General features: G+C 73.0%; 104 protein-coding genes, 1 tRNA gene, 4 pseudogenes and 1 riboswitch (2 of these 110 only partly in view). Of the genes and pseudogenes, 34 read left to right on the top strand and 75 right to left on the bottom strand.

Annotation, left to right across the window (positions count from 1 at the left end; all coding sequences use genetic code 11):
- The 4 genes from ACZ6KO_RS03540 to ACZ6KO_RS03525 form a co-directional block, all read right to left on the bottom strand.
- Positions 1–199, bottom strand: the 5' portion of a protein-coding gene (locus tag ACZ6KO_RS03540) for a DUF805 domain-containing protein (protein WP_469299421.1). Its footprint begins 158 nt before the window's first position; 199 of the gene's 357 nt are visible here — the first part of the coding sequence; the start codon lies at positions 197–199; its stop codon lies off the left edge, out of view.
- A 122-nt stretch (positions 200–321) separates the two neighbouring features.
- On the bottom strand, positions 322–663 hold the full coding sequence (locus ACZ6KO_RS03535) for a DUF3040 domain-containing protein (RefSeq protein WP_469299419.1): 342 nt from the start codon (positions 661–663) through the stop codon (positions 322–324).
- Positions 664–675: 12 nt separating this feature from the next.
- Entirely contained in the window at positions 676–1,776 is a 1,101-nt protein-coding gene (locus ACZ6KO_RS03530; protein ID WP_469299418.1) for a carboxylate-amine ligase, read from the bottom strand.
- A gap of 203 nt (positions 1,777–1,979) precedes the next feature.
- A complete protein-coding gene (locus ACZ6KO_RS03525; protein WP_469299417.1) occupies positions 1,980–2,498 on the bottom strand; it encodes a DUF6328 family protein in 519 nt (172 codons plus the stop codon).
- A 114-nt stretch (positions 2,499–2,612) separates the two neighbouring features.
- Between ACZ6KO_RS03525 and ACZ6KO_RS03520 the strand changes: the two genes are divergently transcribed.
- Positions 2,613–4,013, top strand: a complete 1,401-nt coding sequence (locus ACZ6KO_RS03520) for an FAD-dependent oxidoreductase (RefSeq protein WP_469299413.1) — start codon at positions 2,613–2,615, stop codon at positions 4,011–4,013.
- On the top strand, positions 4,010–4,204 hold the full coding sequence (locus ACZ6KO_RS03515) for a hypothetical protein (RefSeq protein ID WP_469299411.1): 195 nt from the start codon (positions 4,010–4,012) through the stop codon (positions 4,202–4,204). The genes ACZ6KO_RS03520 and ACZ6KO_RS03515 overlap by 4 nt, the downstream gene beginning before the upstream one ends.
- Positions 4,205–4,366: 162 nt before the next feature.
- Here ACZ6KO_RS03515 and ACZ6KO_RS03510 read toward each other — a convergent pair whose 3' ends face one another.
- A complete protein-coding gene (locus ACZ6KO_RS03510) occupies positions 4,367–4,915 on the bottom strand; it encodes a type 1 glutamine amidotransferase domain-containing protein (protein ID WP_469299408.1) in 549 nt (182 codons plus the stop codon).
- A gap of 107 nt (positions 4,916–5,022) precedes the next feature.
- Between ACZ6KO_RS03510 and ACZ6KO_RS03505 the strand changes: the two genes are divergently transcribed.
- The 3 genes from ACZ6KO_RS03505 to ACZ6KO_RS03495 all read left to right on the top strand — a co-directional run bounded on the left by ACZ6KO_RS03505 (position 5,023) and on the right by ACZ6KO_RS03495 (position 7,666).
- On the top strand, positions 5,023–5,442 hold the full coding sequence (locus tag ACZ6KO_RS03505; protein WP_469299406.1) for a rho GDP-dissociation inhibitor: 420 nt from the start codon (positions 5,023–5,025) through the stop codon (positions 5,440–5,442).
- 197 nt (positions 5,443–5,639) lie between these two features.
- The gene (locus ACZ6KO_RS03500) at positions 5,640–6,548 is read left to right on the top strand and encodes an SAM-dependent methyltransferase (protein WP_469299403.1); all 909 of its coding nucleotides are present in this window, start codon (positions 5,640–5,642) and stop codon (positions 6,546–6,548) included.
- Positions 6,549–6,550: 2 nt separating this feature from the next.
- Positions 6,551–7,666 carry a terpene synthase family protein gene (locus tag ACZ6KO_RS03495; RefSeq protein ID WP_469299400.1) on the top strand — a complete coding sequence of 372 codons (1,116 nt, stop codon included), beginning with the start codon at positions 6,551–6,553 and terminating at the stop codon, positions 7,664–7,666.
- Positions 7,667–7,678: 12 nt separating this feature from the next.
- On the opposite strand, the gene ACZ6KO_RS03490 is transcribed toward ACZ6KO_RS03495, so the two are convergent.
- From ACZ6KO_RS03490 to ACZ6KO_RS03445, 10 genes are all read right to left on the bottom strand, one after another.
- Positions 7,679–9,094, bottom strand: coding sequence for a cytochrome P450 (locus ACZ6KO_RS03490; RefSeq protein ID WP_469299398.1), 1,416 nt, complete (start codon positions 9,092–9,094; stop codon positions 7,679–7,681).
- Positions 9,091–9,738 carry a GTP-binding protein gene (locus tag ACZ6KO_RS03485; RefSeq protein ID WP_401453016.1) on the bottom strand — a complete coding sequence of 216 codons (648 nt, stop codon included), beginning with the start codon at positions 9,736–9,738 and terminating at the stop codon, positions 9,091–9,093. Before ACZ6KO_RS03485 ends, ACZ6KO_RS03490 begins: the two co-directional genes overlap by 4 nt.
- Entirely contained in the window at positions 9,719–10,078 is a 360-nt protein-coding gene (locus ACZ6KO_RS03480; RefSeq protein ID WP_469299395.1) for a DUF742 domain-containing protein, read from the bottom strand. The genes ACZ6KO_RS03485 and ACZ6KO_RS03480 overlap by 20 nt, the downstream gene beginning before the upstream one ends.
- Complete coding sequence (locus ACZ6KO_RS03475) at positions 10,075–10,461, bottom strand: roadblock/LC7 domain-containing protein (RefSeq protein WP_469301516.1); 387 nt, start codon at positions 10,459–10,461, stop codon at positions 10,075–10,077. Before ACZ6KO_RS03475 ends, ACZ6KO_RS03480 begins: the two co-directional genes overlap by 4 nt.
- Before the next feature lie 14 nt (positions 10,462–10,475).
- Positions 10,476–12,134 (bottom strand): sensor histidine kinase, encoded by a 1,659-nt coding sequence (locus ACZ6KO_RS03470; RefSeq protein WP_469299392.1) that lies wholly within the window; start codon positions 12,132–12,134, stop codon positions 10,476–10,478.
- A 339-nt stretch (positions 12,135–12,473) separates the two neighbouring features.
- The gene (locus ACZ6KO_RS03465) at positions 12,474–13,109 is read right to left on the bottom strand and encodes an HAD family hydrolase (protein ID WP_469301515.1); all 636 of its coding nucleotides are present in this window, start codon (positions 13,107–13,109) and stop codon (positions 12,474–12,476) included.
- Between the two features lie 26 nt (positions 13,110–13,135).
- Positions 13,136–14,236: an ABC transporter ATP-binding protein gene (locus tag ACZ6KO_RS03460; RefSeq protein WP_469299389.1), complete on the bottom strand. Its 1,101-nt coding sequence runs from the start codon at positions 14,234–14,236 to the stop codon at positions 13,136–13,138.
- Positions 14,236–15,156 (bottom strand): ABC transporter permease, encoded by a 921-nt coding sequence (locus ACZ6KO_RS03455; RefSeq protein ID WP_469301512.1) that lies wholly within the window; start codon positions 15,154–15,156, stop codon positions 14,236–14,238. Before ACZ6KO_RS03455 ends, ACZ6KO_RS03460 begins: the two co-directional genes overlap by 1 nt.
- Positions 15,157–15,287: 131 nt before the next feature.
- Entirely contained in the window at positions 15,288–16,190 is a 903-nt protein-coding gene (locus ACZ6KO_RS03450) for an ABC transporter permease (protein ID WP_469299387.1), read from the bottom strand.
- Positions 16,190–17,347 carry an ABC transporter substrate-binding protein gene (locus ACZ6KO_RS03445; RefSeq protein WP_469299385.1) on the bottom strand — a complete coding sequence of 386 codons (1,158 nt, stop codon included), beginning with the start codon at positions 17,345–17,347 and terminating at the stop codon, positions 16,190–16,192. Before ACZ6KO_RS03445 ends, ACZ6KO_RS03450 begins: the two co-directional genes overlap by 1 nt.
- A 254-nt stretch (positions 17,348–17,601) precedes the next feature.
- On the opposite strand from ACZ6KO_RS03445, the gene ACZ6KO_RS03440 reads away from it, so the two are divergent.
- Positions 17,602–18,357 carry a GntR family transcriptional regulator gene (locus ACZ6KO_RS03440; RefSeq protein WP_469299383.1) on the top strand — a complete coding sequence of 252 codons (756 nt, stop codon included), beginning with the start codon at positions 17,602–17,604 and terminating at the stop codon, positions 18,355–18,357.
- A 215-nt stretch (positions 18,358–18,572) separates the two neighbouring features.
- Positions 18,573–19,163: a hypothetical protein gene (locus ACZ6KO_RS03435; RefSeq protein ID WP_469299381.1), complete on the top strand. Its 591-nt coding sequence runs from the start codon at positions 18,573–18,575 to the stop codon at positions 19,161–19,163.
- Positions 19,164–19,244: 81 nt separating this feature from the next.
- On the opposite strand, the gene ACZ6KO_RS03430 is transcribed toward ACZ6KO_RS03435, so the two are convergent.
- On the bottom strand, positions 19,245–20,330 hold the full coding sequence (locus ACZ6KO_RS03430; RefSeq protein WP_469299379.1) for an enoyl-CoA hydratase/isomerase family protein: 1,086 nt from the start codon (positions 20,328–20,330) through the stop codon (positions 19,245–19,247).
- 32 nt (positions 20,331–20,362) lie between these two features.
- A pseudogene (locus tag ACZ6KO_RS03425) lies at positions 20,363–20,698 on the bottom strand (hypothetical protein); the annotation flags it as partial.
- A gap of 117 nt (positions 20,699–20,815) precedes the next feature.
- On the opposite strand from ACZ6KO_RS03425, the gene ACZ6KO_RS03420 reads away from it, so the two are divergent.
- The 3 genes from ACZ6KO_RS03420 (at position 20,816) to ACZ6KO_RS03410 (ending at position 23,228) form a co-directional block, all read left to right on the top strand.
- Complete coding sequence (locus tag ACZ6KO_RS03420) at positions 20,816–21,574, top strand: hypothetical protein (protein WP_469299376.1); 759 nt, start codon at positions 20,816–20,818, stop codon at positions 21,572–21,574.
- A 229-nt stretch (positions 21,575–21,803) separates the two neighbouring features.
- Complete coding sequence (locus ACZ6KO_RS03415; RefSeq protein WP_469299374.1) at positions 21,804–22,418, top strand: sigma-70 family RNA polymerase sigma factor; 615 nt, start codon at positions 21,804–21,806, stop codon at positions 22,416–22,418.
- Positions 22,419–22,571: 153 nt separating this feature from the next.
- Positions 22,572–23,228 (top strand): DUF4389 domain-containing protein, encoded by a 657-nt coding sequence (locus tag ACZ6KO_RS03410; protein WP_469299372.1) that lies wholly within the window; start codon positions 22,572–22,574, stop codon positions 23,226–23,228.
- A gap of 24 nt (positions 23,229–23,252) precedes the next feature.
- Here the strand turns inward: ACZ6KO_RS03410 and ACZ6KO_RS03405 are convergent, their stop codons facing one another.
- Positions 23,253–23,654, bottom strand: coding sequence for a Cif family virulence factor (locus tag ACZ6KO_RS03405; RefSeq protein WP_469299369.1), 402 nt, complete (start codon positions 23,652–23,654; stop codon positions 23,253–23,255).
- Between the two features lie 208 nt (positions 23,655–23,862).
- On the opposite strand from ACZ6KO_RS03405, the gene ACZ6KO_RS03400 reads away from it, so the two are divergent.
- On the top strand, positions 23,863–24,747 hold the full coding sequence (locus ACZ6KO_RS03400) for an SMP-30/gluconolactonase/LRE family protein (protein ID WP_469299366.1): 885 nt from the start codon (positions 23,863–23,865) through the stop codon (positions 24,745–24,747).
- A 10-nt stretch (positions 24,748–24,757) separates the two neighbouring features.
- On the opposite strand, the gene ACZ6KO_RS03395 is transcribed toward ACZ6KO_RS03400, so the two are convergent.
- From ACZ6KO_RS03395 to ACZ6KO_RS03330, 14 genes are all read right to left on the bottom strand, one after another.
- The gene (locus tag ACZ6KO_RS03395; protein WP_469299364.1) at positions 24,758–26,572 is read right to left on the bottom strand and encodes an ABC transporter ATP-binding protein; all 1,815 of its coding nucleotides are present in this window, start codon (positions 26,570–26,572) and stop codon (positions 24,758–24,760) included.
- A gap of 103 nt (positions 26,573–26,675) precedes the next feature.
- Positions 26,676–27,236, bottom strand: coding sequence for a hypothetical protein (locus tag ACZ6KO_RS03390; RefSeq protein WP_469299360.1), 561 nt, complete (start codon positions 27,234–27,236; stop codon positions 26,676–26,678).
- A complete protein-coding gene (locus tag ACZ6KO_RS03385) occupies positions 27,233–28,507 on the bottom strand; it encodes a molybdopterin-dependent oxidoreductase (protein WP_469299358.1) in 1,275 nt (424 codons plus the stop codon). Before ACZ6KO_RS03385 ends, ACZ6KO_RS03390 begins: the two co-directional genes overlap by 4 nt.
- 132 nt (positions 28,508–28,639) lie before the next feature.
- Positions 28,640–29,440 (bottom strand): ABC transporter ATP-binding protein, encoded by an 801-nt coding sequence (locus ACZ6KO_RS03380; protein ID WP_469299354.1) that lies wholly within the window; start codon positions 29,438–29,440, stop codon positions 28,640–28,642.
- The gene (locus ACZ6KO_RS03375) at positions 29,440–30,468 is read right to left on the bottom strand and encodes a FecCD family ABC transporter permease (RefSeq protein ID WP_469301508.1); all 1,029 of its coding nucleotides are present in this window, start codon (positions 30,466–30,468) and stop codon (positions 29,440–29,442) included. Before ACZ6KO_RS03375 ends, ACZ6KO_RS03380 begins: the two co-directional genes overlap by 1 nt.
- A gap of 82 nt (positions 30,469–30,550) precedes the next feature.
- Positions 30,551–31,561: an ABC transporter substrate-binding protein gene (locus ACZ6KO_RS03370; protein WP_469299351.1), complete on the bottom strand. Its 1,011-nt coding sequence runs from the start codon at positions 31,559–31,561 to the stop codon at positions 30,551–30,553.
- 60 nt (positions 31,562–31,621) lie between these two features.
- Complete coding sequence (locus tag ACZ6KO_RS03365) at positions 31,622–32,605, bottom strand: PLP-dependent cysteine synthase family protein (RefSeq protein WP_469299348.1); 984 nt, start codon at positions 32,603–32,605, stop codon at positions 31,622–31,624.
- The gene (hisC, locus tag ACZ6KO_RS03360; protein ID WP_469299346.1) at positions 32,602–33,744 is read right to left on the bottom strand and encodes a histidinol-phosphate transaminase; all 1,143 of its coding nucleotides are present in this window, start codon (positions 33,742–33,744) and stop codon (positions 32,602–32,604) included. Before hisC ends, ACZ6KO_RS03365 begins: the two co-directional genes overlap by 4 nt.
- Complete coding sequence (locus tag ACZ6KO_RS03355; RefSeq protein ID WP_469299344.1) at positions 33,741–35,153, bottom strand: MATE family efflux transporter; 1,413 nt, start codon at positions 35,151–35,153, stop codon at positions 33,741–33,743. The genes hisC and ACZ6KO_RS03355 overlap by 4 nt, the downstream gene beginning before the upstream one ends.
- Positions 35,150–36,130, bottom strand: coding sequence for an ornithine cyclodeaminase (locus ACZ6KO_RS03350; RefSeq protein ID WP_469299342.1), 981 nt, complete (start codon positions 36,128–36,130; stop codon positions 35,150–35,152). Before ACZ6KO_RS03350 ends, ACZ6KO_RS03355 begins: the two co-directional genes overlap by 4 nt.
- Positions 36,131–36,180: 50 nt before the next feature.
- Positions 36,181–37,575, bottom strand: coding sequence for an alanine racemase (locus ACZ6KO_RS03345; protein WP_469299340.1), 1,395 nt, complete (start codon positions 37,573–37,575; stop codon positions 36,181–36,183).
- A 201-nt stretch (positions 37,576–37,776) separates the two neighbouring features.
- Positions 37,777–38,826: an ABC transporter ATP-binding protein gene (locus ACZ6KO_RS03340; RefSeq protein WP_469299336.1), complete on the bottom strand. Its 1,050-nt coding sequence runs from the start codon at positions 38,824–38,826 to the stop codon at positions 37,777–37,779.
- Positions 38,823–40,418: an ABC transporter permease gene (locus tag ACZ6KO_RS03335; protein WP_469299332.1), complete on the bottom strand. Its 1,596-nt coding sequence runs from the start codon at positions 40,416–40,418 to the stop codon at positions 38,823–38,825. Before ACZ6KO_RS03335 ends, ACZ6KO_RS03340 begins: the two co-directional genes overlap by 4 nt.
- Before the next feature lie 6 nt (positions 40,419–40,424).
- On the bottom strand, positions 40,425–41,444 hold the full coding sequence (locus ACZ6KO_RS03330) for an iron ABC transporter substrate-binding protein (RefSeq protein WP_469299330.1): 1,020 nt from the start codon (positions 41,442–41,444) through the stop codon (positions 40,425–40,427).
- A 216-nt stretch (positions 41,445–41,660) separates the two neighbouring features.
- On the opposite strand from ACZ6KO_RS03330, the gene ACZ6KO_RS03325 reads away from it, so the two are divergent.
- A complete protein-coding gene (locus ACZ6KO_RS03325; RefSeq protein ID WP_469299328.1) occupies positions 41,661–44,252 on the top strand; it encodes an AMP-binding protein in 2,592 nt (863 codons plus the stop codon).
- 55 nt (positions 44,253–44,307) lie between these two features.
- On the opposite strand, the pseudogene ACZ6KO_RS03320 reads toward ACZ6KO_RS03325, so the two are convergent.
- From ACZ6KO_RS03320 to ACZ6KO_RS03300, 5 genes and pseudogenes are all read right to left on the bottom strand, one after another.
- A pseudogene (locus ACZ6KO_RS03320) lies at positions 44,308–44,829 on the bottom strand (cation efflux transmembrane domain-containing protein); the annotation flags it as partial.
- A 25-nt stretch (positions 44,830–44,854) separates the two neighbouring features.
- Complete coding sequence (locus ACZ6KO_RS03315) at positions 44,855–45,127, bottom strand: cation transporter (protein ID WP_469299326.1); 273 nt, start codon at positions 45,125–45,127, stop codon at positions 44,855–44,857.
- An 11-nt stretch (positions 45,128–45,138) separates the two neighbouring features.
- Entirely contained in the window at positions 45,139–46,314 is a 1,176-nt protein-coding gene (locus ACZ6KO_RS03310; protein ID WP_469299324.1) for an urease accessory protein UreH domain-containing protein, read from the bottom strand.
- Positions 46,315–46,921: 607 nt separating this feature from the next.
- Positions 46,922–47,389 (bottom strand): SRPBCC family protein, encoded by a 468-nt coding sequence (locus ACZ6KO_RS03305; protein WP_469299321.1) that lies wholly within the window; start codon positions 47,387–47,389, stop codon positions 46,922–46,924.
- Positions 47,386–47,715: an ArsR/SmtB family transcription factor gene (locus ACZ6KO_RS03300; protein WP_469299319.1), complete on the bottom strand. Its 330-nt coding sequence runs from the start codon at positions 47,713–47,715 to the stop codon at positions 47,386–47,388. The genes ACZ6KO_RS03305 and ACZ6KO_RS03300 overlap by 4 nt, the downstream gene beginning before the upstream one ends.
- Before the next feature lie 108 nt (positions 47,716–47,823).
- On the opposite strand from ACZ6KO_RS03300, the gene ACZ6KO_RS03295 reads away from it, so the two are divergent.
- Positions 47,824–48,240: an SRPBCC family protein gene (locus ACZ6KO_RS03295; RefSeq protein ID WP_469299317.1), complete on the top strand. Its 417-nt coding sequence runs from the start codon at positions 47,824–47,826 to the stop codon at positions 48,238–48,240.
- A gap of 13 nt (positions 48,241–48,253) precedes the next feature.
- The gene (locus tag ACZ6KO_RS03290) at positions 48,254–48,715 is read left to right on the top strand and encodes an SRPBCC family protein (RefSeq protein ID WP_469299315.1); all 462 of its coding nucleotides are present in this window, start codon (positions 48,254–48,256) and stop codon (positions 48,713–48,715) included.
- Between the two features lie 494 nt (positions 48,716–49,209).
- Here ACZ6KO_RS03290 and ACZ6KO_RS03285 read toward each other — a convergent pair whose 3' ends face one another.
- The gene (locus tag ACZ6KO_RS03285) at positions 49,210–49,581 is read right to left on the bottom strand and encodes a VOC family protein (RefSeq protein ID WP_469299313.1); all 372 of its coding nucleotides are present in this window, start codon (positions 49,579–49,581) and stop codon (positions 49,210–49,212) included.
- 92 nt (positions 49,582–49,673) lie between these two features.
- Here ACZ6KO_RS03285 and ACZ6KO_RS03280 point away from each other — a divergent pair, with 92 nt between their 5' ends.
- A complete protein-coding gene (locus ACZ6KO_RS03280) occupies positions 49,674–50,123 on the top strand; it encodes a MarR family winged helix-turn-helix transcriptional regulator (protein WP_469299311.1) in 450 nt (149 codons plus the stop codon).
- Here ACZ6KO_RS03280 and ACZ6KO_RS03275 read toward each other — a convergent pair.
- Both ACZ6KO_RS03275 and ACZ6KO_RS03270 read right to left on the bottom strand, forming a co-directional pair.
- Positions 50,024–50,377: an MmyB family transcriptional regulator gene (locus ACZ6KO_RS03275; RefSeq protein WP_469301506.1), complete on the bottom strand. Its 354-nt coding sequence runs from the start codon at positions 50,375–50,377 to the stop codon at positions 50,024–50,026. The genes ACZ6KO_RS03280 and ACZ6KO_RS03275 overlap by 100 nt on opposite strands.
- Before the next feature lie 313 nt (positions 50,378–50,690).
- Positions 50,691–50,767, bottom strand: a tRNA-Pro gene (locus ACZ6KO_RS03270).
- A 136-nt stretch (positions 50,768–50,903) separates the two neighbouring features.
- On the opposite strand from ACZ6KO_RS03270, the gene ACZ6KO_RS03265 reads away from it, so the two are divergent.
- Together ACZ6KO_RS03265 and ACZ6KO_RS03260 are read left to right on the top strand one after the other, a co-directional pair.
- Positions 50,904–51,605 (top strand): transketolase, encoded by a 702-nt coding sequence (locus ACZ6KO_RS03265; protein WP_469299307.1) that lies wholly within the window; start codon positions 50,904–50,906, stop codon positions 51,603–51,605.
- A gap of 13 nt (positions 51,606–51,618) precedes the next feature.
- Positions 51,619–52,524, top strand: a complete 906-nt coding sequence (locus tag ACZ6KO_RS03260) for a transketolase family protein (protein WP_469299306.1) — start codon at positions 51,619–51,621, stop codon at positions 52,522–52,524.
- Between the two features lie 69 nt (positions 52,525–52,593).
- Here ACZ6KO_RS03260 and ACZ6KO_RS03255 read toward each other — a convergent pair whose 3' ends face one another.
- The 6 genes from ACZ6KO_RS03255 to ACZ6KO_RS03230 all read right to left on the bottom strand — a co-directional run bounded on the left by ACZ6KO_RS03255 (position 52,594) and on the right by ACZ6KO_RS03230 (position 57,584).
- The gene (locus ACZ6KO_RS03255) at positions 52,594–52,950 is read right to left on the bottom strand and encodes an MmcQ/YjbR family DNA-binding protein (protein WP_469299304.1); all 357 of its coding nucleotides are present in this window, start codon (positions 52,948–52,950) and stop codon (positions 52,594–52,596) included.
- A gap of 172 nt (positions 52,951–53,122) precedes the next feature.
- Positions 53,123–53,674, bottom strand: a complete 552-nt coding sequence (locus tag ACZ6KO_RS03250) for a GAF domain-containing protein (RefSeq protein ID WP_469299301.1) — start codon at positions 53,672–53,674, stop codon at positions 53,123–53,125.
- Positions 53,671–54,324 (bottom strand): GTP-binding protein, encoded by a 654-nt coding sequence (locus tag ACZ6KO_RS03245; protein WP_469299297.1) that lies wholly within the window; start codon positions 54,322–54,324, stop codon positions 53,671–53,673. The genes ACZ6KO_RS03250 and ACZ6KO_RS03245 overlap by 4 nt, the downstream gene beginning before the upstream one ends.
- Positions 54,302–54,688: a DUF742 domain-containing protein gene (locus tag ACZ6KO_RS03240; protein WP_469299295.1), complete on the bottom strand. Its 387-nt coding sequence runs from the start codon at positions 54,686–54,688 to the stop codon at positions 54,302–54,304. The genes ACZ6KO_RS03245 and ACZ6KO_RS03240 overlap by 23 nt, the downstream gene beginning before the upstream one ends.
- Positions 54,685–55,113, bottom strand: a complete 429-nt coding sequence (locus ACZ6KO_RS03235; protein ID WP_469301504.1) for a roadblock/LC7 domain-containing protein — start codon at positions 55,111–55,113, stop codon at positions 54,685–54,687. Before ACZ6KO_RS03235 ends, ACZ6KO_RS03240 begins: the two co-directional genes overlap by 4 nt.
- A 29-nt stretch (positions 55,114–55,142) precedes the next feature.
- On the bottom strand, positions 55,143–57,584 hold the full coding sequence (locus tag ACZ6KO_RS03230; RefSeq protein WP_469299293.1) for a sensor histidine kinase: 2,442 nt from the start codon (positions 57,582–57,584) through the stop codon (positions 55,143–55,145).
- Between the two features lie 315 nt (positions 57,585–57,899).
- Here ACZ6KO_RS03230 and ACZ6KO_RS03225 point away from each other — a divergent pair.
- From ACZ6KO_RS03225 to ACZ6KO_RS03195, 7 genes and pseudogenes are all read left to right on the top strand, one after another.
- Positions 57,900–58,220, top strand: a pseudogene (locus tag ACZ6KO_RS03225) (pirin family protein); the annotation flags it as partial.
- 316 nt (positions 58,221–58,536) lie between these two features.
- Positions 58,537–58,626: pseudogene (locus ACZ6KO_RS03220) on the top strand (VOC family protein); the annotation flags it as partial.
- A 183-nt stretch (positions 58,627–58,809) separates the two neighbouring features.
- A complete protein-coding gene (locus tag ACZ6KO_RS03215; protein WP_469301608.1) occupies positions 58,810–61,221 on the top strand; it encodes a hypothetical protein in 2,412 nt (803 codons plus the stop codon).
- Positions 61,214–62,491 carry a hypothetical protein gene (locus tag ACZ6KO_RS03210; RefSeq protein ID WP_469299291.1) on the top strand — a complete coding sequence of 426 codons (1,278 nt, stop codon included), beginning with the start codon at positions 61,214–61,216 and terminating at the stop codon, positions 62,489–62,491. Before ACZ6KO_RS03215 ends, ACZ6KO_RS03210 begins: the two co-directional genes overlap by 8 nt.
- Positions 62,488–62,841: a hypothetical protein gene (locus ACZ6KO_RS03205; protein WP_469299288.1), complete on the top strand. Its 354-nt coding sequence runs from the start codon at positions 62,488–62,490 to the stop codon at positions 62,839–62,841. Before ACZ6KO_RS03210 ends, ACZ6KO_RS03205 begins: the two co-directional genes overlap by 4 nt.
- Complete coding sequence (locus ACZ6KO_RS03200) at positions 62,841–64,172, top strand: hypothetical protein (RefSeq protein ID WP_469299284.1); 1,332 nt, start codon at positions 62,841–62,843, stop codon at positions 64,170–64,172. The genes ACZ6KO_RS03205 and ACZ6KO_RS03200 overlap by 1 nt, the downstream gene beginning before the upstream one ends.
- A gap of 16 nt (positions 64,173–64,188) precedes the next feature.
- Positions 64,189–66,012 (top strand): M15 family metallopeptidase, encoded by a 1,824-nt coding sequence (locus ACZ6KO_RS03195; protein ID WP_469299281.1) that lies wholly within the window; start codon positions 64,189–64,191, stop codon positions 66,010–66,012.
- Between the two features lie 433 nt (positions 66,013–66,445).
- Here the strand turns inward: ACZ6KO_RS03195 and ACZ6KO_RS03190 are convergent, their stop codons facing one another.
- The 3 genes from ACZ6KO_RS03190 to ACZ6KO_RS03180 all read right to left on the bottom strand — a co-directional run bounded on the left by ACZ6KO_RS03190 (position 66,446) and on the right by ACZ6KO_RS03180 (position 69,783).
- Entirely contained in the window at positions 66,446–67,639 is a 1,194-nt protein-coding gene (locus ACZ6KO_RS03190) for an MBL fold metallo-hydrolase (RefSeq protein WP_469299278.1), read from the bottom strand.
- A 150-nt stretch (positions 67,640–67,789) separates the two neighbouring features.
- The gene (locus ACZ6KO_RS03185) at positions 67,790–68,587 is read right to left on the bottom strand and encodes an SGNH/GDSL hydrolase family protein (RefSeq protein WP_469301503.1); all 798 of its coding nucleotides are present in this window, start codon (positions 68,585–68,587) and stop codon (positions 67,790–67,792) included.
- Between the two features lie 194 nt (positions 68,588–68,781).
- Complete coding sequence (locus ACZ6KO_RS03180) at positions 68,782–69,783, bottom strand: M23 family metallopeptidase (RefSeq protein ID WP_469299276.1); 1,002 nt, start codon at positions 69,781–69,783, stop codon at positions 68,782–68,784.
- Positions 69,784–69,785: 2 nt separating this feature from the next.
- Positions 69,786–69,951: riboswitch (cyclic di-AMP (ydaO/yuaA leader) on the bottom strand.
- A 312-nt stretch (positions 69,952–70,263) separates the two neighbouring features.
- Between ACZ6KO_RS03180 and ACZ6KO_RS03175 the strand changes: the two genes are divergently transcribed.
- Complete coding sequence (locus ACZ6KO_RS03175; protein WP_469299274.1) at positions 70,264–71,070, top strand: tyrosine-protein phosphatase; 807 nt, start codon at positions 70,264–70,266, stop codon at positions 71,068–71,070.
- Positions 71,071–71,142: 72 nt separating this feature from the next.
- Here ACZ6KO_RS03175 and ACZ6KO_RS03170 read toward each other — a convergent pair whose 3' ends face one another.
- The 15 genes from ACZ6KO_RS03170 to ACZ6KO_RS03100 all read right to left on the bottom strand — a co-directional run bounded on the left by ACZ6KO_RS03170 (position 71,143) and on the right by ACZ6KO_RS03100 (position 88,600).
- Entirely contained in the window at positions 71,143–72,549 is a 1,407-nt protein-coding gene (locus ACZ6KO_RS03170) for an aspartate aminotransferase family protein (protein WP_469299271.1), read from the bottom strand.
- The gene (gene hpnH / locus ACZ6KO_RS03165; RefSeq protein WP_469299268.1) at positions 72,546–73,577 is read right to left on the bottom strand and encodes an adenosyl-hopene transferase HpnH; all 1,032 of its coding nucleotides are present in this window, start codon (positions 73,575–73,577) and stop codon (positions 72,546–72,548) included. The genes ACZ6KO_RS03170 and hpnH overlap by 4 nt, the downstream gene beginning before the upstream one ends.
- A gap of 5 nt (positions 73,578–73,582) precedes the next feature.
- Positions 73,583–74,335 carry a phosphorylase family protein gene (locus ACZ6KO_RS03160; protein WP_469299266.1) on the bottom strand — a complete coding sequence of 251 codons (753 nt, stop codon included), beginning with the start codon at positions 74,333–74,335 and terminating at the stop codon, positions 73,583–73,585.
- Positions 74,335–76,587, bottom strand: a complete 2,253-nt coding sequence (gene shc / locus ACZ6KO_RS03155) for a squalene--hopene cyclase (protein ID WP_469299263.1) — start codon at positions 76,585–76,587, stop codon at positions 74,335–74,337. Before shc ends, ACZ6KO_RS03160 begins: the two co-directional genes overlap by 1 nt.
- 126 nt (positions 76,588–76,713) lie before the next feature.
- On the bottom strand, positions 76,714–77,808 hold the full coding sequence (locus ACZ6KO_RS03150; protein ID WP_469299262.1) for a polyprenyl synthetase family protein: 1,095 nt from the start codon (positions 77,806–77,808) through the stop codon (positions 76,714–76,716).
- A gap of 59 nt (positions 77,809–77,867) precedes the next feature.
- Entirely contained in the window at positions 77,868–79,268 is a 1,401-nt protein-coding gene (hpnE, locus tag ACZ6KO_RS03145; RefSeq protein ID WP_469299258.1) for a hydroxysqualene dehydroxylase HpnE, read from the bottom strand.
- 103 nt (positions 79,269–79,371) lie between these two features.
- Positions 79,372–80,322 carry a presqualene diphosphate synthase HpnD gene (gene hpnD, locus ACZ6KO_RS03140; RefSeq protein ID WP_469299255.1) on the bottom strand — a complete coding sequence of 317 codons (951 nt, stop codon included), beginning with the start codon at positions 80,320–80,322 and terminating at the stop codon, positions 79,372–79,374.
- Complete coding sequence (hpnC, locus tag ACZ6KO_RS03135) at positions 80,319–81,233, bottom strand: squalene synthase HpnC (RefSeq protein WP_469299251.1); 915 nt, start codon at positions 81,231–81,233, stop codon at positions 80,319–80,321. Before hpnC ends, hpnD begins: the two co-directional genes overlap by 4 nt.
- A 327-nt stretch (positions 81,234–81,560) precedes the next feature.
- A complete protein-coding gene (locus ACZ6KO_RS03130; protein WP_469299247.1) occupies positions 81,561–82,340 on the bottom strand; it encodes an ABC transporter ATP-binding protein in 780 nt (259 codons plus the stop codon).
- Positions 82,333–83,262, bottom strand: a complete 930-nt coding sequence (locus ACZ6KO_RS03125) for an ABC transporter permease (protein WP_469299245.1) — start codon at positions 83,260–83,262, stop codon at positions 82,333–82,335. Before ACZ6KO_RS03125 ends, ACZ6KO_RS03130 begins: the two co-directional genes overlap by 8 nt.
- Positions 83,263–83,358: 96 nt before the next feature.
- Positions 83,359–84,213 (bottom strand): glycosyltransferase family 2 protein, encoded by an 855-nt coding sequence (locus tag ACZ6KO_RS03120; RefSeq protein ID WP_469301500.1) that lies wholly within the window; start codon positions 84,211–84,213, stop codon positions 83,359–83,361.
- Between the two features lie 50 nt (positions 84,214–84,263).
- On the bottom strand, positions 84,264–85,043 hold the full coding sequence (locus ACZ6KO_RS03115; RefSeq protein ID WP_469299241.1) for a CDP-alcohol phosphatidyltransferase family protein: 780 nt from the start codon (positions 85,041–85,043) through the stop codon (positions 84,264–84,266).
- The gene (locus ACZ6KO_RS03110) at positions 85,021–86,082 is read right to left on the bottom strand and encodes an iron-containing alcohol dehydrogenase family protein (RefSeq protein ID WP_469299239.1); all 1,062 of its coding nucleotides are present in this window, start codon (positions 86,080–86,082) and stop codon (positions 85,021–85,023) included. Before ACZ6KO_RS03110 ends, ACZ6KO_RS03115 begins: the two co-directional genes overlap by 23 nt.
- A complete protein-coding gene (locus ACZ6KO_RS03105) occupies positions 86,070–86,822 on the bottom strand; it encodes a phosphocholine cytidylyltransferase family protein (RefSeq protein ID WP_469299237.1) in 753 nt (250 codons plus the stop codon). Before ACZ6KO_RS03105 ends, ACZ6KO_RS03110 begins: the two co-directional genes overlap by 13 nt.
- Positions 86,819–88,600: a DUF5941 domain-containing protein gene (locus ACZ6KO_RS03100; protein ID WP_469301498.1), complete on the bottom strand. Its 1,782-nt coding sequence runs from the start codon at positions 88,598–88,600 to the stop codon at positions 86,819–86,821. The genes ACZ6KO_RS03105 and ACZ6KO_RS03100 overlap by 4 nt, the downstream gene beginning before the upstream one ends.
- Before the next feature lie 415 nt (positions 88,601–89,015).
- Here ACZ6KO_RS03100 and ACZ6KO_RS03095 point away from each other — a divergent pair, with 415 nt between their 5' ends.
- Positions 89,016–90,278: a GNAT family N-acetyltransferase gene (locus ACZ6KO_RS03095; protein WP_469299234.1), complete on the top strand. Its 1,263-nt coding sequence runs from the start codon at positions 89,016–89,018 to the stop codon at positions 90,276–90,278.
- Positions 90,279–90,404: 126 nt separating this feature from the next.
- A complete protein-coding gene (gene idi, locus ACZ6KO_RS03090) occupies positions 90,405–91,004 on the top strand; it encodes an isopentenyl-diphosphate Delta-isomerase (protein ID WP_469299232.1) in 600 nt (199 codons plus the stop codon).
- A gap of 83 nt (positions 91,005–91,087) precedes the next feature.
- Here the strand turns inward: idi and ACZ6KO_RS03085 are convergent, their stop codons facing one another.
- Complete coding sequence (locus ACZ6KO_RS03085) at positions 91,088–91,609, bottom strand: ATP-binding protein (protein WP_401454597.1); 522 nt, start codon at positions 91,607–91,609, stop codon at positions 91,088–91,090.
- Between the two features lie 211 nt (positions 91,610–91,820).
- Here ACZ6KO_RS03085 and ACZ6KO_RS03080 point away from each other — a divergent pair, with 211 nt between their 5' ends.
- The gene (locus ACZ6KO_RS03080) at positions 91,821–92,561 is read left to right on the top strand and encodes an enoyl-CoA hydratase/isomerase family protein (protein WP_469299229.1); all 741 of its coding nucleotides are present in this window, start codon (positions 91,821–91,823) and stop codon (positions 92,559–92,561) included.
- A gap of 28 nt (positions 92,562–92,589) precedes the next feature.
- Here ACZ6KO_RS03080 and ACZ6KO_RS03075 read toward each other — a convergent pair whose 3' ends face one another.
- Both ACZ6KO_RS03075 and ACZ6KO_RS03070 read right to left on the bottom strand, forming a co-directional pair.
- Positions 92,590–93,225 (bottom strand): DJ-1/PfpI family protein, encoded by a 636-nt coding sequence (locus tag ACZ6KO_RS03075; protein WP_469299227.1) that lies wholly within the window; start codon positions 93,223–93,225, stop codon positions 92,590–92,592.
- Positions 93,226–93,293: 68 nt separating this feature from the next.
- Positions 93,294–94,292, bottom strand: a complete 999-nt coding sequence (locus tag ACZ6KO_RS03070; RefSeq protein WP_469299225.1) for a GlxA family transcriptional regulator — start codon at positions 94,290–94,292, stop codon at positions 93,294–93,296.
- Positions 94,293–94,393: 101 nt separating this feature from the next.
- On the opposite strand from ACZ6KO_RS03070, the gene ACZ6KO_RS03065 reads away from it, so the two are divergent.
- The 3 genes from ACZ6KO_RS03065 to ACZ6KO_RS03055 all read left to right on the top strand — a co-directional run bounded on the left by ACZ6KO_RS03065 (position 94,394) and on the right by ACZ6KO_RS03055 (position 97,354).
- The gene (locus tag ACZ6KO_RS03065) at positions 94,394–96,031 is read left to right on the top strand and encodes an ABC-F family ATP-binding cassette domain-containing protein (protein ID WP_469299223.1); all 1,638 of its coding nucleotides are present in this window, start codon (positions 94,394–94,396) and stop codon (positions 96,029–96,031) included.
- Positions 96,032–96,230: 199 nt separating this feature from the next.
- The gene (locus ACZ6KO_RS03060) at positions 96,231–96,995 is read left to right on the top strand and encodes a DUF6232 family protein (protein ID WP_469299220.1); all 765 of its coding nucleotides are present in this window, start codon (positions 96,231–96,233) and stop codon (positions 96,993–96,995) included.
- A complete protein-coding gene (locus tag ACZ6KO_RS03055; RefSeq protein WP_469299218.1) occupies positions 96,992–97,354 on the top strand; it encodes a hypothetical protein in 363 nt (120 codons plus the stop codon). The genes ACZ6KO_RS03060 and ACZ6KO_RS03055 overlap by 4 nt, the downstream gene beginning before the upstream one ends.
- Before the next feature lie 4 nt (positions 97,355–97,358).
- Here the strand turns inward: ACZ6KO_RS03055 and ACZ6KO_RS03050 are convergent, their stop codons facing one another.
- From ACZ6KO_RS03050 to ACZ6KO_RS03030, 5 genes are all read right to left on the bottom strand, one after another.
- Positions 97,359–98,138, bottom strand: a complete 780-nt coding sequence (locus tag ACZ6KO_RS03050; RefSeq protein WP_469299216.1) for an SDR family NAD(P)-dependent oxidoreductase — start codon at positions 98,136–98,138, stop codon at positions 97,359–97,361.
- A 7-nt stretch (positions 98,139–98,145) separates the two neighbouring features.
- Positions 98,146–99,483, bottom strand: coding sequence for an MAB_1171c family putative transporter (locus ACZ6KO_RS03045; protein ID WP_469299213.1), 1,338 nt, complete (start codon positions 99,481–99,483; stop codon positions 98,146–98,148).
- A complete protein-coding gene (locus ACZ6KO_RS03040) occupies positions 99,473–99,910 on the bottom strand; it encodes a hypothetical protein (RefSeq protein WP_401450174.1) in 438 nt (145 codons plus the stop codon). The genes ACZ6KO_RS03045 and ACZ6KO_RS03040 overlap by 11 nt, the downstream gene beginning before the upstream one ends.
- Positions 99,911–100,188: 278 nt before the next feature.
- Complete coding sequence (locus ACZ6KO_RS03035) at positions 100,189–102,612, bottom strand: Tex family protein (RefSeq protein ID WP_469299210.1); 2,424 nt, start codon at positions 102,610–102,612, stop codon at positions 100,189–100,191.
- Positions 102,613–102,735: 123 nt separating this feature from the next.
- Positions 102,736–103,608: an SCO6745 family protein gene (locus tag ACZ6KO_RS03030; RefSeq protein ID WP_469299208.1), complete on the bottom strand. Its 873-nt coding sequence runs from the start codon at positions 103,606–103,608 to the stop codon at positions 102,736–102,738.
- Positions 103,609–103,914: 306 nt separating this feature from the next.
- Here ACZ6KO_RS03030 and ACZ6KO_RS03025 point away from each other — a divergent pair, with 306 nt between their 5' ends.
- Positions 103,915–105,435 (top strand): M1 family metallopeptidase, encoded by a 1,521-nt coding sequence (locus tag ACZ6KO_RS03025; RefSeq protein WP_469299206.1) that lies wholly within the window; start codon positions 103,915–103,917, stop codon positions 105,433–105,435.
- A gap of 34 nt (positions 105,436–105,469) precedes the next feature.
- Here ACZ6KO_RS03025 and ACZ6KO_RS03020 read toward each other — a convergent pair whose 3' ends face one another.
- Positions 105,470–106,366 carry an oxygenase MpaB family protein gene (locus tag ACZ6KO_RS03020; RefSeq protein ID WP_469299204.1) on the bottom strand — a complete coding sequence of 299 codons (897 nt, stop codon included), beginning with the start codon at positions 106,364–106,366 and terminating at the stop codon, positions 105,470–105,472.
- Positions 106,367–106,506: 140 nt separating this feature from the next.
- Between ACZ6KO_RS03020 and sph the strand changes: the two genes are divergently transcribed.
- On the top strand, positions 106,507–107,496 hold the full coding sequence (sph, locus tag ACZ6KO_RS03015) for a sphingomyelin phosphodiesterase (protein WP_469299202.1): 990 nt from the start codon (positions 106,507–106,509) through the stop codon (positions 107,494–107,496).
- Positions 107,497–107,581: 85 nt separating this feature from the next.
- Here sph and ACZ6KO_RS03010 read toward each other — a convergent pair whose 3' ends face one another.
- Positions 107,582–109,450, bottom strand: coding sequence for an AMP-dependent synthetase/ligase (locus ACZ6KO_RS03010; protein ID WP_469299200.1), 1,869 nt, complete (start codon positions 109,448–109,450; stop codon positions 107,582–107,584).
- Between the two features lie 86 nt (positions 109,451–109,536).
- On the opposite strand from ACZ6KO_RS03010, the gene ACZ6KO_RS03005 reads away from it, so the two are divergent.
- The gene (locus tag ACZ6KO_RS03005) at positions 109,537–110,274 is read left to right on the top strand and encodes a MerR family transcriptional regulator (protein ID WP_469299196.1); all 738 of its coding nucleotides are present in this window, start codon (positions 109,537–109,539) and stop codon (positions 110,272–110,274) included.
- 54 nt (positions 110,275–110,328) lie between these two features.
- On the opposite strand, the gene ACZ6KO_RS03000 is transcribed toward ACZ6KO_RS03005, so the two are convergent.
- Positions 110,329–110,970: the final stretch of a 3-hydroxyacyl-CoA dehydrogenase NAD-binding domain-containing protein gene (locus ACZ6KO_RS03000; RefSeq protein ID WP_469299193.1), read on the bottom strand. The gene runs 1,530 nt beyond the window's last position; the window shows 642 of its 2,172 coding nt (coding positions 1,531–2,172); the start codon falls outside the window, past its right edge — the gene reads right to left on this strand; its stop codon occupies positions 110,329–110,331.

Here is a 110,970-nt window from a genome sequence, read left to right as displayed (position 1 = left end):
GCGTGACGCCCAGGCCCGGCAGGAAGACCACGGCGAGGTAGACGGCCATGGGGATCAGGCCCACCCCGGTCAGGCGGCCGAGGACCAGGAGCGCGATCTCGATGATCCCGCTGAACAGGGCGAACAGCCAGTACTCCTGGCGACGGGCCCGGCCGCCGAACACCGCGTACTTCTTGAGGACGTCGATGTAGTGCTTCATGTGTCCCCCCAATAGGACGGATCCGGGCCCGTCCCAGGTGGAGCAAGCCGCGCCAGAACCTATGCCCGCCCTACTGGCGGGTCAAGTAGTGGTTCCGGAGGGCCACCGCCCTCGCGGCCGTGTCACGACCGTCCGCCGAAGCGCCGGCACCAGCGGCAGACCAGCCCCAGCAGACACACCAGCATCAGCACCCAGGAGACGGCGAAGGCCCAGATCAGCACGGGTGACGACCGGGCCACCGCGGGTACGAACAGCCCCGCCGACACCAGCCCCAGCAGCACCGTCGCCAGGGCGAGCCGGTGCCGGCGCACCCCCGCCGCCGGCCCCGACCACGGCCGCGCGCCGCGTCGCATCGTGCGCAGCCGGCGCGCGAGCACCACGTCCTGGTCCAGCATCCGCTCGATCTCGCCCAGGATCATCAGTTCCCGTCGTGAGAGCTCCCGGCCGTCCATCGCCATCGCCACCCCGTCGTCACCTCAGGCCGCCACCGTGGCCGCGGCCAGCGCGTCCACCACCGCGCGCAGCGACCCGCACCGCGCGTACGTCGCGCGCTGGCGCGCGGCACCGCTGCCGTCCGCGCGCAGCGCCTTGAGCAGGTCCTGTACGAGGCCCAGGTCACCGGCGGCCTCCAGGCCCGGCGCGGCCCGCTCGACCAGCCGGTCCACCAGCCGCCCGGCCGGCAGCTCCTGTCCGTCGACGGGGTCGAGCCCGGAGCCGTGCAGTCCGTGCACGGCGGCGTACTCGTGCGCCGAGCGCAGCTGGCGGTCCGTCACCCCGGCGACGGGCAGCTCCGCCTCGACCTCGGCGAGCAGGGTGGTCGACAGTCCGCGCACCAGGGCCGCCAGCAGCACCACGGTGTCCAGTTCGGCGTTGGCGTCGGCGACCCGGATCTCCAGCGTCGGGACGTGCTCGGAGGGGCGGGCGTACCAGTAGAGCATCCGGCGGTCCAGCAGGATCCGGTCGCGGACGAACCCGTCGAGGAGGTCGTCGTACTCGGGCTCGCGCAGCACCGGGGCCGGCCCGACGGTCGGCCAGCGGGCGAATTCCACGCTCCGCCAGCTCTCGTAGCCGCTGTCGCGCCCGCGCGTGAAGGGGGAGTTCCCGGTCAGCGACTGCAGGACGGGCAGCCAGGGCCGCATGGGGTGGGACAGGGCCAGCGCCTCGGCGCGGGTCAGGCTCCCGACGTGGACGTGCGTACCGCACACCACGCGGTCGAAACCGGCCACGATCGACGCGAAGCGCCGCGCCATCCGGAGGTACCGGTCGCAGTCGGTGACCGCCAGCGGGCCGGCCGGCGGGAGGACGGGCGTTCCGGTGGCGACGATCTTGCAGTCGGCCCGGTCCGCGGCGGCCGCCGCCGTACGCCGCAGCTGCGCGAGCTGCGCGCGCAGGTCGCCGAGATCGGCGACCGGCCGGGTACAGACCTCGACCTGGGCGGTGTAGAACTCGGCCTGCACCTGGTCCCCCAGGTCCTCGGCCGCGGTCGCGATGACCTCGGGCGCACGGCCGCTCGGGGCGCCGCCGTCCTTGTCGACCAGGAGGAACTCCTCCTCGACCCCCATGGTGAGAACCTTCATCGGCTGCCTCCTCGCCGCTGGTGCGCCGCGTGTACCCACCTGGCGGGTCGCGAAGCACCCGGGCCGCCCGCCCCGGTCGGGAGGTTCCCGCACGGGCGCTTCCGTGCCTCCATGGTGCGCCCCCGGAGCGCGTTCGGCCCGGCCGCGCGGCACGGCCGTACGAGCGGGGCCCCCGCGGTCGCCTCGGGCGGTCGTTCAGGCGGTCATTTCAGGGTGTGCCGGGTGCGGGCCAGCAGGGGGATGACGAACCAGCACAGCGCGAACCACACCGCCATGATCCCCACCAGCCATCCCGCGATGCGGTCGTCGAGCACGAAGCGCAGGATGAGCAGCAGGCTGGCGGCCATGGTGAGGAAGAGCAGCACCAGGCCGGCGATGGTCAGCCGCGAGGCCCAGGTCACGGCCGTGGGCTTGAGGCGGCGGCCGAAGACCAGCCGGTGGAAGGAGACCGGGGCCACCAGGACCCCGGTCGTCGCCGCTCCGAGGAGGACCGTGACGACGTACAGGTTCCGGTCGAAGTCGCTGAGCTCGGTGAACCGCGGCTGGAAGACCACCGTCAGCAGGAACGCGAACAGGATCTGCACCCCGGTCTGTGCGACCCGCAGTTCCTGGAGCAGCTCGGCCCAGTGCCGGTCGGCCCGCTCGGCCTGCGTCTCGTCGCGCTGCGGATCGGCGGCGGTTCCTCGCGGTTCCCGCTCAGCGGACGGATTGATCTCGCGCATGGCCCGCGCCTGCCCCGATCGGCCACCTCTACGCATCCGCCGGTCCGCAGGGGGTATCCGCCGTCGGGGGGCGCGCCGCGGGCGCGCCGCCCCGGCCGTACGGGAGGAGCCGCGATGCGTTCGTACTGGATCGACAGCACCGACGCGCCCGTCCGGCCGCCGCCGGAGGGTGATCTCCGGGCGGACGTGGTCGTGGTCGGTGCCGGGATCGCCGGGCTGTGCGCGGCCCGGGAGCTGGTGCGTGCCGGCCGCGAGGTGGTGGTCCTGGAGGCCGGCCGGGTCGCGGCCGGGGCCAGCGGCCACGCGACGGGGAAGCTGACCTCCCTGCACGGCCTGCGGTACGCGCGCCTGGCGCACGAGCGCGGCCCGGAGGCGGCCGCGCTGTACGCGCGCTCGCAGGAGGAGGCGCTGCGGCAGACGGTGCTGCTCTGCGGTGAGCTGGGCATCGACGCGGAGCTGGAGCGGGTGCCCGCCTTCACGTACCTCATGGACGGCGAGCGGGCGCCGGAGGTCTTCCTGGAGGCGGAGGCGGCCCGGGCGGCGGGGCTGGACGCCCGGTACGTGACGGTGACCGGGCTGCCGTACCCGGTCGCGGCGGCGGTCCGGGTGGAGGACCAGCTGCAGTTCCATCCGCGCCGGTTCCTGCTGGGCCTGGCCGAGGACCTGGTGGCGCGCGGCGGCGTCCTGCACGAGGGGACCCGGGTGACGGGGCTGCGGGAGCTGGCCGAGTGCCGGCTGACGCTGGCGGGCGGCGCGGTCGTGCACGCGTCGGACGTGGTGCTGGCCACGCAGTTCCCGCTGGTCTGCCACAGCGGCCTGATGGCGCGGCTGACCGTACGCCGGGAGCTGGTCGTGGCCGCGCCGGTGGCCGCCGGGGACGCGCCGGAGGGCATGTACTTCACCGAGGAGGACGGCGTCCGGTCGGTGCGCAGCGCCCCGTACCCGGACGGGCGGCGGCTGGTGATCGTCGCCGGGGAGGCGGTCACGCCGGGTGCCGGGGGCAGCGCGCAGCGGCTGGCCCGGCTCCAGACGTGGGCCCACCGGCACCTGCCGGGTTTCCCGGGCGGGCCGGCGCCGTACCGGTGGGCGGCGCAGGACGTGTACTCGGCCGACCACCTCCCGTACATCGGGCACGAGCACCCGGACACCCAGCACGTCTTCGTGGCGACCGGTTTCGGGGGGTGGGGCATGAGCAACGGGCTGGTCGCGGGGCCGCTGCTGGCCGCGCACGTGACGGGCGGGCCGCGGCCGCCGTGGACCGAGCTGTACGACCCGCGCCGGCTGCTGCCGCTGCGGGAGATCGGCGAGGTGGCCCGGTCCCAGGCCACGGTGGCGCGGCACTACATGGCCGGCTTCGGGCCGCCGCCGCGCTGTACGCACATGGGCTGCGAGCTGGGCTACGACGAGTCCGAGCAGATCTGGGAGTGCCCGTGCCACGGGTCGCGCTTCGCGGCCGACGGGACGGTGCTGCACGGCCCGGCGACCGCGCCGCTGGACAGGAAGGACCTGCCATGACCGAGACCGAGCCGACGACCGGGACCAGGCGGCGGCCGCCGCCGCCCGCCGACCCGGCTCCCGAGCCGCGCGAGCCCGGGGCCGTCCCGCGCGACCCGCGGCCGGCCCCGCCGGGGCCGGAGCCCGCTCCCCCGGCGGAACCGCCGCCCGGCCCGACGGAGCGCCCGCCGGTCCCGGAACCGCCCGACTGACGGGCACCGCCCGACGGACGGCGACGGCTTCCGGCCGCGGGTCCCGTGACGGCGACGGCTTCCGGCCGCGGGTCCCGTGACGGCGACGGCTTCCGGCCGCGGGTCCCGTGACGGCGACGGCTTCCGGCCGCGGGTCCCGCCCCGGCTGCCCGTGCCCGCGGGTCAGGTGCCGAATTCCTGGGCGCCGAGTTCGCGGACGAGGGTGGCGCAGAAGGCGTCCAGGTCGCCCGGCCTGCGGCTGGTGATCAGGGTGCCCGGGGCCGCGCGGCAGACGTGGACCCGCTCGTCGACCCAGGTGCCGCCGGCGTTGCGGATGTCGGTGGCCAGGCTCGGCCAGGAGGTCAGGGTGCGCCCGCGCACCACGTCGGCCTCGACCAGCGTCCACGGGGCGTGGCAGATGGCCGCGATCGTCCGGTCGGCGCCGAAGAAGTGCCGGGCGAAGGCGACGGCCCGCGCGTCCATGCGCAGGGCGTCGGGGTTGGCGAGGCCGCCGGGCAGCACCAGGGCGTCGTACTCGTCGGCGGGCGTCTGGCCGACCACGTCGTCCACGGGGTAGGTATCGGCCTTCTCGAAGTGCTGGAAGGCCTGGACCTCGCCGGGCCGGGTCGACACCAGGCGCGGCTCCCAGCCCGCGTTCAGGACGGCCTTCCAGGGCTGCTCCAGTTCCGCCTGCTCGACGCCCGCGGGCGCCGTCAGGAATGCCACGCGCATACCGCTCACGTCCTCTCGTCGTCGTGTCGCGCCTGCCCCGAGCACCGTGGGACAAACCGGAACGTTTCCGGACGCATGACCCGGCTCCGGGCGGGTAGCCGCAGCGCATGAGCGACGACGTGCGGTTCGAGCTGCTCAGCGTCCAACTGGAGTCCGACTGCTTCGGCCGGGTGGCCGTGCCCCTGGACGCCGGGGACGACATCCCCTTCGAGCTCCCGGAGGGCGCCCTGCTCACGGTGGCACTCACGTTCCGCCTGGAGCGGGCCGTGGACGGGCTGGTCTTCGTGGACACACGGGAAGTGGGCAGCTGCGTACTCCCCGTCACCGAGACCCCGCTCGGCAGCTTCCGGGCCGGCGGCCCGTACGAGGTGGTCCTGCCCGCCGAGAAGCTGCCCGCCGGCCGGCTGGCCCGTGGCACGTACACGGTGACCGGAACCTTCCGCGACGGGAACGGCGACGAGCTCGCCAGGGAGACCCACCGCTTCCGCCTCACCCGTCAGGAGCGCCCGCTGGCCCACGCCTGCTGAGCGTGGCCAAAAGCGTTCCCCCGCTCCGTCGGGTCCCGGTCACCATCTGTCTGATGCTGCATCAAATGGCCAGAATTGTTGGTCTTTCACGTGTGGTTATGCTCTGGTCCCGTGCGATCGAGGAGTTTTATCGATCGCTTATGGGCAGAGTGGGGCGGCCGACAACACCCCCACACGACCGCAGGACCGGAGAACCGATGGACAGAAACCTCGTCATCCCGCCCCCCACGGGTGGCCAGGCGTTCGACGAGACCCAAGTTCCCCTCTACTACAGCCGGAAGACCGCGGACATACTCCACAAGTACGGCCCGGGACCGCGGGTCCACTTCCACATGGGGCTCTTCGCTCCGGGCGTGACGCCCAACACCACCGTCTCCCAGGAGGTGCTCAAGCGTCGCATCGTCGCGTCTCAGGAGGCCATCGTCGAGCACGCCGCGCGCAGTTGGGGCGCGTACGCCACACCTCCCGGCCGGCTGCTCGACATCGGCTGCGGGGTCGGCGGGGGTTCGCTCTACTGGGCGCAGGTGCACGGCGCGTCCGTCACCGGTCTGACCGTCGCGGCCGACCACGTCCCGGTGATCGAGGACTTCGCCCGCACGGCCGGGGTCGGCGACCGGGTGACGCCGGTACTGGCGGACGTGCACGAGTTCACCACCGACGTGAAGTACGACGCGGCGTACGCCAACGAGAGTTCCGGCTACATGGACCGCGAGCGGCTCTTCCAGGTGGTGGCCCGCTCCCTGAAGCCCGGCGGCTGGTTCGGGATCCAGGAACACTTCATCTGCCGGCCCGAGTGGACCGAGTTCATCGACGGCTACTACAAGACGCGCCTGGGCACCTTCACCGAGTACATCACCGCCGCCGAGGCCGCCGGCTTCACCCTGGAGCAGGACGAGGACGTCACCGACCGGGTCGCCGAGTTCTGGGTGCAGTCGATGGCCTGGAACACCGCCGAGCTGGACCGTGTCGAGCGCCTCGGCGCCCGCTCGGCCTGGTCCCGGGATCGGCTGCGGGAGTCCACGATCACGCACGGCAAGCTGTTCCGGATCTGGCGCGACCACGCGCTGGCGACCAAGCTGCTCCTCTTCCGCCTCGGGGGTCGCTGACCGTGCCCCCCGTCTACACCGCACAGCACCGGCCCTCGCGGATCGGCTGGGAACTCCCGCCGTTCTACTGCCCGTTGGAGCGAGGGCTGATCCATCCGAAGGCCGCGGAGATCGAGGAGCGGGCCGTCGCGTGGATCGACGCGTACGGTCTCTACCCGGACGACACCGAGCGCGCCTGGGGACTGGCCACCCACAGCGCCGAGTTCACCAGCAGGATCATCCCGTACGGCGACGTGGAGCCGGTGCTGCTGTTCGTCCAGTGGAACTACTGGGCCAACGCCGTCGACGACTGGCAGGACTCCGGCTCCGCCGCCACCCGCACCGCGCACATCGCCGACCACAGCGCCCGGCTGGTCCGCGCGATCGAGGCGCCCGGTTCGGGACTGCTGCCGCCCGGCCCGCTCACCACGGCGCTCGACGACCTGGTGGCCCGTACCCGGGCCGTGCTCACCCCGTTCCAGCTGCGCCGGTTCGCCGAGGGCACCCGGGACTGGCTGTTCGGCGCCGGCTGGCAGACCGCCAACGCCGAGCTCGGGGTCATGCCGTCGCTGAACGAGTTCGCCGCCATGCGGATGTCCGTCAACGGCACCCGTTTCACGCTGACCTGGTGCGATGCGGCGAACGACATCCACGTGCCGGCCGACGTGCTGTACTCGGCACCCGTCCAGGCCCTCACCGACGCCGCCGGGTTCATCGTCAGCTGCGACAACGACCTGTTCTCGTACAACAAGGAGGACCACCAGGACCCCTGGGAGCAGAACCTCCTGAACGTCGTCGCCGGGCACCTCGGCTGCACCCCGCGTGAGGCCCTCGCGCCGGCCGTCGCCCTGCGGGACCGCGCGATGACCCTGTTCGTCCGGCTGCGCGAGCGGCTGGCCGAGGGCGCCGACGAGCCGCTCGCGCGCTACCTCGACTCCCTCGCCCACTACGTCGCCGGCTGCATCGAGTGGCAGGACCGCGCGCCGCGGTTCGCCAGTCCCCGCAACCGCAACACCCTCCCGGTGGAGGGCGCCTCGTACGACGTCACCTGGCGCGACGGCCCGAGCGACCCGGACGAGGGGCCGCCGCCGGTCCCGGCCATCGCCTGGTGGTGGCGGCAGCTGGAGGACCGGCGGTAGCGGCGGCGACGCTCAGCCGCGGCCCAGCAGCCGGGCCCACCACGACGGGCGGGCCCGGCGGCGGTGGCCCGTGGCGGCGGGCGGGACGGCCGCCGGTGCCACCGGGGCCGGCGGCACCGGCACCTGCACCGGCGCGGGCGCCTGCATCGGCGCGGGCACCTGCGTGGGCACCGGCGAGGAGGCCGTCACGGTGCGTCCCTGCGGGGTGAACACCACCGGGAGCGACACCAGGTGGCGGGACATGAGGGAGGCGACGACGCGCAGTTCCTCCTCCGGCACCGCCAGCTCCAGGTCCGGCATCCGCGACAGGAGCACGTCGATGCCGGTGTCCGCGATGGCCCGGCCGATGTCCTGGCCGGGGCATTCGTGGGGACCCCCGCTGAAGGCCAGGTGCGAGCGGTTGCCGTGCACCGGGACCGAGAGGTCGGGACGGATCTCGGGGTCCACGTTGCCCGCCGCGAGGCCGAGCAGCAGCATGTCGCCGGCCTTGATGCGGTGCCCGCCCAGCTCCGTGTCCCCGGTGGCCCAGCGGCCCAGGATGGTGGTGAGCGGCGGCTCGTCCCACAGCACCTGCTCCAGCGCGTCGGGCAGGGTCATGTGCCCGCCCGAGAGGTTCGCGCGGAAGCGCCGGTCGGTGAGCACCATGCGCAGGGTGTTCGCGATCAGGTTGGCGGTCGTCTCGAACGCCGCGATCAGCACCAGCCGCAGGTGCTCGATGATCTCCGCGTCGGTGAGCGTGGTGGAGGACTCCAGCAGCCAGGAGGTGAAGTCCCGGCCCGGTACGACGCGCTTGCGCGCGACCAGCTGCTCCAGCGCCTCGGTGACGTAGGCGTTGCTGGTGACGGCGGTTTCGGTGCCCTTGATCATGTCCCGGGCGGCCTCGACCAGCCTCGGGCCGTAGGAGTCCGGCATGCCGACCAGCTGGGTCATCACCAGCATGGGCAGCGGCTCGGCGAAGTCCGCGACCAGATCCGCCCGGCCGGCTTCCGCGAACCGGTCGATCAGCTGCCCGGCGAACCGGGTCACGTAGCGGCGGATGCCCCGCCGGTCGAAGCGCTCCAGCGCCTCGGTCACCGCGCCGCGCAGCCGCTCGTGCTCCGTGCCGTCCTGGAAGTTGCACACCGGCTGCCAGGCGGCGACCGGAGTCAGCGGATGGTCCGCCGGGACCTTGCCCTCCTGCATGTCCCGCCAGCGGCGGGGGTCGCGGGAGAAGCGGCTCGGGGTGCGGGCCACGTCGAGGTTCTCGCGGTGGCCCAGGACCAGCCAGGCCGGCAGGTCGCCGGGGACCAGGACGGGGGCCACCGCGCCGTACTCGGCGCGCAGCTGCTCGTACAGGCCCCTGGGGTCGGCGTCGGCCTCGGGGCCGTAGAGGCGGTGCGCCGGACAGCCCGGAGGCGGGACGGATCCGGTCGGGTAGGGGGTGGTCACGAGGCCTCCGGGGTCACGGCGAGGGAGTGCAGGTAGCGCATCAGGGTCATGAGGACGTCACGGCTGGATCCGCGGCTGCGGGCGTCGCAGACCACCAGCGGGACGGACTCGGGCAGGTCGAGGGCGCCCCGGACCTCCTCCAGGGCGTACTGGGGTGCGTCGGGGAAGGAGTTGACGGCGACCACGAAGGGCACGCCGCGCTCCTCCAGCCGGCCGATCACGTCGAAGCTGACCTCCAGCCGCCGGGTGTCCACCAGCACCACCGCGCCCAGCGCGCCCTCGAAGAGGCCGCGCCACAGGAACCAGAAACGTTCCTGGCCGGGGGTGCCGAACAGGTACAGCACCAGCTCCTCGTTGATGCTGATGCGGCCGAAGTCCATGGCCACGGTGGTGGAGCGCTTGCGCTCCACGCCCGCGGTGTCGTCGACGCCGACCCCGGCCTGGGTCATCGTCTCCTCGGTGGTCAGCGGCCGGATCTCGCTCACCGAGCCGACCAGGGTCGTCTTGCCGACCCCGAAGCCGCCGACGATCACCACCTTGACCGCGGCGGTGGCCGTGGCCGGCAGCACGTCCTCGCGCCGCGGCCCCGCCGGGGGGTACCCCGGGGCGGTCGCCGCGGGAGGGTCAGAGCTTTCGAAGTCCATCGATGACTGCCTCAATCAGTGCCAGGTCAGGGAGGTGGGCGGGGGCGACGGGGGGGCGGGAGAGCACATGGCCCGCGGTGAGCAGGTCACCGAGGAGTACGGTGACCACGCTCACCGGAAGGCCCAGATACGCGGAGATCTCGGCCACCGACAGCGGCGACTGGCACAGCCGCATGATCGCCGCGTGCTCCGGCTGCATCCCGGGCCTGGGCCCCGACTTGGCGATGATCAGGGTGACCAGGTCGAGGGTGGTGGGCAGTAACGGTCCGCTGCGGCCGCCGGTGATCACGTACAGCCGCTCGGGCGTGCCGTCGTCCCAGTCCCGGCCCGGGTTGCTCACGCGGGCTGCCCCTCGCGGCGCGGCGGGGTGCTGAGGTGCTCTCCGATCCGGGCGACGAGGTCACGCATCCGCTGGCCCATCAGCCCGGCGTCGACGCCCTCGTCGGCCAGGACGGCGAGGAAGGCCCCGGACCCGGCCGCCATGAGGTAGAAGAATCCGCCGTCCATCTCGATGACGACGAGCCTCATCCTCCCGTTGCTGTGCGGGAGTTCGGAGGCGACCGCGCTGGCCAGGCTCTGCAGTCCGGCGCAGGCGGCGGCGAGCCGGTCGGCGGTGTCGGTCTCCGCCCCGTACTGCGCCATGCGCAGGCCGTCGGCGGACAGGACGATGACGTGCCGGGTCTGCGGAACGCTCTCGGCCAGGTCCTTGAGCATCCAGTCCATGTTGGTCGGCTGGCTCACGGCTGTTCCCCCTTGCTCGCCGCGGCCGGCGAGGCATCTGTGTTCTGACTTGCTGCGCCGGTGCGGCCCGCGGCGCTCTGGCTGTCCCCGGTCAGGCCGCCCTGGAAGGCGGCCAGCCACATCCCGGGCTGGACCTCGGGCGTGGGGTCGGGTTCGGTGTGCCCGGCCCGGTCGGCGGTCGCCGCGGCCGCGGCGGTGATCTGGTCGGTCATGGCGCCGGGCAGGGCCGGCGCCACGGCGCGGGCCTTGCGGCGGCGCTGCGGCAGGCCGTTCGCGGTCCGTTCGGTCACGACGGGAACCTCGTCGAGCATGGCCGCGATCCGCGGGTCGGCGCCCCGGTGCACGGGCTCCGGCTCGCCGGTCACGGCGGGGGCCGGGGCGTACGCCGCGGTGGCGGCCGGGGCCGCGGCGGGCGTACGGGCGGGGCCGGCGGTGGTCGGTCCGGCCGGCGCCGGCAGGGCGGCCCTGGGGCCGGAGGAGGTGCCGATGCCGTGCGCCACGCCGGTCGCGGTCGCGGCGGTGGTGATCAGGTTCTGCGGGATGACCAGGACGGCGCGGACGCCGCCGTAGGCCGAGGAGCGCAGCGAGACGTGGAAGTCGTACGCCTGCGCGAGCCGGCCGACGACGGCCAGGCCCAGGCGCGGGGTCTCGCCGAGGTCGTTGAGGTCGATGCCCTGCTGCGCCTGGCGGAGCATGCGCTCGGCGCGGCTGCGGGCCTCCTCGCTCATGCTCACGCCGCCGTCCTCGATCTCGACGGCGATGCCCGAGTTCACGTCGACGGCGGTCAGGTGGACCTTGGTCTGCGGCGGCGAGTAGCGGGTGGCGTTGTCCAGCAGCTCGGCCAGCGCGTGGATGAGCGGTTCGACGGCGGGGCCGACGACGGCGACCTGCGAGACCGAGTGCAGCTCGACGCGCTGGTAGTCGATGATCCGCGACATGGCGCCGCGCAGCACGCTGTACAGCGGGACGGCCTTGCTCCACTGGCGGCCGGGCCGGGCACCGCCGAGGACGGCGATGGAGTCGGCGAGGCGGCCGATCAGGGCGGTGCCGTGGTCCAGGCGCAGCAGGTCGCCGAAGACCTCGGGGCTGCTGCCGTGCCGGTCCTCCATCTCCCGCAGTTCCTGGGCCTGCTGGTGCACGATGGCCTGGACGCGGCGGGCGATGTTGACGAAGGCGCGCTGCGCCGAGTCGCGCAGGTCCTCCTCGGCGACGACGGCGTCGAGCACCGAGCGGAGCACCGCCTGGTGGGCGGCCTTGAACTCGGGGGTCAGACCGGGTCCGTAGGAGTCGGAGGCCTCCAGCGAGGCGAGCACCTCCTCGGGGAACTCGCCCTTGCGCAGGCGCTCCACCACGTCCGGGAGGAGGGCCCGGGCCAGCAGGACGGTCTCCGCCTCCTGCCGCGTCAGCGCCGCCTCCTGGGCGGTGACCGTGGCCCGCAGGGCCGAGACCGCCCGGCCTCGCCGGGCGGCCTCGGCACACGCGAGCGCCACCGCGACGAACGCCACGGCACCGATCCAGGCGACGGGGGTACGGGCAGGTGCGGACACCAGTGCCACGGCCGCCGCCGCGGCCGCGGCCGTGGCCAGGGCGGGAAGCATCCATACGACGGGTGAGGTGGGCCCTGGACTTCCGGGCGACGATCCCACTCGAACCATCAGAACCCTCAAACGATCGAAAGCGAATGATCATATGACAACGGCCCGGAAGCTTAGCGGTTACACAGCACGGGGCTTGACAGCAGGTCATCATCTGGACCGGGCAGGCGTGTTGGAGTTGCCGGATCTGGCCGAAACGTGAAGGTGCCCCCGGCTTCCCGGGGGCACCTCCCTGTCCTGCGCGTGCCGCGTGCGAGCACGCCGCGTCCGCTCCCGCGCCCGCTGCGCGACGCGGAAGATCGCCTTCAGATCGGCCGATTCCCGTACGGCCCACCGGCCGCCGTCGGGCCGTACGGCAGGCTCACCGGGGGCGGGCCGGCCCGTCGCCCGGGGTCCCGCTCAGGCGGTGACCGGGCCCTCCAGGCACCGCCGCAGCACCTGCGCGTCCACCCCTTCCAGGGAGGGCAGGAAGGTACGGCGGGGCGAGCCGGGGACGTCCAGCAGCGAGGGGACCACCAGGACCGCGCAGCCGGCCGCCTCGGCGGACGCGGCGCCGTCGGGCGAGTCCTCCACGGCCACGCAGTCCTGCGGCCGCACGCCGAGGCGCTCGGCGGCGGCCCGGTAGGGGTCGGGGTGCGGCTTGGTCCGCGGGGTGTCGTCGGCCGACAGCGTGAACCGGAACGGGACGTGCGCCAGCGCGCCCCCCACCACGCTGTCGACCACGATCCGCGGCGAGGCGCTGACCAGGGCGAACGGGACGCCGTCGCGGGCGAGGGCGGACAGCAGCTCCCGGGCGCCGGGACGCAGCGGCGCCCCGGCCTCCACCCGGGCGAAGAACGCCGAGGTCAGCGCGGCGGCGACGGCCTCGGGCGCACCGCGGCCGGCGACGGTGACGAGGTGGGCGGCGGTGTCCTCCACGGCGCGGCCGACCACCTCCCCGGCGTCGTCGGCGGTCAGCCGGTGGCCGAGCTCCGCGGCGATCTCCTCGGTGGTCCGCCACCACAGGCCCTCGGTGTCGACGAGGGTGCCGTCCATGTCGAACAGGACGGCGGCCGGCGCGCTCACCCGGCCGTCCCCGCCACGACCAGCACCGGTCGCTGCGCGAGGCCCACGGCCGCCCGGGCGCCCGGCGTCAGCGCGCCCGCGTCCCGGGAGGCGAGGTCGGCCTTGACGCGCGTACCGCCGGGCAGGTCGAGGTGGACGCGGGTGACCGAGCCGAAGAAGGAGGCGGAGACCACGGTCGCCGTGCCGTCGGGGTCGGCGGTCGCGGTGACGTTCTCGGGGCGCACGAGGACCTCGACGTCGGTGGCGTCCGGCACGGGGCCGTCCACGGGCAGCCGGGATCCCAGCACCTCGACCTCGCCGGAGCCGGCGAGCCGGCCCGGGAGGCGGTTCATGGTGCCGACGAACTCGGCCACGAACGGCGTCGCGGGGCGCTCGTACAGCTCGGCGGGGGCCGCGCACTGCTCCAGCCTGCCGGCGTTCAGGACGGCGACGCGGTCGGCCATCGACAGCGCCTCCTCCTGGTCGTGCGTGACGAAGATGGTGGTGATGCCCAGGGAGAGCTGGAGGCGGCGGATCTCGTCGCGCAGGTTCGCCCGGACCTTGGCGTCCAGGGCCGACAGGGGCTCGTCCAGGAGCAGCACGCGCGGGCGCAGGGCGAGCGCGCGGGCCAGCGCGACGCGCTGCTGCTGGCCGCCCGACATCTGGTGCGGGAAGCGGTCGCCGTGGTCGGGCAGGCCCACCAGGTCCAGGAGTTCGGCGGCCCGCTCGCGGCGCTGCGCGGCACCGGCCTTGCGCACGCGCAGGCCGAAGGCCACGTTGTCGCGGGCGTTCAGGTTCGGGAAGAGGCTGTACGACTGGAAGACCATCCCGGCGTCGCGGCGGTTGGCCGGGACCCGGGTGATGTCCTCGCCGTCGACCAGGACTTCGCCGGAGTCGGGCTGCTCGAAGCCGGCGAGGACGCGCAGGGCGGTGGTCTTGCCGCAACCGGAGGGGCCGAGCAGGGCGAGCAGTTCGCCGGGTTCGGCGGTCAGGTCGAGGCCGTCGAGGGCGAGGGTGGAGCCGAACGCCCGGCGCAGGCCGCGGAATTCGACGCGCGCGCCGGCGGTGGCGGACCGCTCCTGCTCGGACGGGGCCGCCGTGGGAAGGGTGGTGGACATCAGGACGGGGACTCCTTGCGGGAGGCGGAGGAGGTGCCGGCGGCGGGGGCGCCGGAGGCGGCCCCCGGGGCGGTGCCGGCACGGGAGAGCAGGAGCAGCAGGCCCCAGGTGATCAGCAGGCTGAGGAGGGAGACGGCGACCGACATCCGGGCCTGGGCGCCGGCGATCGAGACGATCCACACGGCGAAGGGCTGGAAGCCCAGCAGCGAGGCGATCGTGAACTCCCCGAGCACCAGGGCCAGGGTGAGGAAGGCGGCTCCGGCCAGCGAGGTCCGCAGGTTCGGCAGCAGGACGCGCCGCACGACGTACGGCCAGCTCGCCCCGCAGTTGCGGGCCGCCTCCACCAGGGTGGGGACGTCGATGGCGCGCAGGCCGGCGTCCAGCGAGCGATACACGAAGGGCAGCGCCAGCACCGTGTACGCGAGGACCAGGACGACGGGGAAGTTCTCGTCCTGGACCGCGAGGAACGTCTGGTACAGCGGGGTGCGCGAGAGGTGGTCGGGGCCCCAGCGCAGCACCGTGGTGATACCGGTGACCAGGGCGATGGGCGGCACGACGAGGGGGAGCATGCAGACCACCTCGACGACCGGCCGCAGCCGCGGCGAGCCCAGGGCCACGGCCACGAGCGCGGGCACGGCGAGCAGCAGCGACAGCGCGATGGTGGCGGCGGCCAGGCCCAGCGAGAGCAGCAGGCTCTCGGTGAAGCCGTCGGCGGCGAGCAGTTCGGTGTACGCCGCGAAGGAGACGCCCTGGCCGGGCACGTGCACGGTGAAGACGAACGAGGCGACGAGCGGGAGCAGGAAGTACGCGCCGGCCAGGAGCAGGACGGCGCCCCGCCAGACGCGGGGGCGGCGGCGCGGCCCGGCGGCCGTGCGGGCGGCCGGCGCGGGGGCCGGGGCCGTCGCCGCCGTATCCGTCACCGTGGCCGCGGCCGTGACCCTGGCAGCGGCCGTGGCCTGGGCCGTGTCCTGGGCCGTGGCCTCGGCCGTGTCCTGGGCCGTGGCCTCGGCCGTGTCCTGGGCCGTCGGGCCGGTCTCCGGGGTGGTCGGGGTCATCGCAGCCATCGGGCGCTCCGTCGCTGGAGAGGCAGGTAGACCGCCATGACCAGGCCGGCGATCAGGATCATGTCGAGCCCGAGGGCGAGTGCCACGTTCTCCTGGCCGGTCAGCACGTTGCCGGAGAGCGCGTCGGCGATCTTCAGCGTGACCAGCGGCACGGAGCCGCCGACCAGCGCGGCGGCCGTGGCGTGGGCGGCGAAGGCCGTACCGAAGAGCAGGACGAAGCCGCCGAGCAGGCTGGGCGCGAGGACGGGGAGCCCCACGTGGCGCCAGAACTGCCGGCCGTTCGCGCCGGCGTTCTGCGCGGCCTCGCGCCACTGCGGGCGCAGTCCGTCCAGGGCCGGGACGATCACGAGGACCATCAGCGGCACGAGGAAGTACAGGTAGACGACGGTGAGCCCGGTGAAGGAGTACAGGTTCCAGCCGAGGCTGGTGAGCTCGGCGAGCTGGGTGACGACTCCGGAGATGCCCACGGTGGCGATGAACGCGAACGCGAGCGGGACGCCGCCGAAGTTCGCGAGCACGCCCGAGGCGGTCAGGACCGCGCCCCGCAGGGCCGACGAGCGCGAGGTGACCACGGCCTGCGCGATCAGGACGCCGAGCACGCCGCCGACGAGTGCGGTGAGGGCGGAGAGCTGCACGCTGCCGATGAGCGAGCCGAGGTAGGGGCCCTGGAGCGAGCGCTGGAGGTGCTCGCCGGTCATCCGGGTGGCGCCGCTCGCGGGGTCGGTGGCGGTGACGGCACCGAAGGCGATCGCGCCGAGCGGGAGTCCGAAGCAGAGGCCCGCGAAGACGAGGAGCGGGAGGGCGGCGAGCCAGGTGCGCGGGCCGCGCCGCCGGCGGCGGGTGCCGCCGGCGGTTCCCCCCGGGTGAGGGGTGGTGGAGGTGGCGGGCATCAGGAGAGGGCCTTGTCCCACTTCTCGGAGAGGGTGGCCTTGGCCTTGTCGAGCTCGGCGGAGGCCGGGAAGGCCGGGGTGCCCTGGACCTGCGGGAGCTTGGCGACGGCGGCCTTGTCGACGGTGCCGTCCTGGGTCATGGCCGGCAGCAGGACCGGGCGGGCGTAGCCCTTGAGCCACAGGTTCTGGCCCTCCGCGCTGTACAGGAACTCCATCCACAGGCGGGCGGCCGCCGGGTTCGGGGCCTCCTTGTTGATGGCCTGCGAGTAGTACTGGGCGTAGACGCCGTCGCTGGGCACGGCGACCTTCCAGTCGACGCCCTTGCCCTTGAACTGGTCGGCGTAGCCGGCGTTGAGGTAGTCCCAGTCGATGGAGATGGGCGTCTCGCCCTTCTCGACGGTGGCCGGGGTGGACTCGACGGGGATGAAGTTGCCGCTCTTGCGCAGCTGCCCGAAGAAGTCGATGCCCGGCTGGATGTCGGCGAAGGAGCCCTTGTTGGCCAGGGCGGCCGCGTACACGCCGCCGAAGGCCGAACCCGACTTGGTGGGGTTGCCGTTGAGGGCGACCTTGCCCTTGTACTCGGGCTTGAGCAGGTCCGCGAAGGTGGTCGGGCAGTTCGTGATCCTGGCCGCGTCGCAGCCGATGGAGACGTAGCCGCCGTAGTCGTTGTACCAGCGGCCGTCCGCGTCCTTCTGGCCGGCCGGGATCTTGTCCCACGCCTCGACCTTGTACGGGGCGAACAGGCCCTCCTCGGCGCCGCTGCGCGCGAAGGCTATGCCGAGGTCCAGGACGTCGGGGGCGCGCTTCTGGCCCTTGCGGGACTTCACCGCGGCGATCTCGTCGGCGCTGGAGGCGTCCGGGTTCTCGCTGTTGACCTTGATCTTGTACTTGGCCTCGAAGGCCTTGATCAGCTCGCCGTAGTTCGCCCAGTCCGGCGGCAGCGCGATGACGTTGAGCTGCCCCTCCTTCTCGGCGGCCGTGACGAGGGCGGACTTGCCCCCGAGCTGCGCGGCCGAGGTGGCCGTACCTGCCGGGACGCCACCCTTGGCGTCGCCGCCCTTGGCGGTGGTGTCGGGGGCCGCGCCGCACGCGGTGAGGGTGGCGAGGACGGCGGCACCGAGCAGCGCGGCCGCGCCGCGGGCAGGGGATCTGAACACGGTCTCTCCCAGAGACGAAGGGGTTCACTTGTCTGAACAAGTTGCCCCTAGTTCGCCGGGGGCCCCTGTACGGAACATGAACGGCGGATGCCCGGCGGAGCACGGCGCGACGAAGAAGTGGGGATGGCCGGATTCCGGCGTGACAGCGGGAGTGCGATCGGCAACACAGCAGGTCCGGATGGTTGCCCGCGGCTAGAGTCAGGAGTGTTTACTTGATCGTCAGGAGCACTGCGGCAGAGCGGGGAGGCGGACGGATGGGCACGGCCCGGTATCTGGAGATCGCGGAGGCACTGCGCGCGGCGATCCTGGCCGGGGAGCACCCGGTGGGCGCCGAGCTGCCCTCCGAGAGCGACCTCGCCGCCCGCTGGTCGGCCTCCCGCGGCACCGTGCGCCAGGCCGTGGCCGTGCTCGCCGCCGAGGGACTGATCGGCTCCCGGCAAGGGGCCCGCCGGATCGTGCTGCGGCAGGAGCGCCGGCACAGCTTCGGCGAGCTCAACAGCTTCGCCCAGTGGGCCCAGGGCATGGGCCACGAGGTCACCAGCCGGTTCCTCGGGCGCACCCGCCGGCCGGCCACCGACGAGGAGGCCGGGAGGCTGGCGCTGGCGCCGGGCACCGAGATCCTCTACGTACTGCGGCTGCGCTGCCTGGACGGGGAGCCCACCATGGTGGAGCGGACCGCGTACGCGGACTGGGTCGCCCCGGCGGTCGAGGCGCTGCCGGACGACTGCCGCTCGGTCATGGACAGCCTGGCCAAGGACTCCGGCATCGTCGCGCACTACGGCGAGCACCTCATCGACGCCCTGCCGGCCGGGTCCGAGGACGCACGGCTGCTCGAACTACGCCGGGGCAGCCCGCTGTTGCGCCAGCGTCACCTGACCAGTACGCAGACCGGCCGGCCGATCGAGTGGACGGACGACCGGTACCGGGCCGGGAGCGTGACCTTCCTTGTGAGCAACTCCGCGGTAACCGCACCGCTGGAGCGGCACGCGGGCGATCTCTCGCGGCCCTGAGCCGCCGGCGGCGGCCCCGGATCCGGCCCGGGCGGCGGCCCCGGCGGCGGCACGGCGTCCGCAGGGGCACCCCGATGATCAAGAAGGCAGGGCACCGGGGGACAATCGTGGCGTGCCGGACACGATCTGTCCGGTGCCCACCCACGACGTCGCTCGGCGTCCCGTGACGTCCAGACGCGTGCCGGGAGCCCTGCGACAGAACAGGAGCAGGCGCGTTGAACCAGGAAGCGCGCGATCAGGCCCACCAGTTCCTGCGTCCGGACGAGCGGCTGATCGCCGCGTGCGGATACGAACTCGCCCCCGGCGTGCCGCAGCCGCCCGAGTCGCTGCTCGCCCCGCCCGACCCGGCGGACCTCGGGCGCCGGATCGAGGCGAGACTCCCGGGCGCTCTGCGCCAGTTGCTCACCTCGCGCTCGCACGACACGCACCGCTCCCGGGCGGCCGGGGCCGCCGTCGGCGGGACGGCGCACGGCACGGGCATGGAGGGCGGCTGGGAGAGCTCGGCCGGACGCTTCCTCATCGGCCGGGCCGGCGTACGCGGTTCGGTCACCGGGGTGCTCGCCGTCACCGACCGCCGCTGGTTCGGCCTGAGTGACGTCTCGCCGGTCTGGCAGAACACTCCCGCGCTGCGGCAGTACTGGGAGGCACCCCGTCCGGAGGTCGCCGCGCTGCGGGCCAACCCGGCCGGGGCGCACCACAAGGGCCGGATGGACTTCGAGTTCACCGACGGCTCGTGGGTGGCCCTCCTCGCGTCCGTACCGGCCCACGCCCCGGCCTTCGCGGCGGCAGCCGTCCGCTTCCACTGAGGCGGCCCGGCCGGGGCGGGCGGCCGTGGCCTCAGCGGCGGGCGAAGTCCGGGCCCCGCCCGGCCACGAAGGCGACGGTGGTCACCAGGGCACCTCCTGAGGGGAGCCGCCGTCGCCGAGGCGGAGCTCGCGCCCCTCGTCGAGCGGGGCGAAGTGGCGGGCCACGTCCGCCTCGGTGACCTCGGCGAGGGTGGCGGGCGACCAGCGGGGCTCGCGGTCCTTGTCGATGACCTGGGCCCGGATGCCCTCGACGAGGTCGGCGGAGGCCAGCGCCGCGCAGGAGACGCGGTACTCCTGTTCCAGGACCCGCTCCAGGGGGCCCAGGTCCCGGGCCCGGCGCAGCGCGGCCAGGGTGACCTTCAGGGCGGTGGGCGACTTGGCGGCCAGGGTGTCGGCCGTCTCCTTGGCGGCGGTCAGGCCGGTGGCGAGCAGCCGGTCGACGATCTCCTCGACCGTGTCGGCCGCGTAGCAGGTGTCGATCCAGGCCCGGTGGCCGGCGAGTTCACCGGGCGGCGGCGGGGCGACGCACCGGGCGAGGACCTCGCGTACGGGCGAGAGCGCGAGATCCGCCGCCAGGGCGCCGAGCCGGTCGGAGGGGACGAAGTGGTCGGCGAGCCCCGCCAGGAGTGCGTCGGCGGGGCCGACGGGCGCGCCCGTCAGGGCAAGGTGGGTGCCCAGCTCGCCGGGGGCCAGCGCCAGCAGGTAGGTGCCGCCGACGTCGGGGACGAAACCGATGCCGGTCTCCGGCATGGCGACCCTGGACCGTTCGGTGACGATCCGGACGCTGCCGTGGGCCGAGACCCCGACCCCGCCGCCCATCACGATGCCGTCCATGAACGCCACGTACGGTTTGGGGTAGCGGGCGATCCGCGCGTTCAGCCGGTACTCGTCCCGCCAGAAGTCCGCCGAGGCGTGGCCGCCCGCGCGGGCGTCCGCGTGGATGGCGCGGATGTCACCGCCCGCGCACAGGCCCCGCTCACCGGCGCCGGAGATCACCACCGTCTGTACGGCGGGATCCCGCTCCCAGGCGGTCAGCGCCTCCTCGATGCGGAGCACCATGGGGTGGCTGAGGGCGTTGAGGGCCTTGGGGCGGTTGAGCGTGATGTGTCCGGCCCGGCCCTCGACCGCCAGCAGGACCTCGTCCTGCGCCGCGTCCGCGTCGCGCATGTTCTCGTTGGTTCCTTCCGGGATGGGAACGGTCAGCCGCCGTTGCGCAGGGCGATGGTGTCGCCCACGTTGATGATCCTCTCGCGCTGCGCGCCGGCGAAGGCGGCGCCGTCGGCGCTGACCTTCCAGGTCGAGCCACCACTGGTGGAGACGCCGTTGACCGCGGTGATGGTACCGGCGCCCGATCCGGGGGTCACGCTCGTGACGCAGCCCGCGGGGGTGGCTCCGGTGGTGGCCGCGGCCAGGACGTCACCGAGGGTGGTGGTCGCCGCGGTGGGCGTGCAGGCCACCGAGCAGACCGTGAGGCCGCCCGTACCGTCGTCGACGCTCAGGGCCAGCTTGGCCGCCGTACCAGCGGTGAAGGCCGCCCCACTACCCGATATACACGGCTGCCACAAAGGGACTTGAGAGGAATTAGCAGGCTGCATCAAGGTTCCCGATCCCCTCTGTGCCCCTCGGCGCGGGGATGCGACGATGAGCCCGCCATGACTCCGGGTCGAAGCTACCGCGCGTTACGGGCCGCGATGTTCGCGGCCACCTGCGTGCTGCTCGCGGCCCTCGGCCACGTCCTCATGTCGGGTACGGCCGTCCCGTGGTGGGCGCTCGCTGCGGCCCTGGCCGGCACGGGTGCGGTGGCATGGTCCGCGGCCGGTCGTGAACGCGGCCTCCTGGCCGTCACGTCGGCGACCGTCGCCGTCCAGGCCACCCTGCACGCCGGGTTCTCACTGACGCAGGCGGCGGCGCACGGCGGCGGCTCCGGAGCCGCCCCGCTCGCCCGGCGGTGGGTCCGGTACCTGCTGTGCGGCGCGACCGGGACCGGCTCCGCCCGGCCCGCCGCTGGCCGGCACGCCCACCACCACGCCATGGGGACGATGCCGTCCGGCCACCCCGTGACGGACCTGGCCGGTGCCGCGGACGCCGTCGGCATGGGCGGCATGAGCGGTCCGGCCGGCATGGACGGGCCGCACGCCATGGCGCCGAGCGGCATGCTCGCCGCCCACCTGCTGGCCGCCCTGCTCTGCGGCCTCTGGCTCGCGTACGGCGAACAGGGCGCGTTCCGTGTCCTGCGCGCCGTGGCCGGCTGGCTCCTCGTACCGCTGCGCCCGCTGCTCCGCCTGCCCGCGCCGCCGGACCCGCCGCGCCGGCGCGCCCGCCGGGACCACGGGTCGGGGCCGCTGCGCCGGCTGCTGCTCGGTCACACCATCACCTCACGGGGTCCGCCTGCCGGGACCGCTGTCGTCTGACAGCCGGCTTCCCCGACGCGCGCCCGCGTTCCCGGCGCGCGCCTCGGGCATCGGCCCTGCCGCCCGGCAGCCGCCGTACCGCTCACCGGCCCACCCCGCCCGTCGCAGCCGTCACGCCCATCGCGCCCGCACCACCACGCAACGCGATGCGACGCGACGCGACGCGACGACGCGGCCCCACGCGTGCGCCGGATTTCCGGATCCCGGATTCCCGTAAGGACACCAGGCGATGACCCCTGCCCTGCGCCTCTCCGCCAGGACGGCCACCCCTGCCGCCGTCACGCCCGCGCGCCACACCCCCGGCACCGACGAGCCGACGACCCGGCTGGCGCTCGCCGCCCGCGACGGCGACCCCGATGCCGTGGACCGCTTCGTCCGCGCCCTGCACCGTGACGTCTGGCGCTACGTCGCCTACCTCAGCGCCGATCCGCAGTCCGCGGACGACCTCACGCAGGAGACGTTCCTGCGGGCGCTGGGCAGCCTGCACCGCTTCGAGGGCCGCTCCTCGGCACGCACCTGGCTGCTGTCCATCGCCCGGCGCACCGTCGCGGACAGCCTCCGCCACAAGGCGGCCCGCCCGAGAATCGCCGACCGGGACGACTGGCAGGCCGCCGCCGAGCAGGCCCAGCCCCGCGACCTGCCGGGCTTCGACGACGGCATCGCCCTCGCCGAGCTGCTCACGACGATCCCCGCCGAGCGCCGCGACGTCTTCGTCCTGACCCAGCTCCTCGGCCTGCCCTACGCTGAGGCCGCCGCCCTCCTCGGCTGCCCGGTCGGGACCATCCGCTCCCGTGTGGCCCGCGCGCGCACCTCCCTGATCGAGCTCGTGGCCGCGGCCGCCTGACGGGCACCGGCACCCCGCCCGCCCCGTCACCGTCCCATCCCCGCCCCTCACCCGGCCCCGGCAGCACTCGCAGGTCCCCCGCCGCGGGCGCACGCTGGAGTGAGAGGTGGGGGGCCGTGCGGCCGTGGAGTTCGGCGCGGAAGGAGTCCGGTCATGACCTCGCCCACCGCCTACCGCCCGGTACGGGTGTCGGCGTCCCTGGACCTGCCGCTGTCACGCTGGCTGTGGCTGGTGAAGTGGATCCTGGCGATCCCGCACATCGTCGTGCTGGCCTTCCTGTGGATCGCCTTCGTGCTCGTGAGCGTGGTCGCGTTCTTCGCGATCCTGTTCACCGAGCGCTATCCACGGGCCCTGTTCGACTTCAACCTCGGTGTGCTGCGCTGGAGCTGGCGGGTCTCCTACTACGCGTACGGCACCCTCGGCACCGACCGCTACCCACCGTTCACCCTGGGTGACGCGCCGGACTATCCGGCCCGTCTCGACATCGCCTACCCCGAGCGGCTGTCCCGGGGCCTGGTGCTGGTCAAGTGGTGGCTGCTGGCCATCCCGCAGTACCTGGTCCTCGGCATCTTCTGCGGCGGCTGGGACATGGGCCACCACGGCGGACCGGGACTCATCGGGCTGCTGGTGCTGTTCGCTGCCATCGCCCTGGCCTTCACCGGCACCTACCCCCGGGACCTGTTCTCTCTGATCACGGGCCTCAACCGGTGGGTGCTGCGGGTCACGGCCTACGCGGCACTGATGACGGACGACTACCCGCCCTTCCGGCTCGACATGGGCGGCCGCGATCCGGGCGACCCGCTCCCGTGAGGCCCGCGCCCCGCGCCCGGCCGGTCAGGGTGCGTCGTACCAGGAGAACGCCGCGATCCGCCAGCCGTCGTCCGGGGTGCGCACGAACTGGATGGTCTTGGTGCCGCCGCCCTCGAACGGCTCGCCGTCCAGGATCCCGGACTTGCGGTACGTCCCGAAGCGCGAGGCGATGTCCCCGGTGATCTCGGTCCGTTCCGAGGTCTCCCACTCGGCGAACTCGGCCAGCCGCCCGCCCGTGAGCAGGCGTTCGCGGGGCTCGATGAACTCCTCCACCGAGTAGACGGTGAAGTCGGGGCCGGTCTTCACGATCACCCCGCCCGGCACGACCAGCCGCCGGATCCGCCCGACGTCGGCGGCCTTCCCGCCCCGGTTGTCGAAAGCGCCGAAGAACTCGGCGGTCACCACGTCGATTTCGGCCTTGGACATGGCGTGACCCTAACACCCGGGCAGGGCGCGCCCGTTCGAGTCCGGAAGAGACGTTCGACCCCGGCCCCCGCCGGGGTAGATCACCGGGCGTACGGCAGTCCACGGCGATCCGAGCGGATCCCCCGAAGGAAGGCGTCCGATGACGTTACGCGCACACGACCGGAGCCGGAACCGGAACCGGAGCCGGGCTCGCGGCCCCCTCATGGCGGTGACGCTGGCATGGGCGTTCGCCGCCGCGCTCCCGGCGGCGGCGCCCGCCCATGCCGCGCCGGCCTGCGCGAGCGGCACCGCCACGGCCGCTCCCGTCGAGGTGGCGCGCATACCCGACTGGGTCGAGTCCATCGCCGTCGACCGGCGGGGCCGGATGTTCGCCACCGCCTACTTCTCGGGCCGGGTCTACCGCATCGACGCGCCCGGCCGTGACCCGGTCCCGATCACCGGACGGGTCGGCGCCAACGGCGGGATCGTCGTCCGCGAGGACGGACGGCTGCTCGTCGGCACCGGGAACGACCTCCTCCACTCGGTGACGGGCGACGCCTTCCCGGTCTCCGAACTGCTGCTGGTGGACCCGGACTCCGGCGAGGTCAGTACGTACGCCTCGGGGCTCGGCGGCATCGACGGCGTCGCCCTCGCCCCCGACGGCACCGTGTACACCACCACCCTGGGCGGCCGGACCATCGGCCGGGTCACACCGGACGGCCGGGTCGACCCCGCCTGGGCGCGGGTGCCGCAGCCGAACGGCATCGCCGTCTCACCGGACGGGAGCGAGGTGTACGTCGTCCAGACCACCCTCGCCCCCGGGCTGTACCGCATCCCCGTGACCGACCCCGGACACCCCCGGCGGTGGATCTCCACCGAGGGCACCGACACGCTCGCCCTCCCCGACGGCCTCACCCTCGACCCCCTCGGCCGGCCGCTGATCGCCACCCACACGGCCGGCCAGATCTGGCGTGCCGAGGGCGCGGCCCTGTGCACGGTGGCCTCGGGGCTGCCGCTGTCCACGCAGATCACGTTCGGGCGGGGCGACCAGGGCTTCTCGGCCGGGAAGCTCTACCGCTCGGGCGTCGACGGCCGTATCCAGGAGATCCGGTAGCGCGCCGGAGTCAGTGCAGGTCGGCCGGGGCGCCGGCCTCGTCGTGCAGGAAGCCGCCCGACTGGTGCTGCCACAGCTTCGCGTAGGAGCCGTCCGCCGCGAGCAGTTCCTGGTGCGTGCCCTGCTCGACGATCCGGCCGCGGTCGACGACGACGAGCCGGTCCATCCCGGCGACCGTGCTCAGCCGGTGCGCCACGACCAGGGCCGTCCGCCCCTCCATGAGCCGCCACAGGGCGTCCTGGACGAGGATCTCGCTCTCGGAGTCCAGGGCGCTGGTCGCCTCGTCGAGCAGCAGGATCGGCGCGTCGCGCAGGATCGCCCGGGCCAGGGCGACCCGCTGGCGCTGTCCGCCGGACAGCTTGACCCCGCGCTCGCCGACCATGGTGTCGAAGCCGTCCGGGAGGGCGTCGGCGAACTCCGTGACGTGCGCCGCCTCGGCGGCGCGGCGGACCTCGGCGTCGGTGGCGTCGGGCCGCGCGAACGCGATGTTCTCGCGCAGCGTGCGGTGGAACATCGCCGGGTCCTGCGGCACGTACGCGATCAGGCCGCGCAGGTCGGCCTGGGCCATCCTGCTGATGTCCTGACCGCCGATCAGGATCCGGCCGGCGCCGATGTCCGACATCCGCAGCAGCAGCCGGGTGAGGGTGGTCTTGCCGCCGCCGGAGCGGCCGACCAGACCCAGCTTCGTCCCGCTGGGCACGGTCAGGTCGAGGCCCTCGAAGAGCGGCTCCGCGCCCGCGTGGGCGAAGGTCACCTCCTCGAAGCGCACCTCGGCCCCCTGGGACCGCAGCGGTTCCGGCGAGGGCGGGTCGAACACGGTCGGCGGGGTCAGCAGCAGTTCGGTGAACTGCGCGGCCTCCGTCATCGAGCTCTCCAGCCGGCGGTAGATCTGGTTGAACTCGAACATGATCCGCGTCGCGCTGCTGAAGTAGGCGAAGGCGACCACGACCGCCTCCACGCCGTGCCCGGCGCCGGCGAGCGCGATGGCGATCAGCAGGCCCAGCGCGTTGGTCAGCACGGACATGGGCGCGACGACGGTGTCGATGCGCAGGTTGCCGTAGTCCCACGAACGCAAGGTGAGCCGCCTCGACTCGGCCACCCGCGAGCGGTGTTCGGCGGCCTCCCGCTTCTCGGCGGCGAAGGCCCGGACCGTGTCCATGTTCATCAGGCTGTCGGCGACGTGCCCGGAGACCCGGGCGATGGCCTCCTCCCGCTGGTCGACGAGTGCCTGGCGGCGGCGGATCAGGGGGGTCACGCACAGGGCCGTCACGGCGATCGGCACCAGGAGCACGACGACGAGCAGCGGTTCGTACATCCACAGCACCACGGAGCCGAAGATCAGCGGGACGAACTTGCCGACGAGGGAGAAGGTCAGGGTGTCGACGAACTCCTCGAAGCGGGAGGCGAAGCTCAGCACCCGCTTGGTCAGCGATCCGGCGAAGTTGTCGTGGAAGAACGCCGCGTCCTTGGCGAACAGTTCGTCCATCCCGATCACGTAGAGCCGTTCGATGCCGCGCGCGTCGACCCGGTTGAGACAGTGCAGCCCGAGCCGCCACAGCCCCTCCGCGAGCAGCAGCACTCCGGCGAACCCGAGCACGTACGGCAGCATCGGCCCGATGCCGGTGGCGCCGCCCTCGGCGATCCGGGCGACCAGCTTGGCGATGACGAGCGGTGCGATGTAGTCGATGCCGATGTTGCCCAGCGCGGGCAGCAGCATGGCGGGCACCGTCAGCCACCGCAGCCGCGCCAACTCCCTTCCGTAGTAACGGAGGGCGAGCAGCACCGAGCCCCGGCCCGGTGCGACGCGCGATACAGACGATTCCATCCCAACCCCGCTCGGTCGCCACCTTCAGGACAGAAACCGCAGTCTTCCCCACCCCCGCCCGCACGGTCCAAGTCTTTTCCCGTACGGGTGAATCGCACGGCGGTCACTTCGCCGCCCCGCGAGCGCGCGCCCGCGCCGCCCGCGCCGCCCGCCGGGCAGCCCGCCTCGCCCGCCGGGCCGCCCTCGTCCCGTGCCACATCCGTACGAGGAGGACGGCCGCCGAGGCGGCGAAGAGAGCGGCGGTGATCAGCAGCCAGCGCGTCAGGAACCCGTCCGCGGGCAGCCCCGTGGCCGCGGTGAAGTGGTCCACCCGACGCAGGACCAGGGGCCACCAGACGAGCAGGAGGACACCGGAGACGAAGGCCGGTACGCGCACGTGGTTGACGCCCACCCGCACCCCGGGGCCCCTGGCGTCCGGCGCGCTCGTGAAGACCGCCTGCGCCGCCCGGTCCGTCACCGCGTACAGGGGCAGGAGCACCAGGTCGTGCACGAGCGCCGCCCCGACGAACCACAGGGCCACTCCGAGGGTGTCCCCCTCCAGGAGCCTCAGGCCCGCGTACAGCGCGAGGGCGAAGGAGGCGAGGACGAGGAGCAGGTGCAGCGGGGAGGCCCCGTACCGGCGCCGGAAGGCGAACGTGCCCGGGGCCGGGAGGCGGAACCTCACGCCGGCTCCCCGAAGGTGAGGCGGGTGACCCACTTGGTGTTGTGGACACCGGGGGCACCGGGCACGATCACCCGGGCCGGGTAGCCGTGGTCGTGGGAGAGGACGGCGCCGTTGACGCGTACGGCGAGGAGCGAGCGGGCGTCGCGGGCCTGGTTGTCGCGCAGGACCACCGAGCGGAACGGGCCGCCGCGCTGCACCGACTCCACGAACACCTGGGGGGTGTGGGTGCCGAGCCCGACGAGCGCGGCCAGGTCGGTGAGCCGCACCCCGCTCCAGAGCTGGTCGGGCGTCGACCAGCCCTCCACGCAGGCGATGGGCAGGGCCGAGTCGTGCTGGGGCAGGGCCAGCAGGTGCTCGTAGGTCAGGTCGACCTGCCGGCCGGCGCCGCGTACGGTCAGCCGCCAGGCGGGTCCGACGTCGCCGGGGCGGATGCCGACGGAGGCGGCGGTCTTGTTGATCTGGAAGCCGTTCGGTCCGGAGCCGGGGTCCTGGCCGTGCGGGGCGAGCAGGGCGGTCCGCCGCAGCCGGCCGCCCACGCTCTGACCCGCCGTGACCACCAGCAGCACCAGGGATCCCAGGCCGACCATGCCGAGCGCGCCCCGGCGTGAGATCGTCGGCGCCGCCGGGCGGGGCGGGACCAGTCCCGCCGCCTCCTGCGTACCGGCCGCGGGCTGCTCCGCCCCGGTCCGGACCGCGCGCAGGGCCCTCGGCAGCCGGAAGGCCACGTGGACCACGAAGGCACCGATGAAGACCCAGGCCCCGTAGAAATGCAGCGTGTAGAAGGAGCCGGGGAAGATGTAGTGCAGCTGCACGTTGAGGATGCCGGTGACGAACTCGAACCCGGCGCCGCCCACCAGCAGGAGCAGGGACAGCCGCTCGATGCCGTGGGCGGCCGACCGCACCGGGGGCAGGGCGAAGAGCTTCGGGATGACCGACCACAGCTTCGCCAGGAGCACGGGTACGAGCACGATCCCGAGCGTGACGTGCACCCCTTGCGTGACCCGGTAGAGCCAGTACGGGGAGGTCGGCCAGGGGAACAGGTAGAAGCCGAGCCACCCCTTGCCGGGCGTCTGGTCGTTCACCGCCGCCAGATCCGGGTTGTAGGCGGCGTACGACAGCAGGCCCGTCACGAACAGCACGGTGATCCCGGGCAGCAGGACCAGCCCGAACACCGAGGTCAGCCAGGGTCCCCGCAGCGGGCTGCGCCAGAACTCCGGACGCCAGGGACCGCCCGGCCCGCGACCGCCCGGCCCGCTACCGCTCGCGCCCAAGGGACACCTCCGCAGACTCCTGCAAACGAGGGCTCACGGGACATCGCCCGCCGAGGAGAACATGCCGCACCGAGGCCGCGGGAGCCCTCGTGACACGCCACCGTTCCCCCGCCGCCGCCCGCGGCGGCTGGGTCACATCGCCTGCGTGGCGGTCGTTCGGGTGGCCGTGGAGGCCAGGTAGGTGATGCGGAGCGTGCCGGTGGTGCGTTCGCGGTCGACGAGCACGTTCACGCCGTAGACCGACTCGACGAGGTCCGGGGTCAGCACGGTCTCCGGGGCGCCCGCCGCGGCCACCTGCCCGTGGTGGAGGACGACGACGTGGTCGCAGTACCGGGCGGCGAGGTTGAGGTCGTGCAGGGCGACGACGCAGGTGACGTCCAGTGAGGCCAGCAGGTCGAGGAGTTCGAGCTGGTGGCGGATGTCGAGGTGGTTGGTGGGTTCGTCGAGCAGGATCTCCCGGGGCTCCTGGGCCAGGGCCCGGGCGAGTTGGGTGCGCTGTCTCTCCCCTCCCGAGAGGGTGTGCCAGCTCCGGTGCTGCTTGTCGGCCATGTCGGTCCGCTCCAGCGCCGCGTCGACGATCCGCCGGTCGTGCCCGGTCAGTGCGTCGAACCGGCCGCGGAAGGGGGTGCGGCCGAGTTCGACGACCTGGCGGACGGTGACGCGGTGGTGGGCGGACACGTCCTGTTCGACGACGGCGAGCCGTCGGGCCAGCACCCGGCGGCCGAGGTCGTCCAGGCTGGTGTCGTCGTAGCGGACGCTTCCGGTGTCGGGGCGGCGCAGTCCGGCGAGCAGGCGCAGCAAGGTCGACTTGCCCGAGCCGTTGGGGCCGAGGAGGCCGACGGTCTTCCCGTCGTGGGCCGCCATCTCGATGGTGTCCAACAGCCGGTGGCCCTTGACCGACCAGGAGAGTTCGGTGGTGGTGATGCGGCCCATCAGGACTCCAGACGCTTCAGGACCAGGGCGAAGGCGGGCGCGCCGAGCAGCGCGGTGATGACGCCGGCGGGCAGCTCGTGGGGCGAGAACGCCGTCCGGGCGAACACGTCCACCCAGACGAGGAAGACGGCACCGGCGATCGCGGACAGGGGGAGCAGGCAGCGGTGCGCCGGGCCCGCCAGGATGCGGACGGCATGCGGGACGAGGAGCCCGATGAAGCCGATCGCCCCGGAGGCCGCCACGGCGGCCGCCGTGATGACCGAGGTCAGCACCATCAGCCAGACGCGGGCCGCGGTGACGTTGATCCCCAGGGCGGCGGCGGAGTCCCACCCGAAGGTGAAGGCGTCGAGGGCGGGCGCGAAGAACTGCACGGCGACCACTCCGGCCAGGATGATCACGACGGTCACGGTCACCCCCTCCCACCGGGCGCCCCCGAGGGTGCCGAGCAGCCAGTACGTGAAGCCACGGGTGGAGTTCGCGTCCCCGCTGACCATGAGGACGACCGAGGTGACCGCGGCGAAGAACTGCGACACGAGTACGCCGGTCAGCACCACGCGGGAAGGGCTGGCGACGCGCCCCCCACCGAGCAGCACCAGCAGCAGGCCGAAGGAGACCAGGCCGCCGGCGAAGGCTCCGGTCGAGAGGGAGACGCTTCCGCCGATGCCCAGCAGGAGCACGGCCACCGCGCCGGTGGACGCGCCGGAGGAGACGCCCAGCAGGTAGGGGTCGGCCAGGGAGTTCCTGGTGACCGCCTGCAGCACCGCGCCCGAGACCGCCAGGGCCATCCCGACGGCGGCGGCCAGCAGCACCCGCGGGAAGCGCGACTCCCAGATCAGCGCGTCCAGCAGGCCCGGGAGGGGCGGGGTGGGCGCGAGGGCGCCCAGGCCGACATGGCGGAGGATCGTGGAGACGACGTCCAGGGGCCGGATGTCCGCGCTCCCGAAGAGCGACGCGGCGACGACCGACACCAGCAGCCCGGCTCCGGCCAGGACGAAGAGCGCCACCGTCGAGGTGCGCCGCCGGCGCACCGGGACCTTTTCACCACCGGTGATCGGGTTTCCGGTGCGCGCGGCGGTTCTGTGTGAAGTCGTGGTCATGGTGGTCGACCCATCACCCGAGCTTGTTGAGGCCGTCGACCAGCGTCGGCACGACGGACGCGCTGCCGTAGCCGGGATCCATGTGCGATCCGGGGACGGTGATGAACCGGTCCCCCTTCACAGCGTCGAGCCTGCTGGTGAGGGGGTCCTTCTTGAGCAGGTCGATCTTCTCCTTGGCGGTGTCGTTCGGTTCGCCGCGGGTCAGGTCGGCCAGGATGATGACGTCGGGGTTCCTGGCGGCGACTTCGTCCCAGCTCACCTCCGCCCACTTGGTCTTCGCGTCGGCGAAGATGTTCTCGGCCCCGACGAGCTCCGACATGTGCTGCGGCAGACCGCCGGGGCCCGCCGCCCACGGAGTGCCCTCGTAGGTGGAGTAGAACCACATCACCCTCAGCGGAGTGTCCCGCTTCCTGACGCCGCTCAGCGCCTTGTCCACCACGGCCTTCTGCTCGGTCGCCAGCTTCTCCCCGGCGGCGGGCACGCCCATGATCCTGCCCAGCCGGCGGTACTCCTCGTACAGCATGTCGAAGTTCGCCCCCGCCACGCTCTCGTGGAACGAGCAGTCGAACTCGGTGAGGTAGGTCGGCACGCCCAGCTCGTGCAACCGCTTGCGGTCGCCGGACTGCTCCGCGGTGAACATGCTCGCGAAGGAGCCGTAGACGAAGTCCGGCTGTGCTTCCACCAGCTTCTCGTGCTTGATCTCCTGCCCGGGCGCGGACAGGACCGGAATCTTCTCGTACCGCTCGGCTATCGCGTCCGGCGTCTTCTCGATCTCGTAGCCCGTTCCGGCGATCCGGTCGCCCACCCCGAGGTGGATGAGGATCTCGGCGGCGGTCTGGTTCAGGGTGACGGCCTTCTTCGGCGCGGCCTGGTAGGTCACGTCGGTGCCGCAGTTCCTGAGGGTGAACGGGTAGCCCGGTCCACTCGTCCCCGCCGCCGTCCCGTGCCCGCCGGCCTCGGGGGATCCGCCGCCGGCACAGCCCGCGACCGCGAGCACCGTCAGGGTCGTCAGCACTGCCGTCATTGTCTGCATTTTTGTTACGCGCATGGTGTCTCCTTGCATGTGAGGGAAGAGGGGCGGCGGTTACCGCAGCAGCGCGGCCAGCCGGTGGACGACCTGGGCGTCGAACAGGCCGTGCGCCGCCATCCAGTCGTCGTCGAACACGGTGTCCAGGTACTTCTCGCCGCCGTCGCAGACCAGCACGACGATCGTGGTCCCGGGTCCTGAGCGCTCCGCCTGCTCCAGGGCCTTGTAGACCACGCCGCCCGCCGAGCCGCCGATCAGGACGCCGAAGTTCCTGGCCAGGTAGCGGCAGGTCTCGAAGGCTTCCGAGTCGCCGGCCCCGACCCCCTCGTCGATCAGCGCGTAGTCGACGACCTGACCGATCTCCGAGCCTTCGGGCGTACCGGTACCGGACTGGTGGTAGGGCGCGCCCGTGCCGCCGAAGACGACGGACCCCACCGGCTCCACGCCGATGATCTTCAGGTCCGGGATGCGTTCCCTCAGGACGCGGCCGGTGCCGCAGAGCGAGCCACCGGTGCCGACGGCCCCGTACAGGTAGTCGATCCCGTCGCCCAGGTCGTCGTGCAGCTCGCGGGCGAGTGGCCGGTAACCGTTGGGGTTGCCCTGGTTGTTGTGCTGCGCGGTCCAGTACGCGCCGTGCTCGGCGGCGAGGCGCGCGGCCACGGTGTCGCGTTCGGCCGTGGCCAGGCCCTCCTCGTCCCCGGCGACGTTGAGGATGTCGGCCCCGTAGGCGAGCATCCCGCGCAGCTTGTCCGTACAGGAGTGGTTGTCCACCACGGCGGTGAACTTGTATCCGCGTTCGGCGGCGATGAGCGCCAGGCCGAGTCCGGTGTTGCCGGAGGTGGACTCGACCAGCCACCCGCCGGGGGCGAGCAGCCCCGCCTCCTCCGCCTCGTCCACCATGTTCCTGGCCATCCGGATCTTGGCCGTGCCGGTGGGGTTGTACTGCTCCATCTTCAGCAGGACGGTTGCCGAACCGTCCGCGACGGACAGCTCGAGCAGGGGCGTTCGCCCGATCAGGTCGGATGTCCTCTTCTTGATCACGTGGTGTCCTTTGCGCAGATCTCGGTCAGACACCGCACGAAGACGTCGTTCTCCTCGGGGGTCGACAGGGAGGCTCGGATGTAGGTCTCGTATCCCGGCTCGCGCCACGCCTTGACGATGATTCCGGCGCGGTGCAGCTCCTGGGCCACCCGGTCGGAGCGGCAGCCGGTGTCGATGAACAGGAAGTTGGCCGAGGACGGGACCACACGCAGTCCCGCGCCGCGCAGCCGGTCGGTGACCCTGCCGATCTCCCGGCGGGTCCGGCGGACCGTGTCGGCCAGGTGCGCCGGGTCGCCGAGCGCCGCGACGGCGGCGTCCTGGGCCGGCTGGTTGACGTTGTACGGGGTACGGACCCGGTCCAGTGCCCGGACCAGGGTGGTGTCGGAGGCGATGCCGTACCCCACGCGCAGGCCCGCCAGGCCGTACGCCTTGGAGAAGGTGCGCAGCACGATCCACGGCCTGTCCAGCGCGCGCAGGGCCTCCAGCCCGTCGGGGTACTCCGGGTCGGTGCGGGCGAACTCGCCGTACGCCTCGTCGAGCACCAGCAGGGCCGATGCCGGGGTGTCGGCCACGACGCGCGCCAGTTCGCCGGGCGTCAGCGTCGCGCCGGTGGGGTTGCACGGGTTGGCGAGGAAGACGAGCTTCGGGCCCGCGGCCAGCGCGTCGCGCCAGGCGGCCGCGTCGAACCCGAACTCGGCGGTGACCGGGACCTTTTCGACCCGGGCCGCCATGACGCGGGGGAAGGTCTCGTGCAGGCTGAACCCGGGTGCCTGGGTGACCACCAGGTCTCCGGGGTCGAGTACGGCCCGGCACAGCAGCTCCAGCAGGTTCTCCGAACCGTTGCCGAGCACGATGCGCCCGGCGGGCACGTCCAGACTCCTCCCGATGGCCTCGGTCAGCCGCTTGCCGGTCGGATCGGGATAGCGTGCGACGCCGCCGGCCAGGCCCCGGCGTACGGCCGCGGCGACCGCGGGAGAGCTGCCGTACGGGCTCTCGCTGTTGGAGAGTTTGATGACCCGGCGGACCCCGCCGAGGGCGGCCACCTCGTCCGGGTCGGCGCCGGGATCGTAGCGGGGCAGGCCCGCCACTTCCCTGCGGATCAGGGCGGCCGAAGCGGCCGGTGCGAGGTTGTGGTTCATGACGACTCCGGTTCCGGGAGGGGTGCGCCGGCCACCGTTCGGTGGAGCCGGTCGACGCGGCGCAGGAACGCGGCCAGCAGCATGGCTGCGGTGGCGGCGAGGCCGATGGTCTGGCCGATCCAGACGCCCTCGACGCCCCAGCCGGCGGTCACCCCGAGCAGGTAGCCCGCGGGCAGCCCGATCAGCCAGTACCCGACGAGCGAGATCCGGAACGGGCCGGCGGTGTCGCCGACGCCGCGCAGGATGCCGTTGCCGATGTTCTGTGTGGCGTCGAAGACCTGCATGAGGGCGGCGATCAGCAGTCCGGTCGCGGTGAGCGCGACGACGTCCGCGTTACCGGCGTGCTCGGCCGAGAGGAACAGCGACACGATCGCGTCCGGGACCGCCAGGTAGGCGACGGCGACCACGAGCATCGCGATGACGCCCCAGGCCAGGCCGAGGAGTCCCGTTCTGCGCGCTGTGACGTAGTCACGGCCGCCGTCGGCCTCGCTGATGTGGATCGACGCCGCGTGCGACAGGCCGGCGGAGATCATGAAGGCGATGTAGACGATCTGGTTCAGCACCGTCTGCGCGGCGAGGGCGTCGACGCCCAGGGAACCGATGATCAGCGTGAGCACGCTGAAGAACCCGGCCTCCGAGGCATAGGCGCCCGAGATCGGCAGGCCGAGGCGCCAGACGGAGCGGACCGCGTCCCCGTTCCAGCGCCGCGCGTCGGGCGACGTGAGGTGGGGGCGCAGGACTTCGTCGCGCAGGATCACCGCGATGAAAGCCAGGAAGGACAGCAGGAACACGGTGACCGTGGCGATCGCGACGCCGATGAATCCGAAGGCCGGCAGGCCGAACTTCCCGTAGATCAGCACGTAGTTCAGGCCGATGGTCGCCCCGACCGAGGTCAGCGTGATGGCCAGCAGCGGGCCGGGCCGCTTGAGGCCGGTGGTGAAGTGCCGCAGGTTCTGGAACCACAGGCAGGGCAGCATGCCCGGCGCCAGGACCATCAGGAACTCGCCCGCCTTGTCGACCACCGTCGGGTCCTGGCCCAGCAGGACGAGCAGCGGGCCGGCCGGCAGCAGCGCCGCGCAGAACACCACGCCGCAGACGGTGGCCCAGAAGAAGCCCGCGAACAGCAGCGCGCCGATCCGTTGCCGGTCGTCCCGTGCCCGGGCCTCGGCCACCAGGTTGCCGACCCCGGTGACCAGGCCGGTGCCGGTGGTGCGCACCTGGTTGAACAGCGCGATGGCCAGCCCGGCGGCGGCGATCTCGACCGCGCCGAGCCTGCCCAGCATCACGATGTCCACCGTGGTCAGCGCGACGTAGGCGAAGTTGGTAAGGATCAGCGGGCACGCGAGCGTGAGCAGCGCCCGCGAGTTCCCGACCCACCAGGCGGTCCTGTCGGTTGTGCCGTCGCTCACCAGAAGTTGACCTTTTCGCCGCGCCCGCTCGCCAGGGCGAGATCGGCTATGTACCGGCCCAGCGCGGCGTCGGTGACCGCCATGCCGCTGTTGTAGGCGAAGACCACGTCGTCCGGATGGCGGCGGGCGGGTGCCCGGCCGAGCAGGATGTCCGGCAGCTGGGCGTCCACCGACGGCAGGCTGCCGTCCTCGCCCCGCAGGTCGTCGCAGGTGGCGTGCATCTGGGCGGTATCGGTGGCGATCCGGTGGTCCGCGCCGTGGCACACGTCGGCGTGTACGCCGTACCCGAGCAGTACGGCGACCGAGCCGGGCTTCATCCAGTCACGCCGGACCTCCTGTGTGACGGACAGGCCGGCGGCGCCGATCACGATGTCCGCCTCACCGGCGGCCTCCCGGAGATCCCGCACGATCTCGACCTCGCGGCCGTCGACGCTGTCCTGGACGGCGCGCAGACCCTCGGGATAGGTGCCGAACACCCGCAGCCGCTCCAGCTCCGGCAGGGCCGCGAGCAGCATCGGCAGCGCCGTCCGCCCCTGGACACCGGTTCCGACGACCAGGGCGCTGCGTGCGTCGGGGCACGCCGCGCGGGCGAACAGCGCGGTGGTGGCCGCGGACCGCAGCGGCCCGAGTCTCACCACGTCCATCAACGCGATGGGTGCCCCGGTGGTGTCGTCGACGAGGAAGACGAACGAGTGGAACCGGTAGCCGTCCCGGGTGCGGCGCGGGTCGAACTCGTAGACGGCCTTGAAGCAGACGGTGCCGCTGCCGCCGTCCCTGGCCACCATCGAATAGCTCAGTGAGCGGTGGCCGGGATCGTCGATGATCGTCTTGACGGGGTTGTCCGAGCCGCCTTCGCGCAGCGCGCGGTAGGCCTGCTCGACGACCGCGATCACCTGCCGGTGGTCGACGTCCAGCCCTTCCTGGGCCGACTGCGGCAACAGCCACAACTGCCCGGGCGGGGCGTGGTGGTGGGACATGCGGGGGTTCTCCTTCGTGAGAGGTCGTAACGGATGCGTTGGGGATCGCGTCAGATTCCGTCCAGCCGCCAGCGCGGCGGGCCGGCGCCGTCGCCGAGCCGGACGACGGCTTTCAGCGGCAGTGCGGCGTCATGGAACGGTGATTCGTTGGAGTCCATCTGGTAGCCGGCGGTGTTGAGGTAGACCAGGTGGTCACCGCGCCGTACGGGCCTCGGGAAGCCGATCTTCCGCCAGGTCACCAGGTCGCTCTCCAGGCAGGTCGAGCCCGCGACACAGGCCGGGAACACCTCGTCGGCGACGGGCCGGGAGGACATCAGCAGCGGGTCGGGGAGGTAGTCGCTGTTGAACCACTGCTCGGAGAGGCTGAAGCTGCTGCCCGCGACGGTGACGATCGCGTACCCGTCGGTGTCCCGTCGGTCGTCGACCTGCTGGACCCGGTACAGGGTGAAGCCGGCCTGGTCCAGCAGGGCCCGGCCGGGCTCGACGACGAACCGGATGCCGTGGCGTTCCGCCTTCGCCGACAGGCTCTCGCCACCGTCGACCGGGTGCGCCATGATCGCGCGCACGGCCCGGGTCGCGGGCTGTCCCCCGTACGGATAGAAGTCCTTGAAGTCCCTGGCCGCGTGGTAGTGGGCCGGCTCGTTCTGCTCGACGAACGCGTCCCACAGCCGCGGCTCGACGTAGCGGACCGGCAACCCGCCGCCGATGTCGACCAGTTCGGCGCGGAGCGAGCCGCGCCGTCGGGCGTCGAGGCAGTGCTCGATCATCTCGTTCGCCGCCGTCGCGCGTTCGGCGCCGGAGTAGCCGTTCAGGTGGAAGGAGAATCCCCGGAGGCCGATGTGAGCGGCCAGTTCCGCGCACAGACCGACGGCGGCCTCCCGCTCACCGGCGGACAGCCCGAATCTGCTCGCCGGCTGACCGGCCGTCCGGGACCGCAGCAGCACGCGGGCCTGCCGCCGGGCGCGCCGGGCGGTCGCGGCCAGCCGGCGGAGTTCACTGAGGGAGTCGACGGCGACCAGGCAGTCGTGCTGCACCGCCAGCGCGTGCAGCGTGTCGTCCTTCTCCGGGCCGGAGATCCCGATCCGGTGTCCGGGCACTCCCCCGGCCAGCGCCTTGACCAGTTCGGGGGTGCTGGCGACGTCGACTCCGACACCGAGGGCGGCGGCCGATGTGACGTAACAGCCGGCCTTGTTCGCCTTCTTGGCGAACAGGATGTCGGCGTCCGCGCCCGCCTCGGCGAACGCCCGCCGGAGTCCGGCGACGTTCTCCTCGAAGATCTCGGGCAGCACGACGTGCAGCGGTGACCCCAGGCCGTCCAGGAGGTCGGCCAGCAGGGCGCGGTGATCCGCCAGGAGCGTGGAGACCGTGGGATGCCGGAGGGCGGTGAGAGCGAAGGGCCGGGATCCGGCCGTCGGGGGCTCCAGCACCTGTCGTGAGATGAGCACGCCATATTTCTATACGATGATGATAGTCATTTTCAATACGCGGTCGCAGGACGCCCGCCGGGAGGTGTGGGAGACGGGGGTGATCGCGACGCGCCCCGGAACGACAAAGAGGCCGTATCGGATGATTCCGATACGGCCTCTGATCGGCGACTCAGGAGAAGCCGGCGCGGGTGCCTCGCCGCCGGCAGGTGACGGGGCCCCTCACACGGCGGCCGCGTGCAGGGTCGCCTCCCCCATCACCTCGATGCCCGTGCGCTCCCCGGGCCGGGCGGCGGCCGGGCTGGGGACCCGGACGTCGATGGGCGCGTCGATGCCGTCCACAGCCACGGTGACCATCGCGTCGTGGCCGTAGAACCGTACGTCGGTCACCGTGCCACTGGCTTCGGCCGCATCCGGATCGGTCAGCCGGAGCTGCTCGGGCCGGAGCAGCACCACGCCCTCACGGACCCCGCCGGTTGGGTCGGTCAGGGGGATGCGGCCCAGCGCCGTGGCCGCCATGCCACGGTCCGCGGTGCCGGTGACGAGTACCGCGTCCCCGACGAAGGCGGCGACCCAGGGGTCGGCGGGACGGCTGTACACCTCGTGCGGTGTGGCGCACTGGGCCACACGGCCGTCCCGGACGACGGCGACGAGGTCGGCGGTGGAGAGGGCTTCCTGCTGGTCGTGGGTGACGAGCAGGGCGGTGGCCCCGGTGGCGCGCAGGGCCGCGCGCACGTCGGCCCGTACGCCGTTGCGCAGGGCGGCGTCGAGGGCGTTGAACGGTTCGTCGAGGAGGACCAGGGCGGGTTCCGGCGCCAGGGCCCGGGCCAGGGCGATGCGCTGCTGCTGGCCGCCGGACAGCTCGTGCGGCATGCGGTCGCCGTAGCCGGCCAGACCGACGAGTTCGAGCATCTCCTCCGTGCGCCGCCGACGGGCGGCGCGGTCGGCGCCGGTCAGGCCGAAGGCGACGTTGCGGGCCACGCTCAGGTGCGGGAAGAGGGCGCCTTCCTGGGGCACGATGCCGATCCGGCGGCGCTCGGGCGGCAGGTGGACTCCTGGCCCGCCGAGTGCGCGTCCGTCGAGGGTGACGGTACCCGCGTCGGCGCGCAGGAAGCCCGCGATGATGCGCAGCAGGGTGGTCTTGCCGCAGCCCGACGGACCGAGCACGGCGGTCAGCGCGCCGCCGGGGACGGTGAGGTCGAGGCCGTCGAGTACCGGCGCCGCGCCGGGGCCGTAGGCCTTGGCCAGTCCGGCGATCTGCAGCTCGGTCATGTGCGGTGCCTTCCGAGGAGGTAGGACGGAAGGGCGGCCAGCAGGATCAGGGCGGCGGCATAGGGCGCCGCGGCGGCGAAGGATCCGGTGCCGGTCTCCGTCCAGAGGCGGGTGGCCAGGGTGTCCATGCCGGTGGGGCGCAGCAGGAGGGTGGCGGGAAGTTCCTTCATGCACACGACGAAGGTGAGTGCGGCTCCGGCGGCGACCCCGGGGGCGGCCAGCGGCACGGTCACCTCGCGCAGCACGCGCAGCGGAGAGCGGCCCAGGGAGCGGGCGACGTCCTCCAGGACGGGCGGGGACTGGAGTACGGCCGCCCGGGTGCCGGCGACGGCGACGGGCAGGAAGAGCACGGCGTACGCGCAGACCAGCAGCGGGAGTTCCTGGTAGAGCGGTTCGGCGTAGCGGACCGCGAAGAACACCAGGGACAGGGCGACGGTGATGCCCGGCAGCGCGTGGCCGGCGTACGCCGACTGCTCCAGCAGCCGGGCCGTCCGGCTGCGGTACCGCGCGGCGATCACACCGACGGGCAGGGCGAGCAGGGTGGTGAGCGCGGCTCCCGCGGCGGCGACGCCCAGCGTGGTGGCGGCGGTGTCGAGGAGCGTGGCCGGGTCCCAGGTCGCGGAGTTGCCGACGGCCAGCCAGTACCCGAGCGTGGCGAGGGGGGTGAGGACGGCGACGCCGGTGACCGCCGCGCACCAGGCCAGGGCGGGCACCCGCCAGTGGCCCAGAGGGGCGGGGGCGGCGGGGCGCGCGGTGCCGCCGCCGGTTCTCGCGTGGCCGGCCCGGCCCCGGGTCCGCGCCTCGGCGGCGACCAGCAGGATCGTCATCACCACGAGGACGACGCTGAGCGCGGCGGCCGGCGTGCGGTCGAAGCTGGCCCGGTAGGAGGTGTAGATCCCGCGGGTGAAGGTGTCGTAGCGCATCAGCGAGACGGCGCCGAAGTCGGAGAACACGTACAGCGCGACGAGTACGGCGCCACCGGCGGCCGCGGGCCGCAGCTGCGGCAGCGTCACCCGCAGGAAGGTCCTCAGCGGGCCGTGGCCGAGCGAGCGGGCGACCTCCTCCTGAGCCGGATCGGTGCCGCGCAGCGCGGCGGTGACGGGCAGGTAGACGTACGGGAAGCTCACCAGCGTCAGGGCGAGGGCCGAGCCCGGGAAGCCGGCCGTCTGCGGGAAGGCGGACAGCCAGGCGAACGCGGCGACGTAGCTGGGCACGGCCAGGGGCAGGGTCACCAGCACCGACCAGGCGCGGGCGCCGGGCAGGTCGGTGCGTACGGTCAGCCAGGCCAGGGACACGCCGAGGACGAGGCAGGCCGAGACGACCACGGCGGCCAGTCCGAGGCTGCGGCCGAGCAGCTGGGCGGTGCGGCCGTCGGCGATGACGTCCCAGGCGAAGGCGGGGCCGCGCTCCAGGGACCGGACGGCCAGGTAGCCGAGCGGCAGCAGGGCGAACACCGCGGCGAGGACGGCGGGAACGAGGAGGACGGCGGGCGGCCGACGTCCGGCACGCGACCGCCCGGTCGGCGTGGTGGCGCCGGCCGGGCGGTTGGCGGTGGCGGGATCCGTCGGCGTGACGGGATCCGGGGAGGGCATGAAGGGTCAGACCATCCCGGCTTCCTGGAGCATCTTCAGGGTCTCCTGAAGCGATTCCAGCTTGCCGAGGTCGATCTTCGGGGCGTCCAGGGAGGCCAGCGGCGGCAGTCCCTTGACCGTACTGGTCACACCTGCCGCGAGCGGGTACTCCTTGGTCTCCTCGGCGAAGTACTTCTGCGCCTTCTCGGAGAGGAGGAAGTCGACGGCCTTCTGGGCGGCCGCGGCCTGGTCGCTGCCCTTGACGATGCCGACACCGGCGGTGTTGACGAGGCCGCCCGGGTCGCCGCCGGGGAGGAAGTGGATCTTCGCCTTGACCTTGCCCTCGCCCTTCTCGGCGACCTGCTCGTACCAGTAGTAGTGGTTGACCAGGCCGAGCGAGACCTCGCCCTTGCCGACCGCTTCCAGCACCTTGAGGTTGTTGTCGTACACCTTCGGCTCGTTGGCCTTCAGGCCCTTCAGCCAGGTACGGGTGGCCTCGTCGCCCTCCAGGACGCGCATGCCCGTGACGAACGCCTGGAAGGAGGCGTTGGTCGGAACGTAGCCGATCCTGCCCTTCCACTCCGGCTTGACGAGGTCGTGGACACTGTCCGGCGCCTTGGCGACCTGTCCGGGGTGGTAGGCGAGGACGCGGACGCGCCCGGAGGTGCCCACCCAGTCGCCGGCGCCGCCGCGGAATCCGGGGTCCACCTTGTCGAGGGATTCCTGCGGCAGCTTCTCCAGCAGGCCCTTGGCCGACAGGGCCCCGAGGGCTCCGGCGTCCTGGGAGAAGAACAGGCCGGCCTTGGTCTTGCCGCCCTCCTCCTGGATCTGGGCGGCGAGTTCGGCGCTCTCGCCGTAGCGGACGGCGACGCTCGTGCCGACGGCCTTCTCCAGCTCGTCCAGAAGAGGCTTGACCAGCTTCTCGTTGCGGCCGGAGTAGATGACGAGCCCCGCGTCGTCCTCGTCGACGCCGCAGCCTGCGACGGCGGGGAGCAGAAGTGCCGCCGCGAGGAGCGCGGTGAGGCGTCGGACCAAGGGGCGTCGCATGGGAAGCCTTCCTGCGGGGGCGGCGGAGAACCGGATAACGCCCCCATAAGTAAGGTAAAGCTAACCTAAAGGTCAAGGGTGACGCACATAACAATCGGGCCGGGCCCCGTATCGGCGGAGCCGACCCTACCGCTTGTTTTCCTGTGGATCTTCAATGAACCATCCGTGACTTTCCTGTGACTATCCGGCGAGGTAAGGCTTTCCTAAGATGCGCCCGTGACAGTCCTCCCCGACCTGCTTCCCGGCGCCAAGTCGGTCCCGTTCGCCCTCGGCCTCGCCGCCCACGGCGACCGGACCGCCGTCATCACGGCCGACGGTCGGGTCAGCTACGCCGAGCTGGCCGCGCGCGTGGACGCGACGGCCCGCCGCCTCGGCCGGGAACGGCGTCTGGTCCTGCTGGTCGGCGCCAACACCGTCGAGGCTCTGGTCGTCCACCTCGCCGCCCTCGCCGCCGGACACCCCCTCCTCCTGGTGCCGGGCGACCACCCCGAGGCCGTCCAGTCCCTGATCGACGCCTACGACCCGGACGTCGTGGCGCACCCCGAGCAGGGGCGATGGCTGCTCGACGAGCGCCGCGCGGTCTCGGCGCACGAGCTGCACCCGGACCTCGCGCTGCTGCTGAGCACCTCCGGATCGACCGGATCGCCGAAACTCGTCCGGCTGTCACACGAGAACCTCCAGGCCAACGCGGAGTCCATCGCGCAGTACCTGGGAATCCGGGACACCGACCGCGCGGCGACCACCCTGCCCCTGCACTACTGCTACGGCCTGTCCGTCGTGCACAGCCACCTGCTGCGCGGCGCCGGACTGATCCTGACCGACCTGTCCGTCGCGGACAGCTGCTTCTGGGACCTCTTCAGGGCGGGCCGGGGCACGACGTTCGCCGGGGTTCCGTACACCTTCGAGCTGCTCGACCGGGTCGGTTTCGCCGCCATGGAGCTGCCCCACCTGCGCTACGTCACCCAGGCGGGCGGTCGCCTGGCACCCGACCGGGTCCAGCGGTACGCCGCCCTCGGCCGCGCCGCCGGCTGGGAGCTCTTCGTGATGTACGGCCAGACCGAGGCGACGGCCCGCATGGCCTACCTGCCGCCGCACCTCGCGGAGCAGCACCCCTCGGCGGCCGGAGTCGCCATCCCCGGCGGCTCCTTCCGCCTCCGGCCGCTGCCCGATCACCCCGGCGAGAACACGGGCGAACTGGTCTACTCGGGCCCCAACGTCATGCTCGGCTACGCCGAGACCACCGGCGACCTCGCCCTGGGCCGGACGGTGCACGAACTCCGCACAGGGGACATCGCGCGCCGTACGCCCGAGGGGCTGTACGAAATCCTCGGCAGGAGCAGCCGGTTCGCGAAGATCCTCGGCTTGCGCATCGACCCCGGGCAGGTCGAGGCGATGCTCGCCCGTCGCGGCGTCTCCGCGCTGTGCGCCGGCGACGACGAGGCCCTGTGCGTCGTGGCGGTGGGTGCCGACGACTCCGACGCCCGCCGGACGACCAGGCTCGTGGCCGGCGAGTGCGGGCTGCCGGCCCGCGCGGTCCGCGTCCGGATCCTCCCGGCCCTTCCCCGCCTGCCCACGGGCAAGCCCGACTACCAGGCCGTTCGCGAACTGAGCCGCCGCAAGCCCGATGCCGCCCCCGGCCCCGAGGCCGCGACGGACGGCGCCCGGGAAAGCCTCCGCCTGCTCTATGCGCGGGTCCTCGACCGTACGGACGTGGACGACGACAGCTCGTTCGTCGGCCTGGGCGGGGATTCGCTCTCCTACGTCGAGATGTCGATCCACCTCGAAGAGCGGCTCGGCCACCTGCCGGCGAACTGGCACACGACACCGATCCGGGACCTCGAGGCGGCCGAGCGTCCGGTGCCCTCCTCCCGCAAGCGGGTGCTGGAGACGAGCGTCGCGCTCCGCGCCCTGGCGATCTTCTGCATCGTCGGATCCCACGTCCACGTCTTCGGCATCAAGGGCGGGGCGCACATCCTGCTCGCGGTCGCCGGGTACAACTTCGCCCGCTTCCACCTGACCGCCGCCGAACGGCGCGTACGTGTACGCCGGGTCGGGACCAGCATCGCCCGCATCGCGCTGCCGAGCATGGCCTGGATCGGCCTGATCCTGCTCCTCAACGACGACTACACGCCGGCCAACCTCTTCCTGCTCGACGGTGTCCTCGGGCCGGACGACCTCAAGACCGGGATGCAGTTCTGGTTCATCGAGTCCCTGGTCTACATCCTGGTCGCCGCCGTTGCGATCCTCGGCCTCCCGGTGGTGGACCGGGCGGAGCGCCGCTTCCCGTACGCCCTCCCGCTGGCACTCGCCGGCCTGGGACTGCTCACCCGCTACGACCTCGTCGGTCTGCCGGACCGCGAGCAGATCCCCGACGCCATCACCGTCTTCTGGCTGTTCGCGCTCGGCTGGGCGGCGGCGAAGGCCACCACCCGGCGCCGGCGCCTGCTGGTCACCGCCGTGGCCCTGGCCACCGTGCCGGGGTTCTTCCCCGGTGACCCGGGACGCGAGGCGATCATCATCGCCGGATTCGCACTGCTGGTCTGGGTGCCCAGCCTCCCCAGCCGCGAGCGCCTCAACCAGCTGGCGGGCCTCCTCGCCACCAGCTCCCTGTACATCTACCTCACCCACTGGCAGATCTTCCCGCTCATCGACGGGTTCTCCCGGCACCTGGCGTTCCTCGCCTCGCTCCTCTTCGGCATCGCCTACGCGGTCGGCGCCGCCCGCCTGATGAGACGCCTGCCCTCGCCCTCCCGGACCGCCCGGCCGTCGCCGCCGTCGTCATGGGCACCCCGACCCTGGTCGAGGTGACCGGCACGGTCCCGTACAGGAAGCGAACGGGGCCGAGCCGGCCGCGCGCCGGCGCTCAGCAGCAGGAGCGGCCCGACTGGCAGCCGCACGCATCCGCCGCTTTCACGGATCCCGCCGTCGCGGTCGTCGCAGGGACGGCGCAACAGCCCTTGCCCTGCCAGGCGTCGCGGCCCTCCTTGACCGCGGTGGCGGCGATGACCAGGGCTGCGATGGGGTCGGCCCAGGACCAGCCGAGCGTGGCGTTGAGGACCAGACCGATCAGCAGCACGGCGGAGAGGTAGGTGCACAGCAGGGTCTGCCGGGAGTCCGCGACGGCGCTGGCGGAGCCGAGTTCGCGTCCGGCGCGGCACTGGGCGGCGGAGAGGAACGGCATGACCGCAAGGGACAGTGCGGCGATGACGATGCCGGGGATCGAGTGGTCGGCCTCGCCCGTGCCGGTCAGGGCGCGGACGGCACCGAACGTGACGTAGACGGCGAGAGCGAAGAAGGAGACGGCGATGATCCGCAGGGTCGTCTTCTCGCGGGCTTCGCGCAGCGCGTGGTCGCGGGCGGAGAACTGCCAGGCGACGGCGGCGGCGAACCCCGGACGCGGGTCCCGCGCGTCAGTCGGCGACGGCGATTCGGGCGGCGTAGTCGCCCGCGGCCTCGACCGCCGCGACGAGCACCGCCGGGTCCACGTCCACGCCCCGCTCGAGCAGGACGCGGCTGCGTCCCGTACGCACGTCCGTGCTGGCCCGGCGTACTCCGTCGACCTCCTCCAGCTCGTCGTCGATGAGCAGGGCGCAGCTGGAGCAGTGCATGCCGTCGACGACCAGTTCCACGGTCGGTCCGTCCGCCTCGGCGGCCTCGTTCTTCTTCTTGCGGAACAGCTTCATGTCACAGGTCCTCAGCGGAAGTCGATGGCGCCGGTCTGCATGCCCATGGCGCAGGAGAAGCGGAGTGTGCCGGGCTTGCGGGTTCCCAGGTCGACCTCGGTGTCACCATCGCGCTTGACGATCTGCTGGACGCCGAGTTCGGGGATGGTGAAGGCGCGGGCGCAGCCCCCGGAGTCCTTGCCGTGCAGGACGAGGGTGGTCGGCACGCCGGCCTTCGCGGTGAAGGCGGTGGGCTCGTAGAAATCCGTCACGGTGAGGGTGACGACCTGCTTCCCCGAGGCGTCGATGCGTACCGGCGGGGCGTCGGCGGCCGTTCTGCCGGCTCCGGAGGGGGCCTCGGCGCCGTCCTCCTCGCCTCCCTCGACCCGCTCGACGGTGAACGGTCCGGTGGCCGAGGCCGGCTCGGCCGGTGCGGTGAAGGAGACCCAGCCGCCGGCCTGGAGCGCGGAGCCCATCGTCCAGACGGCCACGGTCAGCACCACCACACCGGTCAGCACGGCCAGTCGGCCGGACAGCATCTGCGCACTGCGCCTGAACAGGTATCCGAGCAGGGCGAACAGGGGCGCCGTGCCGAGCACGAAGCCGGCCATCACGGCCGCCCCGGCCACCGGGGAGCCGGAGGTGACTGCCAGCAGCTCCATGGACAGGGTCACCCCGCACGGCACCAGGACGGTCGCGAAGCCGATCAGGGCCGGAGTGCCGACCGAGTCGGTCCTGGCACTGCGGCGCAACAGCCGCCCCAGGGAGGCCGGGGGGCGCGGAACGAGCCGCCCGACGGCCTTGACGCCGAACAGGTCGAGGGCGAACAGCACCATCAGCAGGCCCGCGGCCAGCAGCAGCACGGCCTGCGCGCGGGGGCTGGGCTGGATCGCGTTGCCGAATGCCCCCAGCAGAGCGCCGAGGAGCGTGTGCGAGAGGAGCTTCCCCGACAGGAAGGCCCCGACGGGCGCCAAGGGCCGCCGTTCGGCCCCCGGCGCTGCGGGGAGAGCGGCGGCAGCTGCCTCGGGCCGGCCTTTGGCCTGCGATGTGGTACGGGCCGGCCGCCGGGTGGCCGGGTCCGGGGCGGGGGCACGGCGGCGGGTCACCGCGCCGGCCAGCAACCCCCCTTGTACGGCGGCACAGGAAGCACCACCGGCGAGCAGACCGGTGGAGACACCGGTGACGAGCAGAGCGACGGACGACGACATGCGTCAACTACTCCCGATCGGGCAGGACGGCAGCACACCGCGCCGGGGCGCGGGCACGCCGAAGAGGACATGGGTCTCGCCGTGTCCCGCAGGGCACACGCCCCGCGGGCAGGCGGACGATCACGTCCGTGACACGCACAACCGGTTCGGATCAGGGGGAGGTATCGGCGGCGGAGCGTTCGGCAGGATCACGACGGCGACGGCGGAACAGCTCTCCCCACGGGGCGACTCCACCAAGGGCGGTGCGGAGGGACCGTCCGGGGCAGGGGTGGCCTGCTGCGACGCACACTGCTGCATCGCCATCGGGCAGTGGGTCCCGTGATCCGTGCTTCCGGACGTCGTCGCCCGCAGCGTGTGAGCGGCGGCCGTGCCGGGCCCGGAAGTGGATGCGCTGCCCATGTCCATGCCCGGCATCGGTCCCGGCATCGGGCCCGGCATGGCCATCGCCGGCCGGGCGATGCCCGCCGGGCACAGCAGAAGCGCACACACCAGCAGCATCCCGGACCACATCCGGAGCGGCAGCGGCAGGCGGCGCATCACACGCGCCATGCTAGGCCACCCCGTACCCCGCCCGGGGCCCGGCACCCTGCCCTTGGCGCGGCGGAAATTACGTCGGCGGCTGCATCCAGGCGTCCGGGCCGGGATCGCCGCCTTCGGCCCGTACCACCAGCCGGTCCACGTAGTGCTGCCAGCCCTCGGCGTGCGCGGCGCAGGCCTCGGGGGACGGGAGGCCGCTGTGGACCAGCCGCAGCAGAGTGCCGCCGTCGGCGGGCTCCAGGGTGATCTCCACGGTGCTGGAGCCGGGCGGGACTGGCATGGGGCCGGTCTCCCAGCCCCAGCTGAAGACGAGCCGCTTGGGCGGGTCGATGGTGATGAAGCGGCCGGAGGCCGTGTTGTCGCCGGTGACCCGGGTGCGGTAGGAGCCGCCGGCCTCGAAGGAGAAGGTGCCGTCGGCGCCCATCCAGGACAGCCACTTGTCACGGTCGGTGAAGAACCCGAAGACGGTCTCGGGGCGGGCCGCGATGTGCCGCTCCACCACCACCGTGCCGGCGGGCGTCTCGGGGGCGGTCGTCATGAGGAACTCCCGTTCGGTGCGGCTTCCCCGGCTGCTTCGGCTTGTTCGGCGAGCCGGGCCAGGGTGTCGAGCTTCGTGGCCCACATGGCCTGGAGGTAGTCGGCGAGCGGACCCAGCGCCTCCCGGTCGGCCCGGTAGAACCGCTTGGTCCCGTCCTTGCGCAGGGTGACCAGGCCGGTGTCGCGCAGCACCTTGAGGTGCTGGGAGACGGCCCCGAAGGTGACCTCGAAGCGGGCCGCGATGTCGCCCGCGGACAGCTCGTCGTCCCAGATCAGCCGGAGGATCTCGCGCCGCCTGGGTTCGGCTATCACCTGTACCGCGTCCACGCTCCGAATTTTAGTCCAGGCTTCAGCTTGCCGCCCACCCCGGGCTTATTTTAGTCTGGACTCAAATAATCCCCCCACGGGAACCACCGGCAACACCTGGAGCACGCCATGACCGCCATCACCTACGAGACCGAGATCGCCGCCGACCGCGCCCGCGTCCTGGAGACGCTCAACACCCACGACGGACTCACCGGCTGGTGGACCGACGACGTCGACCGCCAGGACGAGGTCCTGTACTTCAACTTCCCGGGCATCCCCGAGCCCTTCCGGCTCCGCCGCGACCGGGCCGACGAGGACCGCGTCGTGTGGGTGAACGTCGGCGCCTTCCCGCCCCACTGGGCTGGCACCACCATCACCTGGGACCTGACCGGGACCCCCGAGGGCACCCGCGTGGCCTTCTCCCACGCCGGCTTCCCGGACGGCGAGGCCGAGCTCCCGATGATCAGCGAGACCTGGGGCGTCCTGATGACGCGCCTGAAGGACTACGCCGAGACGGGGACCCCGAACCCGTTCTTCACCGTCTGAGGCCGGACCCACGATGCAGGTCGACGTTCTGACCGAGACCGTGATCGCCGTCCCGTGCGAGCGGGTCGCCGCCTACGCGGCCGACCCCTCGCACGCGCCGGAGTGGTACGAGAACATCGCTTCCGTCGAGTGGCGGACCCCTCCCCCCGCCGCGATCGGCTCACGGATGGCGTTCGTCGCCCGCTTCCTCGGCCGGCGCCTGGCCTACACGTACGAGATCACCGCGTACGAGCCGGGGCACCGCCTGGTGATGCGGACCGCCGAGGGCCCCTTCCCCATGGAGACCACGTACATCTGGGAGCCGTACGGGCAGGCCGGTGACCACACCCGCATGACCCTGCGCAACCGGGGCGAACCCAGCGGCTTCGCCTCCCTCGCCGCACCCGTCGTCGCCGCAGCCACGCGGCGCGCCCAGCGCAACGACCTCGCACGGCTCAAGGCCCTGCTGGAGCAGCGGCGGCCACCTTCGGAGTGACGGGGGCCGGGCCGCGCTCTGGGCTCGGGCGCGGAGCAGGAGAGCGACCCAGCTTCGGTAAGGCCTCCACCGGTCGGCGACCTCGGCCAGTCGGGAGACGCCGGCGGCGGCGTCGAGCCCGTACTCGGCGGCGATGGCTTGGTGGAGGCGTGGTTCGTGGTGGGGGAAGACGTCGACGTCGAGCGAGAGGACGCGGGCGAGTTGCGCCTGCACGGCTGCGGCGGCCGCAGGCCCGGCGGTCACCGCCTGCGCCTGGGTCGCGGTGCCGGGATGCACGGTGAATTCGGCCTGGACCGTTCCTGTGGTGCCGTCTGCCCCCACCTCCTGTCGGACGGTGGCCGCGACGACGGACATCGCATCGTCGACAGGGAAGGCAAGGCGGAGAATCCCGTCGGCGGCGTGGGTGTGACTCGCGGGAGTGAAGCCCTCCAGGAACCGGATGCCGGAGGCGAGCGAGAAGGGCCCGGCGGGGGTGAGGCAGACGGCGGGCACGGTCAGCCTCCGTGTGCGGTGAGTGTGTAGCCTTCGGGACCCTCGAAGGAGAACACCGGCCCGAAGGGACTGTCCGCCATGGGGGTCAGGATCCTGACCCCGGCGGCGGTGAGCTGGTCGCGGAGCTTGTGAGCATCCGCGGTCTGGAACCAGATCACCACGCCCAGGCCGGGCCGTGCGGTATCGGCGAGGTCGACGCCCGGGAGGAGCTCACGGACGGCGAACGGGGTCGGCTTGGTGTCGAACACGACCGCGTGCGGCGGCGAGACCGCGGCTCGGCGCAGACCCAAGTGCTGCTCGCAGAAGGCCGCTGCTGCGTCCACGTCGCGGACTTGCAGGGCAACGAAGTCGGGGCCGTCGATGGTGACAGGCATAGGTATCCCTCGATCTCTCATGTCAGGACTTTGACATAGGTCAGACTAAGATCGCGCAGCCTGCATGTCAAAGTTCTGACATCATGGAGGGCATGCCACCCGAACCGCCCCACCTCGCGGAAGACGTCACGCAACATGTGGGCTACCTGCTCAAACGCGCCCAGGCCGCCCTGCGCAGCGCGATGGACAAGGTCCTGCGCGAACACGGCCTGACCGTGCCGCAGTACGCCACCCTCGAACTCCTGGCCCTGCACCCCGGCATGTCCAACGCCGACCTCGCCCGCGCGACGTTCGTCACCCGGCAGTCCGGAAACGTCGTCCTGCGGGGCCTGCAGGAAGCGGGACTGATCACCCGCCCGGCTACCGCCGACCACGGCCGCGTCCGGCCCGCCCACCTCACCGAGGAGGGCCGCACACGCCTGGCCGCGGTCCAGGCCGCCGTCTACGCCATCGAACAGCGCATGACCGAGGCGATCCCGCCACAGCGCATGACAGCACTGCTCGCCGACCTCGACCGCATAGCGGCAGCCCTGGAGAAATGACCTGCCGGCCCGGAGCGCCGAGGAGCCCCAGCCGACCCGCAGCCTCGCTGCCGGGGGCGGCGGTGTAGGCAACGGATGCGCAGATCGGCGCCGGGGTGGCCGACCCGGCCCGGCAGGCCTGCGAAGTGGCGCCACGCGACGTTGCGCTCGCGTCCGCGCTGAGCGGACGCGTCCCCGAACAGGGCAGCCCACGACGGGCTCCACACCATCAGGTTCCAGGCCGCGTCGTGCACGCTGAGCGGCACACCGTCCATCTGGTCCACCAGCCTTCGGACCCCCGGCGGGACATGAGCCGACAACAGCCCGGGGCCCGGGGCCGCTTGGCCCGCCAGCAGGTACGGATTGCTCCTCGCGGCGCAGTCCGACGGCCCGCCGTACCCCGCCGACGGGAAGTCCCGCGGCGGAGGGGGTCGTGCGGTCGCGCCAGCCCGGCGATCCTGACGATCCGTTCGCCGGCCTCGTGTCCTGCGGCATGGCTGCGACCACCACGCGACCACCATGGCCCCGGACGCACGAAAGGCCGTCCTCTCATGGATGAGAGAACGGCCTCCGACCTGCGTTTCCGCATGGTCGGGACGACAGGATTTGAACCTGCGACCCCTTGACCCCCAGTCAAGTGCGCTACCAAGCTGCGCCACGTCCCGATGCCCGCTGACCTGGGGTTTCCCCCGGACGAACGCGCACGAGAACAATACCGCACTTCGCGGGGTGGTCGCGCGCACCTTTTCCGCCGCGAGCGGCGCTTGACCTCAAGTGGGGTTGAGGTCGCAAGATCGGTGCATGACACAGACACCTGGGGACACGGGGCTCCACCACGAGGATCTGAGCGCGCTCATGGCGCGCATGACCGGGGCCGAGAAGCACGGGCCCGCGGCCACGTCCACGCTGGACGTGCTGTGGGTGCTCTACGACCGGGTGCTGCGGGTCACGCCCGCGAGCGCCGGGGACCGGGGACGCGACAGGTTCCTGCTGTCCAAGGGGCACGGGCCGATGGCGTACTACGCCGTGCTCGCCGCCAAGGGGTTCTTCCCCGTCGAGTGGCTCGACGGGTTCGGCGGGTACGACTCCCCGCTCGGCCACCACCCCGACCGCACGCTCGTCCCGGGCGTCGAGATCGGCAGCGGGTCGCTCGGGCACGGGCTGCCGCTCGCCGTCGGCACCGCCCTGGGGCTGCGGGCCCAGGGGCTGGACGACCCGGCGGTGTGGGTGCTGATCGGGGACGCCGAGCTGGACGAGGGCAGCAATCACGAGGCACTCGCGTACGCCGGCCCGGCCGGCCTGGAGCGGCTGCACGCCATCGTGATCGACAACGACTCCGCCACCCACGGCTGGCCCGGCGGCATCGCGTCGCGCTTCGAGGCCGCCGGCTGGTCGGCGGTGACCGTGGACGGGCGGGACCACGCGGCGCTGCACGCCGCCTTCACCGCCCCGCATCCGGGCCGGCCGCACGTGGTCGTCGCCCGCGTCGAGAAGAAGGCTTGAGGGGGAGACACTCATGGACACCATGCGGGAACGGTTCATCACGGTGACGTCGGAGGCCCTGGACGAGGATCCGCGGCTGGCGCTCGTCCTCGCGGAGATCACCATGGACGGGTTCCGGCCCGCCCGCGACCGGCATCCGGACCGGGTGATCAACGTGGGCATCCGGGAGCAGCTGCTGGTCGGGGTCGGCGGCGGGCTGGCCCTGACCGGGCTGCGGCCGGTCATGCACACCTTCGCGAGCTTCCTCGTGGAGCGGCCGTTCGAACAGGTCAAGCTGGACTTCGGGCACCAGGGCACCGGCGGGGTGCTGGTCAGCGCGTCCGCCTCGTACGACTGGCCGGCCGGCGGGTTCACCCATATGGCACCGGGTGACGTGGCGCTCCTGGACACGCTCGACGGCTGGACCGTCCATGTCCCGGGCCACCCCGACGAGGCCGAGGCCCTGCTGCGCCACGCGTACGCCGACGGTGACGAGAAGGTCTACGTGCGGCTGTCGGCGCTGTCGAACGCCGCGCCGCGCGCCGTGGACGGTGCCCGGTTCCACACCGTCCGCGAGGGCGGCGGGGGCGTGGTGCTGGCCGTCGGACCGACCCTCGACCACGTGCTCGCGGCCACCGAAGGCCTGGACGTGACCGTGCTCTACGCGACGACGGTACGGCCCTTCGACGACGCGGCCCTGCGCGCGGCGGTCGGGCGGGGCCCGGCCGACGTGGTCCTGGTCGAGCCGTACCTGGCCGGCACCTCCACCACCGCGGCGGGCGATGCCCTCGCCGACCGCCCGCACCGCGTCCTCGGCCTGGGGGTGGGCCGGGCCGAGCTGCGCCGCTACGGCACGATCGAGCAGCACACCGCCGCACACGGCCTGGACCCGCACTCCCTGCGCGCACGCATCACCGCGTTCCTGGCGGGGGGCCGCTGAGCAGGGTGGCCCCGACGGCTCCCCGACGGCGCCCGGACGGCTCTCCGACGGCTCCCCCCGCGGGCACCCCTATGCCCCGCCCAGCTCCGGGTGCGCCGCGGCGAGCCGCTTGGGCGCGGCCTGGCGCCAGGAGTCGACCAGGATCGAGCGCAGCTCCCGGGTGTCCTCCAGCGCCGCGAGCCGCACCCGCAGCCAGGCGTAGTTGTCGTCGTGGCCCTCGCGTATGAAGAACTTCTCCGGCTCCGCCCCGATCAGCTCGGCCCGTTCCTCCTTGGGGCACTTCACCCCGATGGACGCGTCGTCGTCACCGAGCGCGGCAAAGATCTTCCCGCCCACCCGGAACGTGGGCATGCCCCAGGCCGGCTTCTCGCTGCTGTCCGGCAGGGACAGCGCGATCGCACGGACGTCGTCGGCGGTCGTGGCCATGCCCGCGGCTCCTCTCCGCCGGTGGTGCGGCGATCCGGTCGGCTCGGTCGGCGCGGTCCCGCCCTCCGGAGGGACCCCGTCGTCCCCGACCGTAGCCCCCGGCACTGACAACCGCCCCCGATCCGGGGTCCGGCCCTGATCCCGCGTCCGTCCCTCAGCTCGCGTCCGTTCCTCAGCCCGCGCGCAGGCCGTCCTCCCGCTCGTGCAGGTCCGCCACCAGCTCCGCCGCCAGCTCCTTGATCGTCCCCAGCCCCTCCGTGCCCCACCGGCGCGGCACCGCGTCCACCGCGCACACCGTGCCGAGCACCACCCCCTGCCGGTCGGTCAGCGGCGCCCCCAGGTAGGAGCGGATCCCGCTCTCGTCGACCACCGCGTTCCCGGCGAACCGCGCGAAGTCCCGTACGTCCTCCAGCACCAGCGCTCTGCGCCGTACCACCACGTGCGGGCACCAGCCGTGGTCGCGGGCCAGCACCCGCGCCGGGTAGCCGCTCGCCGGGGCGTCGGCGGCGTGGTGCAGTCCGGCGAAGAACTGCCGTTCCTCGCCGATGAAGTTGACCCCCGCGTACGGCGCCTGAAGGGTCCGCGCGACGCGACGCGCGAACAGGTCGAGGCGCGCGTCCACCCGCTCCCCCAGGCCCAGCTCGCGCAGCCGGACGACGCGCGCGGGCGCCTCCCGGTCCACCGGGGTCAGCAGCAGGTGTCCGGTCGATTCGTAGTAGGTCATGGTGTTCCCCCGAGTGACGGTTCCTTGAAGAGCGCGGCGTGGACCGGCGCGGCCTGGGCCGGCGCGGCGTCGTGCGGCGGTTGCCCGGCCGTGGTGAGCAGGTGGTGGACGAGGGTGGCCAGGACCCCCGTACCGGAGCCGGTCAGGCGGGCGTCGCACCGTACGACGGGCACGTCGGGCGCGAGCCCCACCGCGTCACGGATCTCGTGCGGCGCGTACCGGTGGCTGCCGTCGAACTCGTTGACGGCGACCACGAAGCGGATCCCCCGCCGCTCGAAGAAGTCGACGGCGGCGAAGCAGTCGGCGAGCCGGCGCGTGTCGGCGAGCACGACCGCCCCGAGCGCGCCCGCGCACAGCTCCTCCCACAGGAACCAGAAGCGCTGCTGGCCGGGCGTGCCGAAGAGGTACAGGACGTGCCGGGAGTCCAGGGTGATCCTGCCGAAGTCGAGGGCGACGGTCGTCGCGGTCTTCGCCTCGACACCCTCCAGCCGGTCGGCGTTCTCGCTCAGGCCGCTGAGCAGCTCTTCCGTGGACAACGGCTCGATCTCGCTGACCGCGCCCACGAAGGTGGTCTTGCCCGCTCCGAACCCGCCCGCGACCAGGATCTTCAGGGTCACGGGCGCGCCCTCACAGGCGCTTGCGCAGTCCATCGAGCACCGCCCTCAGCAAAGACACGTCATCGGCAGGGTTGTTCAGGAAGCGGGGGGCGCGTGCGGTGACGGCCCCGTACTCCATCAGGTCGGACAGCAGCACCTTGGTGACGACCGCCGGCAGCCGCAGCTGCGCGGCCACCTCGGCCACCGACACCACGCCCGTGCCCGCGCACAGCCGGAGCGCGAAGGCGTGCTCCGGGCCCAGCGGCGCGCGCGGGCGCACGCCGGTCGCGGTGACCAGCGACAACAGGTCGAGCGCGACGTCCACGTCCGGGCGGGTCCGGCCGCCGCTCGCGGTGTACGGCCGCATCACCCGGCCCGCGGAGTCGTCGAGCCACGGCGTGTCGCGGGCGGTCCTCATTGCTCCGGGGCGACGGCGACCGGCCGGCGCGGCGGCGCGGCGAGGTACGGCCGGACGCTCTTGACCAGCATGGCCATCTCGTAGCCGAGGACGCCGGCGTCGGCCTCGCGGTCGGCGAGGACGGCGAGGCAGGTCCCGGCCCCGGCGGCCGACACGAAGACGAGCGCGGAATCGAGCTCCACGACGACCTGCCGGACCTCGGCGCCGTCGGCGAAGCGGGCGCCGGCGCTGCGGCCGAGGGAGTAGAGCCCGGACGCCAGCGCGGCCATGTGGTCGGCGCTGTCGGCGTCCAGCCCGTGGACGCAGGTGACGAGGCCGTCGGCGGTCAGCAGTACGGCACTGCGGGTGTACGGCACGCGTTGGACGAGGCCGCCGAGCAGCCAGTCGAGGTCGGACAGCTGGCTGGTCGCCACTTCGCTGGCCATGGCGGTGCGCTCCTTGCTGAGGTGGGGGGTCATGACTGGTTCTCCGTCTGGGCGAGGCCGAAGCCGCGCTGGAAGGCGGCCATCAGGCCGGGGTCGTGCAGGGGCTGCTCCCCCACCACCGGCGGCCGCGGTGCGGGGGCATCCAGCAGCTGCGGCACGATGTGGGTCTGCGCCCGCCGCCTGGGCAGCGGCGGCCGTTCGTCGTCGCCCCGGTGCCCGCGCCCCGCGGCACCGGGGATCCGAGCGCCCTCCGCACTCTCCCGGGCCGCCGGGATCCTGGCTTCGGCGGGCGCCCACGAGGGCCCTGCCTGCGGGGCGGGGTCCGGGCGGGACGCGGGCGGTACGGACGCCTCGGGCACGGGCTCCCGCGGCACAAACGCCTCAGGTGCGGGCTCCCCCGGCACCAACGCCTCGGGGACGGGCTCCCGCGGTACAAGCGCCTCGGGTACGGAGACCACGGGTACGGACGCCTCGGGCGCGAGCCGCTCCGGTACGCGGTCCTCCGGTACGGCGGCCCAGGCCAGCCCGGGCCCCGGCGCGGCGACGGAAGCCGAAGGCGGCACCGGCCCCAGCGCCTCCGCGGCCGCGGCGAGCGCCGCCGTCCCCGGGTCTGCACCCCAGAACACCGGCGGCACCATGTCGAACCGCGCTTCCGGCGCCGGGCGCGTCCTTCCCGCGTCCGGGTCGACGGGGTCCGGGCCACGGCCCGGGGCCGGGTCCCAGGCGACGTACCGGCCGGGGCCCGACGGGCCCGGGTCCGAAGTCGCGCGGCGGTCGGGGCCGGCCGCCGGACCGGGCCGGGTGGCGGGCGCCCGGCGGGGCAGGGCCGGGCCGGGATCCCGTACGGGTGCCGGGGAGGTGGCCGGCCACAGGGGTGCGTCCGGCTCCGCCCCCGGGGCCGGTGCCGCGCCGGGCCCCGGCGCGGGCGCCGACGCGGGCCGCCGCTCGGGCCCCTGCTCCGGCCGAGGCAGCGGCTCCAGCTGCGGTTCCAGCTCCGGCCCCGGCTGCGGCTCCGCGTACGCCCTCCGCTGCGGCCCCCCGGCCGGTACCGTCCGCGTGCGCGGGATCCGGCGCGGCAGCGGTGGGTCGGCCACCGTCGGCGCCACCGGGTCGGCTGCCGTCGGCGGGGCCGGGGCAGTCGGCGGGGCCGGCGCGGCCGGGGGTGGCAGGGTCACCCGTACCGGTTCCAGGAGCGGCGGGGGCGACGGCGGGGGCGTCGTCGCCGTGCCCCACGTCGTCGCACGGGAGCCGCCCACGGCGTCCGCGCCCACGGGGACGTCGGCGCCCAGCAGCTCCTGCGGCAGGACCAGCACGGCGAGCACTCCGCCGTAGATGTTGGACTTGAGCTCCACCGCGATGCCGTGCCGGCGGGCCAGCGACGACACGACGAACAGGCCGATCCGCCCGTCGGCCAGCAGGTGCTTGACACTGACCTGGTCCGGGTCGCCGAGCAGCGCGTTCATCCGGTGCTGTTCGTCCACCGGCATGCCCAGGCCCCGGTCCTCGACCTCGACGGCGATCCCGGCGGTGACCCGCTCGGCGCGCACCACCACGTCGGTGTCGGGCGCGGAGAAGACGGTGGCGTTCTCGACCAGTTCGGCCAGCAGGTGCACCACGTCGGCGACGGCATGGCCGCGTACCGTGCCGCCCGCCGGGGGCACCACCTTGACCCGCGTGTACTGCTCGACCTCGGCGACCGACGAACGCAGCACCTCGCTCAGGTCGATCGGCCGGGTCCACTGCCGCCGCGAGGCGGCACCGCCGAGGACAGCCAGGTTCTCCGCGTGCCGGCGGATCCGGGTGGCCAGGTGGTCGATGTGGAACAGCTCTTTGAGCAGGTCCGGGTCCTCGACCGTGTCCTCGAGCTCGTCGAGCAGCGAGATCTCGCGGTGCACGAGCGACTGCAGCCGCCGGGCGAGGTTCACGAAGACCTCGACCTTCTGCTCGCTGTCGCTGGGCGCGGCGGGGCCGGCCAGCCGGGCCAGCGTGGCCTGGGCGTGTTCGCGCGCGCCGCGCAACTCCTGCGACAGCAGCCAGAATTCGTCCACCCCGGGGCGGGCGTCCGGGGCCGGGGTCCCCGACGGCGTCCGGACCACCCGCGCCGGGCTCTCGCCCCGTTCCAGGCGCTCGGCCGCCGTCCTCAGCTCCTGGCGGCCCCGCACGCTGGACCGCCGCAGCGCCTCGCAGCGATCGTGTACGGCCTTGGCCGCGCGCTGCGCGCCGAGCAGGGCGGCGGCGAGCGCGCCGACGACGAGCAGTCCGCAGCCGGTGAGGACCGGCCACAGCCGGGCGTCCGGCCCACCGGGGCCGCGTCCCAGCTGGAGCGCGAAGATCACCGCGGCGGCGCCGCTGAGCCCGGCGGCGAGCGTGGGCAGCACAGCGGCACGGACCAGCTGGGGGCGTATCAGCCGCCCCGGTCCCGTGACGGTGTGGCGCGACGGGGCGTGGCGGGCGGCGCGGAGTCCGGACATCGGCGTCCTCGGTACGTGGGGCCGGACCCCCAGGTGCTCCGGGGTCCGGTGTTGATCACCGAATACCCACGCTAGACCGCACCCTCCCGCCCTGGTCGGCCAGTTGGGGAACTTCACCGGGGTGCTTCCCGCTCCGGAAGGAGCGCTCGTACGGCCGCCCGAATGCGCCGGGAGCGCACGCGCGGGGGCGCACCCTTCCCACTGCACCGACGGCCCTGGCGCCGACGGTGCGCCCGCCACCCGCCGCCTGCCGCCCGACCACGCCGACCCCGAAGGCCGGGCGTCCACGGCCGGAGGTGACCCTGGTGGAGACCCCTCAACCTCATGACCGGGGGCCACGGGATCAGCCACACGGAGGTCTCCACCCCCGGCACCACCGTGCTGCATGGCGTCCAGCTCTGGGTCGCCCTCCCCGGCGAACACCGCCACGCCCCCCGCGACTTCCAGCGCCACGCCCCCGGGCCGCTCCGCGTCGAGGGAGCGGAACTGCGGGTCTTCCTCGGCACCCTCGCCGGCGAGACCTCGCCGGTCCGCACCTTCAGCCCGCTCCTCGGCGCCGAGATCCTGATCGACGCGGGTGCCACCGTCACCCTCGACGTCGACCCGGACTTCGAGCACGGCCTGCTCGTCGACGAGGAGATCGTGATGTGGGAGCTCCATCCGGCGTAGACGCCGAGGAATTCGGTGGATCGCGTGGGTCGTGCCGGGCTTCGCGCACGATGCCGAGGAGGTCGAGCGGCACCGTCCAGGTGGCGAAGGCCGCATTGGTCCGGCCTCGCGTTCGCGGTTGGTCGGCTCTTCCAGCGCCGCGTCAGTGTTGATGAGCTTGCGGGTGATCGAGGGTGCGAGCAGGGCGTCACCGCGTGCGGCGACGCGTACGGCGTGCAGGAAATCGTCCGGCACGATGTCCTTGACGAGGAATCCGGCAGCACCGGCGCGCAGGCGCGTGCAGATGGAAATGGAACCGGAGGACGCCGAGGGCGTCGGTCGGCCGGCCGTCTGCCTCGACCCGGCGAACGCGGACTTCGTGGTGCTGACCCCGGTCCATGGCTGGACCTCCACTCTGCAACTGAACCCCCACTCCGCGAGTCGCGCGTCGTGGCGCCTGAACTTACATTGCGAACGAAGGGGCGCTACGGACAGTCAGCAGCCAGGCGCGTACCGGACCGAACCAGGACCGGCGGTCCTGACTCACCGCGCCGTGGTTCAGCAACGAGGAGACTCCATGACCGAGTACGCCGAGGCAGTCAGCCCCTTCCCCTCCCTGTACCAGCTCGGCGACGTGCTCACGGACCCGGTGGGCGAGGAATTCCGCTCGGTGCTCGGCGAGCTGTACGACGACGAGTTCGACCTGGCGCTCTGGGGACTCGTCCAGGAGGGTGATGCGCACCTGCGGCAGATCGTCCCCGGCCCGGCCGAGGCGGCGGCCGGCGGTCACGGACCCGATCCGATGCGTGCGGAGCGGCTGCTGCGCACGTGGGCCGGGCCGTTGCAGGAATCCGCCGACGACCTGCTGGAACGCATGGCCCAGGTACTGGAGGCCGAGGACCCGGCCACGGCGGACGAACAGCGGATCGAGGAGCTGCTCGAATCCGTGCCGACCACCCTGACCGACATGTCCGCCGCCTTCGACGAGTTCCTCGGCTCGCTGAAGAAGAAGGCGAGGAAGCTCGCGAGACGCGCGGCGGGCCTGGCCCGGAAGGGCATCGCGGCCGCGGGACGCCTGGTCCCCGCCGCCGTTCTGCTGCGCCGGCTGGCTCCGCTGGTACGACCCCTGCTCCAACGGGTGCTCCGGCTCGCGCTCGACCGGCTGCCACCCGCACTGCGCCCGTACGCGACCCAGCTGGCCCAGCGCTACCTGAAGACCGCGGGCGAGACCTCGGCGACGGAGACGGCGGTACCGACCGCCGTGCCCGACATCGCGGCGGTCCAGCAACGGTTCGACGCGACGCTCGCGGGACTGCTTCTGACCACCGACGAGTACGAGCTGCAGACCCTGGCCGCGGCCGAGGCCGTGGCCGCCGACGACGAACAGGACGACACCCTCGCCCTGTTCGACGAAGGCCGGGAGCGGTTTGTGGAGGGGCTCGCCCGGCTGGAGGAAGGACAGGACCCCACCGGGCTCGTGGAGGAGTTCCTGCCGGTGGCCGCGCTGCGCCTCGGCGTCCGTCTCGTCGGCCGCGAACGCGTCGTCCACTTCCTCGCCACGTACCTCGGCCGGCTCATCGCCCCCTACGTCGGTCCGCGCATCTCCCCGGCGCTGTCCCGCGCCATCGTGGACGCGGGGCTGCGCATGCTGACCCTCGAAGCCCCCGACGAGGAGACCGGCGAACCGAACGGGGCCGCCTACCCGGGGGAGGAGGACGCGGACCCGCGCCGTCTCGCGGCCGAGGCGCTCGCCACCCTTGTGGAGGACACCGCGGCACGCGTCACCCAACTGGACGAGGAGACGCTCGACGACCCCCTCTTGTTGGAGGCCGCCATGGTGGAGGCCGGCCGGGACGCCGCCGCGACGAGCTTCCCGTACGAGGTGCTGCGCCCGGACGGACTCGCGGAAGAGGCCACGCGGCCCGCCGTGCCCTGGGTTTCCATGCCGCGCCGCGGCCCCCGTCGCTACCGCAAGTGCGCACGGGTCTTCGACGTCACCCTCACCCCCCGACTGACCCGGGCCGTCCCCGTCTTCGGCGGTCGCACCCTCGACACGTACCTCAGGGACCGGTTCGGCACCGCGGGACCGGTACGGGCGAGGGTCCACCTCTACCAGGCCGTGCCCGGCAGCCGGCTCGACCGGATCGCCCGTTCGGAGGGCAGCCTCCTCGGCTGGGACCCCGGCGCCGAGGCCCCCTGGGAGCTGCTGCACCCGCTGACGCCCACGGCGGCAGGCCTGCTGCTCGGCGATCCGGCGCTCGGCGGCGGGGAATCGGCGCTCCTGGACGATCTCACCGGTGGTCCGGGACGGTTCGCCGGCGCACCGGACGCACCGGGCGCGCCGAGGCTCGGCCAGCGCTTCTACGCGATCCAGCTGCCCGGCGGCACTCGCTCCCGGCCGGGTCGCGGGGCCGCACGGCGACGGTCCGGTCCACCGGTCACCGCGGTTCTCGACGGACGGACGAAGGAGATCCGGCTCACGGTCCACCTGCCCGAGTCGCAGGCCCAGACCGTGGCCGCCGCCCTGCGCCGCGGAGACAGCCCGGCCGTCCCCCTGGCCGCGCTGCGCCGCACCATTCACGCCGCCTTGGGCGAGGCCCTCTCCGACGCACGGGACCGGCGGGTACAGGTGGTGGACGAAACCCCCGACACGGCGCAGCTCCTCACCGGCCCCGGGACGGGCGGACCGGGCCGGGGCGGAACGCCGACGGTCGCCGCCCGGCTGACGGCCTGGGCGAGTCTCGCGCTCTCCCGGTTCCTCGCCGGTGACCGGCGGGCCTTCGTCAGCGCCACCGAGGACCCGGCGGACGGTGTGACCCTGCTGGTCCACCTCGTCCAGCCGCCCGGGTACGACGAGTTGCACGGGTACGTGAAGCGGCGGGACTCTCCAACCGGGGGCTTCGCGGACTCCGCGCCTCTCCGGGCCGCCTTGGCCGGTGCGCCGCGCGACACGCGCGTCGAGATCGTCCCCGGGTACCGGCGTGCGTGACGAGGTGGCGGCGTTGTGGCTCCAGCTGGCCCGTCAGGTCGGTCACTGGCGGGGCGCCGTCGGCACACTCGCCGACCCCGACAACTTCGCCTCCGCCGACGCCTGGCGCGCCCTTGAGCGTGAACTCGGGGTGGCGCTCCGGCGGCATCTCGCGGAGGCCGTCGCTTCGCTGCGCGCCGATGCCGACGTCCTGGCCGCCGAACTACGCGCCGCCCGCGTCGGCGCCGACCTGCGGCTGCTTCGCCGCAGAATCACACGCTTCCGGCGGCGCTACACGCGCGTGGAGACGGCCCTCGACTTCTACGGAGACGCCGTCAACTCCCGTACCACGGACAAGCTGGCCGCCCTGCTGCGCGCCTGTGACGTGCTCGCGGTCCGCAGCATGCAGGCGGTGCTCGGCCCCCTCGGCCGGTCCGCACCGCCGGTCCTCACGTACGTCGACAAGGGCATGGGCGCCTCCATCCTGAGAACCGGGCTGCGCCTCTGGGACGCGGGCGGCCTCACCCCGGCCGCCGCTATCAAGATCACGCGGCACAATCTGCACCGCCCGACAGCGCTGTTGCACGAGGCCGGCCATCAAGTGGCCCACATGCTCGGCTGGAACGAGGAGCTCGCCGACACGCTGCGGCTCACCCTCGCCGACGACCCCGAGGTGGCCGAGGCGTTTGCCGGATGGGCGCCGGAGATCGCGGCGGACACCTTCGCCTTCGCGCACGCCGGCTACGGGGCGGTGGCCGCGCTCCACGACGTCCTGGCCGGGGACCCCCGGCAGGTGTTCCGGATCCGGCCCGGCGATCCGCACCCCGTCGCGTACCTGAGGGTGCTGCTCAACTCCGCGATGGCACAGAGGATTTACGGCTCGGGCCCGTGGGACGAGCTGGCCCGGGCCTGGATGCTGACCTATCCGCTCGACTCGGTGCCGTCCGATGACCGGGAACTGCTGCGGCGCTCGATGCCGTGGCTGCCGCTCATCGCCGAGGTCTGCCTGCTGCGGCCCATGCGGGCGTTCGGCGGCGCGCCCCTGGCGACCCTGGTCGACCCGGTGCGGGTACGGCCCGACGCCCTGCGGCAACTGGCCCAGGAGGCGGGGCCCGCGCTGTACAGCTCCCCGCACTGGCTGGACGCCGAGGCGCTCCGGCTGCTGGCCCTGTCCGGGTGGCGGGCGGCAACCGAGCCCGAGGCGGCGGTGTCGGTGGCCGGGGAGTTCGAGGACTGGATGACGCGACTCGGACAGGGCGTCCGGGGCGTGGTGCGAGAGGAGAGACCGTGAACCAACCACTGAGCCAGGAGCAGCAGGAACAGCTCGCGATCGCGGCGGCTCTGAAGCAGCTTGCCGACGCTCTCAAGGGGCCCGACCTGCCGACCAGCAAGCTGAACGCCTTCTGGGCACCGCAGGGTCAGGCCGGTGGCCAAGGCCCGGGCGGAGGAGGCCCGGGGCAGCCGGCAACAGTACAGCCGCAGGCCCAAGCCCAGCAGCAGTCACCTGCACAACAGCAGGCTCAGGCCGGACAAGCGGCGCCCGTGCAGCATCAAGGTCAGGGCCGAGCTCAGGCGCAGCCGAAATCGGAGCCGCCGCCGGAGAAGGTCACGGACGCCGAGAAGCCCGAGGAGAGTTCCTGATGTTCCACAAGCTCGCCGCCTTGGTGGCTCCCGTTCCGGTTGCACCGCCCGCGCCGCCGTTCACCGTGCTGAACCAAGCCGACTTCCTTTTCCAACAGCACCCAGCAGATCTGGTGTCGCTGCTGGAAACTGTATGGAGGACGGGTTTCCGGGCAAGTCCGCCTGCCCCGGGTGGTCTGCGCAACATGAGTCCGGCCCAGCTCGCCTGGCCATCCAGGCCCGCCCTCGTGGGCGTGCCCACCCGTCCAGGGCCCGTGTTGGCCAGCCTCGGTACTCTGCCGAACCCATTTGTCGGCCCCCACTTGATCTATGCGTACCTGATCGAGAACACCCGCGCGTATGAGATTTTCCGCCGGGTCATTCACGGTCTGCTGCACGGCGAGCAGTTGGGCATCCCCCAGCGCCCCGAGACGTTCGAGTGGCTCCGCACGACGGAGGAGCTCTTCTACAAGGACGGCGCGCCTCTCACCGTCATGTCCCTGGACAGCCACCTACGCCCCGACCTGCGCGCCACCCGACGGAATGCGTACCACCGGCTTCTCGGAATGGATCTCAACCACGGGACCGACGACGGCCAGGTCTACCCGTACGAGAAGGCCGCCTCGGCCAACCACGCCTTCATTTCGGCTTTCGAGGAGTTCTTGCGTCTCGTATGGGTGGCGATCTCCTTCGAGGGGCCGGCTGGTGCCCCCGTCAGCGGTCCGGTGCCGGTGGACCCCGCGGCGATCGCCAATCTCGCCCAGCGGCTGCAGATCATGCTGAACGAGCGTCGGGGCAGTCAGCCGACCATGGCGAACCTGGCACGGGAGGAGTTTGTCGCTGTCGCCGCGATGTCCTGGTTCGATCTGACTCTGACCGACAACACTCCGATCGTGCAGGACCTGCAAGCCGTGGCCACCGCACCCGAGGAGCGGCTCCGCCGCATCGGCGAGCGGGTCGGCCTGCCGGCGCACAGCCGGTCGCACGACTACTTCATCCTCGCACCACGGGTCAGCCAGCTCCTGATCGGGATCGAAGGCGGCGCGTATTCGAGTCCGGCCGGCGCGTCATTGCTCTTCCTGCGCCAACTTCCCAGTCTCGCCCCCAACCCCACGCGGGATCTGATGCAGGCGATCATCCATCACTGGTCGCAGGCCACCGGCCGCGATCTGAAGTCGACGGCCGTCCACGCGACTCCGCGTTCCGCGGCGCCCGCGCCTCCGCCGACAGCGGCCCCCGCGCTCGCCATGACTCCTGCGCCGGTCAGCAGCAACACGGCCGCGCCCGCCGCCTTCGCACCCGTCTCGACCAACGGGTCGGGTCCCGTCAGTCCGCAGACGCTCCGCCCCTGAACCAGGAGACAGCATCATGAACCTCTCGTCCTGGGAGTCCGGTTCGCCGACGGGAACGGTGCGCGACGCTCCCCCTCCCGCTCCCGAGCAGGTCGGGCACTGGTCGTACCCAGTAGTGAATCCGCTCCGCCCTCCGCACGAGATCCTCGCCCTCGCCGAGACGGCGGACGCTGCCGGGAGGCCCGGCCCCTTGGGCCTGCTCGAAGGGGAGGTCTGGTCCGGCACGGCGACACAGGCGGACTTCCTGAACCGCGTGCTCCGCGCCCACCTGGCCCGCAAGGCCAAGAAGGGGCCGCCCGGCCGTGATCTGTCGTCCGACGAACGGGCCCCTGTGCCGGGTACGAAGATCGAGATGAGGGCGGACGCCGCGGCGGCCGCCGGAAGGCTGCTGGCCGCCGCGCAGGACGCGCTGGCCGCGGCGCGGGCGCGGGGCGACGAGGACGCCGCACGGACCACTCGACTCACCGCGACCAGTGGCTACCGCGACGCCGCCCACCAGGAGCGCCTGTGGCGCCGGTACTTCGAGCGGTACTACAACGAGAGCGCCGCCGGCCGGGCGCGACTGACCGGCGGTCCGCACGGCGACGAGGCCGTGCAGTACATGCTCGACGTCTTCCGCGTTCCGTCCCGCATCGCGGCGCCCGGATACAGCAACCACCAGAACGGCATCGCGATCGACCTCCTCCAGGAGCGCACCGCCGGTCACCGGATCAGGAACAGCACACAGGCCGCGGCGGTCCGCGCGTGGCAGCACACGTGGTTCTTCCACTGGTTGCAGGGGAACGCCGGGACGTGCGGGTTCGCACCGTACGAGCGGGAACCGTGGCACTGGGAGTACCGCCCCGCGCAAGGAGTCGGGCGGGAGTTCGAGTCCTTCGACCGGATCGGCGTGGAGAGCCTGGACGACTACGAGGACGAGTACGCGCTGGAGTACGAGTACCAGGACGAGGACGAGGACGAGGACGGCGTCCCCGGTACGCCGGAGGAATACGCGGAGTCGGACGAGTACGAGAAGCCCGACGAGTGGGGCGAGTGGGACGAGTACGAGCAGGAGTGGGAGGACGACCTGGAGGCCCAGGCCGCCGCGCTCGATGACGAGCTCTTGGCCGAGACCTCGGACGACCTTCCGGCCGGCCCCCTCGGCACCCTCCGTCTCGACCGGCCCGATGGGCGCAGCTGGACCTACACCTTCACGCCCGAGGACGTGCTCTGGACAGCCAAGCTCGTCGCCCTCGAGGCCGGGGGAACCGACGACGCGAAGAACGCGGCGGTGATCTGGGCCATGCTCAACCGCTACGCCCTCATCACCCACCGGAGCAAGAAGTACCCGACGTTCACCTCCTTCATCCGGGCCTACTCAACGACCCTCCAGCCGGTCCTGCTCAACAAGAACGCGGCAGCCGCCCACATGCACGAACGCGACTTCCGCCGCACGGGCGGCACGTACGACGGCACCGACATCCCCAAGGGCCAGCTGGGACGGCACCTCAGAACGCAGGCCGAGCCGTGGCGAGACGTGCGGCCCGCTTCGGCGAAGGAGCTCGCCCTGCGGGCGCTCACCGGCCGTCTGCCCAACCCTGGAATCGGCAACGCGAGTGAGTTCGCCTCCACCCGCATCTTCTGGCAGCGCCGGCACCGGACCAGGGACGAGCCGACCCAACAGCAGTGGCGCGACTACACCGAGGCCTACGCCCGACGTCGAGACCTGCGCTGGATCGGTGACGTGCCGGGGCTGTCGCAGCGGGCGAACGCCTTCTTCCTGCACCCTGTGGGAAGGAAGTACCCGCCGGGAGCCGTCCGCGTGTCACCTCCGTCCGGGGGCTGGGGCAGTGGTGGGTGAGACCTGGCATTGATGCCATCCAGGGGAGGTCTGCGCCCCTCCGGGCTCCCAACCTTCGCCTAGAGCGAGTCCTGCACCCGCCGCCGACACGGAGGCTGTCGCCATGGACCACCTCCTCCCCGTCTTCCCCATGCTGGAATCCCTGCACCTGCGCCTGGTGTTCCGACCGACGCACACGAGACGCTCGCCGACCTCGCCAACCGGCTCGGTCCCGACGCAACCCTCGTCGAGCGACACGCACCCGGTGAGTACGATCCGTGTGCGCACGACGACCGGGGAGGAGCCGTTCGCGGTGGGTAGGGGTCTGGGATTCCGAGGACGCTCCCGTGGCTCAACGCGTGGAGGCCCGTCTATGGCGATGAAGGCCCGCTCGCGTTCCTCGGAGGTCAGCCTGCCCCATAGGCGAGCGACTTCTCCAGCTCCTCGTCCGCCGTCACCGCTCGCCGGCGAGGTCCAGGTCGCCGGCCCGGGACTCGTCCGCCGGGCGGTCCACCGGCTTCGGGCGGCGCCACGGGTGGGTGATCGGGTGGGAGACCGGGCGCCACCAGGGATCCACGGGCAGCGTGCCGGCGGGCTCGAAGGGTTCGCCGGGGTGCGGGACCGCCACCGGCTGGCCGGCTTCCGCGGCGGCGTCGAGCGTCCACTCGCCCGGTTCCGCCCAGGCGTGCAGGGCCAGGCTGAAGGTGCCCCAGTGGATCGGCAGCAGCACCCCGTGCGGCTTCGATCCCTGCAGGTCGAGGTGGGCCTGGACGCCCTCCTGGGGGGTCATGTGGATGTCCGGCCAGTACTCCGAGTACGCGCCGATCTGGATCATCGTGGCGTCGAAGGGCCCGTGCGCGGCCCCGATGTCCTGGAAGCCGGGGAAGTAGCCGGTGTCACCGCTGTGGAAGATGCGGTGCTCGTCGCCCTCGACCACCCAGGACGCCCACAGGGTGTGCTGCTGGTTGCGCAGGCCGCGGCCGCAGAAGTGGCGCGCCGGGGTCGCGGTCAGGGCCAGCCCGTTGATCTTGGTGGACTCGTTCCAGTCCAGTTCGCGCAGCCGGTCGGCCGACACCCCCCACCGCTCCAGGTGCGCGCCGACGCCCAGCGGCACCGCGAAGACGGTGTCCGTACCGGCCAGCGCCTTGATCGTCGGCAGGTCGAGGTGGTCGTAGTGGTCGTGCGAGATCACCACCACGTCCACCGGGCCCAGTGCGGCCAGCGGCACCGGTACGGGGTGCAGTCGCTTGGGGCCGGCGAAGGGGAACGGAGAGCACCGCTCTCCCCACACGGGGTCGAACAGCACGCGCCGCCCGTCGATCTCGGCGAGCACGCTGGAGTGCCCCATCCACGTCAGCCGCAGCCCTGTGACCGGCGGCTTCGCCAGGTCGGCCAGCGTCGTCGGGTGCACCGGAACGGACGCGGCGGGGCCGCGGCGCTGCCGCTGCTCCTTGTGGAAGTAGATCTTGGCGAACTCCCGCATGGAGCCGGAGGGCCTGGTCCGGGCCCCGACCGGGTTCTGGAAGACGCCGTCGGCGAAGTTCGGCGAGCGGCGGATCCGCTCCATGCGCGCGCCGGACGGGTCCGCGCCGAAGGCTTCGGGCCGCAGGTCGCGCAGCCGAGGACGCAAGGGACGGGAGCCGGTCAAGGCGCCTCCTGGGAGGGGAATGGGACAAGGAATGGGACAGGGGGGATCCTGCTCTCTTCGACGTTCCCAACGCACACCGGCCCGGAAGGATTCCGGTTCCGGGCCGGGGCCCGGTCCCGGACCGGGCGGCGCCCCGCCCCGCGCCCGGCGCTACAGCGGCAGCAGGTCCGGCCGCTTGGCCTCCACGTGGTCCCCGGAGGACTCCCCGCGCAGCCGCCGCCCGATCCACGGCACCAGGTACTCGCGCGCCCACTGGATGTTGTCGCGGGTGACCTCGGCGGATCCGCGCGGCTGCTGCGGCGGCCACGGCTGGTCCGGGTCGGCCGGTACCTCGATCCCGAGCACCTGGGCCGCGCGCAGCGCCACCCGGGTGTGCCCCTCCGGGGAGAGGTGCAGCCGGTCGTCGTCCCAGGCCCGCCGGTCCTGTACGGACTTCAGCGACCAGAGGTCGAGCACCGGGCAGTCGTAGCGGTCGGCGATGGCCCGCACGTGCGCGGAGTACGTCGCGACCTTGCCCCGCAGGTGCTTGAGGACCGGCACCCCGCGGGTGTCGAAACCGGTGGTGATCATGACCTGGCCGACGGCTCCGGTGAGGTCGGCCACGGCCGCCTCGAACCGCTCCGCCACGTCGTCGGGGTCGCTGCCGGGCCGGATGATGTCGTTCCCGCCGGCGCAGAAGGTGACGAGGTCCGGCGCGAGCTCCTTGGCCCGCGACACCTGCTCGGCCACGATCTGGTCGAGCAGGCGTCCGCGTACGGCGAGGTTCGCGTACCGGAAGTCGTGCTCGTCGCGCCGGTCGGCCAGCAGTACGGCGAGCCGGTCGGCCCAGCCGACGTAGATTCCCCCGGGTCCCGGGTCCCCCACACCCTCGGTGAAGCTGTCCCCGATCGCCGCGTACGAGCCGATGGTGTCGATGCTGCCGATGGTCCGTCGTGTCGAGTTGTTCATCGTTGTCGTCGCTGCCACGGGACCACATCCTTCACCTCAAGACGTGACCTACGCCACCGTAGGAAGGGGTTGACGGACCGTGATCTATACCACCCGGTCAGGGAGGAATAACAAGGCGTGAGGCCAGGACCCCCCTCGGGCCCTGGCCTCACACGTTTCCCGGAGCCGCCCCCGGAGGGCGGCCGCCGCTGCCGTCAGATGCTCACGCCGTGGGAGCGGAGGTAGGCGAGCGGGTCGACGTCCGAGCCGTAGCTCGGGCCGGTGCGGATCTCGAAGTGCAGGTGCGGGCCGGTGGAGTTGCCGGTCGAACCGGACAGGCCGAGCTGCTGGCCGGCGGTGACGCTCTGGCCGACCGAGACCGACAGCTGCGACAGGTGGGCGTACTGCGAGTAGTGGCCGTCGGCGTGCTTGACGACGACCTCGTTGCCGTACGAGCCGCCCCAGCCGGCGGACACGACGGTGCCCGCGCTGACCGCCTTGACGGAGGTGCCGGAGCGCGCGATGAAGTCGACACCGGTGTGGTAGCCGCTGGACCACATGGCCCCGGAGGCCCGGTAGGCGGTGGAGACGCCGCCGCCGACCGGGGCGACGAAGCCGGCCTTGCCCGGGGCGGCGGCGGTGCCGGAGCCCTGGGCCGGGGTCCGGTCGGCGGAACCCCGCTCGGGGGCGGGCGCGACCGGGGCGGGCGCGGCCGGTGCCGACTCCGGGGCGGACTCGACGGGCGCCGACTCGACCGGGGCCGACTCCGGAGCCGACTCGACGGGGGCCGACTCGACCGGAGCCGACTCGACGGGGGCCGCACCCCGGCCCCCGAGGGTGAGCTCCAGGCCCGGGTGGATCAGCGACGGGTCGGTGCCGACGGCGTCGCGGTTGTCGGCGTAGAGCCGCTCCCAGCCGCCGGAGAGGCCGCGGTTCTCGGCGATGCGCGAGAGGCAGTCGCCCTGGACGACGGTGTAGGTGCTGGGGGCCAGCCGGGGCGCCGCGTGCGCGGGGGCGGCCTGGAGGGCGGCCGGCACCTGCGCCGGGAGCTGGGCCGTGACCGGGGCCTGCGGGGCGGCGGCGGGAGCCCCGGCCGCGTTCGCGCCGGTGGCGCCCATCAGCGGCAGCGCGAGGGCCGCACCGCCCGTACCGGCGGCGACGAAACCGCGGGTCAGGGAGCGGGACTTCGGGCGTCGGTGCTTGCCTTTTCCGGGCATGGCGTTTTCCTCTCCGGCGCCTGCGAGGTGAGCTGTCGGGTTCGGACTGGAGCTGTCCGGCCGTATCGCTACGGCTTCACCCCGAGCCATTCGGATATCAAGATCCGATTCGGCGGGCCTACCTGGTTCCCCCGCTCCTGCCAGCACATGAATAGTCGGGTGCGGTGTCCGGATGGTGGCAGGATTCGGCGGTCCATCCGGATCGGTCGTGAACGTAATCCAGCCATGCCGCGCGAAACAAGCCACGAATTCCCCCACGGATTCCCGTTGATGAGAGTTCGACGGAATTCCGGTCACCCTCCGTCCATTCCGCCGCTTCAACGGCCAGCCGCCGCAGGGAATTCGGCCTCCGCGATCAGGCACTCACGGTCACCGTATGATCCTGCTCACGGGGGTGGGAGGCGATCTCCCTTCTCTCCCGGGCACGTTGGGGCCAAGCAGTGCAATTCGGACAACCGCGACGATACGGAGGGGACGCTCGTGACCCAGCAGATACCTCGGACCCGGCCCACGGAGCCGGAACTGACCGGCATACGCAACTTCCGCGACGTGGGCGGGCTGCCGACCACCGACGGGGGGCAGGTCGGTACGGGGCGATTGTTCCGAAGCGGACATCTCGCCCATGCCACCGAAACCGACGCAGAATTCCTCGCGTCGCTCGGCCTCCACACCGTCTTCGATTTCCGCAACGCGGCCGACCACGCCCTCGAGGGGCCCGACGTGGAACTTCCGGGTGTACGGAATGTGAACATTCCCCTCTCCGACCCGGCGGACGGCAAGGAGTTCTGGAAGATGGTGCGCGACGGCGACCTCGGCCAGCTGCGCGATCTGCTCGGCGAGGGCCGGGCGGCCGACCGGATGACGCGGTCGTACCGCGAGATCATCACCCGGCGCACCGCCGAGCACAGCCGCGTCCTGCACGCCCTCGCCGAGGACAGCGTGCCCGCCCTCATGCACTGCGCGGCCGGCAAGGACCGGGCCGGGCTCTCGGTCGCCGTCACCCTCCTCGCGGTGGGCGTCGAGCGCGACGCGATCGTGGCGGACTACCTGGAGTCGAACGCCCCGCACCGCCGCTACCGGGTACGCCGTGGCAGCGAGGCGCCCGAGGCGCGCTCGCCCGAGGTGATGGAGCTGCTGGCCCCGCTCTTCGACGCCCGCGCCGAGTACCTGACCGAGGCCTTCGACGCCATCGAGGAGACCTGGGGCGGCGTGCCGGCCTACCTGGGCGAGGGCCTCGGGCTCGCCCCCGAGACCCTCGCCCGGCTGCGCGAGAAGCTCCTCGTCTGACGCTCACGGCCCGCGCGGGAGGCAGCGCTCACGACCCGCGCGGGAGGCAGCGCCGTCACCGCTGTGCGTCAGTCAGCGCTGTGCGGCGGCCTGCTTCACCAGCGTCCGGCCGAAGTCCCACATCAGCGAGCCCCCGCCGTGCGCGTCGTCCATGACCGCCCGGAAGGCGGTCACGAAGCGGTCCACGTCGGCCTCGTCCACGACGAGCGGCGGGATCAGCTTGATGACCTCCAGATGATCTCCGGAGACCTGGGTCAGGATCCGGTGCTTCTGCAGCAGCGGCACCACGACCATCTGCGCGAACAGCCCCTTGCGGGCCGCCTGGAGCATCGTCCAGCGGCTGCGCAGGCCCAGCGAGGAGGGCCGGCCGAACTCGATGCCGATCATCAGGCCGCGCCCGCGCACCTCGTGCAGCAGCTCGTACTCGGGCACGAGCGCCGCGAGCCGCCCGCGCAAGGAGTCGCCCACCTCCCGGGCGCGGGCGACGAGCGACTCGTTCTCCATCACCGACAGCACCGCGAGTCCGGCCGCCATCGCCTGTGCGTTGGAGCCGAAACTCGCCGAGTGGACCAGCACCCGGTCCATGGACGAGTAGACCTTCTTGAAGATCCAGTCCTTGCCCAGGGTGGCGCCCACGGGGACGTAGCCGCCGGAGAGCGCCTTGGCCACGCACACCAGATCCGGCTCCACGCCCGGTTCGTTCTGGTAGGCGTAGAAATCGCCGGTACGCCCCAGTCCGGTCTGCACCTCGTCGGCGATGAGCAGGGCCTTGTGCCGGTGCAGCAGGTCCTGCGCCGCGCGCAGGAAGCCGGGCGGGGCCGCGTGCACGCCCTTGCCCTGGACGGGCTCGACCACGAAGGCCGCCACGTCGCCGCGCCGCAGCTCGCGCTCCAGCGCCGCCAGATCGCCGAGCGCGATCCGGGTGTCGGGCAGCAGCGGGGCGAAGCCGTCGCGGAAGCCGCCCTCGCCGTTGACGGAGAGGGCGCCGGTGGTCAGCCCGTGGAAGGCGTGGTCGCAGTAGAGGACCCTGGGGCGACCGGTGGCGCAGCGGGCGAACTTCAGGGCGGTCTCGACGGCCTCGGTGCCGCTGTTGCCGAAGAAGACCCGGTCCAGGTGCGGGCTGTACGACAGCAGCCGCTCGGCCAGCAGCCCGGGCAGGGGCTGGCAGTCGAAGCGGGTGAGGTCGGCGAGCTGGGCGTCCAGGACGTCGTGGAGGGCCTTGCGCACGACGGGGTGGTGCCGGCCCAGGCCCATCACGCCGAACCCGGCGAGCATGTCGAGGTAGTCGTGGCCCTCGGCGTCGTAGAAGTGGGCGCCCTCGGCCCGCTCGTAGACCTTGTCGAAGCCGATGGTGTGCAGCATGCGGGGCAGTTGGTGGTTGAGGTGCCGGGCGTGCAGCTCGTAGCGCTCCGCGCCCCGCTCGGCCAGCAGCGCGCCGAGATCGAATTCCTTGCCGGCACCCCCGCCCGGCCCGGTCATGCCGAGGTGTCCCGGTTCCCCGAGACCGTCTCACGGGCCGCCCGCAGGGATTCCTTCAGGGATCCCATGGTGGCCAGGACGGCCGTGGGCTCGTAGCCGCAGTGCGCCATGCAATTGGCGCAGCGCGGGTCCTTTCCGCGGCCGTACTTGCTCCAGTCGGTGTCCTCGATGAGTTCCCGGTACGTCGGGACGTATCCGTCGCTCATCAGATAGCAGGGCCGCTGCCAGCCGAAGAGGGAGTAATTCGGAATGGCCCAGGCGGTGCAGGGGAAATCCGCCTTGCCTTCGAGGAAGTCGAGGAAGAGGGGTGAGTGGTTGAGCCGCCAGCGCCGCCGGTTGCCGCCCGCGAAGGCCTTCCGGAAGAGTTCACGGGTCTGTTCGACACCGAGGAAGTGTTCCTGGTCGGGCGCCTTTTCGTACGCGTACGCCGGCGAGATCATCATTTCGTCGACCTTGAGGTCGTCGTTGAGGTAGTTGAGGACCTCGATGACGGTCTGCGCGGTGTCGGTGTTGAAGAAGGTGGAGTTGGTGGTGACGCGGAAGCCGCGCCGCTTGGCCTCCTTGATGGCCGCCACCGCCTCGTCGAAGACGCCCTCCTTGGCCACGGACTCGTCGTGCCGTTCGCGCAGGCCGTCGATGTGCACGGCGAAGGCGAAGTACGGGGAGGGGGTGAAGTCCTCGATCTTCTTGCGGAGCAGCAGGGCGTTGGTGCACAGGAAGACGTACTTGCGCCGGGCCACCAACTGCCGCACGATCTCGTGGATCTGCGGGTGCATCAGGGGTTCGCCGCCCGCGATGGACACCATCGGGGCGCCGGACTCCAGGACCGCGCCCACGGCCTGGGCGACCGGCATGCGCTGCTTGAGGACCCCGGCGGGGTGCTGGATCTTTCCGCATCCCTCGCACTTGAGATTGCAGGCGTAGAGCGGTTCGAGCTCCACGATGAGGGGGAACTTCTCGCGCCTCCGGAGCTTCTGTTCGAAGAGATAGGTCCCGACCCTGATGGACTGTCGCAGCGGCATGGCCATCTGGCTCACCTCCTGGGGAGCGGCAAAGAACGGTGCCAGTCATAAAAAGCGGGCAGTACGGCACGCAGTACGCGGAAGGCCGATATTCCACCGCGCACCGTGCCGATACGGACGAGCTCATGCTCCGGAGCGTCCACGATCACCCGGACGGCCGCAACCGGACGCCCGCCCGGCGGCGCGCCGGGGCCGTGCAGCGCGCTGCGGAGGGTCGCGGCCGACTCCATGTCGACGGCGATGGCCCCGGTCGCCCGCAGTTCGGCGCGCTCGGCGCCGCGGACGACGTGGTCGGAGCCGGTCAGGACACCGATGTGGACGGTCCGCCTGGGGGCGGCCCGCGCCAGCGCCCCGGCGAGGGTCGCGCTGCCGGCGCAGGTGACGGTGCCGAGCGGGTCGCGGGTCTCCTCGGCGACCACCAGGTCGCCGGGGTGCATGCCGGGGACGAGCCCGGCGCAGAAGCCGGTCGCGACCACGGCGGCCCCGCGCAGCGCGGGTTCGGCGAGGGCCCGGGCCACGGACCGTTCGGCCGCGCGAGGCCCCATGCCGGTCCGTACGACGGTGAGCCGCGGGTGGGTTCCGGCGGCCCGTTCGCCGCTGCGCAGGGCGAGGCGCTCGATGCCGAGGGCGCAGGCGATGAGCAGCGGCGCCGCGGCCACGTCGCCGCAGGGACCGGCGGGCGGGGCGGCGCGGTCCGGCGGGCCGGCCGGCGCGGCGTCCGCGCCGGGCCCGGAGGGCGGGTGCCCGCCGCGGCGGGGCGCCATCAGCCCTCGCTCCGCTCGCCGGGCGGCCGCCGCGCGGGTACGCCGCCGGCCGCCCCCGCCGCGCCGCCTGCGCCCGGCCCGCCGCCCCTCCCCACCGGGGTGCCGGTCCCCACCGCGCTGTCCGTCCCGACCACAGTGCCCATCCGCGCCGCGCTGCCCGTCCCCTTCCCGCTGTCCGTCCGCGCCGCGCTGCCGCCCGCCACCGCGGCGCCCGCCGCGCCGGCGGTGAAGGGTTCGCCGCACAGGTAGCGGCCCAGCGCGGTCAGCGGGAACACCTGCCGGTACAGGTGGTAGTTGATGGAGAAGTCCCAGGGGAAGCCGGTACCGGTGAAGTACGGCTCGTCCCAGGAGCCGTCGGCCGCCTGCGTGTCCACCAGGTACGCGATCCCGCGCTCGACCGCCCTGCCCTCCCGCTCCCCCGCCGCCAGCAGGGCCATCAGCGCCCACGCCGTCTGCGAGGCCGTCGACGCGCCCTTCCCGGCCCACCCCGGATCCTGGTAGGAGCGCTGGTCCTCGCCCCAGCCGCCGTCCGTGTTCTGCACGGACTCCAGCCACGCGACGGCGCGCCGGATCGCGGGATGGGACGGCGCCGTGCCCGCGGCCGTCAGCGCCGGGACCACCGAGCCCGTCCCGTACACGTAGTTGGTGCCCCAGCGGCCGAACCAGGCACCGTTCGCCTCCTGTTCGGCCAGCAGCCAGGCGATGCCCCGGCGGGCGCGCGGGTCGCCGGCCCGGCCCTCGACGGCGAGCATCTCCACGACGTGCGCGGTGACATCGGCCGACGGCGGGTCGATGACCTCGCCGAAGTCGCAGAACGGCAGCCGGTTGGGGAAGGAGCTGGTGTTGTCCGCGTCGAACGCGCCCCACGCGCCGTTGCGCGACTGCATGCCGAGGCTCCACGCGACTCCCCGGGCCACGGCCGCCTCGACCTTGCCCGGCTCCGGGTGCCGGATGCGGCGCAGCGCGAGGACGACCTCGGCGGTGTCGTCGATGTCGGGGTAGTTGTCGTTGTGGAACTCGAACGCCCAGCCGCCGGGGGCCAGTCCCGGCCGGCGCACGGCCCAGTCGCCGGGCCGGTCGATCTCCTCGCCGAGCATCCAGTCGGCGGCCCTGACCAGGGCGGGATGGTCGGCGGGCAGCCCGGCGTCGGCGAGCGCGATCGCGGCCAGGCAGGTGTCCCAGACCGGGGACTGGCAGGCCTCGATCATGCGGGCGCCGTCCTCGCGCCACACGGCGAACCGGTCCAGCGACTCCAGGCCGGCCCGCATGACCGGGTGGCACAGGTCGTAGCCGAGCAGGTGCAGGGCGATCACCGAGTACACGGCGGGCGGCTGGATGCCGCCCCAGCAGCCGTCGTTCTCCTGCCGTTCGACGATCCAGCGGGCCGCGCTGCGCAGGGCGGCCTGGCGCAGCCGGCGCGGGGCGAAGCGGTGGTAGACGTGCAGCGCCTTGTCCATGCGCTGGAAGGCGCCTTCCCAACTGCCCAGCGGAGCCTGCGGCGGGGCGGGGCGGGGATTGCGCGCGTCGGTGTGGAGCTCGTCCAGTGCGAACGGCGCCGGGCGTACCGGGCGTTTGGCGGAGACGACCGTCAGCGGCACGATGGTCTGGCGCGCCCAGCATCCGAAGTCGTAGATGTTCAGCGGCACCCAGGGGGGCAGGAAGACCAGTTCGGGCGGCAGTTGGGGCAGGTGGTCCCAGCTCCACCAGCCGAACAGGGCCAGCCAGATCCTGGTGAAGACCCGGGACGCCGCGATCCCGCCGTGCGCCCGCACCCAGGCCGAGGCCCGCACCATGTGCGGGGCGTCCGGGGCGTCCCCGGCCAGGCGCAGGGCGACGTACGCCTCGATGGTGGCGGACAGGTCGGGCGGTCCGCCGTGGAAGGTGGCCCAGGTACCGTCCTCGCCCTGCTCGCCCCGGATGAACAGGGCGGCCGCGCGGGTGGTGGGCTCGTCCCGGATCCCGAGGAACTGCCGCAGCAGCAGGTCCTCGGCGTCCATGGTGACGTTGGTCTCCAGGTCGCCCTTCCACCACCCCTCGGGGTCCTGGCGGGCGAGGAGGTGTTCCACGGCGCGGGCGGTGGCCGCGTGCACGGCCGCGTGCACGGCCGCGTGCACGGCCCCGTGACCGGGCCCGTCCCCCGCGGCGGGCCGGGCCCGTGGCCGTGGCCGTGCGGTGTCGGTGGTGGTGGTGTCTCCGGCGGATGCGGAGCCCGGACCTGCCGTCCCGGCTCCGTCGTCGGTCGTCGCTGTCATGGCTTCCCCTTCGTACAGTTGCGTCCGCTGCTGTGCTGGGGTCTGCCGTCGGCCGGTGCCCGCCTGGTTCAGGCGGGGGCACCGGCCGGCGACTCGCGCGTCATATCCGCTGCTGCGTGGTGGCGGTCACCTCTTGCGTACGACGACGAAGTCGGCGAGGTCCACCAGGGCGTCGCGCACCCGCTGCGGCATGGCGACGTCGTCCAGGGCCCGGATGGCGACCGCGTGCTGGCGGCGCGCCTCGTCGGCGGTCCAGCGGCGGCCGCCCGCCTGCTCGATGAGGGCGGCGCGGTGGGCGAACTCCTCCTCGGAGAAGTTCTCGAAGTCGCTGCTCTTGGCGTCGGCGGCGAGCAGCTCGGCGAGCTCCTCGGAGGCCGGACCGCCGGCGGCCAGCGCGGCGACGACCGGCAGGGACTTCTTGCGCTGGCGCAGGTCGCTCCAGGTCTGCTTGCCGGTGGCCTCCGGGTCGCCCCAGATGCCCAGCAGGTCGTCGATCGCCTGGAAGGCGAGGCCGAGGTGGTAGCCGTACTCCTCCAGCTTGTCGGCGGTCCGGTCGTCGGCGCCGCCGAGGACCGCGCCGATGGAGACCGCGCACGCGAGCAGCGCGCCCGTCTTGTTGCCCTCCATCTCCAGGCACTCCTCGACGCTGACGCGCTCGCGGTGCTCGTAGGAGATGTCCTGCGCCTGGCCGTCGATGAGCTTGCGGCTGGCGGTGGTCAGGCGGCGGGTGGCGCGGCCCGCGTCGACGGTGCCGAGCTCCAGCAGCACCTCGTTGGCGAGGGCGAACAGGGCGTCGCCGACCAGGATGGCCTGGGCCGGGCCGTGCACCTTCCACACGGTGTCGCGGTGGCGGCGCTGCTCGTCCCCGTCCATCAGGTCGTCGTGCAGCAGCGAGAAGTTGTGGACGAGTTCCACGGCGACCGCGCCGGGCACGCCGACCTCGGCCGGCGCGCCCGCGGCCTCGGCGGAGAGCAGCGCGAGCGCGGGGCGTACGGCCTTGCCGCTGTCGCCGTCCGCCGGGTTGCCCTGGGCGTCGATCCAGCCGAAGTGGTAGGCGGCGACGGTGTCCATGGGCGGGGCGAGACGGGCGATGGCCGCGCGGAGCACGGGCGTCGAGAGGGTGCGGCCGCGCTCCAGGAGGGCGAGGGTGTCCGCGCTCTCGGCGTGCGTCCCACCCTTCGCGTCCGTCGCGTTCCCGGCATCCGGATTCCCCGGGTTCACTGGCTCTCCTCTGGTTCCTGTGGCTGCGGTGCGGGACGTGCTGGTGGTACTCGTGGTGGTCATGCCGAGCTCCTGCTGGGGGTCGCCCCGGCGGAGCCGAGGGGAGGGTTCTCGCGGTGGCGGCCGAGCGCCGAGAGTGCGGCGTGTGCCGCGGCCTGCCCGCTGCGGACGGCGCTCTCCATGGTCGCGGGCCAGCCGGTGGCGGTCCACGCTCCGGCGAGGTAGAGGCCGGGCGCGTCGGTGCGGGCCCCGGGGCGGAGCCGGCCGACGCCGGGGGTGGGGGCGAACGTCGCCGTCCGCTCCCGGGTGACGAAGAAGTCGCGGACCTTGGCGCCGCGCGCGGCGGGCAGCAGCCGCTCCAGTTCGGGCAGGTACGCGGCGCGCAGGACGGACACGGGCTCGTCGATGTGGTCCTGGGCGGCCGACTGGGACAGCGCCAGGTACTGGCCGCCGTCGGTGAGCCCGGAGGCGTCCGTGCGGTCGAAGACCCACTGGACGGGTGTGCCCAGCGCCGCGAAGAAGGGCTGCTTGAGCACCTTGCGGTCGTAGACGACATGGACGTTGAGGATCGGCGCGGTGCCGATGTCGAGGAGCTTGTCGGGGTCGGCGAGCGCTCCGTGCGGCAGCAGGCCGTGTGCCTCGCGCTGTGGTACGGCGAGGACGACGGTGCCGGCCGTCAGGCTGTCCCCCTCGGTGTCCACGCGCCAATCCCCTTGTGCGTCACGGGAGATGGCGGTGACGCGGGTGCGGACTTCGGTCCGGACGCCGGCCGCGTCCAGCGCCTTGCGGGCGAGGGTGTCGTGCAGGTCGCCGAGGGGGACCCGGGCCCAGCCGATGTCGGCGGCCCCGGGCTCGGAGAGCAGCCCGGTCCTGAAGACCATGGCGGCCAGGGCGAGGGAGGACTCCTCGGCGGTGGCGTTGAGGGTGGCGATGCCGACGAGGTCCCACAGGGCCTCGATGGCGCGGGGGGACTGGCCGTAGCGGGCGAGCCAGGTCCCGAAGTCCAGTCCGTCCAGGGCCGGGTCGGCGGGGTCGAGTCCGCGCAGGGCGAGCGCGGCGCGGCCCACGCCCACGCGTTCGGCGAGCGAGAGGTGCGGGTAGCGCACCAGCGAGCTCGCCAGGTGCAGCGGTACGGGCAGCGCGGTGCGGCGCAGCCGGCCCAGTCGCGGCCCTCCGGGGCGGGCGACGTCGAGGACGGGTACGTCGAGCCGGTCCTGGAGCGGGGCCAGGTCGGTGCCCCCGACCCGGTCCAGGAACCAGCGGTAGGCGGTGCAGCAGCGCAGGTAGACGTGCTGGCCGTTGTCGACGGTCAGCTCGCCGCGCTTGAAGGAGAAGGCCAGTCCGCCCAGCCGCGGCCGGCCCTCCAGCAGGGTCACGCGCAGTCCGGCGTCGGCGAGTTCCAGGGCGGCGGTGACTCCGGCCAGCCCGCCGCCGACGACCACCGCACGGTTGCCGGTCATACGCCCTCCAGGGAAACGCGTGTCGTCCCGGCGGACGCGGCGGAGCCGGGCCGGGTTGCGTCACGGTACTGCCGGTTCGTCCCGGTCGTGCGGTATTGACCCATCAGACCCGCCGCCTGGTGTTCTGCCGGGAGATGGTCCGCGCGTCCAGGCCGGACAGTCCGCGCACCGCGACGTACGCCTTCTCCCGCACGGGCAGGGAGACGCGGCCGCGCAGTACGGCCTCCGGCTCGCGCTCGATGCGGTCCAGCAGGCGCCGGTAGATGCCGGCCATGGCGGCGACGCAGGCTCCGCTGCGCCGGTCGAGCATGGGCAGCAGCCGGTAGCCCTCGACGAACAGGGCGCGGGCGCGCCGGACTTCGTGGTGGACGAGCCCGGCGAAGTCCGACCCGGCGGGGGCCCGGTCGGTGTGGAAGCCGTCGGCGCAGCCGAACTTGGCGAGGTCCTCGGCGGGCAGGTACACCCGTCCGTTGCCGGCGTCCTCGCGGACGTCGCGCAGGATGTTGGTCAACTGCAGGGCGAGGCCCAGCGTGTCGGCGTACTCGGGGGCGCGTGCCGCATCACGTGCGCCGGTGGTGGTCCCGAACACGCCCAGCGAGAGCCGCCCGATGGCCCCGGCCACGCAGCGGCAGTAGGCCCTGAGGTCGTCCCAGGTCTCGTAGGTGGCGCCGCGGACGTCCATCAGGACGCCGTCGATCAGCTCGTCGAGTCCTCCGAGCGGGATCGGGAACCGGTCGGCGGCGTGTGCGAGCGCGACGGCGACGGGGTCGGTGTCGTCCTCCTCGACCCGGCCCTCGCGGATCCGGCCGAGCAGGGCGCGGGTCTCCTCCAGCCGGGTGAGCTTGGCGTCGGGCGGGAGCGCGCCGTCGCCGATGTCGTCGACGCGCCGGGAGAAGGCGTAGAGCGCCGACATGGCCTGCCGCTTGTCGGTGGGCAGCAGCCGGATGCCGTAGGCGAAGTTGCGTGCCTGGGAGCCGGTGACGGCCTCGCAGTAGCTGTAGGCGGCGAGTACCGGTGCGGACGCGTGCGTGGGGCCCTCCACGGTCGGGCTCACCCCTTTCTCGGCGCTGGGCGCAGGACGGCGGCCACTTCGCGGAGCAGGCCGGTCTTGGTGGGCCCGGGCGGACCGGGAAGTACGTCGAATTGCGCGTCGGCGACCGCGCGCAGGGCGGCGCGCCCCCCTCCGACGAAGCCCGCGAGGAGCAGGCGCAGCCTGCCGTGCACGCTGCCCACCAGCGGGGTGCCCGTGTCCAGCAGGGTGCGGGCACGTTCCGCCTCGAAGGCGATCAGGGCGCGGACGGAGGCTCCGGCGGAGGGGGCCGCCAGGTCGGCCTCGGTGACATGGAAGCGGCGCAGGTCCTCGGCCGGAAGGTAGATCCGGTCCCGGTCGCGCAGGTCCTCGGCGACGTCCTGGACGTGCTCGACGATCTGCAGGGCGGTGCAGATCTCGTCCGAGCGGCGGATCCGCTCGGGGGTGCTGGTCCCGGTGAGGGAGAGCACCAGCCGGCCGACGGGGTTCGCGGACAGCTCGCAGTAGGCGCGCAGTTCCTCGTACGTCTCGTAGCGCGTGACGTACTGGTCCTGGCGGTTGGCCTCGATGAGGGCGAGGAAGGGCTCGGGGGTCAGGCGGTGCGCGCGGACCACGGGTTGCAGGGAGCGCAGCAGCGGGTGGTGCGGGGCGCCGTCGAAGACGCGCAGCAGGTCGGCCTCGAGGGCGTCGAGCAGCGCGAGGCGGTCGTCGGCGCGGTCGGGGCCGATGCCGAGGTGGGCGGCGTCGGCTCCGCCGGGGGCGAGGTCGCCGTCACCGATGTCGTCGACGAGGCGGGCGTACCCGTAGACGGCCATGAGTCCCTGGCGCCAGGCGCGGGGCAGGAAGGCGGGGGCCACGGGGAAGTTCTCCGCGGTGGCCTTGTCGAGGGTGGCGTGCGCGACGGCGCCGGGCCGGGTGCCGGGCCCGCGGGTCACCGCCCGCCGCCCGGGGCGGGGACGGCCGGTCCGCCTGGGGGCGGGAGTGTTCCCGTAGCCATTGCCGTCACATCTCCCGTTCTACACTGCCGACCCAATACATCCTATTTCGGACACGCCGCCGGAGTTTTCGTCCCCAGTTGCCGCGATTCAGGACCGCTCCAGCTTACGTCGTACAACGTCGGAGGGGCCGCTCGGGTGCCCGACCGGGCCCGGATGTCGTGTACCCCACGCACCAGGCCCCGCCGTACCCCACGCACCAGGCCCCCGCCGCGGTGCGCGCGGCGGGGGCCTGGCCGGTCCGGTCGGACCTCGTCGGGGGCCGAACTAGCGTCCGGTCTCCTTCTCGTAGGCGGAGACGACTTCCTCGGTGGGTCCGTCCATCAGGAGTTCGCCCTTCTCCAGCCACAGGACCCGGTCGCACGTGTCACGGATCGAGCTGTTGCTGTGACTGACGAGGAAGACCGTGCCCGCCTGCTGGCGCAGTTCGCGGATCCGCTCCTCGGAGCGGATCTGGAACGCGCGGTCACCGGTGGCCAGCGCCTCGTCGATCATGAGCACGTCGTGGTCCTTCGCGGCCGCGATGGAGAAACGCAGCCGCGCCGCCATGCCGGAGGAGTACGTGCGCATGGGCAGGGAGATGAAGTCGCCCTTCTCGTTGATGCCGGAGAAGTCGACGATGTCCTGGTAGCGCTCCTTGATCTGCTCGCGGGACATGCCCATCGCGAGGCCGCCGAGCATGACGTTGCGCTCGCCGGTCAGATCGTTCATCAGCGCCGCGTTGACGCCCAGCAGCGAGGGCTGGCCGTCGGTGTAGACCCGGCCGGACTCGCAGGGCAGCAGGCCGGCGATGGCGCGCAGCAGGGTGGACTTGCCGGAGCCGTTGGAGCCGATGAGGCCGATGGCCTCGCCCCGGTACGCGGTGAAGGAGACCCCGCGCACCGCGTGGACCTTGCGCACGCCCGGCGCATCGCCCTTGCGGCGGACTATCTTGCTCAGCGCGGCGGTCGCGCTGCCCTTGCCGCCGCGACCGGCGTTGACGCGGTAGACGATGTGCACGTCGTCCGCGATGACGGTGGGGACGCGCCCCTGGGAGTTGTCAGCCACGGCCGTAACGCTCCTCAGCCTTCCAGAAGTACACGAAGCCGCCGAGGCCGATCAGCACGGCCCAGCCCACCGCGAAGGCCCACACGTGGGGCGGCAGGTTGCTGCTGGAGTAGTCGTCGATCAGCGCGAACCGGACGAGGTCCATGTAGATCGCCACCGGGTTCCACAGCAGCACGTCGCTGATCCAGGCCGGCTGGTCCTTGAGGTACGCCGCGATCGGGAACATGACCCCGGACGCGTACATCCACGTACGCATGATGAACGGCATCAGCTGGGCGAGGTCCGGGGTCTTGGACCCCAGCCGCGCGAAGATCATGGCGAGGCCGACGTTGAAGACGAACTGCAGCGCCAGCGTCGGGATCACCAGCAGCCAGGACAGCCGCGGGTAGTTGCCGAAGCTGACGGCGATGACGAAGACGACGATCATCGAGTACAGCAGCTGCTGGAGCTGCTGGAGCGAGAACGAGATCGGCAGCGAGGCGCGCGGGAAGTGCAGCGCCCGCACCAGGCCCAGGTTGCCCGAGATCGCCCGGACGCCCGCCATCAGCGAGCTCTGGGTGAAGGTGAAGACGAAGATGCCCATCATCAGGAACGGGACGTAGACGCCGGGGGGCATCTCCTTGCCCGCGCCCAGGATGAGGCCGAAGATCAGCCAGTAGACGACCGCGTTCAGCAGGGGGGTCGCCACCTGCCAGATCTGGCCGAGCTTGGCCTGGCTGTACTGCGCCACCAGCTTGGCCCGCGAGAAGGCCAGGATGAAGTGGCGCCGGCCCCAGAGCTGCCGCACGTACTCGGGGAGGCTCGGCCGGGCGCCGCTGACCGACAGTCCGTACTTCTTGGCGAGCTCCGCGGGGGTCAGACCCTCGTCGGCGGACGGCGGCTTGCTCATGGCGAGGGCGCCGTCGTGGGTTGTGTCACTCACAAGTGCAAACTTTCGTCTTCAAATGCGGCAGGAGGGGTCTCGCGTCCAGGGGGACGGGCGTCGGGACCGACGCCCATGGTCCCAGATGCGAGCTGGTCAGATCACCGGCGGGCGACCCAGCCGGGTCAGCCGCCACACGGTCCGCCACTTCATGGGGCGCCGGGGACCGCAAGGGGTCGCCCAGCCTTCCCTGAACCCGCCGAACCAGGCCTTGAGCGCCGGTACCGAGGGCCTGCGCAGCAGCGTCAGCAGCAGCCAGACGCCCAGGTAGGCGGGGACCAGGGGGGCCGGCAGGTTGCGGCGGGCCAGCCAGACCCGGTTACGGGCCACCATACGGTGGTAGACCGCGTGCCGGGAGGGGGCCGTCGTCGGGTGCAGCAGCACCATGTCCGCCCGGTAGTCGATCAGCCACCCGGCGTCGAGGGCGCGCCAGGCCAGATCGGTCTCCTCGTGCGCGTAGAAGAACTCTCCCGGCAGCGGTCCGACCTGCTCGAACACATCGGTGCGGACGGCGTTCGCGCCGCCCAGGAAGGTGGTCACCCGGGAGGACCGCATGGGGTCCGAGGCGCGCAGCCGCGGCACGTGCCGACGCTGGGTGGCGCCGGTGTCCGGGTCGGCGATCCGGAAGCTGATGATCCCCAGCTCCGGGTCCTCGGCGAAGGCCCGCCGGCACAGCTCGGCGGTGTCGGTGCGCTCCAGCAGCCCGTCGTCGTCGAGGAACAGCAGTACGTCCACGTCGTAGCCGTCGCCGCCGTCCCGGCCGAAGGCCTCGATGCCGACGTTGCGTCCGCCCGGGATGCCGAGGTTCTCCGGCAGCTCGACGGTGCGCACGCCCTCGGGCAGGCCGGTGAGCTCGACGCCCTGGCCCACGACGACCACCTCGACGGCGTCGCCGTCCTGCCGGGCGACGGAGTCCAGCAGGGCGGCGAGCTCGTCGGGCCGGTTGCCCATGGTGATGATCACCACGCCGAGCCGCAGCGGTGCCGCGCTCACGGGCGCCCTCACTTCAGCCTGCTGGAGGCGAGGATGGACACCAGGTGCAGCACCGTCTGCAGCAGCGCGATGCCGGCCAGTACGGCGACACCGAGCCGGGAGAAGAACAGGTCGCCGCGGATCTGGTCGGCCACGGCCAGCGCCAGGATGAGCAGGGACGCCTCGATGCCCAGGACCAGCCGGTGGAACTTCAGCGCGGCGGCGGCCCGGCGGGCGAGCGCCATGCCGGCGGAGCGCGGCTCGGCCGCCGCGTCCTTGACCACCGGCTTGCCGGCCTGGTGCCGGGCCACGCCGACCAGGTCGGTCTCGGCCTTGATCAGGATCGCGCCGAGCGCCGCGAGGGTGCCGAGGAAGGCCCACAGCCAGTCGACGCGCCCGCCGCCCCACAGGTCCGAGGCGCGCAGGCCGAAGCCGACCAGGACCGCCGCGTCGCACAGGTAGGCGCCGACCCGGTCCAGGTACACCCCGGCGAGCGAGTACTGCTGCTTCCAGCGGGCGACCTCGCCGTCGACGCAGTCGAGCAGCAGGTACAGCTGGACCGCGACCACGCCGAGTACGGCACCCCACACGCCCGGCACCAGCAGGGCCGGGAGGGCGAGGACGCCGGCGAGGGTCATCACGTAGGTCAGCTGGTTCGGCGTGACCTTCGTGGTGACCAGGAGGCGGGTGACGCGCAGGGAGATCTCGCGCATGTAGAGGCGCCCGCCCCAGTGCTCCCCGCTGACCCGGTCCTTCACGCCCGCCGGGTGCACGACGGGCCGGAGTTCAGCTACGGATGGTCTTGGCATAGTCGGAGTAAGCGTCCCTGATCTCGGCTGCGGACAGGTTGAGGTGCTCCAGGATGGTGAAACGTCCCGGACGGGTCTGGGGGGCGTACTCGACGGCCGCGACGAACTCGTCCGCGCTGAACCCGATCTCCTCGGGCACCACGGGCAGGCCGTGGCGGCGCATCACCTCGGCGAAGAGCCCGGACTGCTCCTTGGCCCCCCGCAGGTACATGGCGAAGGCGGCGCCGATGCCGACCTGCTCGCCGTGGAGCGCGGAGCGGCCCGGGTAGAGCAGGTCGAAGGCGTGGCTGATCTCGTGGCAGGCGCCGGAGGCCGGGCGGGTGTCCCCGCTGATCGACATGGCGATGCCGGTGAGGACGAGGGCCTCGGCGAGCACCGTGAGGAACTCGTCGTCGCCGCAGCCGCCGGGGTGGCGCAGCACGGACTCGCCGGCCGTACGGGCCATGGCGGCCGCCAGGCCGTCGACGGTCTCGCCGGTGATCTCGTGGGAGAGCTCCCAGTCGGCGATGGCCGAGATGTTGGACACGGCGTCGCCGATGCCGGAGCGGACGAACCGCACGGGTGCGTCGCGGATCACGTCGAGGTCGATGACCATCGCGATCGGCGTCGGGACACCGTAGGAGCCGCGGCCGTTGTCGTTGTCGAGGGTCGCCACCGGCGAGCAGATGCCGTCGTGGGCGAGGTTGGTGGCGACGGCCACCATGGGCAGCCCGACCCGCGCCGCGGCGTACTTCGCCACGTCGATGATCTTGCCGCCGCCCAGGCCCACCACGGCGTCGTAACGCCGTCCCTTTATGTCGTCGGCCAGCTTGACCGCGGAGTCGATGGTGCCGTCGACGACCGGGTACCAGTCGGCGTGCGGCAGTACGGGCTCCAGCTTCGCGCGCAGCGTCTGGCCGGAGCCGCCGCTGATCGCGATCGCCAGCTTGCCGGACGCCGAGATCCGCTGGTCGGCCAGGAGGCCGGCCAGGTCGTCCATGGCGCCGCGGGTGATGTCGACGACGACCGGGGAGGGGATGAGCCTGGTCAGTACTGGCATGCGATCGTCCGGCCCTTGGCGAGGTCGTCGTGGTTGTCGATCTCGACCCACTTGACGTCGCCGATGGGGGCCACGTCGATCACGAAGCCGTCGTCGACGAGCTGCTGGTAGCCGTCCTCGTAGTAGAGGTCGGGGTCGCGCTCGAAGGTGGTCCTCAGCGCCTCGGCGAGGGCCTCGGCGGCCTCCGGCTCGATGAGGGTGACGCCGATGTACTCACCGGAGGCGTCGGAGGGCTCCATCAGCTTCGTGATCTTCCGCACGCCCTGGGCACCGTCGACGACGACCTTCATCTCCTCGTCGGCGAGGTGCTTGACCGTGTCGAGGGCGAGGATGATCTTCTGGCCGTTGCCGCGGGCGTCGAGCAGGGTCTTCTCGACGGAGACCGGGTGGACGGTGTCGCCGTTGGCGAGGATCACACCCTGCTTCAGGACCTCACGGGCGCACCACAGGGAGTAGGCGTTGTTCCACTCCTCGGCCTTGTCGTTGTCGATCAGCGTGATCTTGACGCCGTACTTGGCCTCCAGGGCCTCCCGGCGCGCGTAGACGGCTTCCTTGCGGTAGCCGACGACGATCGCGACCTCGGTGAGGCCGACCTCGGCGAAGTTGCCCAGGGTCAGGTCGAGAACCGTCAGGCTCTCCTCGTCCCCTTCGGGGCCGACGGGCACGAGGGCCTTGGGCAGGGTGTCGGTGTAGGGACGCAGGCGGCGTCCGGCACCGGCCGCGAGTACAAGGCCGATCATGCTGGTTCTCCTTCGTCATGTACGGCGGGTGCTCCGGAGGAGACCCAGAAGCGGATGCTCTCCACGAGCACCACGAGTGCCACGTACACGGCCATGGCCGTGAGCGCGACGGGGAACGCGTCCCGGGGAAGGGCTGCGGCGAGGACCACGGCCAGCAGGACCCGGCCCTCGTGGCCGCCGGTCGCCCGCACCAGCCAGCGCGGGGGCGCGCCCGAGCCGCCCCGGATGCGGTAGACCGTGTCGTAGTGATGGTAGGCGACCGCCGCGACCAGTCCGAATGCCGCGGGCAGGGCCCCGGGGACGTCCGCCTTGGCGGCCAGCACGAGGACGGTGACGTACTCGGCGGCGCGGAAGAGCGGCGGGATCAGCCAGTCGAGGGTGCCCTTGAGGGGGGTCTCGACGGCTGCGCCCGCGAAGACGGCGTACGTCAGGGCGGTGGCGATCAGCCAGGGGGTGCCGTAGTCGCGGGTGACCGCCGCGCCGACCATCAGCACGGTGCCCAGGGCGGCCATCAGCAGCGAGCTGTAGCCCTGCCCGCGGCGCGCGGGGCGCGGCGGCCGGGACCAGGCGAGGACGCCGGAGTCGGCCAGGTCGGCGAGCGCTTGGGCGGCCCGGTCGGTGCGGGTCGCCTTGCGGGTCAGGGAGCGCAGCACCCGGCCCGCGGTGGTGTAGAGCGCACCGAAGGCGCAGCCGATCAGGAGCGCGTAGAAGACGGTCCGGGGGGTGGTGACGGCGGTCAGCACCGCGATCATCGCCCAGCGCTCACCGATGGGGAGGATGATCATCCGGCGGACCCAGACGGTCCAGCCGACGCTGTCGAGCCGGTCGGACAGGGCCGCGGTGGGGCTCGTGTTCGCCGTCGCGTCGTGATTGGCCTCGTTGAAGGAGAAGTCGACGACGTGCCGGCAGGTCATGAGGATCATGGCGCCGAGCGCGAGCGCCCAGACGTCGTCGCCGTTGCGGGCGGCGCCGAGCGCGAGGCCCGCGTAGAACGCGTACTCCTTGGCCCGGTCGAAGGTCGCGTCGAGCCAGGCGCCCATCGTGGAGTACTGCAGCGAGTAGCGGGCGAGCTGCCCGTCGGTGCAGTCAAGCACGAAGGAGACGAGCAGCAGCACACCGGCGGCGACGTAGCCCCAGCGCTCGCCGGTGGCGGCGCAGCCGGCCGCGATCAGCGCGGTGATCAGCGAGGCGGTGGTGACCTGGTTCGGGGTCAGGCCGCGGCGCGCGCACCAGCGGGCGATGTAGCGCGAGTACGGGCTGATGAAGAACGTGGTGAAGAAGCCGTCGCGGGACTTCACGGCCGTGCGCAGGCGTACGGCCTCCTCGTCGACGGCGGCGACGGCGGCGGCCTCGTCGGCGCGCTCCGCCTCGGTGGCGGGGACGGCCGCGACCAGGGTGCCGAGCTCGGGGTGGCGCACGGGGGTGCCGGCGGCCTCCAGCGTGGCGGCGAGCTGGTCGGCGTACGGGCCGGACGCCTGCCCGGCGGGGGCGGCGGCGGCCTTGTCCAGGGCGCCGCGGGCGGCCGGCTGGACGGTGAGCGCGCCGGTGACGGCGCAGGCCTCGAAGCGCGGGTCGGTCAGGGCCAGGCGCAGGGTGTGCACATGGCCGACGAAGGCGCTGTCGACGACGGCGACGCGCTGGTCGGCGGGTACGGCGGCCAGGGCGGCCGCGGCGTCGGCGGGCTCGGGCACGGACCGGACGTCGAAGCCGAGGGAGCGCAGGTCGCCTTCGAGCGGTGATCCGGGAACCGGCAGGCCGGTGAGGATGACGGTCGGCAGACGGACTCACTCCTTGGAACGGGCGCCCCGTGGGGGCGGGCGGCACGTCGGCAGAGGCTATCGGATGAATGGAAGCGGGGGTTCACCACCCGTTTACGGCCCGATAAGCCGACGATTCCGGAGCCTGCGGCCAGGCCGCGATCATCATCGGTGATCGCAGCGATGTTCGACAAACCGCACCGGTGTTACGGTTGATCGCGCACGTGAGCCGCGTGCGCGTTCCGCGAGCGTGAACCGCGTCACCCGGAACGAGCCGGAACGAGACCGAAGGAGGTGGGTCGATGACCGTCGTGATGTTCGCCGCCCCGCGCGGCGAGGACGACCGCCTCATCCCCATCCTCCGGGCACCCGGCCGGGCCTGATCATCCGCTGATCACCCCCTGTCGGCCGGGGCCCCCTTTCTCAAGGGCTCACGTTGACCGACCACCTCACCCACGCCTTCTTCACCCTGCACGGCGGCCTGCCCCGGCAGGGCCCCGGCTCCGACGGCACCACCCGTCACCTGCTCTCCCTGTGCGGCCCGCTGCCCGAGCGGCCGCGCGTCCTGGACCTCGGCTGCGGCCCGGGCCGCAGCGCCCTGCTGCTCGCGGCCGAGGCGGGCACGGCGGGCGCGGACGTCACCGCCGTCGACCTCCACGAGGGCTTCCTCGACGAGCTGCGCGCGGCCGCCGGGGCCGCCGGCCTCGCCGACCGCGTCCACCCCGCCCGCGCCGACATGGGGAACCTCCCCCACGAGGACGGCTCCTTCGACCTGGTCTGGGCGGAGAGCTCCGCCTACGCCATCGGCTTCGACACTGCGCTGCGGCGGTGGAAGCGGCTGCTGGCACCGGGCGGCACGCTCGTGCTCACCGAGTGCGAGTGGACGGCGGACGAGCCGTCCGCCGCCGCCCGGGCCTTCTGGGACCGGCACTACCCGCTGCGCTCCACCGCCCGCAACATCGCGGCCGCCCAGGCCGCCGGCTACCGGGTGCTGGGCGTGTACCGGCAGCCCGACTCCGACTGGGACGCCTACTACGGCCCGCTCGGCGAGCGGGCCGGCGCCGCCGACCCGGCCGCGCCCGGCATGGCCGAGGTGCTGGCGGCGACCCGTGAGGAGATCGCCGTACGGGCCGCGCACGGGCACGAGTACGGGTACACCGGCTACGTCCTGCGTCCGGTGACCGCCGGGGACGGTGACGCCTGGCCGGCCCGCCCGGAGTCCGCCGCCGACGTGGCCGCCGTACGGGCCGTCGATCTGGCGGCCTTCGGGACCCCGCTGGAGGCGGACCTCGTCGACGCGCTGCGCGCCGACGCGGCCTGGCTGCCGGGGCTGAGCTATGTCGCCGAGGGCCCGGACGGGTCGGTGGCGGCGCACGCGCTGCTCACCCGGTGCACGGTCGACGGGGTACCGGCGCTCGCGCTGGCCCCGGTGGCCGCCGATCCGGCCCGGCAGCGCTCCGGCGCGGGCAGCTCGGTGGTCCGGGCGCTGCTCGCGGCGGCCCGGGAGCGCGGGGAGTCGCTCGTCCTCGTGCTCGGGCATCCGGAGTACTACCCGCGCTTCGGATTCGTGCCGGCGTCACGGTTCGGGATCCGGGCGCCCTTCGAGGTCCCGGACGAGGCCCTGATGGCCCTGGTCCTGGACGACCGCGCCCCCGTGCCGGCCGGCACCATCGGCTATCCGGCACCGTTCGGCGTCTGATCGCGCCGTCCGCCCGCCGCCGCGTCTACCACGCGGCGGCGGGCGGACATGCGCGGATCTCCGAAGTGGGGACAAGCCGCTTTTGTACGGCAGACTGAAGGCCGGAGTCCGAATCGAAGGATGGTTATGCCGACCACACCAGCCACCGCCGCGAACAGCGCGGCCCACGGCACCGGCACTCAGGAACCGATCATGCTCGAACTGGTCGACGAGTCCGGCAACACCATCGGCACCGCGGAGAAGCTCGCCGCGCATCAGGCGCCCGGGCAGCTGCACCGGGCGTTCTCCGTGTTCCTCTTCGACGAGCGGGGCCGGCTGCTGCTGCAGCGGCGGGCGCTCGGCAAGTACCACTCCCCCGGTGTGTGGTCGAACACCTGCTGCGGGCACCCGTACCCCGGGGAGTCGCCGTTCGCGGCCGCCGCCCGGCGCACGTACGAGGAGCTGGGGCTCTCGCCGTCGCTCCTCGCCGAGGCGGGGACCGTCAGCTACAACCACCCGGACCCCGATTCGGGGCTGGTGGAGCAGGAGTACAACCACCTTTTCGTGGGACTGGCGCAGGGTGCGCTGCGGCCGGACCCGGAGGAGGTCGGGGAGACCGCGTTCGTGACCGCCGGGGAACTGGCGGAGCGGCACGGGCAGGCACCTTTCTCGGCCTGGTTCATGACCGTGCTGGACGCGGCCCGGCCCGCGATCCGCGAGCTGACCGGCGAGGGCGCGGGCTGGTAGGAGGCGCACCGGCGGTAAGCAGGGGCCTCGGCTCGCGCCGATCGGCTCACGCTGATCGGTTCGCGCTGATCGGTTCACGTTGATCAGTTCGCGCTGATCGGGAGGGCCGCCCAGATCACCTTGCCGCCGGTGGAGGTGTGCTCGACGTCGCACACCCCGCCGGCCTCGCGGGTGATCTCGCGCACCAGCAGCAGGCCCCGGCCGCCGGTCTGGCCGAAGTCGGCCTCCAGTGCCTTGGGGCGGTAGGGGTGGTTGTCCTCGACGGCCACGCGGACCCACTGGCGGCCGATCGCGACCTCCACGGCGACCTCCGGCGAGAGCAGGGCCGCGTGCCGCACCGAGTTGGTGACCAGCTCGGAGACGATCAGCAGCAGTGAGTACACCAGGTCCCGGTTCGCCGCCGCCACGCCCTGGCGGCCCAGGAGGTCGCGGACCGCGCGGCGGGCCTGCGGAACGGATTCTTCTGTCGCGGGAGCGGTGAACCGCCATGCTCCCTCATAGGTCAGGGGATCGGCCGGGATACCCGGCCCATGCCCCTGAACTGGCGGGACGCTCCCGCTGCCGTCCATCTTCCGGCCCCCGTCTTCACGCTCGATCGTCTCCACGCGTCCAGAGTGGGGACCCGGCTGGTCGTGACCGGACCGCTGACCACAAGTCAGCGTCAATCGGACGCTTTCTGATCGGACGCGTTCCGACCGGTGGCGTATGACAGCGTCAGTTGTCCGAGGATCCGATTCCTCCCCGCACCGCAGCCACTGCCTTGATCACGGGATCCGGCCGACCGGCCCGGTTTCCGGCGCGGATAGCATCCGGCCCATGGACGCGCAGCTCTCGTACACCGTCACGGACGGGGTCGCCACGGTCGTCATCTCCCACCCCGCCAAGCGCAACGCCATGACCGCCGCGATGTGGCGGGAGCTACCGCCGCTGCTGGCCTCCCTGGCGCCCGACCCCGCGGTGCGGGCGCTGGTCCTGACCGGGGCCGGCGACACCTTCTGTGCCGGCGCCGACATCTCCTCCCTGACCGGGGACGACGACCCGCAGGCCCTGTCCGTGGCGGCGGAGGAGGCCCTGGCCGCCTTCCCCAAGCCGACGCTGGCGGCGGTGCGGGGGTACTGCGTGGGCGGCGGCAGCCAGCTGGCGGCGGCCTGCGACCTGCGGTTCGCGGAGGAGGGCGCGTCGTTCGGGGTGACGCCGGCGAAGCTGGGCATCGTCTATCCGGCGTCCTCGACCCGGCGGCTGGCGGCGCTGGTGGGCCCGGCGGCCGCGAAGTACCTGCTCTTCTCGGGCGAGCTGATCGACACCGCCCGCGCGCTGCGGGTGGGGCTGGTGGACGAGGTCCTGCCGACGGGCGGACTGGACCAGCGGGTGGACGCGTTCACGCGGATCCTCACCGCCCGCTCGCTGCTCACGCAGGCGGCCGCGAAGGACTTCCTGTCCGAAGGGCCCGACCGGCAGGCCCACTGGGCGGCGCAGGCGCGCGGCAGCGGCGACACCGCCGAGGGCGTCGCCGCGTTCCTGGAACGCCGGGCCCCGCGGTTCACGTGGACGGCGTGAACCGGGCGCCCGTGCGGACCACCGCGGACTACCGGGGGCTGAACCGGCTCCTGTCCCGCCACTCCTGGACGATGTCGGCCGGCGCCTTCTCGGGCGAGCCGGCGTCGTAGGGCGGCTGGGGGTCGTACTCGGTCAGCAGCTGGATCGACTGCGCGAGCCGGTCCCCGCCGATCCGGCCGAGCAGGGTCAGCCCCATGTCGATGCCCGAGGAGACCCCGGCGGCGGTGACGTACTTGCCGTCCGTGACCACCCGCTCGCCGGTGGGCTCGGCGCCGTACCCGGTGAGCAGTTCCAGGGCCAGCCAGTGGCTGGTGGCACGGCGGCCCCGGAGCAGCCCGGCGGCGCCGAGCAGGAGCGAGCCGGTGCACACGGAGGTGGTCCAGGTGCTGGTGGCGTCGGTGGCGCGCAGCCAGTCGAGGATCACGGGGTTCTCCATCTGCTCGCTCTGCCCGGGCCCACCGGGTACGACGACGATGTCGGGGGCGGGGACGTCCGTGAGCGCCTTGGTGGCGACGAGGGAGAGCGAGCCGGAGTCGTTGGGGACGGGACCGGGGGTCTCGGCGACGAAGACGGTCTCGGCGCCGGGCAGGCGCCCGAGGGTCTCGTAGGGGCCGACGGCGTCGAGAGCGGTGAAACGGTCGAAGAGCAGGATGGCGATCTGCACGGATCTTCCCTCCGGGTTCGGTGACGATCGGTTCGGTTGTCGATGGGTGTCGTACGGGGCCGCGCCCCTCACACGTCGGCGGGACCGGCGGGACCCGCAAGGGGACGGTGGCCGAAGCGGCGGCGGTATTCGGTCGGGGACTGGCCCAGGGTCCGGACGAAAGCGCGGCGCAGCGCCTCCGGAGTGCCGTAGCCGCAGGCCCGGGAGATCTGGGCCACGCCGTCCCCGCCCGCCTCCAGCAGCCGGCGGGCGTGTTCCACGCGGACGCGTTCGACGTAGCGGCCCGGTGTCACCCCCGTCTCGGCCTGGAAGGCGCGCGCGAAGTGGCGCGGGGAGAGCCGGGCCCGGGCGGCCAGGGAGTCCACGGTCAGGTCGGACTCCGGGTGCTCGGTGATCCACTGCTGGACCTCGCGGAGCGGATCGCGGCGCGCCGTCTGCGCCTCCAGCTGCGCGCTGAACTGCGCCTGGTTGCCCGGCCGGTGGAGGAACACCACCAGGTACCGGGCCACCGTGAGCGCGATCTCACGCCCGTGGTCCTCCTGGACCAGGGCCAGCGCGAGGTCGATACCCGCCGTGACACCGGCGCTGGTGGAGACCGGCCCGTCGCGCACGTAGATCGGCTCGGCCTCCACCCGCACCTCCGGGTAGTCCCGGGCCAGCTGGTCGCAGGCCCTCCAGTGGGTGGTGGCGCGCCGCCCGTCGAGCAGGCCCGCCTCGGCGAGCAGCAGCGAGCCGGTGCACACCGAGACCAGGCGCTCCGCACGCCCCCCGTACGTGCGCAGCCAGTCGGTGACCCGCGGCGCGGCGTCCGCCCGGTACGAGCCGCCCGGCACGATCAGCGTGGTGCCCGCCCCCGGCACACAGGCCTCCAGGGCGCCGTCCGGCACCAGCGTGAGCCCGCTGCTGGTGCGGACCGGCGCGCCGCCCGGCGCGGCGGTCCGGATCCGGTACGCCGGCTCCGGAGCACCGGCCAGCTGACCCGCCCCGTTGAACACCTCGACCGGGCCGGTCACGTCCAGGCTCTGCACGCCGTCGTAGAGGACGACGAGCACGTTGTGCACTCCCATGACTCCATCCTGTTCCCTGCGGCGTACGTCAGCAATGACGGCCTTCCCACCTTTCCTGCCATGGCCGGGACGGCGGCGCCGGCGGCTAAAATCGACGGATCATGACTGCAACCCTCGTCGTCAAGGACCTCGCCGCCGGCCACGGTGAGCGCACGCTCTTCGCCGGTCTCGACCTCGTCGTCGCGCCCGGCGACGTCATCGGCCTCGTCGGCGTCAACGGCGCCGGCAAGTCCACCCTGCTGCGCCTGCTGGCCGGGCTGGACACCCCGGAGGCCGGTGAGCTGCGGCTGTCCCCGCCCACCGCCGCCGTCGGGCACCTGCCACAGGAACCGGAGCGCCGCGAGGGCGAGTCGGTCCGGGACTTCCTGGCCCGGCGCACGGGCGTGGCCGCCGCGCAGGCCGAGCTGGACGCGGCCACCCAGGGGCTGGTCGACGGCACCCCGGGCGCGGACGACGCGTACGCGGGCGCCCTGGACCGCTGGCTGAACCTGGGCGGCGCCGACCTCGACGAGCGGGCCGAGGAGGTCGCCGACGACCTCGGTCTCGGCGTCGGCCTCGACCTTCCGATGACGGCGCTCTCGGGGGGCCAGGCCGCCCGCGCGGGTCTGGCGTCGCTGCTGCTGTCCCGCTACGACGTCTTCCTGCTCGACGAGCCGACCAACGACCTGGACCTCGACGGCCTGGAGCGGCTGGAGGCCTTCGTCAAGGGACTGCGCGCCGGCACCGTGGTGATCAGCCACGACCGGGAGTTCCTCACCCGCACCGTCACCAAGGTCCTCGAACTCGACCTGGCCCAGCAGCAGATCAACCTCTACGGCGGCGGCTACGACGCCTACCTGGAGGAGCGGACCACCGCCCGCCGGCACGCGCGCGAGGAGTACGAGGAGTACGCCGACAAGCGCTCCGCGCTGGAGAGCCGCGCCCTGATGCAGCGCAACTGGATGGACAAGGGCGTCCGCAACGCCCGGCGCAAGGCGGGCGACAACGACAAGATCGGCCGGAAGCTGCGGGGCGAGTCCAGCGAGAAGCAGGCCGCCAAGGCCCGCCAGACGCAGCGCGCGATCGAACGGCTGGAGGTGGTCGAGGAGCCGCGCAAGGAATGGGAACTGCGCATGGAGATCGCGACGGCCCCGCGCTCCGGCTCGGTGGTGGCCACCCTGCGCGAGGCGGCCGTCAAGCGCGGGGACTTCACCTTCGGTCCGGCGAGCCTGCAGATCGACTGGGCGGACCGGGTGGCGATCACCGGGGCCAACGGCGCCGGGAAGTCGACCCTGCTGGCGGCCCTGCTGGGCCGCCTCCCGCTGGACTCCGGCACCGCCACGCTCGGTTCGGGCGTCCTCGTCGGTGAGGTGGACCAGGCGCGCGGGCTGTTCCTGGGCGAGGAGCCGCTGCTCGAGGCGTTCTGCGCGGCGGTTCCGGAGACCGAGCCCGCCGACGTCCGTACCCTGCTCGCCAAGTTCGGCCTGAAGGCGGCGCACGTCCTGCGCCCGGCGGCCACCCTCTCCCCCGGCGAACGCACCCGGGCGGCCCTGGCCCTGCTGCAGGGCCGCGGGGTGAACCTGCTGGTCCTGGACGAGCCCACGAACCACCTGGACCTGCCGGCGATCGAGCAGCTGGAGTCGGCCCTGGACTCCTACGAGGGCACGCTGCTGCTGGTCACGCACGACCGCCGGATGCTGGACGCGGTCCGCACGACCCGCCGCCTGGTGGTCACCGGCGGCAGGGTCGTCGAGGAGTAACGGCCGCCGGCCGGCGCGAACGCCGGTGCGCGCGGCGGTACGGCCCGGATTCCGGTGCCGTGCCGCCGCCTTCGCGTACGCGCCCCGCGGCCGGACGCCTCGCACGGAAGGCCACCGTGGCCGGATTCGGGCTTGTGCGACCAGAGTGGCCAGTGCGTAATGAAGCCCACTCATACCGGCGCCATACCTCGGGGGACGCATGGAAGCGGAAGAGCACGGGCCCGGCACGCCTTCGGCCTCGCCGGAACAGCCACCGCCGCCGGCGCCCCCTCCGGGCCCCCCGGCACCGCCCCCGCCGCCCGGCCGGCCGCTGACCGCTCAGGCTCCGCCCGGTGGGCCGCCTGCCCACGGCGGGGGGCTGCCGAGCTCCCTGGAGCTGACCATCACCAAACGGCTGCTGTGGGTGGGTGCGGCCGCCTACCCGCTGCAGAACGTCGTCAGGGTCTACACCTTCGTCCTCCAGCCCCGGCGCGGGGAAGCGGTGCTGCGCTTCCTGCGGCGCGTGGTGCCCCTGGTCCTGGCCGCCATCGCGGTGACGCTGTTCACCTTCATCATCGACGTCATCACGCCCGACCGCGGCCGGCCCCGCGGATACCCGAACTCCCTGATGCCCTCCGAGGGCTACGAGGACGAGGTCACCCTCGTCCCCTTCTTCCTCTTCCTCACCTGGGCCATCACGCTGGCGGTGGGCATCTGGCTCCTGGTGGAGATGCTCACCGTGGTGACCGCCTCCGCCCACTACGTCCTGGCCGTCGAGTCGAACGGCCAGTCGACGGCCCTGGTCACCGGCGCCCGGCCGCACCTGGACCAGCTCGTCCACCGCATCGCCTACGCGATCGAACACCCGGGCACAGAGCTGACGGTGGCCGTCGAACGGCTGAGCATCAGCAGCCCTAGCAACTACTACTTCGGCGACGCCGTGAACATGTACGGCGGCACCGGGAACGTGGGGATGTCGGCATGACCGGCGACAACAACTACTATTTCGGCCCCACCGCCAACCTGCACGGCGGTCAGAAGAACCAGGGCATCGTGATCAACCAGGCCGCCGCCCCGGCGGCCCCGCCCGCCGCCGCTCCCCCGGACGCGGAGGCGCTGGGCCGGGCCGTCGAGGCCCTGGTCGCGCAGCTGGAGCGGCTGCGCCCGCACGTCTCCGCCGCGGACGCGCAGACGATCGACACCGCGATCGCGACGCTCGACGAGGAGTCGGACGTCCGGCCCGAGGGCCGCCGCCAGGCGCTGCGGCGGGTCCTGGACATCGCCCAGATCGGCCCGCCGCTCGCCGCGGCCGTCACCGCCCTGCTGCAACTCCTCGGAGGCTAGGAGGCTAGGCCGGCCTGTCCGCGGGCGGGCGCCGGGTCCGGGCCATCTTCTGGGCGACCAGGGTGCGCGGCAGGTGGCGCACCGCCACCGCGTACGCCTTGTAGCGCCAGCCGGTGATGCTCAGCGGGCGACGCAGGCCCAGGTCCTTGAGGGCCTGGGCCACCACCGCGTCGGCCTCCAGCCACACGGCGTCGCGCAGGGCGCTGACGTCCATGCCGGCCCGCTCCTGGAACTCGGTGCGGGTGAAACCGGGCACCACGGCCAGCACGCGCACCCCGTACGGCGCCAGGTCCACCCGCAGCGACTCGCTGAACGCGGTGATCCAGGCCTTGGCCGCGCCGTACGTACCGGTGGGCAGCAGGCCGGCCACCGAGGAGACGTTGAGCACCGCGCCCCGGCGCCGCTCGCGCAGCCCCGGCACCACGGCGTGCGTGAGCCGCATCGGCACGCGCACCAGGAGGTCGAGCATCCGCTCCTCGTCCTCGACCGGGCTGTACGGGAACGGCGCGGCGAGCCCGAAGCCGGCGTTGTTGACCAGGATGTCCACCGGCCGGGCGGCCTCGGTGAGCCGGTCCTCGACGGTGCGGCACTGGGCCGGGTCGAGCAGGTCGGCGGGCAGCACCTCGATGTGTACGCCGAACGCGCGGCCGAGGGTCTCGGCGACGTCTCCGAGGCGCTCCTTGTCGCGTGCCACGAGGACCAGGTCGCAGCCCTTCGCGGCGAAGCCGCGCGCGAAGGCGGCGCCGAGGCCGGCGCTGGCGCCGGTGATCAGAACGGTGGTCAAGAGAGCGTCACTTCCTGGGTGGTTCGGGTGTGCCGCCCGCCGTCGCGGGCGTGAAGGAGTGCGTGGTGGCCGACCCGTAGGCCTGGGCGACGGCCACCAGGAAGGTCGTCTCGTCCTCCAGGTCGCTGCCCTCCGCGCCCACCGGGACGGCGGCGACGCCCGTGTCGGCCGGTGCCGGCGGCTGCTGGCGCTCGTGCTCCTGCTGGTGCTGCGGGAGGCCGTCGAGCATGTTGCGCCGGGCCTCCTTCAGTACGCAGGCCAGCGCCGCGGCGCTGCGCCGGGGCGCGGGGACGCCGGCCCCCGACACGTGGGTGTCCGCGAGCTCCCGGACACCCGGGGGGACGTACTCGCCCAGGATCAGGATCGCGTCCCGGGTCTCGATGACCTTGCGGTAGACCAGCAGGTTGCGCGGAACGGGCGGCCACAGCAGCTCGACGAGCCGGGTGGCGCGCGGTTTGGTGAGCGCGACGTGCGGCACGGCCTGGACCAGGTCGTGCCACAGCGGCCACAGCCGCCAGGTGGTGGTGATGTCGGCGTAGGCGGTGCGCAGGACGAACAGGGTCGGCACGAGGATGGCAGCGGCGCGCAGGAACCCGTGCAGGTTCATCAGCAGGGGCAGGTACGGCATGGCCCAGGTGCTGCCGAAGAGCGCCTTGAGCAGGTACGCGAACCAGAACAGTCCGGCGAGCGCGGTGCCGAGGCCGAACAGCCGCAGGCCCACGGCGAGTCCCCGGCTCTCGGCCTGCCGCCCGTAGCGCCAGCAGACGAACACGCAGGTGGTGTTGGCCAGCAGGTGGGCCGAGATGAGGACGAGCCAGTACGCGAGGGAGGGCACCGGGTCGCCCTGCGGCGGGATGGTGTGGGTGCCGTGGTCGGGTGCGGCGGCGTCGAGGGCGAGCAGGGAGCTCAGCAGGACGACGGTGGTGACGAGGGCGGCGAGCCGGAGCCGGCGGCCCTGGGTGGCGGCGGCGACGAAGTACAGTACGGCGCCCGCCGAGAGGACCCCGATGAGGTTGCGGATGAGCCCGACGGTGTGCGAGTGGTCGGGGTTGCGCATCGCGTACGTGACGACGTCGGGCAGGTTCAGGGTCATCGCGGCGGCCGCGGTGGCGACGGCGAGGAGCAGGCCGCGCTGCTGCGGGGACTTCAGGGCCGCCGGGATGCGCAGCAGGACCGCGAGCCACAGGCACACCACGCTGGGGATGGCGAGCGCGTCGCCGAAGGCCTGGACGGCGGGCACCGGCGGGGCGGGCGCGGCGGGCGCGGCCGTCGCCACGCCGGCGGCGGCGAGGTCGGTCAGCCCGGCCAGACCACCGGCCAGGGCGAGGGTGAGGTCAGCCGCCATGGCGCTTCCCCCGTGGGTGGTAGCCCATCGCGGACTCCAGCTTGGCCAGGGTGCCGTGGGACTCGCCGGCCGGCCCGAGGCCGGCGCTGGTGCGGATCATGCTGGCCAGCATCTCGGCCTCCTGCTCCTGGCGGGTGGTGTAGTTGGTGCGCCCGAGGATGACCGGGGCCGAGCCGCCGGACTCCTCGCCCTCCAGGGAGTTGTGCCCGAACAGGATGTGGCCGAGCTCGTGCAGGACGATGTGTTCCTGGTGCAGGGGCGTCGTCTGGGCCTCGTAGAAGACGTAGTCGACGCTGCTGGTGCCGACCCACAGGCCGCACACGCCGGATTCGGCGGCTTCCTTGGGCAGCGGATGCAGTCTGATGGGGCGGCCGCGCCGCTCGGCTATGCGCGCGCACAGGGCGTCGAGGGAGAACGGATGCGGCATGTCCAGATGGCCGAGAATTGCCTCACACCTCTTGCGCAGGCTGGGTTGCCGGTACGGCATGTGCTCCCTCTTCGGACCCTTGCTCGGGCAGCGTGAGTAGGCATGGTCGGTCGCTGACATGACGTCCCGAGGGTGTGGGGGTGGGCCCGTACGCCGGGTCGGCGAACGGGCGTTCCACCATGCCTACCCATCCTCTGCCGCGCGAGCAAGAAGAAGCCCTGTACAGGGGCCCTATTCGGCCATCGGGGGCCCCTGTACGGGAGGGTGTGCGCCGGCGGTCAGCCGCGCCGCTTGTCGGGGCCGGTGAGCCCGGCCCGGCGCAGGGCGTCGGCCATCGCGCTGTTGGCCGGCGGCGGGCTGTTGTCCCGGTCCCGGCGGCCCGAACCGCCGCCGCGCTGCTGCGGGGGCCGCCCGCCGCCCCGGCGGTCGCCGCGCTCACCGCGCTGCTCACCGCGCTCGCCGCGGTCGGCCCGCTCGCCGCGCTCCTGGCGCTGGCGCGGGGCGCCGCCCGCCGCACCGTCCGCCGCGGCCTCGTCGTCCAGGCGCAGTGTCAGAGAGATCCGCTTGCGCGGGATGTCGACGTCCATGACCTTCACGCGGACGATGTCGCCGGGCTTGACCACGTCCCGCGGGTCCTTGACGAAGGTCTTCGACATCGCCGACACGTGCACCAGGCCGTCCTGGTGGACGCCGATGTCCACGAAGGCGCCGAAGGCCGCGACGTTGGTGACCACGCCCTCCAGGATCATCCCGGCGGCCAGGTCGCCGAGCTTCTCCACGCCCTCCTTGAAGGTGGCGGTCCGGAAGGCGGGCCGCGGGTCCCGGCCCGGCTTCTCCAGCTCGCGCAGGATGTCCGAGACGGTGGGCAGACCGAAGGACTCGGTGACGAAGTCGTCCGGGCGCAGGGAGCGCAGGACGGCGGTGTTGCCGATCAGCGCGGCGACCTCGCCGCCCGCCTTCTTGCCCATCGCGCGGACCACCGGGTACGCCTCGGGGTGCACGCTGGAGGAGTCCAGCGGGTCCTCGCCGTCGCGGATGCGCAGGAAGCCCGCGCACTGCTCGTACGCCTTGGGGCCGAGCCTGGCCACGTCCTTGAGCGCCCTGCGGCTGCGGAAGGGGCCGTTGGCGTCGCGGTGGGCGACGATGTTCTCGGCGAGGCCGCCGCTGATGCCCGACACACGCGAGAGCAGGGGCGCGGAGGCGGTGTTGACGTCGACACCGACGCCGTTGACGCAGTCCTCGACGACCGCGTCGAGGGAGCGGGAGAGCTTCACCTCGGACAGGTCGTGCTGGTACTGGCCGACGCCGATCGACTTCGGGTCGATCTTGACGAGTTCGGCGAGCGGGTCCTGCAGGCGGCGCGCGATGGAGACCGCGCCGCGCAGCGACACGTCCATGTCCGGGAGTTCCTGCGAGGCGAAGGCGGAGGCCGAGTACACGGAGGCGCCGGCCTCGGAGACCATCACCTTCGTGAGCTTCAGCTCGGGGTGACGGGTGATGAGGTCGCCCGCGAGCTTGTCGGTCTCGCGGGAGGCGGTGCCGTTGCCGATGGCGATCAGCTCGACCGCGTGCTCCCGGGCGAGGCGGGCCAGCTTGGCGAGGGCCTCGTCCCACCGGTTGGCGGGGACGTGGGGGTGGATGACGTCGGTGGCCACGACCTTGCCGGTGGCGTCGACGACGGCGACCTTCACTCCGGTACGGAAGCCCGGGTCCAGGCCGAGGGTGGCGCGGGTGCCGGCCGGGGCGGCGAGCAGCAGGTCGCGCAGGTTGGCGGCGAAGACGCGGACGGCCTCGTCCTCGGCGGCGGCGCGCAGCCGCATCCGCAGGTCGATGCCGAGGTGGACCTGGATCTTCGTACGCCAGGCCCAGCGGACCGTGTCGGCCAGCCACTTGTCACCGGGGCGGGCGCGGTCGGCGATCCCGAAGCGGCGGGCGACCATGCCCTCGTACGTGGAGGGGCCCGGCGTCCGGCCGGGCTCCTCCGGCTCCAGGGTGAGGTCGAGGACGTCCTCCTTCTCGCCGCGGAGCATGGCGAGGACGCGGTGCGAGGGCAGCGCGGTGAAGGGCTCGGCGAAGTCGAAGTAGTCGGCGAACTTGGCGCCCGCCTCCTCCTTGCCCTCACGGACCTTCGCGGCGAGCCGGCCGCGGCCCCACATGCGCTCGCGCAGCTCGCCGATGAGGTCGGCGTCCTCGGCGAACTTCTCGGTGAGGATGGCGCGGGCGCCCTCCAGGGCGGCGGCCGGGTCGGCCACGCCCTTGTCCGCGTCGACGTACGCGGCCGCGGCGGCCGCCGGCTCGACGGACGGGTCGGCCAGCAGCCCCTCGGCGAGCGGCTCCAGGCCGGCCTCGCGGGCGATCTGGGCCTTGGTGCGGCGCTTGGGCTTGAAGGGCAGGTAGATGTCCTCCAGGCGGGCCTTGGTGTCGGCCGCGTTGATCCGGGCCTCCAGCTCGGCGTCGAGCTTGCCCTGCTCGCGGACGGAGTCCAGGATCGCCGCGCGGCGGTCCTCCAGCTCGCGCAGATACCGCAGCCGCTCCTCGAGGGTGCGCAGCTGGGCGTCGTCGAGCATCTCGGTCGCTTCCTTGCGGTAGCGCGCGATGAACGGCACGGTGGAGCCGCCGTCGAGCAGCTCGACGGCGGCCTTGACCTGCCGTTCCCGTACGCCGAGCTCCTCGGCGATCCTGCCTTCGATGGACGTGGTCACGTTTCTCGGTCCCGCCTTCGTATGCACTGGAAGGCTGCCATTGTGGCAGGTGGGTACGGCAGGACCGGATAAGCGGTGGCCATCGGCGGAGGTGGTGTCAGGCCGTTGTACCGGCCCGCGGTGTCAGCCCTTGCCGACGAGGCCGGCGGGGAAGGCGCCGGCGGCGACCGCGGTCATCACGAAGCCGCCGCCCAGTTCGGCCAGGCGGGCCAGGCCGTCCGCGCCCAGGTGCTCGTAGGGCCCGGCGTCGAGCCGGTCGGTCTCGGTCTCCACCTGCTCGCGCAGGTCCCGGCCGGCCTCGGTCAGCTCGCCGTCGGCGTCCAGCAGCCCGCGCCCGCGCAGCCGGGCGGTGGCGGCGTCCAGGGTCTCCTGGTCCCAGCCCCGGGTGGCCTTGATCCACTTGGGGCTCATGCCCTTGCCGGTGGCGGTGTGGGTGAGCAGTGCCTCGACGGGGTCCAGTCCGGCGGACAGCAGCGCGACGAGGTGGCCGTCGCCGCGGTGCTCGCGCAGCAGCGTGGTGGCGTGCCACAGCCGCAGGTGCGGCTCCTCGGGCACCGGGAGGTCCGCGTGGGCGGCGTACAGCGGCCGGGCGTGCCGGGTGCAGCCCTCGGTGGCGCGCAGCGCGAGGCCGGCGGCCTCGGCCATCGCGGCGGAGGCGAGGGTCTCCTCGCCGAGCAGCCGGCGCAGGGTGGCGTCGGCGGCGCGGTAGCGGGCCGCGACGACCTCGGCGGGGTCCGCGGTGCGCCAGACGGCGGGCAGGTGCCGGGAGATGAGGTCGTGGCTGTAGTTGTAGAAGGAGGCGGCGACGACCCCGGGGCCGACGGCCCCCATCGCGGCGGACCGGCCGGCCAGGCTCGCGGCGGTCCGGTCCTCGACGCCGAGGGCGGCGAGCTCCTTGAAGAAGTCCGGCGAGAAGTAGACGGTGGCGTGCAGCGGGTTGATGGCGGCGTGCCAGGCGCGGCGGGCGGCCCGGGGAGGAAGCGTCATACGCGGCATCCTAAGCGACCGCTTGGTAGGTGACCAGGTCCACCCCGGCCACGCGGCGCCCGGCGCCACGGGAACGGTGGGCCACCCCGCGCATTCCGGCCGTTCTTCCGCCCCGCACCGGCGGGCCGGCATCCGGTCACCGGGTCGGGACATGGCCTCCGGGCGCTGGTCGGCCCGCGGCCGGGGCGGGTCCGCGGGCCATCGGTGTGACGGCCGAATGGCGATCGCGTGACAGCGGGGGCCATGGACATGACGGGCGACGCGAGGGGTGAATACGGTCGAACGGAACCCCCTCCCCTACCCCTTGGAGCACACGTGTACCGCAGAGTCATCGCCCCGAGCGTGCTCGCCGCCTCCCTGCTGCTGGCGATCCCGGCGTCGGCGGCGAGTTCCGTTCCGGGCGCCCCGGGCATCGGCGACCCCTACTACCCGGCCAGCGGCAACGGCGGATACGACGTCTCGCACTACGACTTGAGGCTGAAGTACGACCCCGGCACCGACCGGCTGGAGGGCACGGCCACCCTGCTGGCCACCGCTGAGCAGGACCTCTCCCGCTTCAACCTGGACTTCGGTCTCGACGTCAGTGAGGTGCGGGTCAACGGGGCCAGGGCCACGTTCGCCCGGTCCGGCGCCCACGAGCTGGAGGTGACCCCCGCGTCCTCCCTGAAGCGCGACAAGCCGCTGACGGTGGTCGTGAAGTACGCGGGCAAGCCTTCGGAGTTCAAGGTGGACGGCTGGTCGGCGTGGCACCGCACCCCGGACGGCGGGATCGCCGCCCAGGAGCCGGACTCGGCCGCCTGGTGGTTCCCGAGCAACGACCACCCGCTGGACAAGGCCACGTTCGACGTGTCCGTCAGCGTGCCGGACGGCACGCAGGCGATCAGCAACGGCGTCCTGCAGTCGCAGTCCTCGCGCCTGGGCTGGACCCGCTACAACTGGCGCTCCAACAAGCCGCAGGCCACCTACCTGGCCACGCTCGCGATCGGCAAGTTCGACATCACCACCGGCACCACCGCGAGCGGCCTGCCGATCCTCAACGCGTACAGCAAGGCGCTCGGCGACAACGCCGGGGCGGCGCGCGCGAGCATCGAGCGTACGGGCGAGGTCACCGAGTGGCTGGAGGGCGTCTTCGGCCCGTACCCCTTCAACGCGCTCGGCGGCTACGTGCCCAACGTGCCCAGCGGCTACGCCCTGGAGACGCAGACCCGCCCGTTCTACAGCCCGCGCCAGTTCGCGAACGGCGCCAACGTCTCGGTCGTCGTGCACGAGGTGGCCCACCAGTGGTACGGCGACAGCGTCTCGGTGGACGGCTGGAAGGACATCTGGATCAACGAGGGCTTCGCCCGCTACGCGCAGTGGCTGTGGTCGGAGAAGGAGGGTGAGGGCACGGCTCAGGAGCTCGCCGACTGGGCGTACGCCACGCGCCCGGCCGAGGACCCGTTCTGGCAGGTCAAGCCGGGCGACCCGGGCCCGGACAACCAGTTCCACGGGGCCGTGTACGACCGGGGCGCCATCGCCCTGCAGGCGCTGCGCAACGAGATCGGCGACGAGAGGTTCTTCGAGATCCTCAAGGGCTGGCCGGCCGAGCGGGCCTACGGCAACGCCAAGGTCGGCGACTTCGTCCGCTACGCGGAGAAGGTGTCGCGCAAGCCGCTGGCCCAGCTGTTCGAGACCTGGCTCTACACCCCGGGCAAGCCGGCCGCCTCGGCCCTGAACCCGAAGGCGGCGGACCCGAAGGCCCGTTCCTCAGCCGCCCCCGGGAAGGACGCGAAGCCGGCCACCGAGCCGAAGTCGTGGAAGAAGATCGCCGCGACGAACACCGTCCACGAGCACTGACCGGATCCCCGTGCGGCCGGCGCGCCGTCGCCCCTCAGCGGGCGGCGGCGCGCCACCGTGCCCGGGCCGCGCGGGCGATCGGCAGGTAGCGCAGCCGCTCCGGCAGGACCGGCACGATCAGACGCACCGCCGTGCTGAGCCGGCGCAGCGTGCGCTCCTGGGCGTCGGTCCACTCCAGCCCGATGGCGGCGCGGGCGTCGGGGGGCATGTAGCCGACGGTGACGAAGGCCCGGAAGCGCAGGAAGAGCCGGCGCAGCAGCGGCCAGGTCAGCCGCAGCAGCGCCCGTACCGGCAGGGACCCGCCCTTCGGGCACGGCAGCGGTACGTCGGTGGCGACCAGCTCGCGGGCGACGGCGGTCGGCCCGATCTCCTCGGCGAGCATCCGGTGGTAGTACGGCCAGTACTCCTCGATGGTCTGCGGCATGTCCCGGTCGTGCAGGCCCAGGATCCGCCCCACCTGGAGCCACTCGGTGTAGAGCGCGCGCTCCTGCTCGGGCGTGAAGCGGCGGAAGAGGTAGCGGGCGGCGTACGTGTAGACGGGGAAGCCGGTGGCGTGCACCCAGGAGTAGCAGGCCGGGTCGAGGGAGTGGTAGCGGCGGCCGCGGGTGTCGGTGCCCTGGATGTCCTTGTGCAGCCGGCGTACCCGGCGGCCCTCCTCGGCGGCCCCGTCACCGCCGTACACCCACAGCTGGACCGAGCGCAGGGAGCGTTCGCCGCGGCCCCAGGGGTCGGTGCGGAAGACGGAGTACTCGTCGACGCCCGCGGCGATGGCGGGGTGCGCGACCTGCATCGTGAAGGCGGCCGGGAGCATGAGCAGCGCCCGCACGTCCCCGGAGATGGTCCACAGCACTCCTCCGGGCGGGGGCGGCTCGGGGTCGCGGCGGGTGCCGGTGCGGGCCGGGGCGGAGGGCGTGAGCTGCGGATTCGTCATGGTTCCAGTATGCGAGAGAGGGGTCCGGCGCGGACTGGCCGTACTCCGGTCAGAAACTCTTGTCCGGGGTGTTACCCATAGGTAACTGCGGCTGCTTTGATGGCGCGGTCGATCTCCCCCACTCCGATGATGGAGCGTTCATGCCGCTCAGCAAGCACCTGCGGAACAAGGCCGCCGCCACGGCCGTCGCGGCCGTCGCCACCGCCGCTCTCGTCGCCACGGCGACCCCCGCCGCCACGGCCGCCGAGTCCACCTCGACGCCCCGGGTCAGCGTCCTGTCGTACAACGTGTTCCTGATGAGCAAGAACCTGTACCCGAACTGGGGCCAGGACCACCGGGCGCGGGAGATACCGAAGACCTCCTTCTACCAGGGCCACGACGTGGTCGTGCTCCAGGAGGCCTTCGACAACTCGTCCTCGGACGCGCTGAAGGCGAACTCGGCGGGCCAGTACCCGTACCAGACCCCGGTCATGGGCCGCGGCAAGACCGGCTGGGACGCCACGGGCGGCGGGTACTCCTCGACCACGCCGGAGGACGGCGGCGTGACGATCCTCAGCAAGTGGCCGATCGTCCGCAAGGAGCAGTGGGTCTACAAGGACGCGTGCGGCGCGGACTGGTGGTCCAACAAGGGCTTCGTGTACGTCGTCCTGAACGTGAACGGCACCAAGGTGCACGTGGTCGGCACCCACGCGCAGTCCACGGACCCGGGCTGCGGCGCGGGCGAGGCGGCGGAGATGCGCGCGCGGCAGTTCCGCACGATCGACTCCTTCCTCGACGGCAAGAACATCCCGGCGAGCGAGCAGGTCATCGTGACGGGCGACCTGAACGTCGATTCCCGCACCCCCGAGTACGCCACGATGCTCGCCAACGCGGGCCTGACGGGCGCCGACTCGCGCACGGGCCACCCGTACTCGTTCGACACGGCGGCCAACTCGATCGCGAAGTACCGCTACCCGACGGACCCGCGCGAGGACCTCGACTACGTCCTGCACCGCACGGGCCACGCCCGCCCGGCGGGCTGGAACAACAACGTGATCAAGGAGCAGTCGGCCCCCTGGACCGTGAGCAGCTGGGGCACGGACTACACGTACGACAACCTCAGCGACCACTACCCGGTCACCGGCAGCTGAGCGGCGTCCGCCGAACGGTGACGGCGGGGCGGGCCCGGAACGGTTCCGGGTCCGCCCCGCCGGCGTACCGCGCCGCGCGCCTGCGTCACGGCGTCTCGTACAGCCCGTCGAGCAGGTCGGCGTACTTGGTGCGGACGATGCGGCGGCGGAGTTTGAGGGAGGGGGTCAGTTCGCCCGAGTCCGGGCCCCATTCCTCCGTCAGGACGCGGTACCGCTTGATCTGCTCGGTGCGGTTGAGGCGGGCGTTGGCGGTCTCGACCGCGCGGGCGATCTCCTCCTGGACCGCCGGGTGTTCGGCGAGGGCGGCCGGCGAGGGGGCCTCGATGCCGTGTGACGCGGCCCAGACGGGGGCCAGTTCGGGGTCCAGGACCAGGAGGGCCACCAGGTACGAGCGGCCGTCGCCGTGGACCAGGGCCTGGCCGATCAGGGGGTGTTCCTTGACCGTGTTCTCCACCAGCGCCGGCGAGACGTTCTTGCCGTTCGAGGTGATGATCAGCTCCTTCTTGCGGTCGGTGAGCCAGAGGAAGCCGTCCTCGTCGATCCGGCCGACGTCGCCGGTGGCGAACCAGCCCTCGGCGTCGCAGGCGTCCTCCAGGGATCCGTCCGGCCGCAGGTAGCCGCCGAAGACGGTCTGGCCGCGGGTCAGGATCTCCCCGTCCTCGGCGACGCGCAGCTCCACCCCCTCGATGGGCCGGCCCACCGAGCCGAGCCGGAAGCCGTCGGGGCTGTTGAGGGTGCACACCCCGGAGGTCTCGGTCAGCCCCCAGGCGTCCATGATCGTGATGCCGAAGCCCGCCCAGAACCGCACCACGTCCTGCGGCATCGGTGCGGTGGCGCTGGCCGTCCACAGCAGCCGGTCCAGTCCGGCCATGCCCAGCAGCGGGTCCAGGACCCGCTCCTTGGCCCGCGCGTACGAGGCGGCCAGCTCGTCGGGGACCGCCTCGCGGCGCTCGCGGTGCCCGGTGTGGGCGCGGGCGACGTCGTTCGCGCGCTCGATGGCCAGCCGCTGCTCCTCGGGGAGGTGGGCCAGGGCCGCCCGCACCGAGGCCGCGAGCTTCTCCCAGACCCGGGGCACGCCGAAGAACTGCACCGGGCGCAGCTCGCGGACCGCACCGGCGACGGCGGCCGGGTCGGCGCACATCCGCACGTGCGCGGCGCGCAGCAGCGGCAGGTAGATGCCCAGGATCCGCTCGGCGATGTGGGCGAAGGGCAGGTAGCAGATGTGCTCGGCGTGTTCGGGCAGCTCGACGCCCCGGTCCAGGCGGACGGACTGGAGCAGGATGTTGCGGTGGGTCAGCCGTACGCCCTTGGGGTCGCCGGTGGTGCCCGAGGTGTAGACGACGGTCAGCGGGTCCTCGGGGCGGGTCTCCCGCCAGCCCTTCTCGAAGGCGTCGGCGCTGTGCAGCCGGGCGCCGCTGGCGTGCAGGGAGCCGTACGTGCGGTGCGGTCCGGCGTCGGCGGCCTCGGCGACGACCAGGCGTTCGAGGGGGACGGCCGGGTCGGCCAGCAGCGGCTCCCAGCGGGCGAGCTCCCGGGCGCCCTCGACGACGGCGACGCGGGCGCGGCTGTGCCGGGCGATGTGGGCGATCTGCTCGGGGGCCGAGGTGCCGTAGACGGTGACGGGGACCGCACCGAGGTGGACCAGGGCCAGGTCGGTGAGCCAGTGCTCGGGCCGGTTGCCCATCATGATCAGGACGTGTTCGCCGCGCCCGACACCGAGGGCCGCGTAGCCGGAGGCGAGGACGGCGACCTTGCGGCGGGCCTCGGCCCAGGTCAGCGTGGTCCAGCCCGGGTCGGCGCCGGCGCCGGCTCCGGTGCCGGCTCCCGTGCCGGTGCCGGTGGCGGTGCGCCAGGACAGGGCGGGCAGGTCGCCGTACTCGGCGGCGTTGCGCGCGAGCAGCGCGGGGAGGGTGAGCTCGTCGGGTCGTCCGGGCAGTCGCAGATTCGTGGTCATGGGCAGCTCCTGGCCGTTTCACATCATTGGTGCGACAGCAATACTGTTGAACCCAAGCCGTGGATCAGAGAGCGAGGCGGCAGACGATGACCACCCAGGCGCCCGGACCCACGCTCACCGTCGACGAGCTGGCCTCCCGGGCGGGTGTCACCGTCCGTACCGTACGGTTCTACAGCACGCGCGGGCTTTTGCCCCCTCCCGTGATCGGACCGCGTCGGGTGGGCCGCTACGGGCCGGAGCACCTCTCGCGCCTGGCGCTGATCGAGGAGCTCCAGCACCAGGGCATGACGCTGTCGGCGATCGAGCGCTACCTGGAGGCGCTGCCGGACGATCTGAGCCCGCACGACCTGGCGATCCACCGGGCGATGGTGGCCGGCTGGGCGCCGGAGCCGGCGCAGGAGTTCGCGCGCGAGGAGCTGGAGAAGCGGGCGGGGCGGGCCCTGTCGGACTCCGACGTCGCGCGGCTGGCCGCGATGAACGTGCTGCGCGAGACCGGGGAGGGCTACCGGGTGGACCTGGCGCTGCTGCGGCTCGGGGTGGCCCTGCTGGACGTACCGATCGCGCGGGAGACGATCCTGGCGGCCCGTCAGGTGCTCACGGAGCACACCCGGTCGGCGGCGCACGAGCTGACGCGGCTGTTCCGGGACGAGGTGTGGGGGCCGTTCACCGAAGGAGAGGACGACCCCGAACGGGTGGAGTCGATGAAGGCGCTGTCCGCCCATATGCAGCCGATGGTGGTACAGGCGCTGGTGACCGCGTTCCAGCGGTCGCTGAAGGAGGAGCTGCGGGCGGCGTTCGTCTCCGGGGACGAGTCCGGGGAGTGAACGCCGCCCGTGGCGGGCCGCCATGACGTCACGTCAATCGGCCCACCGCGTAGCTCAGTCGGCGTACGTCTCGCCGCGCTCGGCCTTCGCCACCAGCGAGGCCGGCGGGGTGAAGCGCTCGCCGTAGGTGCCGGCGAGCTCGCGGGCGCGGGCGACGAAGCCGGGCAGGCCGCCCTCGTAGCCGTTGATGTACTGGATCACGCCGCCGGTCCAGGCCGGGAAGCCGATGCCCATGATGGAGCCGATGTTGGCGTCGGCGACCGAGGTGAGCACGCCCTCGTCGAAGCAGCGCACCGTGTCCAGCGCCTCGGCGAAGAGCATCCGCTCCTTCATGTCCTCGAACGGGATCTCGCTGCCGGGCTTGGTGAAGTGCTCGCGCAGCCCCGGCCACAGACCGGCGCGCTTGCCGGCCTCGTCGTACGCGTAGAAGCCGGCCCCGCCGCTGCGGCCGGGCCGCTCGAACTCGTCGACCATCCGGTCGATGACCCGGTCGGCCGGGTGCTCGCTCCAGGCGCGGCCCTCGGCCTCGACGGCCTTGCGGGTCTCGTTGCGGATCTTGCGGGGCAGGGTGAGCGTCAGCTCGTCCATCAGGGAGAGCACCTTCGCCGGGTAGCCCGCCTGCGCGGCGGCCTGCTCCACGGAGGCGGGCTCGATGCCCTCGCCGACCATCGCGACGCCCTCGTTGATGAACTGGCC

The sequence above is a fragment of the Streptomyces sp. NPDC042102 genome (assembly GCF_055582305.1).
The sequence above is the reverse complement of the archived record's forward strand: the minus strand, read 5'-3'. Positions and strand labels throughout refer to the sequence as shown.

What these genes read in the sequence shown, in the direction of transcription:
- ACZ6KO_RS03530 (WP_469299418.1), bottom strand. Translation starts at nt 1,776, where the DNA reads ATGAAGGTTCTCACCATGGGGGTCGAGGAGGAGTTCCTCCTGGTCGAC.
- ACZ6KO_RS03525 (WP_469299417.1), bottom strand. Translation starts at nt 2,498, where the DNA reads ATGCGCGAGATCAATCCGTCCGCTGAGCGGGAACCGCGAGGAACCGCC.
- ACZ6KO_RS03520 (WP_469299413.1), top strand. Translation starts at nt 2,613, where the DNA reads ATGCGTTCGTACTGGATCGACAGCACCGACGCGCCCGTCCGGCCGCCG.
- ACZ6KO_RS03515 (WP_469299411.1), top strand. Translation starts at nt 4,010, where the DNA reads ATGACCGAGACCGAGCCGACGACCGGGACCAGGCGGCGGCCGCCGCCG.
- ACZ6KO_RS03510 (WP_469299408.1), bottom strand. Translation starts at nt 4,915, where the DNA reads ATGCGCGTGGCATTCCTGACGGCGCCCGCGGGCGTCGAGCAGGCGGAA.
- ACZ6KO_RS03505 (WP_469299406.1), top strand. Translation starts at nt 5,023, where the DNA reads ATGAGCGACGACGTGCGGTTCGAGCTGCTCAGCGTCCAACTGGAGTCC.
- ACZ6KO_RS03500 (WP_469299403.1), top strand. Translation starts at nt 5,640, where the DNA reads ATGGACAGAAACCTCGTCATCCCGCCCCCCACGGGTGGCCAGGCGTTC.
- ACZ6KO_RS03485 (WP_401453016.1), bottom strand. Translation starts at nt 9,738, where the DNA reads ATGGACTTCGAAAGCTCTGACCCTCCCGCGGCGACCGCCCCGGGGTAC.
- ACZ6KO_RS03475 (WP_469301516.1), bottom strand. Translation starts at nt 10,461, where the DNA reads ATGGACTGGATGCTCAAGGACCTGGCCGAGAGCGTTCCGCAGACCCGG.
- ACZ6KO_RS03470 (WP_469299392.1), bottom strand. Translation starts at nt 12,134, where the DNA reads ATGGTTCGAGTGGGATCGTCGCCCGGAAGTCCAGGGCCCACCTCACCC.
- ACZ6KO_RS03465 (WP_469301515.1), bottom strand. Translation starts at nt 13,109, where the DNA reads ATGGACGGCACCCTCGTCGACACCGAGGGCCTGTGGTGGCGGACCACC.
- ACZ6KO_RS03460 (WP_469299389.1), bottom strand. Translation starts at nt 14,236, where the DNA reads ATGTCCACCACCCTTCCCACGGCGGCCCCGTCCGAGCAGGAGCGGTCC.
- ACZ6KO_RS03450 (WP_469299387.1), bottom strand. Translation starts at nt 16,190, where the DNA reads ATGCCCGCCACCTCCACCACCCCTCACCCGGGGGGAACCGCCGGCGGC.
- ACZ6KO_RS03440 (WP_469299383.1), top strand. Translation starts at nt 17,602, where the DNA reads ATGGGCACGGCCCGGTATCTGGAGATCGCGGAGGCACTGCGCGCGGCG.
- ACZ6KO_RS03430 (WP_469299379.1), bottom strand. Translation starts at nt 20,330, where the DNA reads ATGCGCGACGCGGACGCGGCGCAGGACGAGGTCCTGCTGGCGGTCGAG.
- ACZ6KO_RS03420 (WP_469299376.1), top strand. Translation starts at nt 20,816, where the DNA reads ATGACTCCGGGTCGAAGCTACCGCGCGTTACGGGCCGCGATGTTCGCG.
- ACZ6KO_RS03415 (WP_469299374.1), top strand. Translation starts at nt 21,804, where the DNA reads ATGACCCCTGCCCTGCGCCTCTCCGCCAGGACGGCCACCCCTGCCGCC.
- ACZ6KO_RS03410 (WP_469299372.1), top strand. Translation starts at nt 22,572, where the DNA reads ATGACCTCGCCCACCGCCTACCGCCCGGTACGGGTGTCGGCGTCCCTG.
- ACZ6KO_RS03405 (WP_469299369.1), bottom strand. Translation starts at nt 23,654, where the DNA reads ATGTCCAAGGCCGAAATCGACGTGGTGACCGCCGAGTTCTTCGGCGCT.
- ACZ6KO_RS03395 (WP_469299364.1), bottom strand. Translation starts at nt 26,572, where the DNA reads ATGGAATCGTCTGTATCGCGCGTCGCACCGGGCCGGGGCTCGGTGCTG.
- ACZ6KO_RS03380 (WP_469299354.1), bottom strand. Translation starts at nt 29,440, where the DNA reads ATGGGCCGCATCACCACCACCGAACTCTCCTGGTCGGTCAAGGGCCAC.
- ACZ6KO_RS03370 (WP_469299351.1), bottom strand. Translation starts at nt 31,561, where the DNA reads ATGACGGCAGTGCTGACGACCCTGACGGTGCTCGCGGTCGCGGGCTGT.
- hisC (WP_469299346.1), bottom strand. Translation starts at nt 33,744, where the DNA reads ATGAACCACAACCTCGCACCGGCCGCTTCGGCCGCCCTGATCCGCAGG.
- ACZ6KO_RS03350 (WP_469299342.1), bottom strand. Translation starts at nt 36,130, where the DNA reads ATGTCCCACCACCACGCCCCGCCCGGGCAGTTGTGGCTGTTGCCGCAG.
- ACZ6KO_RS03340 (WP_469299336.1), bottom strand. Translation starts at nt 38,826, where the DNA reads ATGACCGAGCTGCAGATCGCCGGACTGGCCAAGGCCTACGGCCCCGGC.
- ACZ6KO_RS03335 (WP_469299332.1), bottom strand. Translation starts at nt 40,418, where the DNA reads ATGCCCTCCCCGGATCCCGTCACGCCGACGGATCCCGCCACCGCCAAC.
- ACZ6KO_RS03330 (WP_469299330.1), bottom strand. Translation starts at nt 41,444, where the DNA reads ATGCGACGCCCCTTGGTCCGACGCCTCACCGCGCTCCTCGCGGCGGCA.
- ACZ6KO_RS03315 (WP_469299326.1), bottom strand. Translation starts at nt 45,127, where the DNA reads ATGAAGCTGTTCCGCAAGAAGAAGAACGAGGCCGCCGAGGCGGACGGA.
- ACZ6KO_RS03310 (WP_469299324.1), bottom strand. Translation starts at nt 46,314, where the DNA reads ATGTCGTCGTCCGTCGCTCTGCTCGTCACCGGTGTCTCCACCGGTCTG.
- ACZ6KO_RS03305 (WP_469299321.1), bottom strand. Translation starts at nt 47,389, where the DNA reads ATGACGACCGCCCCCGAGACGCCCGCCGGCACGGTGGTGGTGGAGCGG.
- ACZ6KO_RS03295 (WP_469299317.1), top strand. Translation starts at nt 47,824, where the DNA reads ATGACCGCCATCACCTACGAGACCGAGATCGCCGCCGACCGCGCCCGC.
- ACZ6KO_RS03290 (WP_469299315.1), top strand. Translation starts at nt 48,254, where the DNA reads ATGCAGGTCGACGTTCTGACCGAGACCGTGATCGCCGTCCCGTGCGAG.
- ACZ6KO_RS03285 (WP_469299313.1), bottom strand. Translation starts at nt 49,581, where the DNA reads ATGCCTGTCACCATCGACGGCCCCGACTTCGTTGCCCTGCAAGTCCGC.
- ACZ6KO_RS03280 (WP_469299311.1), top strand. Translation starts at nt 49,674, where the DNA reads ATGCCACCCGAACCGCCCCACCTCGCGGAAGACGTCACGCAACATGTG.
- ACZ6KO_RS03275 (WP_469301506.1), bottom strand. Translation starts at nt 50,377, where the DNA reads ATGGACGGTGTGCCGCTCAGCGTGCACGACGCGGCCTGGAACCTGATG.
- ACZ6KO_RS03265 (WP_469299307.1), top strand. Translation starts at nt 50,904, where the DNA reads ATGACACAGACACCTGGGGACACGGGGCTCCACCACGAGGATCTGAGC.
- ACZ6KO_RS03260 (WP_469299306.1), top strand. Translation starts at nt 51,619, where the DNA reads ATGGACACCATGCGGGAACGGTTCATCACGGTGACGTCGGAGGCCCTG.
- ACZ6KO_RS03255 (WP_469299304.1), bottom strand. Translation starts at nt 52,950, where the DNA reads ATGGCCACGACCGCCGACGACGTCCGTGCGATCGCGCTGTCCCTGCCG.
- ACZ6KO_RS03250 (WP_469299301.1), bottom strand. Translation starts at nt 53,674, where the DNA reads ATGACCTACTACGAATCGACCGGACACCTGCTGCTGACCCCGGTGGAC.
- ACZ6KO_RS03245 (WP_469299297.1), bottom strand. Translation starts at nt 54,324, where the DNA reads ATGGACTGCGCAAGCGCCTGTGAGGGCGCGCCCGTGACCCTGAAGATC.
- ACZ6KO_RS03240 (WP_469299295.1), bottom strand. Translation starts at nt 54,688, where the DNA reads ATGAGGACCGCCCGCGACACGCCGTGGCTCGACGACTCCGCGGGCCGG.
- ACZ6KO_RS03235 (WP_469301504.1), bottom strand. Translation starts at nt 55,113, where the DNA reads ATGGCCAGCGAAGTGGCGACCAGCCAGCTGTCCGACCTCGACTGGCTG.
- ACZ6KO_RS03230 (WP_469299293.1), bottom strand. Translation starts at nt 57,584, where the DNA reads ATGTCCGGACTCCGCGCCGCCCGCCACGCCCCGTCGCGCCACACCGTC.
- ACZ6KO_RS03215 (WP_469301608.1), top strand. Translation starts at nt 58,810, where the DNA reads ATGACCGAGTACGCCGAGGCAGTCAGCCCCTTCCCCTCCCTGTACCAG.
- ACZ6KO_RS03200 (WP_469299284.1), top strand. Translation starts at nt 62,841, where the DNA reads ATGTTCCACAAGCTCGCCGCCTTGGTGGCTCCCGTTCCGGTTGCACCG.
- ACZ6KO_RS03195 (WP_469299281.1), top strand. Translation starts at nt 64,189, where the DNA reads ATGAACCTCTCGTCCTGGGAGTCCGGTTCGCCGACGGGAACGGTGCGC.
- ACZ6KO_RS03185 (WP_469301503.1), bottom strand. Translation starts at nt 68,587, where the DNA reads ATGAACAACTCGACACGACGGACCATCGGCAGCATCGACACCATCGGC.
- ACZ6KO_RS03180 (WP_469299276.1), bottom strand. Translation starts at nt 69,783, where the DNA reads ATGCCCGGAAAAGGCAAGCACCGACGCCCGAAGTCCCGCTCCCTGACC.
- ACZ6KO_RS03170 (WP_469299271.1), bottom strand. Translation starts at nt 72,549, where the DNA reads ATGACCGGGCCGGGCGGGGGTGCCGGCAAGGAATTCGATCTCGGCGCG.
- hpnH (WP_469299268.1), bottom strand. Translation starts at nt 73,577, where the DNA reads ATGGCCATGCCGCTGCGACAGTCCATCAGGGTCGGGACCTATCTCTTC.
- ACZ6KO_RS03160 (WP_469299266.1), bottom strand. Translation starts at nt 74,335, where the DNA reads ATGGCGCCCCGCCGCGGCGGGCACCCGCCCTCCGGGCCCGGCGCGGAC.
- shc (WP_469299263.1), bottom strand. Translation starts at nt 76,587, where the DNA reads ATGACAGCGACGACCGACGACGGAGCCGGGACGGCAGGTCCGGGCTCC.
- hpnE (WP_469299258.1), bottom strand. Translation starts at nt 79,268, where the DNA reads ATGACCGGCAACCGTGCGGTGGTCGTCGGCGGCGGGCTGGCCGGAGTC.
- ACZ6KO_RS03120 (WP_469301500.1), bottom strand. Translation starts at nt 84,213, where the DNA reads ATGGGCAACCGGCCCGACGAGCTCGCCGCCCTGCTGGACTCCGTCGCC.
- ACZ6KO_RS03115 (WP_469299241.1), bottom strand. Translation starts at nt 85,043, where the DNA reads ATGCCAAGACCATCCGTAGCTGAACTCCGGCCCGTCGTGCACCCGGCG.
- ACZ6KO_RS03110 (WP_469299239.1), bottom strand. Translation starts at nt 86,082, where the DNA reads ATGCCAGTACTGACCAGGCTCATCCCCTCCCCGGTCGTCGTCGACATC.
- ACZ6KO_RS03105 (WP_469299237.1), bottom strand. Translation starts at nt 86,822, where the DNA reads ATGATCGGCCTTGTACTCGCGGCCGGTGCCGGACGCCGCCTGCGTCCC.
- idi (WP_469299232.1), top strand. Translation starts at nt 90,405, where the DNA reads ATGCCGACCACACCAGCCACCGCCGCGAACAGCGCGGCCCACGGCACC.
- ACZ6KO_RS03080 (WP_469299229.1), top strand. Translation starts at nt 91,821, where the DNA reads ATGGACGCGCAGCTCTCGTACACCGTCACGGACGGGGTCGCCACGGTC.
- ACZ6KO_RS03070 (WP_469299225.1), bottom strand. Translation starts at nt 94,292, where the DNA reads ATGGGAGTGCACAACGTGCTCGTCGTCCTCTACGACGGCGTGCAGAGC.
- ACZ6KO_RS03065 (WP_469299223.1), top strand. Translation starts at nt 94,394, where the DNA reads ATGACTGCAACCCTCGTCGTCAAGGACCTCGCCGCCGGCCACGGTGAG.
- ACZ6KO_RS03060 (WP_469299220.1), top strand. Translation starts at nt 96,231, where the DNA reads ATGGAAGCGGAAGAGCACGGGCCCGGCACGCCTTCGGCCTCGCCGGAA.
- ACZ6KO_RS03055 (WP_469299218.1), top strand. Translation starts at nt 96,992, where the DNA reads ATGACCGGCGACAACAACTACTATTTCGGCCCCACCGCCAACCTGCAC.
- ACZ6KO_RS03045 (WP_469299213.1), bottom strand. Translation starts at nt 99,483, where the DNA reads ATGGCGGCTGACCTCACCCTCGCCCTGGCCGGTGGTCTGGCCGGGCTG.
- ACZ6KO_RS03040 (WP_401450174.1), bottom strand. Translation starts at nt 99,910, where the DNA reads ATGCCGCATCCGTTCTCCCTCGACGCCCTGTGCGCGCGCATAGCCGAG.
- ACZ6KO_RS03030 (WP_469299208.1), bottom strand. Translation starts at nt 103,608, where the DNA reads ATGCCGCGTATGACGCTTCCTCCCCGGGCCGCCCGCCGCGCCTGGCAC.
- ACZ6KO_RS03020 (WP_469299204.1), bottom strand. Translation starts at nt 106,366, where the DNA reads ATGACGAATCCGCAGCTCACGCCCTCCGCCCCGGCCCGCACCGGCACC.
- sph (WP_469299202.1), top strand. Translation starts at nt 106,507, where the DNA reads ATGCCGCTCAGCAAGCACCTGCGGAACAAGGCCGCCGCCACGGCCGTC.
- ACZ6KO_RS03010 (WP_469299200.1), bottom strand. Translation starts at nt 109,450, where the DNA reads ATGACCACGAATCTGCGACTGCCCGGACGACCCGACGAGCTCACCCTC.
- ACZ6KO_RS03005 (WP_469299196.1), top strand. Translation starts at nt 109,537, where the DNA reads ATGACCACCCAGGCGCCCGGACCCACGCTCACCGTCGACGAGCTGGCC.